The organism is Pseudarthrobacter oxydans, from assembly GCF_034258515.1.
Taxonomy (GTDB): domain Bacteria; phylum Actinomycetota; class Actinomycetes; order Actinomycetales; family Micrococcaceae; genus Arthrobacter.
Genome location: NZ_CP139438.1, coordinates 1 through 115,343 on the forward strand (window position 1 = coordinate 1; position 115,343 = coordinate 115,343).

Consider the following 115,343-nt stretch of genomic DNA (forward strand, 5'->3'; position numbering starts at 1 on the left):
ATGACAGTAGACGAAGCCAACCACGCCAATACTGTCGGAAGTTCCTGGCGGCGCGTTGTCAGCCTGCTGGAACAGGACCACCGTGTCTCACCGCGGCAGCGTGGCTTTGTCATCCTTGCCCAGGCGCAGGGCCTGATCGGGTCCACGCTCCTGGTGGCAGTTCCCAACGAACTCACCCGCGAAGTGCTCCAGACGCAGGTCAAGGACGCCCTGGATGACGCACTGCACAACGTTTTCTCCGAGGACATCCGGTGCGCCATCGACGTGGACACGGACCTGGTTCCCATCCACAAAGAACCCGAGCCCGTCGTCGTCGAGCCGTCCTTCTCCCCGGACCAGCTCATCGAACAGAAGCCGCAGCCCATGCTGCCCAGCACTTCGCACGAGTTCGGCCGCCTGAACCCGAAGTACGTCTTCGACACCTTCGTCATTGGTTCCTCCAACCGCTTCGCCCACGCTGCGGCCGTCGCCGTCGCTGAAGCGCCGGCAAAGGCCTACAACCCGCTGTTCATTTACGGTGATTCGGGGCTGGGCAAGACGCACCTGCTGCACGCCATCGGCCACTATGCCCGCCGGCTCTACAGCGGCATCCGCGTCCGCTACGTCAACTCGGAAGAGTTCACCAACGACTTCATCAACTCCATCCGTGACGATGAGGGCGCCAGCTTCAAGACCACCTACCGCAACGTGGACGTACTGCTCATCGATGACATCCAGTTCCTCGCGGGCAAGGACCGGACGTTGGAGGAGTTCTTCCACACTTTCAATTCCCTGCACAACAACAACAAGCAGGTGGTCATCACTTCGGACCAGCCGCCCAAGCTGCTGGCAGGATTCGAGGACCGCATGAAGTCCCGCTTCGAGTGGGGCCTCCTCACGGACATCCAGCCGCCGGAACTCGAAACCCGCATCGCCATCCTCCGCAAGAAGGCCCTGAGCGAAGGTCTCTCTGCTCCCGATGACGCACTGGAATACATCGCATCCAAGATTTCCAGCAACATCCGTGAACTTGAGGGTGCACTGATCCGGGTCACTGCCTTTGCAAGCCTCAACCGGCAGCCCGTGGATGTGGCACTTGCGGAGATGGTCCTCAAGGACCTCATTACCGACGACGGCGCCCAGGAGATCACGTCCGGCCAGATCCTCCAGCAGACGGCCGAGTACTTCAAGCTGAGCATGGAAGAGCTGTGCAGCAAGTCGCGGACCAGGACCCTGGTGACGGCGCGCCAGATTGCCATGTACCTCTGCCGCGAGCTCACGGACATGTCGCTGCCGAAGATCGGCCAGGAACTTGGCGGCCGCGACCACACCACAGTGATCCACGCTGACAGGAAGATCCGCGAACTGATGGCCGAGCGGCGTGTGATCTACAACCAGGTAACTGAGCTGACCAACCGGATCAAGCAGCAGCAGCGCGACTCCTAGCCGGCCGCACCTATACCTTATTAACAGGTGCATGTGGATAAGCCTGTGGATACTTAAGGGGACAACCGCGGTTAATGGGCTTAAAACCCTTAAGGCGCCTGTGGATTCGCAAAATCGCAAAAAATCTTGTCCCCATCCACACCCTGTTTAAAACCTGCGCCGCCCACAGTGGATGAACAGGGCTTAACCGCTGGAACCCGCGGCAGGGGGAGGTTATCCACAGTTTCCACAGCAGTTATTAACACTACTAATCCCAAAAAATTGAAATCCCTCAAACAACAAGACCTGTGCGCTCGTCCAGACCACACCGGGCCGGGCGGCCCTCCGGGCAGTCGGGACCACCGGGGATGGGTTAATCCCCGATCTTCCGGCTAAGCTGTCAGCAGCGCTCCCATCCTTGGGTTTTCGTGTGGTTCCTGCAGCACGGACCATGCAGGTTCAGGTGGTGGGGCACCCCACTTTTTGGAACTGCCTGCGGGAAGTTCCAGGTCTTATGGCAGCAGCAATGAAAGGCGGCACCCTTCCGTGAAGTTCAGAGTCGATCGGGACGTCCTGGCAGAAGCCGTCACCTGGACAGCCCGGTCGTTGTCTCCGCGGCCGCCGGTGCCCGTCCTGTCCGGCCTGCTGTTGAAGGCCGAAGCGGGCACCGTGAGCCTCTCCAGCTTTGACTACGAGACCTCCGCCCGGCTGGAAATCACAGCGGACATCCGGGACGAAGGCACCATCCTGGTATCCGGCCGGCTCCTGGCCGACATCTGCCGCAGCCTCCCCTCGGCACCGGTCGACGTCGAAACGGACGGCAACAAAGTCACGCTGACCTGCCGCCGAAGCAGCTTCCATCTCGCCACGATGCCCGAGGCCGAGTACCCGCCGCTTCCCGCACTCCCGCCCATCAGCGGAACTGTCCCCGGTGATTCCTTCGCCCAGGCGGTTTCACAGGTCATCATTGCCGCCAGCAAGGATGACACGCTGCCCATCCTCACCGGCGTGCGGATGGAAATCGAGGACGACCTCATCACGCTGCTCGCCACTGACCGGTACCGCCTTGCCATGCGTGAAGTGCCGTGGAAGCCGGTCACCCCGGGCATCTCCACCAGCGCCCTGGTCAAGGCAAAAACCCTGAACGAAGTTGCCAAGACCCTCGGCAACAGCGGTGACATCAACCTTGCCCTCGCCGACGACGACAGCAGGCTGATCGGTTTCGAAAGCGGCGGACGAACCACCACCTCATTGCTGGTGGACGGGGACTACCCCAAGATCCGGTCGCTGTTCCCGGACTCGACTCCCATCCATGCCACGGTTCAGACCCAGGAGCTTGTTGAAGCGGTGCGCCGTGTCTCCCTGGTAGCTGAACGCAACACCCCCGTCCGGCTCGCCTTCACCCAGGGGCTCCTGAACCTGGACGCCGGTACCGGCGAGGACGCCCAGGCTTCCGAGGAACTTGAGGCCCAGCTTTCCGGTGACGACATCACCGTGGCCTTCAACCCCCACTACCTGGTGGAAGGCCTCAGCGTGATCGAGACCAAGTTCGTCCGGTTCTCGTTCACCACTGCGCCCAAGCCGGCCATGATCACAGCCCAGGCGGACGCCGACGGCGAGGACCAGGATGACTACCGCTACCTGGTGATGCCGGTCCGCCTGCCCAACTAGCCCCCCTCCAACTAGGTAGCGCCAAGTGTCGTTTTGGAGGTTCAAAACGACACTTAGCGCTACCTAGTTGGGAACACGGTCCCGCAGCCACACCTCTAGCGCAGAAACGAGTTCCAGAATGCACATTGGACTGATCGGCCTTGGCAAAATGGGATTCAACATGCGCGAACGCCTGCGCAAGGGCGGCGTGGAGGTCACCGGTTTCGACCGGAACCCGGACATCACCGACGTCGCCACCCTTGATGAACTCCTTGCCGCAGTCCCGGTGCCGCGGTTGATCTGGGTCATGGTTCCCGCCGGTGAGATCACGGACGCCGTCATCAAGGAACTGGGCGACAAACTCGCCGAGGGCGACCTGGTGATCGACGGCGGAAACTCGCGGTTCACGGAGGACCAGAAACACGGTGAGCTCCTCGCCGCCAGGGGCATCCGCTTTGCGGACTGTGGCGTCTCCGGCGGAGTCTGGGGCCTGCAGAACGGTTACGGCCTGATGGCGGGCGGAGATGCTGCGGATATCGAACGCGCCCTTCCGGTGTTTGATGCCCTGCGCCCGGAGGGCGAACGTGAGGACAGCTTCGTGCACGTGGGCGGGATCGGCGCAGGGCATTACGCCAAGATGGTCCACAACGGGATCGAATACGGCCTGATGCAGGCATACGCCGAGGGATACCAGCTGCTGGCTTCCAAAGACATCATCAACGACCTTCCCGGAACCTTCCGCGCCTGGCAAAAAGGCACGGTGGTCCGGTCCTGGCTGCTGGACCTGTTGGTCAAGGCGCTGGATGAAGACCCGGGATTGCAGAACATCGACGACTACGTCGAGGATTCAGGCGAGGGCAGGTGGACGGTGGAAGAGGCCATTGCCAACGCAATTCCCGCCCCGGCCATCACTGCGGCACTGTTCGCCCGCTTCGAATCGCGCGAGGACAGCTCACCGGCCATGAAGATGGTATCCGCACTGCGCCACCAGTTCGGCGGCCACTCCACCCGCCCCGCCAAATAGCATCCAGCCGGGAACCCGCGAGGTTCCCAGAATTGCCGAAAACCGCGTGTACCTCGAACACCTCTCCCTGACCGACTTCCGCAGCTACGCCCAGGTTGACCTTGCCCTGGCTCCGGGCGTCACAGTCCTGGTGGGATACAACGGCATCGGCAAGACCAACCTGATGGAGGCCATCGGCTACCTGGCCACCCTCAGCTCCCACCGCGTCAGCTCGGATGCACCCCTCCTGCGGTTTGGAACGGACCGGGCTTTGGTGCGGGCCCGCCTGGTCCGGGGCGGTCAGACTACGGTCCTGGAACTTGAAATCAACGCAGGGCGGGCAAACCGCGGCCGGATCAACCGCAGTAATCCGGTGCGCGCCCGTGACCTGCTCGGCATATGCCAAACGGTCCTCTTCGCTCCGGAGGACCTGGCCCTGGTCAAGGGGGATCCCTCGAACCGGCGCCGCTTCCTGGACGAGCTGCTCGCGAGCCTTATTCCGCATCATGCCGCGACCCGCAGCGACTACGACCGCGTGTTGAAGCAGCGCAATGCGCTGCTGAAGTCTGCCCGGGCAGGCAAATTCACTCCTGCCCATGAGGCAACCCTCGACGTGTGGGACCAGCACATGGCGAAGGCCGGCGCCGAACTGCTCCACGCCAGGCTTGAACTGGTGGAGCGGCTGCGCCCGCATCTGGCGCGGGCATATGCGGACCTCACCGACGCGTCAAAACCGGCAGACGCCGTCTACCGCTCCACCCTCCAGAGCCAGATGGACGACGACGGCGCAGCGCTCCCTCCCGCCGCGGGCACCGCGGCCGGAGGTACTTCGCCGGACGTGGAAGACCTGCGCCGGTTCTCTGTGGACGAGTTGGCGGAGCGGTACGTCCGCGCCTTCGCCGAATCCCGCCGGAAGGAAATCGAACGGGGCATATCGCTCGTGGGACCGCACCGCGACGAGCTGGAACTCATCCTGGGCCAGGCGCCGGCCAAGGGTTATGCCTCGCATGGCGAAACATGGTCCATGTGCCTCTCGCTGCGGCTCGCCTCCTACTACGTGATGCTGGACGACGCCCGTACCGGAGGGTCTGCTCCCATCCTGATCCTCGACGACGTTTTTGCCGAGCTGGACGTCCAGCGGCGGCGTAAACTGGCCGCAATAGTCTCCGGCGCGGAGCAGGTCCTGGTGACCGCCGCCGTCGACGCCGACATCCCGGAAGGCCTGTCCGGACGGCGGGTGAAGGTCATCCCGGGAGGTATTGATGAGCAGGGACAATGAGAAGGGCGGCGGGCTCCAGCCCGGCCGCGATCCCGACAACATCGATGCCCCGCAGGTTGCCCTGAACCGGATGCGGGAAGCAGCCGCAGCGCGCGGCGAAATCCGCAGGGCAGCGCACCGCCCGGGCACCTCAAAGGCGAAAAAGGGCACCCGCGACACCCGAGGCTTCAGCCAGTTCCACGCCACGGGCCGCGACCCCCTTGGCCTGGGCAAGGTGGTGGGACGCCTGGTGGCGGAACGCGGCTGGACCTCCCCGGTGGCGGTGGGGTCCGTGATGGCTGAATGGGCAACCCTGGTTGGTCCTGAAATCTCGGCCCACTGCGTCCCGGAAAGTTTCACCGACACCACCCTGCACGTCCGGTGCGACTCAACCGCCTGGGCCACCCAGCTGCGCCTGCTAAGCACCAGCCTCCTGGAGAAGTTCCGGGTGGAGCTGGGCGACGGAGTGGTAACCAGCATCAAGGTGCTTGGCCCTGCGGCACCGAGCTGGCGCAAGGGCGGCCGTTCGGTAAACGGCCGGGGCCCCCGGGACACTTACGGGTAGTGCCGGCACCGGACTCTTGAAAATCCGCCCAACGGCGTGTAGAGCGCTGTAAGGGACGCCGGGCGTATAGGCACCCGGAGGCCGTACTTCCAGCGCGCCCTAGGCGCGGCCAATGCCCTCGCATGGGCACACCACTGTCCGCAGACGGCCCTGGAATGCGGGGAAATGGGCTGTCGCGCGGTAGAATCGGTGTAGATAACTGGGCGCGGGTGAAACGTTGACTGAGTCCGTTTTCGCGCGCTCACAGCACGCGGAGTGCGGATCCCCACCGTCAGCAGGCCACCGGCGCTATAAGTTTGTGCCTGTTGGCGGATGACTTTCCTGATCCAGGAGGGGACTCGGCCGGCCATCATCGAGAACAGAGGAGTCGACAGCGCCTGTGGCTAACGACAATACAGATATTCTGGCAGCTGAACCCGCAGTCGAGGATGCCCGTACGCCTGACACCCCGGCCGCATCGGCGACGCCGCGTGAATACGGTGCCAGCGACATCACTGTCCTTGAAGGCCTGGAGGCGGTACGGAAGCGCCCGGGCATGTACATCGGTTCTACAGGACCGCGCGGACTCCACCACCTCGTCTACGAAGTTGTTGATAACTCAGTGGATGAGGCCCTTGCAGGCTACTGCACCCACATCGAGGTTGTCCTGCAGGCCGACGGCGGCGTGAAAGTGGTGGACGACGGCCGCGGCATTCCCGTGGACATGCACCCTACGGAGCACAAGCCCACGGTTGAAGTCGTCATGACCATCCTGCACGCCGGCGGAAAGTTCGGCGGCGGCGGTTATGCCGTGTCCGGCGGCCTCCACGGCGTCGGCATCTCCGTGGTCAATGCCCTCTCCAGCCGCGTGGATACTGAAGTGCGGCGCCAGGGCCATGTCTGGCGGATGTCCTTCGCGGACGGCGGAAAGCCGCAGGGCAGCCTGGTCAAGGGCGAGGAAACGGACCTCACCGGTACCACCCAGACCTTCTACCCGGATCCCGCGATCTTCGAAAGCACCGAATTCGACTTTGAGACACTGCGTGCCCGCTTCCAGCAGATGGCCTTCCTCAACAAGGGCCTTCGCATCACGCTGACGGACGAGCGCACCGCTGCTGAGGCGGATGCCGACGCCGACCTGGACCTGGACGCCGTCGTTACCGAGGGCGAAGTCAGCGCAGAGCACCGCACCGTGGTGTACCAGTACGACGAAGGCCTGCTGGACTACGTCAAGCACCTGAACTCCGGCAAAAAGGTGGATGTGGTCCACGAAGACGTCATCGCCTTCGAAACCGAGGACAAAGAACGCAAGATAGCCCTCGAAATGGCGATGCAGTGGACCAACGCCTACTCGGAGAGTGTGCACACGTACGCCAACACCATCAACACCCATGAAGGCGGAACCCACGAAGAAGGCTTCCGCGCTGCCATGACGTCCCTGATCAACCGCTACGCGCGTGAGAAGGGAATCATCAAGGAAAAAGACGACAACCTCACCGGTGACGACATCCGCGAAGGCCTTACCGCCGTCATTTCCGTCAAGCTTGCCGAACCCCAGTTCGAAGGCCAGACCAAGACCAAACTCGGCAACTCCGAGGTCAAGGGCTTCGTCCAGCGCGTGGTAACTGACGGACTGGGTGACTGGCTGGAACGCAACCCCGGGCCCGCCCGGGACGTCATCCGGAAGGCGATCTCCGCAGCGCAGGCCCGAATGGCCGCACGCAAGGCACGGGACAACGCCCGCCGGAAGAGCCCGCTGGAATCCTTCGGCATGCCGGGCAAGCTCTCTGACTGCTCCTCGAAGAACCCGGAAAAGTGCGAGGTCTACATCGTCGAGGGTGACTCCGCCGGCGGCTCCGCAAAACGCGGCCGCAATCCGGAGACCCAGGCCATCCTGCCCTTGCGCGGAAAGATCCTGAACGTGGAGCGCGCACGCCTGGACAAAGCGTTGGGCAATGCCGAAGTCCAGTCCATGATCACCGCCTTCGGAACCGGTATTGGAGAGGATTTCGACCTCTCCAAGCTCCGCTACCACAAGATCGTCCTGATGGCGGATGCCGACGTGGACGGACAGCACATCACCACCCTGCTGATGACGCTGCTGTTCCGCTACATGCGCCCCCTCATTGAGAACGGCTATGTCTACCTTGCCCAGCCGCCGCTGTACCGCATCAAGTGGTCCAACGCAGCCCATGATTACGTCTACAGCGACCGCGAACGCGACGCGAAACTCGTGGCCGGCCAGGCGGCCGGACGCCGGATCCCCAAGGACAACGGCATCCAGCGCTACAAGGGCCTCGGCGAAATGGACTACACCGAACTGTGGGACACCACCATGGATCCGGACCACCGCACCCTGCTGCAGGTGACGATGGACGATGCCCTCGCGGCGGACCAGATCTTCTCGGTCCTGATGGGCGAGGACGTTGAATCACGCCGCAACTTCATTCAGCAGAACGCCAAGGACGTCAGGTTCCTCGATATCTAGGAAGCACGCTGTCCTAATATTCGGAATCTCACATATACCTGAAACGGAAATTAATTAATGAGCGACGAAACACCCGAGAACCCGGCCTCCGACGCCGGCACTCCGGACACCGTTCTTGAAGGCGACGTGCTGATCGACCGCGTGGAGCAGGTGGACCTCCAGACAGAAATGCAGCGGTCCTACCTGGACTACGCCATGGCTGTCATTGTTGGCCGTGCCCTCCCGGACGTCCGGGACGGCCTGAAGCCGGTCCACCGCCGGGTCCTTTACGCGATGTTCGACGGCGGCTACCGGCCTGACCGTTCCTTCAACAAGTGTGCCCGTGTGGTGGGCGAGGTCATGGGCCAGTACCACCCGCACGGCGATACGGCGATCTACGACGCTTTGGTCCGCCTCATCCAGGACTGGACCATGCGCTACCCCCTGGCCCTCGGCCAGGGCAACTTCGGCTCCCCGGGCAATGATGGCGCTGCGGCACCCCGGTACACTGAAACGAAGATGGCCCCGCTTGCCATGGAAATGGTCAGGGACATCGACGAGGAAACCGTCGATTTCCAGGACAACTACGACGGCAAGAACCAGGAACCCACGATCCTGCCTGCAAGGTTCCCCAACCTGCTGGTGAACGGGTCCTCCGGCATCGCCGTCGGCATGGCCACCAACATTCCGCCGCACAACCTGCGCGAAGTGGCGGACGGCGTGCAGTGGTACCTGGCCAACCCCGGCGCCAGCCGCGAAGAACTGCTGGAAGAACTCCTGCTGCGGATCAAGGGTCCCGATTTCCCCACCGGCGCCACCATCCTGGGCCACAAGGGCATCGAGGATGCCTACCGGACCGGCCGCGGCTCCGTCACCATGCGCGCGGTGGTAAATGTCGAAGAGCTGCAGGGACGCACCTGCCTGGTGGTCACCGAGCTGCCGTACCAGGCAAACCCGGACAACCTGGCCATCAAGATCGCCGAACTGGTCAAGGACGGCAAGATCCAGGGCATTGCGGACCTCCGCGACGAGACCTCCGGACGCACGGGCCAGCGCCTGGTCATCGTGCTCAAGCGCGATGCCGTGGCCAAGGTGGTGCTGAACAACCTTTACAAGCACACCGAACTGCAAAGCAACTTCTCCGCCAACATGCTGGCCATTGTTGACGGCGTCCCCCGCACCCTGAGCCTGGACGCCTTCATCCGGCACTGGGTGACCCACCAGATGGATGTCATTGCCCGCCGCACACGGTACCGGCTGCGCAAGGCCGAGGAAGAGGCCCACATCCTGCGGGCGCTCCTGAAGGCACTGGACATGCTGGACGAGGTGATCGCCCTCATCCGCGCGTCCAACACCACCGAAGCGGCACGCGACGGACTGATGGAACTGCTCGACATCGACGAGCTCCAGGCCCGCGCCATCCTTGACATGCAGCTGCGCCGCCTCGCCGCCCTGGAACGGCAAAAGATCCAGGACCGGCACGCCGAGCTTGAAGCCTTGATCGCCGAGTACAACGAAATCCTTGGCTCGGAGCAGCGCCAGCGCGAGATCATCAGCACCGAGCTCGGCGAGATCGTGGACAAGCACGGTGACGATCGCCGTACCCGGATCCTCATGGGATTCGACGGCGACATGTCCATGGAAGACCTCATTCCCGAAGAGGAGATGGTGGTCACCATTACGCGCGGCGGCTACGTCAAGCGCACCCGCAGCGACAACTACCGTTCGCAGCAGCGTGGCGGCAAGGGCATCAAGGGTGCCCAGCTCCGCGGCGACGACGTAGTGGAGCACTTCTTCGTTACCACCACCCACCACTGGCTGCTCTTCTTCACCAACCTGGGCCGCGTCTACCGCGCCAAGGCCTATGAGCTGATGGAGGCGGGCCGCGATGCCAAGGGCCAGCACGTGGCCAACCTCATGGCGTTCCAGCCGGACGAACACATCGCCCAGGTCCTGGACCTGAAGGACTACCAGCAGGCGCCGTACCTGGTCCTGGCCACCAAGCGAGGGCTGGTCAAGAAGACCCGGCTCGAGGATTACGACACCAACCGTTCCGCCGGCGTGATTGCCATCAACCTGCGCGACGGCGACGAGCTGGTGTCCGCGCAGCTGGTTTCGGAAACCGACGACCTCCTGCTGGTGTCCCGCAAGGGCCAGTCCATCCGTTTCACCGCCACCGAGGATGCCCTCCGGCCCATGGGCCGGGCAACCTCCGGAGTCACCGGAATGAAGTTCCGCGAGGAGGATGAGCTGCTGGCCGCCAATGTGGTGACTGACGGCTCCTACGTGTTCATCGTGACCGAGGGCGGGTACGCCAAACGGACAGCGGTGGAGGAATACCGGCTCCAGGGACGCGGCGGGCTGGGCATCAAGGTAGCCAAGCTTGCCGAAGAACGCGGCGACCTCGTGGGCGCGCTGATCGTCCAGGAAGAGGATGAGGTGCTGGTGGTCATGGAGGGCGGCAAAGTGGTCCGGTCCTCCGTTGCCGGCGTCCCCGCCAAGGGTCGTGACACCATGGGCGTGATCTTTGCCAAGCCGGACAAAAACGACCGGATTATCGAGGTGGCACGCAACAGCGAACGCGGCCTCGAGGGCGAGGAATCACCGGAGGATGACGTAACGTTGGCTGAAGACGGCGGATCCCTCGAGGAATCAGCCAGCCCAGCATTGGCAGAAGAACCACTGGCCGTTGAGTCAGAGGACGCCTCGGGCAACGCTGAGCAGAACGAAGACTACACGGAGGTAACGAGTGAGTAATCCCGACTCATTTCCCAAGTCGAACAGTACCGTTCCCGACGGCAGCCGGCCCTCAGCCGCTCCACGGGTAAACGCCCCCGTTCGTCCGCAACAGCGCCCTGCCGCCCCTGCCGCCGCCCAGGGGCAGCGCCCGGCAGTCCCCGGCCAGCGTCCGGCCCAGGGCGACCGGCCGGCGGGACCGCCGGCCCAGCGTCCCGTGGGACAGCCCGGCCAGCGCCCGGCACCCGGCCAGCGTCCGCCGTCGGCCGGTACAGGGCAAGGCACCCCGGGCCTCGTCAAGCCTGCTCCGAAAGCGAAGGTCCGGCGTGCACGGCTGCTGATCAGCAAGGTGGACCCGTGGTCCGTCCTCAAGATGGCTTTCCTGCTGTCCGTGGCACTGGGAATTGTCACCGTGGTGGCCGCCATTGTGCTGTGGACTGTTCTTGACCTCACCGGAATCTTCGATCAGGTGGACAGCCTGTTGGGTACCCTGGCCGGCTCCGAAGGCGGCGGCTTTGAGCTGAAGAAGGTGGCTTCTCTGGGCCAGGTGGCATCCTTCGCCACCATCATCGCGGTGGTGAACGTGGTCCTGCTGACCGCTCTCTCCATGCTTTCCGCCGTGCTCTACAACATCTCTGCCACCCTTGTGGGCGGTATTGGCGTCACCCTCACGGACGACTAGTTCCCTGTTTTCGCCGGCCAGATACCGGCGAAAACGCCCGATTTGAGATCGGGCCGGGATGTGCTGTAAAGTCATGTCTCGGCCCGATGAGGCATCGGGGCGTATAGCTCAGGCGGTTAGAGCGCTTCGCTGATAACGAAGAGGTCCCAGGTTCAAGTCCTGGTACGCCCACGGAACCTGTGCAGGTTCAAGCAGGTCTGGTTCGCGTAACCCGCAGCCGGACCGGAACGGGGAGCATGTGAAGAAGTTGCTTGTACTGGCAGCGGCGATCGCAGGCGTCCTGCTCTACCGGAAAGCACAGGAATCCGAAGCCCGGAAAGATGCCTGGAGCAAGTCAACCGACTCGGTGGACTAGCGCCGGGACCCGGACTGGAGCTGGTCAAAGGCCTCCAGGTTCTAGGGTATGATTGACGGGTTGCTTCTTATGGGGGCATGGCGCAATTGGTAGCGCACCTGCTTTGCAAGCAGGGGGTTCGGGGTTCGAGTCCCCGTGCCTCCACCATAGGAAAGTCCCGGTCAGCGGAAACGCCGGCCGGGACTTTTGCTTTGTCCGCGGCATGAGCTCAAACAGCAGTCGAACTGCGCATTAGGGTTGGTCAGTGAACTTCTTTCTTGCAGCCCTCGGCGTCCTGGGCGTCGCGTCATCCGGTCCGCTGATTGCTGCCACCCTGGGCGCCACCACTGTGAGTGCACTCGCCATTGCCTTTTGGCGCAATGCGATCGGCGCGGCCGTGATGGCCTCCCCCACTCTCGTCCGGGAGCCCCGGCAATTCGGCAGGATCACCAAACGTGAGTTTCGCTGGTGCCTGCTGGCCGCCATTGCCCTGGCATTCCACTTTGCCTGCTTCATCACCTCGCTGCAGCTCACCTCTGTCGCGGCAGCTACTGCGCTGGTGTGCCTGCAGTCGGCGTGGATTGCGGTGTTTCAACTCTTCCGCGGGACCCGCCACCGTTGGCAGGTGCTGGCCGGGCTGGGCATTGCTTTCGGCGGTGTTGTAGCCATCACCGGGTTTGACATGGGGTCCTCCCCGCAGGCCCTGCTGGGTGACCTCCTGGCCGTGGCCGGCGGCGCGCTGGCCGGCCTTTACACGCTGGCAGGCGGGAAGGCCCGGCAAAGCATGACGACGGGCACCTACACCACCCTCTGCTACGGGATGTGTGCAGCAGTCGTGGCCGTCATGGCTCTTCTGGCCGGGCAACCGCTGGCGGGCTTCGAAGCGGCGGGCTGGCTGGGGATCCTGGCTATCACAGTCTGCGCGCAGCTTGTGGGCCACACAGCGTTCAATCACCTGCTGGCCACTATGAGCCCGCTGCTGGTGTCCATGATCATCCTTCTGGAAATTCCGGGGGCTGCGCTGCTCGCCGCGGTCTTCCTCAAGGAGACGCTCCCGGCCGGAACCTATGCCGGGCTGGGCCTGATTCTGGCCGGACTCGCCGTCGTCGTGACGGGCCAAAGGTCGGGCAGGTCCGGGCGCCGGGGAAGGCCAGCGCGGAACGGGCAGGAGGAACCGCCGTCGGACCGCCCGCTTGCAGAGCTGGGAACGGACTGAGGGCGCCCTGTCCGGCGGCCTACTGGCCGCCGCGGCGCACAGGCTGGGCCGTGTTGACCGTGTGGATGGCCCGGAGGAGCTTTGCGGGGAAGTACACCGAAAAGAACACCACCATGGGAGCCTTTAGCGCCATCTTCTTTACGTTGTGGGCCTTGTAGGTGCGGTCGAACCGCGTGACGTAATAGCGGTAGTCCCGCGGTGAGTCCTCCAGCCGCCGGGCGGACATGCCGGAGACCATCTGCGGGCAGTACTGGATTTTCAGGTCGTGTTCGGCGAGGTGCAGGGACAGATCGATGTCCTCATGCATCTCGTCCTTTTCATCAAGGCAGGTCTCTGCCCGGATGGCGTCCCAGGCGGAGGAGCGGAGGGCCATGTTGGAGCCGAACAGGAAATGGTACTGGTGTTTAGCCAGCTTCAGCATCAGCTGGCGCATTTTGTCATCGGCTTTGAGCCCGAACCGGCGCATGGGCATGTCGTAATAGACCACCGGACCCGTGGCCGCCTGGACTGAATGGTCCACGAACGCCCTCTGCACCTGCTCCACCCAGTCGGGCTCCACTACCGAATCGGCGTCGATCCGGCCCAGGACATCTCCCGTGGCGTTGTCCAGCCCGAAGTTCCGGGTGGGAATAAGGCCCTGCTGCTGATCCTGGCTCAACAGCACCAGCGGGCTTTCCGGGTATTCGAGCTGCATTTGGCGCACGATGTCAGCGGTCCGGTCCTTGGAAAGGTTGTCCACCACCACGATCTCGTGGGCCGGGACCGACTGGTAGATGGCAGCTATCAGGCACTGCCTGATAACGCCCTCCTCGTTGTAGGCCGGGATGACAATGGATACGCGGGGCAGGTTTGCTGCGTCGTTCAAGGCATCCCCAGAGGGTTGTTGGGCTGGCATCAGTTCAAATCTAGCATCCAACCGCAGCCGCTCCCGGATGGCGGAAACCATGGGAGACAGGAAAAGGGCCCCGCCTGCGGCGGAGCCCTTTCCGGCTAAGCTCTCCGGCCTTGGCCGGACGACACAGCTGACAGCTGATCAGGACTGGGTAGTGCCCTTGTTCCCGTTGCTGATGTTGGCCGCGATGTTCTTGGTGGCAGTCTTGGCATCGGTAGCTGGAGCCGCGCTTTCCGAGGCGTCTTCAGCCACGTGCTTTGCCTTTTCCCCGGCGTCCTCGGCCTTGTCCGCCGTGGCGGCGTCGGTCGAAGGGGAAACCGGCGCTGCCGCAGGTTCAGCGGCGTCGGCTGCCTTTTCCTTGACCTCGTTCACTGTGGTGGCCGGAACCGGTGCGGGCGTGGGTGTCACCGGGGAAGGGGTCTTCCACGGATCCTCAACCGGCTTGGATGCCTTCCAGGCAGCTACTGCAGCCGCAACCGCCGCCGCAATGACGCCGAAAACGAGCCAGCCGCGCTTCTTCGGCTTCTCCGGCTCGGCAAGCTGGATCCCTACGGTCCGGCCCGCCTCCGTTGCTGCTGCCTTGAGCTGTGTGCCGGTGGCCTGGGCCTGCTCCTGGATGGCGTGGATGATTCCCACATCCCCAAGCTTCTGCGCAACGGCGTCAACGTGCGCGGGAGTGTTCTCCAGGGTGCGGTGCACGGCCTCCGAGGCGTGGCCGATCTGGTCTGACAGGCGCGGCAGGTATTCAACGACAACCCGGTCACGGGCGTTGAGGATCACCGGGGTGGCCTTGTCCAGGGCCTCATGAAGACGGGGAGAGGCGCCTTCCACAGCTTCGTTGATCTTGGGCGCGAGCTGAGCCAGGCCGTCCTGGATGCGTGGGGTCACGGTGGCCACGCCGTCCGCCAGGTTGTGGGCAGCGGATTTCAAGCCTTCCTGGATCTTTGGCGACGCAGTGTCCAGGCCGTGCTGGAGACGGTCAACAGCTGCTTCCACACGGGGGGCTGCCCAATCCTTGGCGTTCTCTACGGCGCTGGCGACTTGCAGCTCAAGGTCACGGGCAATACGGTCCGACTTCTTCACAACTACCTCCCGGTTAGGTGACGGTTCTGTGGTTAGCCTACGTTGCTTGGTGTTCACCGGCTATTCCCACTGCGGATTTTAGGCGGATTTCACCCAGCGCGGAACTGCCGCCGCAGCCGCAACGGCCCGGATGGGCCATGGAAGAATGGAGGCTATGACTGCCATCGCAACCGCAAAAGCAACCATCCACACGAGCCTCGGCGACATCGCCGTGAACCTCTTCGGCAACCACGCTCCCAAGACCGTCAAGAACTTCGTAGGTCTTGCCACCGGCGAGCAGGCGTGGACCCACCCGGAGACGGGTGAGGACAAGACCGGCACCCCGCTCTACAACGGGACCATCTTCCACCGCATCATCAAGGACTTCATGATCCAGGCCGGCGATCCGCTGGGCCGCGGTGTGGGCGGCCCGGGCTACCAGTTCGATGACGAGATCCACCCCGAACTGAGCTTCAACCAGCCTTACAAGCTGGCCATGGCCAACGCAGGCATCCGCATGGGCAAGGGAACCAACGGTTCGCAGTTCTTCATCACCACCATCCCCACGGACTGGCTCCAGGGGAAGCACACGATCTTCGGTGAAGTGGCTGACGAAGAATCCAAGAAGGTTGTTGACGCAATCGAAGGCGTCCGTACCGGCATGGGTGACCGTCCCGTAGAGGACGTCACCATCAACAGCATCGACATCGAACAGCTGTAACACCGAACCATGAGTTACGGAATTCCGTCGGCTGAGCCGTCCGCGCAGGTTCCGGTATGCCCGCGGCACCCGGACCGGCCCTCCTATGTGCGCTGCCAGCGTTGCGGTCGCCCCGCATGCCCTGACTGCCAGCGGGCGGCCGCCGTCGGATTCCAATGCATTGACTGCGTCAACGAAACAAAACGTTCGACGCCGGAGGTCCGGACGGTCTATGGCGGCGTCGCCGCTGCTGGCAAGCCTTTGGTGACGTTCGGAATAATCGCCGTATGTGCTGTGGTGTACGCGCTGCAGTGGCTCATCCCGGGCCAGGCTGTGTACGAACAGTTTGCCTACAACAATGTCTTTGCCACCCCCCAGTACGGGGCGTTCGAGCCGTGGCGCATGTTGACGGCGGCTTTCCTGCACTCACCCGATTCACTGCTGCACATCCTGCTGAACATGTACACGCTGTGGATCTTCGGCCAGGTCCTGGAACCGCTCCTTGGCCGCGTGCGTTTCCTGGCCCTCTACCTGTTGTCGGCCGTGGGGGGTAGCGTCGGCTACCTGCTCCTGAACCCTGTCCTTGTGCCCGGCCAGGGGCTGGTGGGAGTAGTGGGCGCATCCGGCGCGATCTTCGGCCTGTTCGGCGCCATGCTGTTGGTCCAGCGCCAGCGTGGCGGGGACACCCGGCAGCTGTGGGTCCTCATAGCTATTAATGGAGTCATAGGTTTCCTGATTCCCCAGATTGCCTGGCAAGCCCATTTGGGCGGGCTCATTACGGGCGCGCTGTGCGCAGCAGTCCTTGCCTACACTCCCCGCGGGCCCCGGCAGGGCTTCCTCCAGGCCGCCGGACTGGTGGCCGTGCTGGCCCTGCTGATAGCCGTCAGCTGGGTGAGGATTTCCGTCTAGTCCCCCGCCACGGGCGCCAAGCCGGCCCGAGCAGAGAAACCCTGGCCTCCGAAAGGACGCCAGGGTTTCTGCTTATCCACAGCAGTTATCCACATTGTTGGTAACTTACATCCCTGTAGTTCTCCGTTCGGCGCTTCAGCTACCGCGGAGTAGCAGGGATTTTGCGGTGCAGGTTCCATTCTTCTCCACATCTGTGGATAACTGTTGGGGATAGGGGTGTGCTTAAGTGGACAAACAGCCCGTAAAAAGCCGTTCTGTGGATAACGCGGTGAAAACCCCTTGGCACCCCTGGTTCTCCCCGGGTCAGGGACGTCCCATCAACAGGGTTATGCACATTGTTAATAAAGAACAGCGGTGTAGTTTTTGGCCGTTTGCGCCGCTGCATCGCAATGTGCGGGCCACCGACCTTCCCATGAGTCCCGGCCTGTTTCCACACCTGTGGATAACTTGTGGGTATCCCGATGTTGGTAAGTGGATAAGCTTCAGGTGCCTACCTTTGCGCCTGAGCCCCTTCCCGACAGGAGAATTTATGACCGCCACTGCCCAGCACGTTTTCCTGGACAAGCAGCATCCTGCATTGTGGCGGGCCCTGAACGGATTGGGGCTCAAGGTCAAGGAGGCGGCCCAGGAAGCCGGCATCGAAGTCCGGACCATGGAGCTGCTTAATGTACGCATTTCGCAGCTGAACGGCTGCGCCTTCTGCCTGGACCTCCACGTCAGGGAAGCTGTCGAGGCGGGCGAGACCCCGCAGAGGCTGGCGGTACTTCCTGCATGGCGCGACACAGCACTTTTCACGGAGAAGGAACGTGCTGCACTGGCGTTGACCGAGAGCATCACGGAATTGCCTGGTCACGGTCCACAGGAGCACGAGGAGTCTTACGCCCGGGAGCACCTCACCGAGGAAGAGTTCTCCGTGGTGAGCTGGCTGGCCATCACGATGAACGCCTTCAACCGGGTTTCCATCACCAGCCACCACCCGGTCCGGCGTAAGCGGTAGGGCACCGCCTTGTCCTTGGGATTATCCACAGGTATTCCACACTGTTAATAAACGCATGTGCAGTGGGGATCGGCCGTGGCCGCCGTGTGAAAGGCGGCCACGCACGTACATACGTCGGCAGTGCGGCCGTTTATCCCCATTGTGGATAACTTTCCCAACAGCTGGGGATAAAAACAAAACCCTTAGCGGGCAGGAGCGGGCCAGATCCCGGAGGACCCGCGCCGGTGGCTCCCCACCAGGTGGGTGTCCACCATGCCGATCGCTTCCATCAGGGCAAACATGGTGGTGGGGCCGACGAAGGAGAATCCCTTTTTCCTCAGGGCCTTGGAGAGCGCAACGGATTCGGCCGACTGGGTGGGGATGTCCGCATGGACGGCGGGGCGCGGAGTGGAAGCGGGCTGGAACTGCCACACGAAGTCCACCAGCCCGCCGTCCTGGCGCAGCGCGAGGGTGGCTTGGGCGTTGTTGATGGCAGCACGGATTTTCAACCGGTTCCGGACGATGCCTGCATCCTGCATGAGCCGCTCAACGTCGGCGTCGGTGAACAGCGCAACCGCATCCGGGCTGAAACCGGCGAAGGCGGCACGGAACGCGGGGCGCTTGCGAAGGATGGTGGCCCAGGAAAGCCCTGCCTGGAAGCCCTCCAGGCAGATGCGTTCGTAGAGGCCTTGTTCGTCCCTGACCGGCAGGCCCCACTCGGTGTCGTAGTAGTCGCGCATGAGCGGGTCCGTGGACGCCCACGCGGGACGGGCGAGGCCGTCGTCACCTACCAGGACACCGGCAGCGTCAGGAGTCACGCTTTTCTCCTTTAGGATTACCTGCCGGGCCGGCCGGCCGTCCGGGAGTGGATCTCGTCCTTGAAGGGGCCTAGGAGCGCCAGCGGGTGGTCATGAGGAAGCCTACGATGGCGATGCCGAACCCGGCTACGATGTTCCACGATTCCCAGGCCTGGACGGGAAAGCGGCCTTCGCTGATGTAGAACGTGATGATCCAGAAGAGCCCGATGATCATCAGGCCGAACATAACGGGCTTGAACCATACCGGGTTGGGCTTGTACGCCTGGGAAGCAGTCTGCTGCGGGGTGCTGGCGGTCTTCTTGCGCGGCTTTGACTCGGGCACTGGCTCTCCTTGGCGGGCTGAGGCAAGATCGGCGGTCCGGCCTTGATATCCTGCAAGAAGGAAATTGCCAGCGGTCTGCGCGATCTTGGTCAAATCTGGATTCTTACTAGCAGCCAATTCTAGCCGTAGTTCAGGGGCCGCCGGTGCCCGTCGGAACCGCCCGGAGGAGAACGCGTGGTATTGCAGGAGAAGGCGAGGCAAGCCGCTGCGCCGCCTGCCGGCGTCGTTATACTGCGCGGAACGGTCCAGGTTATTGGCGAGCTGCTCATCACCGCCGGCATCATCCTCCTGCTGTTCGTGGCCTGGCAGCTGTGGTGGACCAACGTGGAATCAGACGCCAGGCAGAGCGAAGTGATCAAGGAATTCGCGCAGGATATTGCCGGCGCCGCCCCTTCCGCGCCGGCCGCTGCTGATCCTCCTGCCGCTGGTGAAGACTTCGGCGAGCCAGCAGTGGCTGCCGCGCCGGCCCACGCCGGCACGATCGGCATCATGTACATTCCCCGGTTCGGGGCGAACTACACGCGGCCGATTGTCCAGGGAACCAGCAGCGATGTGCTGGACACCCTGGGCCTGGGACATTACGGGACCACGGCCATGCCCGGCGCGGTGGGCAACTTCGCTGTCGCGGGGCACCGCCAGACCCATGGCGCAGTGCTGGACAACATCCACACGCTGGTTCCGGGGGACAAAATTTACGTCCAGACGAAAGACGGCTATTACGTCTACGTCTTCCGCAACAACCAGATCGTCATGCCGTCCCGCACCGACGTCCTGGAACCGGTGCCGACGCTTCCCGGGGTTACCCCCACCGAAAGATACCTGACCATGACAAGCTGCAACCCGCGCTTCGGCGCTGAAGAACGCATCATCGCCTACGCGCTGCTGGACAGTTGGCGCCCTGCATCAGCTGGTCCGCCCGCGGAAATCGCGGACCAGGTGGCTTCGGCGATCGGAAAGGGCTGATCATGTACGGCTGGATATTCCGCCATCTCCCAGGGCCGCTTTGGCTGCGGATTGTCACCTCATTGGTGCTCATTGCCGCCGCACTGGTATTGATGGTTCAGTTCCTTTTCCCCTGGATGTCCCACTACACCCAGTTCACCGACTCAACGATTGGTGCAGCAAGCCAGCCATGACCACAACCAAGATCCTCGTGGTGGATAACTACGACAGCTTTGTCTACACCCTGGTGGGCTACCTCCAGGAACTCGGCGCCGAAACCACCGTTGTCCGCAATGACGACGTCACCCTGGCGGAGGCCATTGAACTGGCGAGCACCCGCGACGGCGTACTGATCTCGCCCGGCCCCGGCAACCCGGCTGAAGCAGGAGTCTGCATCGAACTGATCAAGTGGTGCGGTGAGAACAGCGTGCCCATGTTCGGCGTCTGTCTGGGCCACCAGGCGCTTGCCGAGGCCTTCGGCGGCAAGGTGACGCACGCCCCCGAACTCATGCACGGCAAAACATCCCTGGTGCAGCACGTGGGAACCAGCGTGTTTTCCGGGCTCCCCTCCCCCGTCACCGCCACGCGGTACCACTCGCTGGCGGCCGTGCGGGAATCGATTCCGGACGTCCTGGAAATCACTGCTGAGACAGCAACGGGCGTGGTGATGGGCCTCCAGCACCGGACGGCGCCCCTGTGCGGCGTGCAGTTCCACCCGGAATCCGTGCTCACAGAGGGCGGCTACCAGATGCTGGGCAACTGGCTTGAGTCGCTGGGAATGAAGGGCGCAGCTGCCCGGGCAGCCAAACTGAGCCCGCTCATCCAGCGCTGAGCCGGCCCGTTCAGCACTGAATCCGATTGATGCAGCGCTGTGCCGGGCTTAGCCCTTTTTGGTGGAGGTCGGCGTCGGAGTAGGCGTGGGTGTGGGGCTTGGCGGGGGCGGCGGGGCTTTGGCCACCACGATGGTGACGGTCTTGCCCTGGTCCACGGCCGCGTTCACGGGGTCGCTTTGCTCCGTCACCCTGCCCGGCTCAACCTGGGCATTCTCGGCCTCAACGACGTTGGGCACCAGGCTCAGTTCCTTCAACGCCGCTTCCGCCTCTTCGCGGGTGCGTCCCCGCAGTTCAGGCATGGCTACCTTGCCGGTGGACACCACCAGTTCGACGCTGGTTCCGACGCCCACCTTCTGGCCGGGCGCGGGGCTTGTGGTGATCACAATTCCGGCAGGCACGGTGGCACTGTTTGCCGTGGTGGTGGAGGGGGCCCCTACCAGTCCGCTTTGACGCAGGATATCCCGGGCCGCCGCCTCTGTTTTGCCCGGAAGGCTCTCAGGGATCATGACGGCGCTGGGGCCCTCTGAAATATTGAGGATCACCTCGGCGCCGGGATCCAGCGAAGCACCGGACGCGGGATCGGTACCGATCGCCGTACCCTTGGCAACGGTGTCGTGCTGCGACCGGACAATCCGGGGCCGGAGCTCCGCGTTATACAGTTCCTGCAGCGCCGCCGACTCTGTCATAGCGGCCACTGCCGGGACCGTGATCTTGGGCGCCGCCGGAGCAGGGCGGTTGATAATGCTGTACAGCCACAGGGCGCCGCCTGCCAGGACAAGGAGCGTGAAGACCACCAGCGTGCCAATCCATGCACGACGACGGGACTTCTGCCGCGGGCTGCGCTCACGTTCCGGAGTCAGGCCCAGCGGCAACGCATCAGCTGACCGATGGTCATCGACGCCGGACGCGAAGGGAACCAGGGTTTCGTGGTCCTCGGCAGAGGAAGGGATAGCCGCCGGCAGCCGGCCGGTAGGTGCGTCATCGAGGAAGCCTGCCCCTGCGGCGGGGAAGGCCTCGGTGGCCGGCGACGGGACATGGTCGTTGGGGTCCGTGGGCGCTTCGGAAGCCGGAACCGCCGGGACCGGGACGCCGGACCGTGCAGCGCGCAGGGCACGCCGGAACGCCGCAGCATCCTGGAACCGGTCATCCCGGTTCTTTTGCAGCGCCTTCGCCAGCACACTGTCCAGGGCAGGAGTCACATCGGGGTTGAGGCTGCTGGGAGGCTCGGGAATCTCCCGTACATGCTGGTAGGCCACGGACACCGGGCTGTCACCGACGAACGGCGGCCTGGACGTGAGCATTTCGTACAACAGGCAGGCAGCGGAATACAGGTCGCTGCGGGCGTCAACGGTTTCGCCGCGGGCCTGCTCGGGGGACAGGTACTGCGCGGTGCCCACCACGGCCTGGGTCTGCGTCATGGTGGCTGAAGAGTCGGCGATGGCGCGGGCGATGCCGAAGTCCATCACCTTCACCGAGTTGGTGTTTTCGCAGTACATGACGTTGGCCGGCTTGATGTCCCGGTGCACGATGCCGGCCTTGTGGCTGTATTCGAGGGCGCCGAGGACACCCAGGCAGTAGTCGATTGCCTGGTCAATGGTGACGTCATGGGCACGGATCAGGTCGCGGATGGTCTTGCCCTCCACGAATTCCATCACGATGTAGGGCACGCGGACGTTGTCCTCCGAGCCATCGTGGACCAGGTGTTCGCCGGTGTCGTAGATGGCAACAATCGAGGAATGGTTGAGGGCAGCAACCGCCTGTGCTTCACGCTTGAACCTGGCCTGGAACTGCGGGTCACGCGCCATGTCCGGCCGAAGCAGTTTCACGGCGACAGTCCGCCCCAGCCGGGTGTCCACTCCCCGGTAGACGTCCGCCATGCCGCCGCGGCCGATCAGGCCGCCCAGTTCATACCGGCCGCTGAGGACACGGCGGTTATCCACCGGGAGGCTGTCCTCGCGGTGCAACGGTGTGCGCGCTGACTCGTTCACTGGCTGTCCTGGCGGTTACGGCTTGCAGGTTGGCGGGGCGCCGGGCAGTTGGCCGGCGGTGCAGGCGGGCAGGGGCGATGCCACGGTGGGCGCCGCCACCGCCGACGTGGTGGGCGACGGGGCCGGCGCGGGAGCAGATGTGGTGGGTGCCGGCGGCGCTACGGCATAGACCACAGTAATGGGCGAGCCCTGGGGCACCAGGCCCGTAGGATTCAATTCTATGACCTTGCCCGGGCCATCCGCGGTACTCTCCTGCGGAATCACGGTGACGGCCAGCCCGAGCCCGGCAAGCTCCGCCTGAACCTTGCGATAGTCCTGCCCGAGGTAGGCGGCCGGGATGACATTGACCGTTTCCTGGGTGGGTGTGGGCGTAGGCGTGCTGCGCGTGGCCGTGGGCGTGGGCGACTGCGTGGTCCTGGTGGGGCTGGCACTGGTGCTCGCCGGGCTGCTTGTGGTTGCCCCGGAGGTGGCGTCATTCGAGGGGAAGAGAATGCCCCGCTGGCTGAGGAAGAAACCCACCAACGCGAACAGGAGCAGCAGGATTAACGCAATCAGAGGCCATGTCCAGGGACTGCGGCCTTTACGCTGCGGCTCATCGGCGGGCTCGTCGTCGTACGTTGTTTCTTCCGGAACCCACCTGCGCTCCGCAGCGAGGGCATTGGCCCGGGCAAGTGCGCCCTGGGGAGCGTCCGGCTCCGCCGCTGATGCCCCGGCAGCCCCGGCAGCCCCGGCGGCTGCGCCGGCCGCACCCGCACCCAGCACCGGCAAAGCGGAGGTGGGGGTGGGCGAACTGTCGCGCTGGGCTCCGATGACGTCGGTGGGCGCTGTTGCGGTGTCCACGGGAGCCGTGATGGGGCCCGTGTTGTCCGCGTCGAAGAGGAGCATGCCGGGAACGGCGGCCCGGGCGGCGCTGATGTCGCCGTTCCGGATGGCCTCGGCTGCCTCTGCCAGCTTGATGGCGTTCTCCGGCCGGTTCTTTGGGTCCTTGGCAAGCATGGACATCAGGAGGGCGCGCACCGGGGTGGGAAGGGATTCCGGCAGCGGCGGCGGCGCATCGTTGACCTGGGCCAGGGCGATGGCGATCTGGGACTCGCCGGAGAAGGGACGGTGGCCGGTCAGGCACTCGTAGCCGATGACGCCGAGCGCATAGATGTCCGAGGAACCCGTGGCGGTCTGGCCGGTGGCCTGCTCGGGAGCAAGGTACTGGGCGGTGCCCATCACCTGTCCGGTCTGGGTGAGGGGAACCTGGTCAGCCAGGCGGGCGATGCCGAAGTCGGTGACCTTGACCCGTCCGTCAGGGGTGATCAGGAGGTTGCCGGGCTTCACGTCGCGGTGCACCAGGCCCTGCGCGTGGGCAACGGACAGCGCACGGGCGGTTTGCGCAATGATGGACAGCGTGCGGTCCGGGGACAGGACCTGCTCGTGCTCGATGATGTTGCTCAGGGGCTGGCCGGGGACCAGTTCCATGACCAGGTAGGCGGATCCCTCCTCCTCGCCGTAGTCGAAGACGTTGGCGATGCCCACGTGGTTCAGGAGTGCGGTGTGGCGGGCCTCGGCGCGGAAACGCTGGAGGAACCCGGGATCGCCGGTGTACTCCTCCTTCAGCACCTTGATGGCGACGATGCGGCCCAGGACGAGGTCTTTCGCTTTCCAGACTTCGCCCATGCCGCCGATCGCGATCCGCGTGGTCAGCTGGAATCTGCCGCCGAGGGTGATTCCGGTTGTAGGCCTCACTTATTCAACACCGCCTCAAAAATTCTCTTCGCGTTCGGACTGGTTAGCTGGGCTCCCGTGGTGATGTCCACGCCTTCCATGACGATCGTGACGCCCACCTGCGGGTTGTTTGCGGGGGCAAAGCCGGTGAACCAGGAGTTGTTGGTGCCGTTCCCCAGTTCCGCGGTTCCCGTCTTGCCGGCCACCTGGACACCGGGAACGGCTGCCCTGTTGGCGATGCCTTCACTGACGGCACTGACCATCCACTCGGTGATCTGGTTTGCAATATCCGGGGTGGTGGAGGTCCGCAGCTGCTGGGGCCGGGGTTCATCGATGACCCGCAGGTCCGGAGAGCGCAGGGTCTTGACCAGGGTGGGCCTCATCTGGACGCCGTCGTTGGCAATCGCCGCGGTCATCAACGCAACCTGCAGCGGCGTGGCACGGACGTCCTTCTGGCCGATGGCGGACTGGGCCAGCCCGGGAGCGTCCAGGTCATCCGGGAAGCCGTTGCCCCGGGCATAGCCGAGCTTGATCTGGTCACCCATGTCCTCACCGAAACCGAACTTTTTCGCCTGCTCTGCGATGGCGTCCCGGCCCAGGTCCAGCGCAATGCTGGCGAACGGGGTGTTGCAGGACTGTTGCAGCGCGAAGGCGAAGGTCGCCGTGTCCCGGGTGTAGCAGTTGCCGCCCGCATAGTTGGGAAGCTTGTACTGGATTCCCTCGAACGGCATTTCCGCAGGGTTGGGGAGCACGCTGTCCTTGTTGTACTTCCCCGATGCAAGCGCCGCGGCGGTGTCCACCAGCTTGTAGACCGAACCGGGAGCCAGCAGTTCCCCGGTGGGTCCGCTGACGTTCTGGTTCAGGTTGATGCCGGGGACCTTGAGCAGTTCGTTGATGTTGGCGGTCTCGGCGTTCGGATCCTGGATGGCGATCAGGTTCGGATCGTAGGAGGGTTTGGAGACCATGGCAAGGATGGCCCCGGTTTTGGGATTGGTGACCACGATGGACCCGCGCTGCCCGTCCGGGATCAGGCTGTAGGCGAGCTGCTGGATTTTGGGGTCAATGGTGAGCTCCACCGACGCGCCCTTGGGCTGGTTCCCCAGGAAGAGCTGGCCCACGCGGTCCAGGAACAGCTGGTCCGAGTTGCCGGTGAGTACTTCACCCATAGCCTGCTCCAGGCCGGTGGCACCGAAATTCTGCGAGAAGTATCCCGTGATTCCTGCATAAAGTTCCGGTTGCGGGTAGGTCCGCTGGAACTTGCAGGTCTCCGACGTGCCTTCGACCGATTCTGCTACCGGAGTGCCGCCCACGATGATGGCACCGCGGTCGTTGCAGTAGTTCTGCAGGATGGCACGCTGGTTCCACGGGTTGGCCTTGAGCTCATCGGCTCCCACCACCTGGACGTAGCTGATGGCGCCGAAGATGAGGGCGAACATGGCGACGGCCGCCACCCATGAATGCCGTATTGCCTGGTTCACGAGTGCTTCACCGCCTCAGTAGGAGTATCAATGCCCATCGAATCTGCTGCCTCGCCCGGCCGCAGCGGTGTGGTGTCCACCGGGCCGCGGGCTGTATGGGAAATCATCAGGAGCAGGCCCACAATGATCCAGTTGGCCAGCAGCGACGAACCGCCGGCTGCAAGGAACGGCGTTGTCAGGCCGGTCAGGGGGATGAGCCGTGTGACCCCGCCGATCACCACGAAGCACTGCAGCGCCACGGCAAAGGAGAGGCCGCAGGCGAGGAGCTTTCCGAACGCGTCCCGGGTGCCCAGCGCGGCCCTGAACCCGCGCGTGAACAGCAGCAGGTACATCAGGACGACGGCGAACAGGCCCACCAGGCCGAGTTCCTCGCCAAGGGACGCGATGATCATGTCGCTGTTGGCGAACGGGACCAGGTCCGGGCGGCCCTGCCCCAGTCCGGTTCCCACCAGTCCGCCGTTGGCCATGCCGAAGAGCCCCTGGACAATCTGGCCGCTTCCGCCCGGTGAGCGGTCGTAGACCTCCGGAGTGAAGGCGTTGAGCCAGCCGTCGATCCGGAGTGCAACGTGGGAGAAGACCTGGGCGGCGATGAAGCCGCCGCCAAAGATGAGGGCCAGGCCGATTACTACCCAGCTGATGCGGCTTGTGGCCACGTAGATCATCACGATGAACAGGCCGAAGAAGAGAACCGATGAACCAAGGTCCCGCTGGAAGATGAGTACGCCGATGCTGACCAGCCAGGCCGTGATCATGGGGCCCATGTCCTTGAACCGCGGGAACTGCAGCGGACCGACTTTCCGGCCGGCCAGGAGGATCAGGTCGCGGTTGGATGAAAGGTAACCGGCAAAGAATATGGCGAGGGTGATCTTGGCGACCTCGCCGGGCTGGAACGTCATGGGACCGAGCCGGATCCAGACGCGGGCGCCCAGGATCTCGCCCGCGCTGATGCCGGGAATCAGCGGCAGGAGCAGGAGGACGGCGCTGGCTGCCAGGGAGATGAAGGTGAACCTGCGGAGCACGCGGTGGTCCTTGAGCAGCCAGATGACCGCGATCGCCACCGCCATTGCAATGAGGGTCCACCGCAGCTGGTTGTTGCCGGTGTCATCACCGGGTGCGTCCAGGCGGTGGATCATGGCCAGCCCGAGTCCGTTAAGGGCGACCACCAGTGGAAGTATTACCGGGTCGGCATACTTGGCGCGGAAGCGCAGGACTGCATGGAAAACCAGGGAGGCAACGGCGAGGAGGCTGGACTGGAACCAGAAATCCGAGTCAAAGGCCTTTTCCTGGTCGACGCCCACCAGCATGTTGGCGCCGATGCCGACGGCCAGGGCCAGCAGGAGCAGTGCGAGTTCGACGTTCCGCCGTGGCTTGGGAATGGTGCTGAGCTGGCTCATGGGACCGCCTTGCAGGTGACGGTGGGGCTGGGGGACTGGCTTGCCGGAGCGGCGGTTGCCTCCGGGGCCGGTGCAGGAGCGGCCGGGTCCGTAGGGGCCGGCGCCGGTGTGGATGCTCCAGGTGACGCGGAAACTGTTGGACACCCTTCCTCTGGGGAGGTGGTCCCGGTGAGTTCGAGGTTCTTCACGATCCGCTGGGCATCGTAGAGGTCATTGGCGGGCACGGTCTGGCGCACGCGCTGCTGCGAGAACGGGGGCAGGGAATCCATCCGGATTTCTGTGACGGTTTCAAGGCTGGAAAGGCCGATGGGGCCAAGGCGCTGGGAGACGCCGTTGAAGATGGCGACGCGGGAGTCGTACTCGCCGACGTAGTAGCGCGTCTGGGTCCAGGCATACCCCAGCCAGAGGCCCACTGTCAGGGCCACCAGCACGGATGCGGCGATCGCCCAGGTAATCCAGCGCCGCGGCTTGAGCGGCACCACGTTGTCATCAGCTTCGGTGCCGGACTGTTCTGCCCTGTGGGTGAGGAGGGTGGCTGCCCTCCGCGCCACGGTGCGTCCGGCGATGGTGGGAATGGACCCGGATTCTGCCGCTGCTGCCGCTGCACCCACAAGCTCGTGGGGGCGTGAGGCGAGTTCGTCCCGCAGGACCTCAGCGGACAGGTGTTCGCCCAAGTGCGGGTCGGTGGAGCCCGGTTCCACTGAGCGCTGTCCATGGCCGTCCTTGGCAGGGCCCTCCTTGGAAGGTCCGGCGGCGGCCGGAACGGCGCTGGCTGCTGGGTCGTTGCCCGCGCCGGCGCCCTTGTCAGGGCTTTCTGTGCCGGACGTGTTCTTGCCGGGAGCTTTGGTGCCCTCAGCCGGATCCTGCGGCCCTGCGGCGGGCGGTGCTGCCGGCTGGACTGCTGCGGCAGGGGCTGCGGCGATGGCTGTGGAAGGGACGACTTCGACGGCGGCGGTTCTGACGTCGTCGGGCGTTTCCTCGACAATTTCCACCATGACCACTGTGACGTTGTCCGGGGAGCCGGCTTCGAGGGTCAGGTCCACGAGGGTTTCCACGCACTCGCGGAGGTCCTTGGTTTCCCGCACCGTCCGTTCCACGGCGTGGCCGGCAACGTAGTTGAGCCCGTCGGAGCAGAGCAGCCAGCGGTCGCCGGGGCGGACGTCCAGGGTATCGAGATCGAGTTCCGGGCTGGCGTCCACGTCGCCCAGGACGCGCATCAGGACGTTTTTGTGCGGGTGGCTTTCGGCCTCCTCAGGGCGGAGCCGGCCTTCGTCGATGAGGCGCTGGACAAAGGTGTGGTCCACGCTGACCTGCTTGAATTCGCCGTCGCGCAGGAGGTAGGCCCGGGAATCGCCGATGTGTGCAAAGTAGAGCTTGCCCCCGGCCAGCAGGAGCGCCGTGACGGTGGTGCCCATCCCCGCCAGTTTGGGGTTCTGGTGCACGAGTTCGGAAAGCAGGGAGTTGGCCGTCTGGATTTCGTCGGCAAGGACGGTGCCGGCGTCGCCGTCGTAGTCGCCGCGGTCCAGGTGGATCATGTCCAGGACAGTGGCGGCGGAGGCTACGTCGCCGCCCGCGTGGCCGCCCATGCCGTCCGCGACGACGGCGAGGTGCCGTCCCACGTAGGCGGAGTCGTCGTTCTTTGAGCGGATCCGGCCGACGTCGGAACGTGCGGCGTAGCGCATGATGAGGGGCCGCTGCGCGGGCCGGGGCCCGTTGGCGGGGGTTTGCGTGACGGCCACGGCTATGGCCTCAATTCGATGACCGTCTTGCCGATTCTCACGGGAACCCCTGGCTCAACCGGCAGGGCACGGGTAAGTTGCTGGTCCGCCAGGTAGGTTCCGTTTGTGGACCCCAGGTCCTCGATGAACCAGCGGCTGCCTTGGGGGAACAGCCTGGCGTGGCGGCCGGACGCGTAGTCGTCCTCCAGGACCAGGGTGGCTTCCTGGGCGCGGCCCAGGAGGATGGGACTGGCAGCCAGCGGAAGGGTGGTTCCCTTGAGTGGACCTTCGACGACGACCAGCTGGTGCGCCTGCTGCTTCGCCGGCTGCGGAGGGGCTTCAGCAAGCTCCGGGTTCCTGCGGACCTGGCGCTGGGTGGGCGCGCCGGAGGCTGCCTTCCGGCCCACCATGAGGTCCCGGCGCATGGCTGAGACGATGCTGAAGATCAGCACCCAGAGGAGCAGGAGGAAGCCGAACCGCAGGACGGTGATGGTGAGGTCGCTCATGTGCGGCCACCCGTGCTTGCAGGCAAAAGGCGGAAGATGATTTTTGTCCGTCCCATAGTGATGGTGGAGCCGTCAGTGAGTTCGGTGCTCCCTGACACCTTCTGCCCGTTGACATAGCTGCCGTTGGTGGAACCCATATCCACTGCGCTGGTCACGCCGTTGGCCGTGCGGATTTCCAGGTGGCGGCGGGACACGCCCGTGTCTTCGACATGGATGTCGGCTTCGGACGACCTGCCAAGGACGATGGATGGAGCGTTGAGGGAGTAACGCTGCCCGTCGATATCCAATACGGGCTGAAGCCGTACCGGCTGGCGGCTCGGAGCGGCCGGCAGATTGGGGCGTTGTGGCTGGCCTGCGGGTGCGCCCTTCGATTTCTCGGTTGAAGAGAGGATTTCGAAGTTGCCGGCGCGCAACTCGGCGTCCCGGCGGAAGGAAATCCGTACCGGGCCCTGAAGGGTGTAGCCCTGGCTGCGGACGTGGTTGATGACTACGTCGCAGAGTTCCTCGGCCAGCGGGGTTCCCCATTCCTGGGCCCGCTTGAAGTCGTCATCGCTGAGCTGCACATCAAAAACGTTTGGGGCGAGTGTCCGGCCGGCGGCCACAGTCAGGGCCTTGTGGTCAACTTCCCGGCGCAGCCTGCTGGCGATCTCCACAGGTTCGACCTGGGCGCGCGAGCCGGTAGAGAAGACGCCCCGGACAGCCTTTTCAATGCCGCGTTCAACCTTGTCCAGCAGACCCATGGTTCTTCTCCTTTCCCCCCAGCCGCGGGGCAGTTTTCGTTCCGGAACTTCACCCGCAGTGCAGCTCGCAAGTCAGCGGTGTGCCTGCCTGCAGCAGCCACTCCTACATCAGATACTACTGGGCAGGGCTGTGAATGACCTTAATCAGCAACGCCCGGGGGCCGCCAAAAGTTCAGTCTGTTGCCGGGCCTTGCCTGGGCCGGCGGAGGCCAATTGGTGTTTTCCGTCCACCTTCCGTTATGCTTGATCTCGCTGCTTTTACAAGGTAACGGATCCGGGAAACCGGCCGGAACTTGGTGAAAGAAGTTGCGCGCGAGTGGCGGAACGGCAGACGCGCTGGCTTCAGGTGCCAGTATCCGAAAGGGTGTGGGGGTTCAAATCCCCCCTCGCGCACGCAAAGAACTAAAGAGCTCCGGTCGAGAGACCGGGGCTCTTTTTGCGTTAACGCGCCGATCCTGGGGTTGTTCGCGAATCCGGGCCTTGAAGGGTTGGATCCGCGAACAAGCTGAGGTTTCGTGCCCGATAGCCAGGCGGCACGCCAGGTTAGGGCCGCGCGGAAGCCTTGAACCGTCGTCGTGAATTGGCCAGGTGGCTGCGCATGGCAGCCGCTGCGGCAGCCTCGTCACCGTCCGCAATGGCCTCCGAGATGGAGCGGTGCTCCTGGACCACCTGGTCGAAGTGGTCCCGGGCGTAATGCTCGACGCCGGTCATGAGGCGGGTGCGCGGCATCGCGATCATCGTTTGGCCAAGCGCCGCCAGGCAGTCGGAGTAGTAGGGGTTGCCGGAGGCCGCGGCAACGGCGCGGTGGAACTCGAAATCCGACTTCATGGCGCGGGCGGGGTGCCCCGCGCTGGCGGTGAACTCCTCAAGGGCCGCGGTGACGGCGCGCAGCTGCCGCTCGGTGTGGTTCCGTGCGGCCAACGCGGCGGCTTCGGTTTCCACGCCCATACGGAACTCCAGCAGGTGGACCCGGTCCTCCATGGTGGCCACCGGACGGGCCCCGGGTGCTGCCTGGGGCCGGTCCGTCGGCGGCGTGAGGGCGAAGCTTCCCCGCCCCCGCTCGGTTTCAACAAGCCCCTCGGCCTGGAGCCGGGTCAGCGCCGCGCGGACAACCGTCCGGCTGACGCCGAAGTCGCTGATGAGGGTGTTCTCGCTGGGGAGCTTCTCACCCGGCTGGATGACGCCGTCAACGATGCGGTTGCGAAGGTCAGCGGCGAGGTCCGCGGTGAGGTTCCGACTCATGGCTTCAAGGTTACGCGCCGAACTCCACGGTCTCGGTGGTCCAGGCACGTGCCTGGTCGCTGAGGGTGACGCCGAGGCCCGGGCGGTCCGGGACGATCATCCGGCCGTCCTTGGTTTCGAGCCGTTCATTGAACAGCGGGTCGAGCCAGTCGAAGTGTTCCACCCAGGGCTCGCGCGGGTAGGCAGCGGCGAGATGGAGATGGATTTCCATGGCGAAATGCGGTGCCAGGCCCAGCCCGCGCTCGTCGGCCAGGGCGGCCAGGCGGAGGAACTGGGTGATGCCGCCGACGCGGGGAGCGTCCGGCTGGATGATGTCGCAGCCGTTGGCGTTGATGAGGCCCTTGTGTTCGGCCACAGACGCCAGCATTTCACCGGTGGCGATGGGGGTGTCCAGGACGTTGGCCAGGTGGGCGTGGCCCTCGAAGTCGTAGGCGTCCAGGGGTTCTTCGATCCAGATCAGGTTGAACTCCTCGAGCTGGCGGCCCATCCGCAGGGCGGTGGCCCGGTCCCACTGCTGGTTGACGTCCACCATCAGCGGAACGTCCCAGCCGATGTGTTCGCGGATGCCTGCGACGCGGCGCAGGTCCTCTTTGCTGTCGGGGAGGCCCACTTTGACCTTGATGCCGCCGATGCCTTCCTCGAGTGACTGGGTGGCCCGGGCCTTCACTTCCTCGAGGGTTGCGTTCAGGAATCCGCCGGACGTGTTGTACGTCTGCACGGAGTCGCGGTACGAGCCCAGGAGCTTGGCCAGCGGCAGGCCGGCCCGCTTGGCTTTGAGGTCGTAGAGGGCGATGTCGATGGCGGCCAGTGCCTGGGTGGCGACGCCGGACCGGCCCACTGACGCTCCGGCCCACAGCAGCTTGGTGTAGATCTTCGCAATGTCGTTGGGATCCTCGCCGATGACGCCCTCGGCTACTTCCTTGGCGTGTGCATACTGCGCCGGCCCGCCGGCCCGCTTGGAGTAGCTGAATCCGACGCCGGTGTGCCCCAGCTCCGTGGTGATTTCCGCGAACAGGAAGACCACCTCCGTCATGGGCTTCTGCCTGCCCGTGAAGACCTTGGCATCGCTGATGGGAACAGCGAGGGGAAGGCGGGCGGTGGACAGTTTGACGTGCCGGATCAGGTCGACGGTACTCACGGTTTCTCCTTTGGGCGGGGCCGGGCTCCTTTGCCCGCCAACTTAGGATATAAGTGCTGTACTTATATTACAAGTGGTGCCTTGTTAGGCTGCTCGTCCTTGGCCTGGCTCAAGGGGCTGGCAGACCGAATTCCTGGTGATTCCGTACCACGCGGGCCAGGACGGACTTCTCAACAACGGATGCGGCACGCCGATCCACCTCCGCAGCATCGAATTCGACGAGGCCCACGATCTAAAGCATCAGGTTGGCCACGGAGGCGTTTCGCCGGTGAAGACCAGAGGACAACTGTGGTGTCCCCGTCCAGTCGAAGCCTCCTGAGCCTAAATGCTGTCAGGATGAAATCTAAGACTCGTTGAGAACCCTGTCTGGGAAGGGGCGAACCTGCTCTTTTCTGACGTCGGATGACTGGTCGCCTGACGTCAGGTTGGGGTGTGCCCTAACTGGAGAGGAGACTGCCCGCGAGTCAGGTTTTTGGGCAAGACCACTCCGCCTACCCACGATGCCGCGTTCCCCACAACTTCGATCAGGCTGATCCTACAGCGTCATTAACAGACTCCAATAGTTCGAATTGATGTGCACGCGTACCAGTAACCAGACTCGGGTATTTGGCACCATGAGCTCTGGCTGAGGGCGCCAATTCAAACACAAGAGTCCAGAGAGTTTTTCTTCCGTGCAGTAGTGGCATGGTCTCGCCTTGCTCTAGATAGCGAAACGGCGCTGGGTCCCCGTCCGGCCTCCACCAACCACTCAGCGGTGCCAGGTCACCGGTTGTCGCAGTGGAGCACACGTCCTGGTGCTGTTGCACTTGGTGTTCATTAGTTGGCGTCATGGTCCTTGATGTTCCTAAACATGAGCTCACTTATTTAAAGGTCCGTGATAGTCCCAAGACCCCATACCCCTGGTTTTAGTGATCCTAGGGGGACCTATTGGCGCTAGGCATGCACCAACAGAGTCTTTCCCTAGAGCACGATTCCGAGGCTAGCTGCGCAGAAGTTTCCGAAACGAGTCCCTTCTCAATGCCGCTAACCAAGCCGCAGTGCGCAGAGCTGAAACCATGAACTGCGGTCGTTTTTTCTCAACCGACAGCGGGGGTCCCTGCTGCTGCACCCTTTGTCCACGTAACCTGCACCTCGGCTAGGTCAAGTAACCGGCGCCCCCCATTCAGATCGTCCATGATCCAGAACATCCCATGGTCCGGTGCTATATCCGTCACCCGCCCGCGGTGCACGAGCGCCCCCCCTGCGAGTCGCGGCGATCTCATCTCCAGGCGATAGATCAACGCAGGAGTTGACCGGAACTTCTTCCGTTTCTCGCACCAGTTTCTCCTTTGGCATGTATTCATTGACTAAGGACGGTGAAAGACACCGTCCTGCAGGGACAGATGCTTCTTTACGCCAGATATTCCCGTAGCGGGACGCATCGTGGTGTAAGGGATTGCAGACCCAGCGCATTGATCCCAATCGACAGCCGACAGCTGTTCCGTGTGTGGCTCAGGCGGGAATAATAACCACAGCGACACGGGCCTTCCCGGGAGCTCGCTGATCCGGGAATCAGGCCAGCATTCTTTAAACCCTTGATGATTCCTGCGGTTGGCCACTCTCTTGTCATCAACGCCGGCGTCCTGCTACAGCCTCTGAGCGTCCACTGCCGATGGCCGGTTCCGCTGGCCCCAAAGTCAAATGATATCGAGGAAATTTCCCCTGGACGGAAGATCATGGCGCGGTATCTGGGATTGCTGCTGATTGCTCATAACCAGTTTCCAGTTACTAGGCCCACCGTTGGCTGATGGCATGATGCTCCCCTCAGTGATGAAGTAGGGGTTTTCAACGTCATTGAACGGCGCCCACCATCCGTTTGCCGGGCAGTGGTCACCGGTCCGCGCGCTGTGAGACATTCGAACGTTACGCATCAGGGGGGCCGTCAGTTGGAGTCGCTTTTTCATGTTCTTCCCTATGAAGTGAATCTTTTTCCTGTTAGCGAGTTGGGGGTAGTGGGGGCTAGGCCGGAACCAGTTCGCGCCAGTCCTTCACGAGGGGCAGGTTGTGTGCCCCGGACACCGAACGGTGGGCAACGTGGCCTGCGGCGATGTTCAGGCCCGCAGCGAGGGCGGGGTCGCGATCGAACGCTGCTTTGACGCCCAGGTTGGCGAGGGCCACCGCGTAGCGCAGGGTGACGTTGGTCAGGGCGTACGTGGAGGTATTCGGTACCGCACCAGGCATGTTGGCCACGCAGTAGAAGATGGTGTTGTGCACCTTGTACGTGGGTTCCTGGTGCGTGGTGGGGCGGGTGTCCTCGAAGCAGCCACCCTGATCCACGGCGATATCCACCAGGACCGAGCCCGGCTTCATGCGGGCCACCAGATCGTTGGTCACCAGCTTGGGGGCCTTGGCGCCGGGGATCAGGACCGAGCCGATCACCAGGTCAGCGTCCACCACTGACTTTTCGATCTCATACTTGTTGGATGCCACCGTCTTGAGCCGGCCCTGGTATTGGGCATCCAGCTCGCGGAGGCGGTGGATGTCGATATCCATGATGGTCACGTCGGCGCCGAGGCCCAGGGCCATGGCCGCTGCATTGGTGCCTGCAACACCTGCACCCAACACGACCACCTTGGCGGGGCGGACGCCGGGAACGCCGCCCAGCAAGACGCCCTTGCCGCCGGCGGGGGCCATCAGTGCGGAGGCGCCTACCTGGACGGAGAGGCGGCCGGCCACCTCGGACATGGGCGCCAGGAGTGGCAGGCTGCGGCCCTCCTGGACAGTTTCATAGGCGATGGCGGTGACGCCGGAGTTGATGAGCTCGCGGGTGAGTTCGGGCTCGGCCGCGAGGTGGAGGTAGGTGAAGAGGATCAGGTCCTTGCGGAACCGGTGGTACTCGGCCTTGATGGGTTCCTTGACCTTCATGACCATGTCCGCGCGGGCCCAGACGTCGTCTGCCTCGTTAACGATCTCGGCACCGGCAATGGAGTATTCCTCATCGGTGATGCCCGAACCGAGTCCCGCCCCGCGCTCCACCAGGATCGTGTGTCCATGGGTGCGGAACTCGTGGACGCCGGCGGCGGTGATGGCCACCCGGAACTCGTTGTTCTTAATTTCTGCGGGAACACCAATGATCATTTCGTAACTCCAATCCAAACTCTGCTTAAGGCCCGAGCCTGTCCCTTTGACGGGCTCCTCGACACCCTTGCAGAATCGTACATTCGTATTGTTGACAATGCTACATCATTATCTTAGGTTTGTGTAACACAGCTCACAGGGCGGTTGTCCTGATTTAGCGCCGGCGAGGCCGGGCGAATGGAGAAGAAATGAGAAGCAACATCACACGGCGGAACCTCCTTCGAGGTGCTGGCACAGCCGCTCTCGGAGTGACGGTCGCTGGTTGGATAACCAGCTGCTCCAGTGTTCCCGCTGGTAACCCGGCAACGGGTGCGACGAGCAACCTGCTGGAAACTGCAAAGGCGCAGGGCTTCATCCGAGTAGGCATCGCCAATGAGCCGCCTTATACACAGGTCAGCCCGGACGGTCAGGTCACAGGATGCGAACCCGACGTCTTGCGGGCAGTCTGTAAGCGCCTGGGAATCGACGAGGTTCAGGGCATCATCACACCCTATGAGTCCATGATCCCCGGACTGAATGCCAACCGCTGGGACGTGATCGCAGCCGGCCTGTTCATGAAGCAGTCACGATGCTCGCAGATTCTTTACTCCGAGCCAGTCATTGTTTCTACCGAATCCTTCGCCACGCCCAAGGGCAATCCGAAAAGCATCCTCACGATCGCTGACATCATCGCAGATCCCGATTTGCGTATCGCCGTTCTCCCCGGTGGATTTGAAGAAGGAGTTCTCAAGGCGGCTAACGTTCCTGCCAACCAGCAGGTTAAGGTCAATGACGGTCGAAGCGGCCTCGAAGCGCTGAAGGCAAACCGCGCGGACGCTTTCATGCTTCCCACGCTGTCGCTGAAGTCTCTGGCCGAGAGCGACAATAGCTTTGACATCACAGCACCGATTGAAGATGCGCCGCGCACTGGCTCGGGAGCAGCTTTCCGTCAGGGCGATACGTCCTTCCACGAGGCCTACAACAAGGAGCTTGCGGCATTCAAGGCCACGCCGGAGTTCGGGGAGATCCTCACCAAGTGGGGCTTCGATTCAACCGTCGTTGAAGGCGTAACTGCTGAGGAACTATGCAAGACCGAAGGCTGATCACCCCTGGAGTGGGAGGGTGCACCGAGTGAATGCTGTTATCGAGTACGCGCCCCTGCTGTGGCAGGGTTTGCTAACTACCCTGATGGTGACGGTGCTTGGGGGTGCACTGTGCTTGGTAGTAGCCTTCGCCGCAGGTCTGGCCCGCCTGTCCCGGCACCGAATCCTCCGGTGGCCTGCCGGCGTCTTCATTGAGGTGTTCCGCGGAACGTCCCTGCTGGTGCAGATGTTTTGGTTGTTTTTCGCACTGCCGTTTTTCGGAATTCAGCTCCACCCGCTGACAGCTGCAGTCCTGGCACTGGGCCTCAACGAGGGGGCCTATGCCGCCGAAGTGGTCCGCGGTGCCATCGCCAGCCGAGCCAAGGGGCAGACAGAAGCCTGCATTGCCCTGGGCATGGAACCCGCGTTAAGGCTTCGCAGAATCATCATCCCGCAGTCCATCCCTGCCATGCTCCCACCGTTTGGCAATGTAATGGTGGACCTCTTGAAGAACACGTCGCTCGTTTCACTGGTCACGGTAGCGGATCTGACCTTTAGCGCCCAGATGATTCGAAGCACGACTGGGCAGACGACTGCAATCTTCACCACAATCCTGGTGATGTACTTTGTTTTGTCCTACCTGCTGACTCTGCTCACAGCTTGGCTGGAGAAGCGTTTCGCGCTTGACCGCAAAGCCCTGACTCTGCAGAAAAAGGAAAACATTCTCATGAAGGTGGGTGCAGCATGATTTGGGATAATGCGTTTGCGATATCAATACTCCCGATCCTGTTGCAGGGGCTGTGGACCACGGTCCATATAACTGTCGTGGGAACTCTGCTCGCAGCCGGGCTCGGTCTTGTCTTCGCTGTTCTCCGACGGCTTGCCATTCCCGTGCTGTCAAAGGTCATTGCCTTCCTAGTCGTGTTTGTCCGCGGTACTCCACTGTTGGTGCAGGCCTACGTTGCCTTCTTCGTGCTCCCTTCCTATGGCATAAGCTTCGATGCACTCACAACCGGCATCGTGGTGATCGGCGTGAACTACAGCGCCTATATGGCCGAGGTCTACCGCAGCGGCATCCAAGGTGTCCCCAAGGGGCAGTGGGAAGCGGCGACAGCATTAAGCCTTCCCGGGACCCGCACCTGGGGCCGAATTGTCCTGCCGCAGGCAATCCGCACCGTCGTCCCGATGCTTGGCAACTACCTCATCCAGATGTTCAAGGATTCAGCAGTCCTATCCGCAATTACCGTGGTTGAACTTATGGCCACCGCCCAGGCAATTGGAAGCTCCAACTTCCGTTATCTGGAGCCACTCACCCTCGCAGCTCTGCTGTTCCTGGCAGTAAGCTACCCAGCCTCCCGGCTCGTCAATAGATTGGAGCGGCGCTATGCGCCCCAGCACTGAACCCCAACCCCGGACTTCGGGCGTTGCTCTGCCTCCGGATCCCATCATTCGGTTCGAAAATGTCAGCAAGAACTGGGGAACGAACCATGTCCTGAAATCACTCAACTTCGATGTCGCACCCGGAGAGAAAGTGTCCATCATCGGCCCTTCCGGTTCGGGAAAAACCACCATCCTTCGTATCTTGATGACACTCGAAACCCCCAGCGAAGGAAAAGTGACTGTGGATGGGGACACCCTCTGGGACGTCAGCCTCGGCCAAAAAGTCAGGGAAACCAGACAATTGCGCGAGACCCGCAAGAAAATTGGCATGGTCTTCCAGCAGTTCAACCTGTTCCCGCATATGACTGCAATGGAAAACATCATCGAAGCACCTATCCACGTTCTCGGCATGAACAAAGCCGAGGCACGCGAACGCGCTGCGGAGCTGCTGAACCTGGTGGGCCTGGGCAAGCACATGAACCACACCCCACCGCAGATGTCCGGCGGCCAGCAGCAACGCGTAGCCATTGCCCGGGCATTGGCGATGCGGCCGAAAGTACTGCTCTTTGACGAGCCCACATCAGCGCTGGACCCCGAACTCATCGGTGAAGTCCTGAACGTGATCCGGAACCTGGCCCACACCACGGACATGACCATGCTTATGGTCACGCATGAGATGCGCTTTGCGGAGGAAATCTCGGATCGGGTCGTGATGTTCGACAACGGCGCCGCCGTGGAAAGCGGGCCGCCGGCTCAGATTTTCAAGGACCCACAGCAGGAGCGGACCAGGAGTTTTCTTCGGGCTGTTCTGCAGCACTGAGTCAGGCGTTGCGGAGGCTGGCAATCAGCGATATCTCCACGGGTGCACCGTCGGGAAGGCTGGCCACACCGACAGCTGCGCGGGCGGGACGACCTTGCTCTCCGAAATAGGAAACCAACACCTCCGACGCCCCGTTCATGACCAGCGGGTGATCGGTGAAGTTGCTTCCGGCAGCCACATAGCCGGTCATTGAGACGATCTCCCCGATACGGTCCAGCCCCCCGGCGTGGGCGGCAAGCGACGCCAGGCAGTTCAGTACCGCGGTGGCGGCCGCGCACTGCCCTTCCTCAACCGTGAGCTCCTCGCCGATACGCCCGCTGTATTCCAGATGGTTTTGTACAGCCGAGGTGTGGCCGGCCGTGTAAAGCACTCCGCCCAGCTCGCGCACGGGCACGTAGTTTCCGGCGGGAGTTGGGGTGGGAGGCAGCTGCGGGGGTGTGTTTTGTTTTTTATCCATAAGCAGACATTGTAGACAATAGAACAAACGTGAGAAAGTGGTGTATGACACTCGAACCCAACTCAACTTTGGCGCCCGTTGCTGATCCGCCGGGTCCCCAGGCGTGGCACGACATCGGCGTCGTGTGCCCCTTCGATATGGCGCTCGACCATGAACTTTGGCGCTGGATGCCCGCGGGGGTGAACCTCATTTTTACCCGCACCCCGTACTACGACGAGCCCGTAGGCCTGGACATGGCAGAAGAAATCAGCGATCTGGCCGAAATTCAGGATGCGGTCCGCAGCGTGATGGCTATTAGCCCGGTTGTAGTTACTTACGCCTGCACCTCCGGCAGCTTTGTCCACGGGGTAGAGGGCGCCAGGAACCTTTCCAGCGCCATGGCCGCCGCCGGCGCCCCGGCCGCGATCACCACATCCGAAGGCCTACTAATGGCTCTGGATGCATTGGGCGTATCAAAGGTGGCCGTGGCTACGCCCTACCTTGCGGAGCTGACCACTCGCCTATCATCCTTTCTTGAACAAGGCGGGAAGTCCGTAGTCTCCCAAAAGGGCCTGGGGCTGGACCGGAATATATGGAAGGTCCCATATGCCGCCACCTGCGAGCTGATCCGCAAGGCGGATGCACCGGACGCCGAGGCTATTTTTGTCAGCTGCACAAACTTGCCCACCTATGACGTCATCGCGTACATGGAGCGCGAACTTGGAAAGCCCGTGATCACCGCTAACCAGGTCACGGCGTGGAGCGCGCTGCGGCTGCTCGGCCGTGACGCCGTCGGGCCAGGCCAGGCCCTCCTGGCGGCGCCCAGAGAATAATCCTGCATCCGCCCTAGCAAAGAAGGCCTCCTCACCGTTGTACTGACGGTCAGGAGGCCTTCTGCTTGCCGGAATCAACTGCTGCGGAACAGTGTGCCCAATTGGTCCGAGTGCACAGACCGGCCAGCGAGCCGCAATCCATACCAAGCAGTCACTTGATTGGCGGTCAGAACGGTCTTTCCAAGGACTGACTCCAGCTCGTTGAGCCAGCGAACGGTATGAAGGGCTGTGTCCGGGATCAGGACTGCTTCGGCGTCAGGGGCGTTCGCGCTCCGGGCGAGCTCGATCACCCCGTCATGGTCAAGCTCGCCGGCGTCCTCGCCCGAGGCGATGTCATGAGAGGCAAGGTCCAGGACCTGGATGTCCTGATGACCGAGAAGCTTCACGAAGTGGCGGGAAACGTCATCGGGATAGGTCGCAGAAATGGAGACCCTGGAGATGCCCAGGTGCTTCAATGCCGCCGCAAAGGCCAACGAAGTGGAGGACGTCGGAACATCGATGACGTCCTGAATTTCGCGCACCTGCTGATGCGCGCCCTCCCAGCCGAAAACGAAGCTGCCAGAGGTGCATGCCCACATGACAGCATCGGGACTGTACTTGCGCGAGATCTCACTGGCGCCCTCCAACAGCCGTTCAGGCTTGCCAAGGTCCAGCAGGGCCTGGACCTCGTGGGTGGTAATTTCATCGGGTCCGCCCACAGAGGTATGGACCACAGGAAGATGGACGTCCTTACCGAGGACCGATTCAAGGTAAGGGTATTCATCTTCGGCGCTGTGACCCGGGTAAAGCATTCCAACGGTTGTCATCGTGTCTCCTCGTAGCGCATCAGGGGCAGAAGGTGTGTCCATCACTGCACGAATAGCATACGTTCGATTGTCTACAATCGGAAGATATTGCGCTACGGTCTGAACCAGGCGCTCCTTACTTCGCTGCACGCGGAGTAAAATGTTAAATTGTCAACTATAAGACATGGGTACGCATCAGCGAATCCACTGATGACTCTAGCCAGAAGTCTGGTGGAGTTCACTGCAGCAAGGGATGGAGAGCCGAATGAAAAGGGGAGCCCTGGACCCGGTCGTGCAGGAGTCCACGCCGGCAATTATTGCCCGTCGGATCCGTGAGGCAATTGCCCGTGGCGATTTCGCTCCCGGCATTCAACTTGGTGAAGCCGAGCTCGCCAAGGAACTGGGAGTCAGCCGGGGCCCCCTGCGGGAGGCCATGCAGCGGCTCACGCAGGAAGGACTACTGGTCAGCCACAGGAACAGGGGTCTCTTTGTCGTAACCATGGACGAGGACGATTTCCGGGATGTGTACTTGGCCCGAACCGCAGTTGAGGCCGCCGCCATCAGCCGCGTGGCCAGCACGAATCCTGAGGGCAATGCGGCCAAGCTAATGGAAGCAGTGCACGCCATGGAGGACACGGCGGATTCCCCCAACAGCGAAGCCATGACCGAAGCGGACATGAGCTTCCATGCCCTCCTGGTTGAACTTGCCGGCAGTCCCCGCCTCAAGAGGATGCACGACACTCTCCTGACTGAGACGCGGATGTGCCTTAATGCCCTGAAAAGTACCTACCATACGGCTGATCGGCGCATCGCTGAGCATAAGGGCATCGCGGAGGCCATCTCCCGGGGGGATGCAGACCTTGCCGAAAAGCTCATGGCGGAGCACATGGACGACGCGCTGATGCGGCTGATCCCCTAGGCGTTCTCCAGGCCTCCCGACATTTCCCTGAAAGTACGCGCCGCCTCTTGAGGTGAGCAAACACCAAGGGTCTGAGTTCTCTACTGAACCGGCTTGAGACGTTTGGCAAGAACACCTTCTGGGGCAATCCTGCAGCAGTGAGTGGGTTCAAATGTTGCTTGCCGGACAGCTGTTGGATGAGCCGGCGGCGGTTACGTCATGCAGTTTGCTGTCGTGGTTGCTGGCGACACTGTAAAGGAATGTTCATGGCTTCCGCTTGCGGACCGGGCAAGGCCTGAGACTTCCAGCAGAACTCGGAAGGGAAAGCCACCCTTGAAAGCGACCAGGACCCGTACCTTCACCGTGGCTTTGTGCCCTCCAGCCCGTAATGCCCAAGCCGCACCCCCTTCCGCCCACAATGGTCCTGTCTCCTGATGCAGACGTTCCAGCTCGGGACTCCTCAGGGTGGCGGGCGGCGCGCTTCTTGGATCTGCCTCTTGCTTAGACCGCAACACGTCCGCGCCGTCCCGCGAACGAATACACGGATCCCTCGTCATGAGCAGGGCGAGGATAAGCCGGCTTCGCCCGGCGATATCCGGGGCAAGTTCCCCGGCAGCAACCGTCATAACCAGTACGAGCACGAGCTCGAGTAAGTACGACTAACTTGTCCGCTCACTCGCACTGGCCTCGCTACCATCCTCGTCCGCGATCCCCTTCTGAAATACGCTAACGCCGCGTTTCCGTTGAACCACCGCGACCGCGGGCACGTCCTCGAAATCTCCTATTGTCAACAATGGGACATTAGGGGTAGTGTGATGAGCGATACATTTGCTCTCTATCGAGGATTGTCATGTCTAACGCACAACCACACGGGGCCGGCAACGGCGCCGGCGCGGGGTTCACAGGTCCAGACGAAACGTCCCGGGAAGGCAAGAAGGTACTTCACCGGGCCATCGGGGCCTCAGCTATGGGCAACGCCACCGAATGGTTTGATTACGGCGTCTATGCAGTAGCAGCAACCTACATAACTGCCAATTTTTTCCCGGGCGAAGGCGCTATGGGAACAGTATGGACGCTGGCCACCTTCGCACTGTCGTTCCTGGTACGTCCCCTTGGTGGGCTGTTCTGGGGTCCCTTGGGAGACCGAATCGGACGCAAACGGGTCCTGGCGCTGACCATCATCCTGATGGCAGGTTCAACGTTCGCGATCGGACTTCTGCCGACTCATTCGATGGCTGGCTGGCTGGCCCCGGCCCTGTTGATTTTGTTGCGCATGCTCCAAGGCTTTTCCACCGGCGGTGAATACGGCGGCGCTGCTACATTTATGGCCGAATACGCACCGGACAAGAAGCGCGGCTTCTACGGAAGCTTCCTCGAGTTCGGCACTTTGGGCGGTTTCGCCCTGGGCTCTCTTATTGTCCTGCTCTGCAGCCTCATCTTGGGCAACGACGCCATGACCGAATGGGGCTGGCGGCTGCCGTTCCTTATTGCAGGCCCAATGGGAATCATCGGCATGTACCTGCGGAACAAGCTTGAAGACACTCCAGTCTTCCGTGAACTAGAGGCCAGCGGCGAGCTGGAACCGGCCACCAGCACTGCCCTGAAAGACCTGATCCGCAACTACTGGCGTCCAATGCTGATCATGGCCGGCCTTGTCATTCCGCTGAACTTGGTCAACTACACCCTGCTCACGTACATGCCCACCTACCTTGAGGGAACGGTGGGTATGGATGCCAATACTGTGCTGACCCTGATGTTTGTCGGTCAATTGGCCATGATGCTTATGATCCCCTTGGCCGGTGCCCGCTCAGACAAGATCGGGCGTAAGCCGATGTGGTTCTTCTCGCTGACAGGTCTGTTCGTCCTAGCCATCCCCATGTACATGATCATGGCCAATGGCTTCTGGTTTGCGATGCTTGGCTTCGCCGTCCTGGGCCTGTTGTATCTTCCGCAACTGGCCACCATCTCGGCCACCTTCCCGGCAATGTTCCCCACCCAGGTGCGCTACGCCGGCTTCGCCATCACCTACAACGTCAGCACGGCCCTCTTTGGTGGAACTGCCCCCATGGTCAACGAACTCCTGATCAATGCCACAGGGAACGTTCTGATGCCAGCGTTCTACATGATGGCCGCCTGCCTGGTGGGCCTCGTGGCCGTCTGGAAGATGCCGGAGACCGCCGGAACATCGTTGCGGAACATGAAAATTCCCGGGATCAAAAAAGTGCACATCCCGCGCCGGCTGGAAGGGTAGTCCACTCACGACCGGGCAGGCTTTTAGAAAGCCCCCGTTAGTTCCTGAACCAGGAGCCAACGGGGGCTTTCGTCTGGGTTCCTGTACCTGCTGACAACTTCCGGGCTATGGGCCGGCCCGGGTGCTACGCCAGCTTCGCTCGTCCTGAAGCCGTCGAGGACATAACGCTGTCTTCCTGGTTGGCCTCGTCGCGGTCTGGAAGACACCAAAGATCGCCGAAGCATCGCTGTGGAACATGAAAGCTCTCGCTCTAGGAATCATGAAGGGTGGTACCATCCGCATCGGCTGGAAGGGTACCCACCTCACGATGGGCCGGACAGCAGAAAGCCCCCTTGATTCCTAAACCAGGAAGCCAGCGGTGGCATTTGTCCCAGTGCTAGCACCTGCTGAACGCTTTCTCCACTGTGTTCGCCACCGTGTATCGCTTCAGTGCCACAACAACGTTGGCGCGGGCGCTCTTGGCGGAACGGGCCAGATGTCAATGGCCTTCTGATCATTGCCACAGGGAACGTCCTGAAGCCGCCGGACTACATAGTGGCTGCCTGTCTTGTGGGCCTTGTCACAGTCGGGAAAGTGCCGGAGACCGCCCGAGCACCGCGGCGGAACATGAAAATTTTCCGCGATCACGAAAGCAACCCTGCCCCGCCTCGGCTGGAAGAGTAGTTCATGGCATGATGATCGTCGACTGCAGAAAGCCCCCGTTGGTTCCTGAACCAGGAACCAACGGGGGGCTTTCTTGGGCTGAGCTACTTCGTGCTGTGAGCTCGGGGGCGTGCGGGGCGCTCCGTGCCCCAAGCGGCTGCCTTCTCGTACGCTTGCGCGGCGCGGAGCACTTTGCGGTCCGCGTGGCGTGGGCCGACGATTTGCAGCCCCGCGGGCAATCCTGCTTCCGTGAAGCCGCAAGGGACGCTGATGGCGGGCTGCTGAGTCATATTGAACGGGTACGTGTACGGCGTCCAGCTGGTCCAGTTCGGAGAATGCCAGGCTTCAGGTGCATCCCTATCCCGGGGAAAGGCCGTTATGGGCAGTGTCGGGGTCAGCAGGAGATCGTAGGTCTCGTGAAACAAACCCATCTTCACTCCCAAATCCATCCGCACGGCGGTGGCGTCCAGGAAGTCCGAGGCAGTCAGATCGCCCTGTTCCTCAATGGAGCGGCGCAGCCCGGGATCCACCTTGGTGATGGCGTCCGGGCCGTAAGCCTCCAGGACCTTCGCCGCCCCGGCGAACCAAAGGACATGGAAGGCCTCAACGGGATCGTAAATACCCGGATCCACTTCCTCGATGATCGCGCCGGCGTTGGCCAGTACGTCAACTGCAGCCCTGACCAGCCGCTCGACTTCCGGATCGTTGGTGCCAAATCCCAGCGTGGGTGAAAACGCGATCCGCATGCCCTTCACGCCGTCATTAAGGCCCTCAAGGAAGGACCTGGCAGGCGTAGGAAGGGCTGACCAGTCACGTGCATCAAAGCCCGTAATGACGTCAAGCAGCAATGCCGTGTCTTCCACGGTGCGGGTCATGGGGCCTGCATGTGCCAAGGTGCCAAACGGACTGGCCGGGAACATGGGAACGAGGCCATATGTCGGCTTGATGGCAACCGTCCCGGTGAAGGCGGCCGGGATGCGGACAGAGCCCCCGCCATCAGTCCCGACGGACCAGGGGCCCATGCCCAGGCCAACGGCAGTGGCGCTGCCGCCGCTCGAGCCGCCCGATGTGAGGCCTGCCGCCCGGGGGTTCCCGGTGGATCCGTGCCGCAACGAATCGGTGACGCCTTTCCACGCGAACTCCGGGGTAGTGGTCTTGCCGATCAGCACGGCACCGGTCTCCCGCAGCCTGGCAACGCAAGGCGCATCCTGGTCCCACGCTGCGTCGGCGTTAATGAGGTTGGTGCCGCGGAGCGTGGGACGGCCGCGTGTGTAGAAGATGTCTTTGATGGAGGTCGGGACGCCGTCACCGGGTCCCAGGGGCTGGTCCTTGCGCCACCTCCCTTCCGATTCGCGTGCTTCCTGCAATGCCGTCTCGGCTTCAACCGAGACAAAAGCATTGACGTCCTTGTTCGCCGCTTCAATGGCATCAAGGGCAGCCTGGGTGGCATCCACAGGGGAGATCGTGCCCTCGCGGTAGCCCGCCAACAGCTCAGCCGCTGTCAGATCGGTCAGATCACTCATTTCGTTTCCTCCTGCTGGCCACTGCGTCTATGCGTAGTAGGTGCGTGGAACCAGAATCGACGTATTAACCCTCTCGCACCTTTCGACCCAAAGCTCTCTCAGCTTTCCATTGGTGAGGAAAGGTGAGAGAGCCGTCAGGTGGGGCTGCGGATGAAGAGAGGGTTGGAATTTTTATTGGAAAGGTCTTAGAGGCTGCGGTCAGACGCGCGGGATGGCCATGTATTTGATCTCCAGGAACTCATCCAGGCCGACCTTGCCGCCTTCGCGGCCCAGGCCGGAGGCCTTAATACCGCCGAACGGAGCTGCCGGGTTGGACACGATACCGGTGTTCAGACCCACCATGCCCACCTCAAGTTCATCGCCGACGCGGAAGGCGCGGTCCAGGTCTTGGGTGAATACGTAGCTGGCAAGGCCCCACGGGGTGTCGTTGGCCAGCCGGACCACTTCCTCTTCCGTGTCGAAGGGGATGACCGGAGCCACCGGGCCGAAGATTTCTTCGCTCATCAGAGCCGCGTCGGAACTGACATCGGACAGCACTGTGGGGGAGTAGAAGTAGCCGTTGCCCTCGGGACGGGAACCGCCGCAGACCACGGTGGCGCCCTTGGAAACGGCATCATCGACCAGCTCCTGGACCTTGTTCAGCGCCTTCTCCTCAACCAGGGGTCCGACGTCCGTGCCTTCCACTGCGCCGTCGCCCACCTTCAGATCCCCCAGGCGCTTGGCGAGGCGGGCGGAGAAGTCGGCTGCAACGGAGCGCTGGACAAAGATCCGGTTGGCGGCGGTGCAAGCCTCACCCATGTTCCGCATCTTGGCAGCGAACGCACCTTCCACCGCGCGGTCCAGGTCGGCGTCTTCAAACACGATGAGGGGTGCGTTCCCGCCCAGTTCCATTGAGGAGCGCATGACGTTTTTGGCAGCCTGTTCCAGAAGACGAATGCCCACGCCGGTGGATCCGGTGAAGCTGACCTTGCGGGCAATGCCGCTTTCCATCCATGGTGTCACCACGTCAGAGGCATTAGTGGTGGTTACCACGTTCAGCACGCCCTTGGGCAGGCCGGCCTCTATCAGGATGTCCGCCAGCGCCAGCGATGACAGCGGCGTGAGGTTGGCCGGTTTGAAGACCATGGTGCAGCCCGCGGCGATTGCGGGGCCGATCTTTCGGGTGCCCATAGCCAACGGGAAGTTCCATGGCGTCACCAAGACGCAAGGTCCGACGGGTTCCTTCGAGACGAGGATACGGTTCTTGCCGTCGCCGGTGGTGGTCAGATCTCCGCCGATACGGACAGCTTCCTCTGAAAACCAGCGGAAGAACTCAGCGGCGTAGGCCACCTCGCCTTTGGCCTCAGCAAAGGGCTTGCCCATTTCCGTGGTCATGATTAAAGCAAGTTCGTCCTGGCGGGCCATGATCAGGTCGAAGGCACGGCGCAGGATCTCGCTGCGCTCCCGGGGCGCGGTTTTGGCCCACTGTTTCTGTGCACGTCCGGCGGTTTCAATGGCACGGCGTGCGTCTTCGGGGCCCCCGTCAGCGACACTGGCGATGACTTCCTCGGTAGCGGGATTGATGACATTGAACCGGGCACCGGAAGCTGCTTCGGCCCATTCTCCGTCAATGTAGAGGTTCGTGCTGACCTTGGCGACGGCGTCGAGCGCCTTTTGCGAGGTCCGGGAGGCGGCTGCCTGGATGCTCATGATGGATCCTTTTCTAGGTTGGAAGGGAGTGGCTGGTGGCTGTGCTCGGAGTTCATTGCCGATTTTTCGGCGGGGTCCAGTAGTTGGGCAAGGTGACGGCCCGGCCTGGAGTTATCAATCTGCTTTACCTGCATGGCGCAGGAGAATCCGTCCGTGAGGATCACGGTATTGGAGTCGGTCTGGCGCAAGGCCGGGGCCAGCGCCTGCTCTGCCACCAGCATGCTGACGTCGTAGTGCTCCTTTTCGAAGCCGAAGTTGCCGGCCACGCCGCAGCAGCCGGTGGCATCCACTACGCTGTCTACACCCACGGCTTTGAGTGCAGCGCGCTGAACGCCGGCTCCGAACACGGAGTATTCATGGCAGTGCGTTTGCAGCACCACTTGCTCCGGAAGGGGTTGGGTCGACGCCGGTTTCCAACCTGCCTGGGCGAGCTCTTCGATGTGTGTCGCAAAGCTCCGCACCCGGGCAGCAACCCGGCGGGCCTGGTCCGTGTGGACCAGTTCGGGAAGGTCCTTGCGCAGCGCCGCCGCGCAGCTGGGTTCCACCACCACGATGGGCCGATCGGTCCCGTCATCCAATGCCACCGCTGCCTCGGCCATCAGCTTTTTGGCGGTGTCCAGCTGACCGGTGGATATCCAGGTCAGGCCGCAGCATGCGTCAGCTGAGCATTCCACAGAACCTGCACCGGCCAGGACGCGAGCAGCGGAACCAGCCACCTCCGGACGGAACCCGCGGGTAAACGTGTCCACAAACAGCACAACACCGTTGACGGCCGGAGCAATGCCGCCGTTGGAGTTTGTTACTGGTCCGATGCCGGCAGCCGCTACTTCGCGGCGCCACTCGCCTGCTCCGGCGAAGCGTGGCATTGCCCGCCGGGTGGTGAGTCCGCCCAGGGCGGATGCGACCTTGGCCAGTGGGGTGGACATCACAGCGTTGACAAGTGGCGCGGTGCGGCCCGTGATCTTAAGCCACCGGGGAAGCCAGCCCAGTGAGAAGTGGGACATCGGGCGGAGTTTGCCCTTGTAGTAATGGGAGAAGAACTCGGACTTATAGGTGGCCATGTCAACGCCCGTGGGACAGTCGCTGGAGCAGGCCTTGCAGGACAAACATAGGTCAAGGGCCTCGCGGACCTCCTCGGACTTCCAACCTTCCTCCATGGTGCGGGCGCCGCGGACCATTTCCTGAAGCACCCGGGACCGGCCACGGGTGGAGTCCTTCTCATCCTTCGTGGCGCGGTAGCTGGGGCACATCACGCCGCCCGCGTCCGTGCGGCAGCGGCCTACGCCTATGCAGCTTTGAACCGCGTGGATCCACGGATCCGTCCCGCTGCCGGTAGAGGTTTCGGGCGTATCGGTCTCGGTGGTCGAGCCGCCACCGGCTGTGATGGGGCGAAGGTCGAAGGTGGTGCGCCACTGCCGCTCGGGGATGCCTTGGAGCGCCAGGTTGGCGTCCATGGGGTCAGGTTCGGTGAGGGACCCGGGATTAAGGATTTGTGCCGGGTCCCAGGTGCGCCGGTATGTGGCGAAGGCTGCCAGCATACGCGGCGAGTACATCAGCGGCAGCAATTCCGAGCGTGCCCTGCCGTCGCCGTGCTCGCCGGAGAGCGAGCCGCCGTGGCGGACCACCAGTTGGGCAGCTTCCTTGGTGAAGCCGCGGAATACGGCGCGGCCGGCCTGCGTGCGCAGGTCGTAGGTGATACGGATATGCATGCAACCGGCACCGAAGTGGCCGTACATAACGCCCGTCAGATCATGCCGGGCCAGGAGTTCGCGGAAGTCCGAAAGATAGTCCGCGAGGTTCTCAGGGGCAACCGCCGAGTCCTCCCACCCGGGCCAGGACTCACCACCCGTGGAGAGGCGAGCGGAGAGCCCGGCGCCGTCCTCGCGGACCCGCCACAGAGCCGCTCGTTCCTGGAGGTCCGGCACCATGCGCCCATCCACCAGGCGGCCGTTTTCCCTGAGCCGTGCCAACAACCGGTCAGCTTCTGCCCGGACCTGGCCCGGGTTCTCGCCGTCCAGGTCCACGTACAGCCAGGCCTTTCCTTCGGGCAAGCCCGTTACTGAGCCCTTGCCGCGGCGGAAACGCATAGTGTCCACAATCGCCTCGTCGATACCTTCGACGGCGGCCGGGGAAAACTCCAGAATAGTCATGATGTCACGGGCAGCGTCGACGACGTCCGCATAACCCAAACACACCAGCAGGGCGCTGGCTGGTTTTGGGACGAGCTTCATCCGCGCGCCCACAATGATGGCGCAGGTTCCCTCGGAACCTGCGAGGGCGCGAGCGATGTTGAACCCGTTTTCCGGGAGCAGGTTGGCCAGGTGGTAGCCGGAGACTTGCCGCTGGATCCGTTCGAGTTCCAGGCGGAACTCGGACAAGTGGCTGTGGGCCAGTTGCTTAAAGGAGGCGGTCAATGCACCGGCACGTGCTGCCGAGGCATTGTCCTCAGGATCGGTGGCACGCAACCCCGTGGCGGTGGCGGTCAGGCGGGCGCCGTCGGAGGTGACGACATCGATCTCCACTACGTGGTCAGATATCCGGCCATAGCGGACGGAGTGGTTGCCGCACGCATCATTGCCCAGAGAGCCGCCCACGGTGGCGCGGTTCTTGGAGGACGGGTCCGGGGCGAAGGTGTACCGGTTGCCAGTGGCCTTTTCCACTTCCCGGGAGAGGACGGCGAGCACCACCCCGGGGTCGACGCTTACGGTCCCGGTAGCTTCGTCGATCTCGTGGACAACGTTCATGTGCCGGGAGAAGTCCAGTATCACGCCTGGACCCATGGCGTTGCCGGCCATGGAGGTCCCGCCGCCGCGCCCAATTAGCGGCGTTGCGGTTTCACGGCAGGCAGCAACAACCGCGACGACGTCCTCAACCGTCCGTGGAAACACTACGGCAAGTGGTGCTACCCGGTAGTTGGAAGCGTCATATGAGTATTCCGCGAGGCGGCGCGGCGAGCTGTCGGCGGCCACGCCTGCCGATGCCAGACGTGCTAGCACAGCAGGGGAACCGGCAACTGGTGCACCGGTCCGGCGGGTACCCGTTGCCGGTCCTGCGGGGGAGCGAACAGCATCAATCATGGCGGGGCTCAGGATCCAGTGGAAACGGTTACGGCTGCGGTGACGGTGGCGATGGCGTTTTCGAAGCGTTCGAGGCCGGTGGTGATTTCTTCGGCGGTGACGATGAGGGCGGGGATGAGGCGGACGACGTTGCCGGCGGGCCCGCAGGTGAGTGTGAGCAGGCCGTGGTTGGTGGTGGCCTGTTGGACTGCTGCTGCGGTTGCGGCGTCGGGGGTGCCGTCTTCGGTGGTGAATTCGATGCCTTGCATCAGGCCTTTACCGCGCACGTCGCCGATGACGGGGAAGCGGGCCTGGATGTCTTTGAGTCCGGTCTGGAGCTGCTCGCCGCGGATCCGGGAGTTCTCGACGAGCCCTTCGTCGCGGACGACATCGAGGGTGGCGACGCCGGCGGCGGCAGAGACAGCGTTCCCGCCGTAGGTTCCGCCCTGGGACCCGGGCCAGCCTTTGGACATCAGCTCGGTGGAGGCGGCTATGGCGGAGATCGGGAACCCGGAGGCGATGCCCTTGGCGGTGATCAGGATGTCCGGGGTTGCGGTGGAGTACTGGTGTCCCCAGAACTTGCCCATCCGGCCCACGCCTGCCTGGACTTCATCGAAGATCAGCTGGATGCCGTGCCGGTCGGCGCGTTCGCGCAGTCCTTCCAGGAACGCCGCCGGGGTGGGCAGGTATCCGCCGTCACCGAGGGCCGGTTCGATCAGGAACGCTGCAGTATCGTTAGGCGCGGTCCGGGTCTGGAACAGGTAGTCCAGTTCCTTCAACGCGAATTCCACCGCGGCCGCCTCATCCCAGCCGTAGCGGTAGGCGTACGGGAAGACGGACATGTGCACCCCGGACATCAGGGGGGAGAAACCGGCAGAGAACTTCGTTCCGGCAGTGGTCAGCGACGCCGCCGCCACCGTCCGGCCATGGAAACCGCCCTGGAACACGACAATGTTCGGCCGGCCCGTGGCCATCCTCGCCAAGCGGATCGCGGCCTCAACGGCCTCCGATCCGGAATTGGCGTAAAACACCGAATCCAGGCCTTCGGGCAGTACCTCACCAAGCTTCTCGGTCAGCGCCAGCAAGGGCTTGTGCATCACCGTGGTGTACTGGGCGTGGATGATCTTCCCCACCTGCTCGCGGGCAGCCTCCACTACCCGCGGATGGCAATGACCCGTGCTCGTCACACCGATGCCGGTAGTGAAATCAAGATACGACTTTCCATCAGTCGCATGAATCCAGCTGCCAAGGGCATGATCAACAACCAGCGGGGTCGCTTGCTTCAGAAGAGGGCTAAGAGAAGTCATGCATCCAATGATGCGCATCACATCATCCTATTGTCAACAATCGGCAGATTGGGTTAGGGTGAAGAGGTGGATACAACGACCAAGCCAGCCAACACGCCCCGCCCAAAGATCGTTATTCTGACGGCGGAGGGCGTTGTTCCTCCCCATAATCTGGAGACCCTTCGATCGCGCGCCGATGTGGTTACGACCGATGCAGCTGGGCTGGCCGAGGCACTGCCCGGAGCGGAGGTCCTATTCCTTTGGGACTTCTTCTCCACTGCATTGCGTGACGCCTGGGAGCATGCTGACTCGGTGCGCTGGGTGCATGTCGCGGCTGCCGGCGTGGATTCGCTGCTCTTTGACGAGCTGCGGAATTCGGAGGTTTTAGTTACCAACGCCCACGGGGCCTTCGATGGATCAATTGCAGAGTTTGTGCTCGCCTCGATCCTTGCTCATGACAAGCAACTGCATACCAGTAAAGATCTGCAGAACCAGAAGGTCTGGAAGCACCGCGAGGTCCAGCGGACTGCCGGACAGAACGCCCTGATCGTTGGTACCGGGGGAATCGGCCGGGCCACTGCCAAGCTGCTGAAAGCGGTGGGCCTGAATGTTATCGGCGCGGGACGAACTGTGCGCAGCTACGACGCGGACTTCAACGAGGTAGTGGCCAGCGAGGACCTCGTCAGCCACGCCAGCTGGGCAGACCACCTGGTGCTGATTGCACCCTTGACCAGGGATACCCGTGGGATCCTGAGCAGTTCGGTGCTGGCTGCGATGAAGCCTTCCGCCCATGTTGTGAACGTGGGGCGGGGTGCCCTCGTGGACGAAGACGCTTTGGTGGAAGCCCTCCGGGCCGGCAGTATTGGTGCGGCATCACTGGACGTCTTTCACGTCGAACCGCTGCCAGACGACCATCCTTTTTGGAGCATGAACAACGTCCATATTTCCGCTCATATGTGCGGAGATGTCGTGGGCTGGCGAGAAACCCTCGCGGACCAGTTCGCAGCGAATCTGGATCGCTGGCTCCAAAGCGAGCCACTTCTCAACCAGGTAGACAAAAAACTGGGGTACGTTACAAAATAGCCTCCACCTGAGGGGCAGGTGCCCACATGATGCTACTGGCGGAGCCTGTTCTCCGAGGGGGCCGCAAGTCCCTGGCAACAGCAGTGCTCGGGGGATCATCAGCGGTGTCGGCATGCCCGGCTCCTGCTGTTCAGTTTGGTGGAAGAGCTCCTTTTTCGCCGCAGCCCCTAACTGGTTCCCAAAAGTTCTGGAGCACAGCACTCCGTGAAACCATGGCCAGTCGCAGGTGGCACTTTGGAATTGGCAGCGCTGTGGCGTGTGCCGACGTGAGAGGCGGGCGCGTGCCAACGTAAGACATGGATCCGCTCCCTATGTGGAACGGGATTTCGCCACAAACCTATTGCCTCCGGAGGTCTACTTCTTCCCATCACCCCCTGAGCGTCGCTAATTCAGAGGTCGGCACCAACCTGCCCTATTACCGGTCCTTTCCGCGCACTTACTTCCTGAGTGACTGCGCGATCTGTTGCATGATCGTGGGGTCGGAAAGGGTGGTGGCGTCGCCGGGGTCGCGGCCTTCTGCGACGTCCTTGAGCAGGCGGCGCATGATCTTGCCGGACCGGGTCTTGGGCAGTTCCGGGACCACCAGGATGTTCTTGGGCTTGGCGATGGGCCCGATTTCCTTACCCACGTGGTTCCGGAGTTCCTGGACGATCTCATGCCCGGAATCCACGGCGTCACCGCGAAGGATGACGAACGCGACGACGGCCTGGCCGGTGGTTTCGTCCGCTGCCCCGACGACGGCGGCTTCGGCCACGGCCGGGTGGGAGACCAGGGCGGATTCGATTTCGGTGGTGGAGAGCCGGTGCCCGGAGACGTTCATGACGTCATCCACCCGGCCCAGGAGCCAGATGTCGCCGTCCTCGTCCTTCTTGGCACCGTCGCCAGCGAAGTACATGGTTTCGAAGCGGGACCAGTAGGTGTCCTTGAACCGCTGCGGGTCTCCCCAGATGCCGCGCAGCATCGCGGGCCAGGGTTCGCGGATCACCAGGAACCCGCCGTGGCCGTTGGGAACCGATTCGCCCATCTCGTCCACCACGTCAACAGCGATACCCGGCAGGGGCACCTGCGCGGAGCCCGGCTTGGTGGCCGTGACCCCGGGCAGCGGGGCGATCATCTGGGCCCCGGTTTCGGTCTGCCACCAGGTGTCCACGATGGGGGCCTTGTCCCCGCCGATGACCTTCCGGTACCACATCCAGGCCTCGGGGTTGATGGATTCGCCCACGGAGCCAAGGACGCGCAGGGAGGAGAGGTCGTACTTGTCCGGGATCTCCCTGCCCCACTTCATGAACGTCCGGATCGCGGTAGGGGCGGTGTAGAGGATGGAGACCTTGTACTTCTCCACGATCTCCCACCAGCGGCCCTGGTGCGGGGAGTCCGGGGTGCCCTCGTACATCACCTGGGTGGCGCCGTTGATGAGCGGCGCGTACGCGACGTAGGAGTGGCCGGTGACCCAGCCGACGTCGGCCGTGCACCAGTACACGTCCGTCTCGGGGTGCAGGTCGAACACCGCCCTGTGCGTGTAGGCGGTCTGGGTGAGGTACCCGCCGGTGGTGTGCAGGATGCCCTTGGGCTTACCCGTGGTGCCGGAGGTGTAGAGGATGAACAGCGGGTGCTCGGAATCGTGGCCCACCGCTGTGTGCTCGGTGGAGGCGGCCTCCATGGTGTCCGCCCACCATTGGTCCCGGCCCATAACCCATGTAATTGGTTGCTCATTACGTCGAACTACGATGACGTTCTGCACTGTATGGCCGGGGCGCGCAAGGGCGTCGTCGACGGCCGTTTTGAGGGCGCTGGGCTTGCCACGGCGGTACGTGCCATCCGCGGTGACCACGAGCTTGGCCTCGGCATCCTCGATGCGGGAACGCAGCGCGTCGGCGGAGAACCCGCCGAACACCACCGAGTGCACGGCGCCGATCCGGGCGCACGCCAGCAGCGTGATCACCGCTTCGGGGATCATCGGCAGGTAAACGGCAACCCGGTCGCCCTTGGCGACGCCGAGGGACTCGAACGCGTTCGCTGCCTTCTTCACCTCATCGGTCAGTTGCGCATAGGTGTAGGTGCGGGTGTCACCCGGTTCGCCTTCGAAGTGGATGGCCACCCGGTCCCCCCGGCCGTTCTCCACGTGCCGGTCCAGCGCGTTGTAGGCGGCGTTGACCTCCCCGCCCACAAACCACTTGGCGAACGGCGGATTGGACCAGTCCAGCGCCTCGTCGAAATCCTTGCTCCAGGTCAGCAGCTCCCGCGCCTGCCGTGCCCAAAAAGCCGGCCGGTCCGCCTCGGCCTTCTGATACTCATCCGCGGTGACCACAGCGTTCGCAGCGAACTCCGACGAAGGCGGAAAGGCGAAAGGGGCGGCGGGCGCCGGGTGCAGCGGGTCCTCGTGGACTGATTCTGTGGTAGACACGTATGTCCTTTCGAACATGAAGGGGGTTACCAGCCGCGTTCGGCGAGGCGGTGCGGCTGCGGGATTTCGTCGACGTTGATGCCCACCATGGCTTCGCCGAGGCCGCGGGAGGCCTTGGCGATGACATCGGGGTCATCGAAGAAGGTGGTGGCCTTGACGACGGCGGCGGCGCGCTGGGCCGGGTTGCCGGACTTGAAGATGCCGGAGCCGACGAACACGCCGTCAGCGCCGAGCTGCATCATCATGGCAGCATCAGCGGGGGTGGCGATGCCGCCGGCGGTGAACAGGACCACGGGAAGTTTGCCGGCGGCGGCAACTTCCTTGACCAGTTCGTACGGTGCCTGCAGTTCCTTGGCCGCGACGTAGAGCTCGTCCTCGGGCAGGGCGGCGAGCTTGGCGATCTCGGAACGGATCTGGCGCATGTGGCCGGTGGCGTTCGAGACGTCGCCGGTGCCGGCCTCGCCCTTGGAACGGATCATGGCGGCACCCTCGTTGATGCGGCGCAGTGCTTCACCGAGGTTGGTGGCGCCGCAGACGAAGGGAACCTTGAAGTTCCACTTGTCGATGTGGTTGACGTAGTCGGCCGGGGTCAGGACCTCGGACTCGTCGATGTAGTCCACGCCGAGGGACTGCAGGATCTGGGCCTCCACGAAGTGGCCGATCCGGGCCTTGGCCATGACCGGGATGGACACGGCATCGATGATCTGGTCGATCATGTCCGGATCCGACATGCGGGACACGCCGCCCTGGGCGCGGATATCGGCCGGAACGCGTTCCAGCGCCATGACCGCCACGGCACCGGCGTCCTCGGCGATGCGGGCCTGTTCGACGTTGACGACGTCCATGATGACGCCGCCCTTGAGCATCTCAGCCATGCCCCGCTTCACGCGGCCGCTGCCCGTGACCCTGTCGTATGCCACTTGTTTGCCGTGGAGCATGAGTATCGCCTTACATGTACGAGGTAGATTGTTGACAATAGTACACCGCCGCGAGCCCTAGCGCATCTTTTGGACACCAAGGCAGTTTGGTAGGATTGTTGACAACTGTGATCCTACCCACATAGTCTCAACGCGACCTATATAAGCACCGTGCACCCTGCGGCGTGCACTAAAGGAAGACAGGCAGAAACATGGCTCGTTACATCAACATCACTCTCGAGAAGCGGGGAGTGACCTGCAAGGCGGTCCTACTCGACGACGTTGCGCCCCGCACGAGCAATGCAGTCTGGGACGCTCTACCACTAAGCAGCCAGGTATTCCATGGGAAGTATGCCCGTAATGAGATATACAACCTCGTCCCGGCTTTCGCTCCTAAGGAGCCCGGCGCCGAGAACACCACGGTGACGCCGATTCCCGGCGACGTCTGCTACTTCACGTTCACGTCCAATGACCTGAAGACGCCTTCGCACGGGTATGAGGCGGACTCAGGGACTGATGAAGTCCAGACCATCGTCGACCTCGCCGTTTTCTACGGGCGGAACAACCTGCTGCTCAACGGCGACACGGGTTGGGTTCCCGGAAACGTCTTTGCCACCATTGTTGAAGGCCTGGATGAGATGGCGGCGGCTTGCCAGGATATCTGGATGGGCGGTGCCCGGGATGAGACGTTGACCTACAGCCGCGCTGAGGACTCTGAATAGACACCCCCAAGAAACGACAAAGAACGGCCGAGGGCGCTACATGCCGTCGGCCGTTCTTCGTTTTACGTCAGCTATGCCCGTGCCGGAGGCACATGAGTGCATAGGCGCGGGCCGCCGCCACAAGCTCTGCGATCTTCACTGATTCATTGACCTGATGGGCCTGGTCGTTGAGTCCGCCGGGCCCCATAACGATGGTGGGGACGCCGAGGTCACGGGCAATGAAGCCACCATCACAGGCTGCGGTCCAGCCCGTCACGGCACTGTCCACGCCGGCATCGGCCAGGGCGGCCACTGAGTTAGCCACCAGGGGGTGGACCTCAGGGGTGCGGAAGCCCGGCATGTCCATGGTGACCTTTGCTTCCACCGTGATGCCGTCCGTATCAATGCCTGCGCCGTTGATCTGGCCAAGGAGCTGGTCAAGGATCACTTGGGCGTTCTCATCGGGCATGAGCCGGCGGTCCAGGGAGACGGTGCATTCGGCTGCCACCATGGATGTTCCCGTGCCGCCGCGGATGAGGCCTGTGTTCCAGCTTCCGGCACCAAGGAGCGGATCCATTGCCGATTGGAGTCGGGCGTGATCCGCGCGGACCAGATCTAGAATCCTCGCCGCGGAGTCGATGGCGTTGCGCCCATCAGCGGGACGCCCCGAATGTGCGGATTTGCCAGTGATTTTTAGCTCGATATAGCTGTCGCCACGGCAACCGATAACCGTTTCCAGGTCGGTGGGTTCGGCGACGACGCACCCTGAGTAGGAAAAATGAGGATCCGCCAGCGCTGCCGGCGTGTAGGCCCGAATGCCAATACCCAAGTCCTCTTCGTCCACAGTGCAGGCCAGCGCGGCGTTGCCGCGCAACTCCGCGCCCGCGTCCTTGAGGGCCTTCAAAGCTATAAGGACCGCGGCCAACCCGCCCTTCATGTCCGTGGAGCCGCGGCCGAACAGCCGTCCGTCCCGCACGTACGGCGCAAACGGCGGCTGCTCCCAACCGCTACCGGCGGGCACCACGTCGGAGTGGCCCAGAAACAGCAGCCCCGGCTGAGGTCCGCCCGGCAGGACGGCGGTGAAGTTGGGACGTCCCGGCGCGACGGTCTCGGCCGACACGTCAAGGCCTGCATCCAAGCTAAAGCTTTTCATGACCGCCACTGTTGCTTCTTCGGTGCCACCAGGGTTTTCGCCGCCGGCTGCCACCAGCGCTGTGGTCAGTGAGACGAGCTCCGCTTCGTTTATTAGGTCCAGGACCTTCTGTTCGAGGTTCTTGCCCGCAGAATCCTGCTGGCTATCCTGCCCGAGAGCAGCGGTTTTCACGCGCTGGCTCCCTCTTCCAGGGCCGCAAGCTCACGGTCCATCGCACGGCGGAGGCGGATGATGCCTTCCTCTGCCCGCTCGGGAGTGGTGGACGCGAAGCAGAGCCGCAGCGCGTCCCCAAATTTTCCGCTGGCGGACAGTGCCGGCCCAGGGATGAAAGCGACTCCCTCCGCCAGCGCCGTCTCGAAGAGCTTGCTCGTGTTGATCCTCGCGTCTTCGCCCTGGAGGGTGAGCCAGAGGAAGAATCCACCTTCGGGGTCAGTGGTGGTGATCCTGCTGCCGAGGTTGCGGTGCAGGCTTTCCTGCATGGCGTCCTTACGCCTCTTGTACTCCGAGCGCAGGCCGGCAAGATGGTTGTCCAGGCCGCCGCGGCGGATGAATTCGGCCACGATGTGCTGGGCAGGGACGTTGGTGCAGGTGTCCATCGCCTGCTTGGCATTGATAACCAACTGGCGCAGGGACGGATCAGTGTCAACCCAGCCCACCCGCAGCCCCGGGGCCAGGATCTTGGAGAACGTCCGGACGGAAAAGAGCAGTGGATCACCGGGGCTCAATGCCTGGAAGGAGGGCAGGTCCTCACCCTGAAAACGGAGCAGGCCATACGGGTCATCGTCGATGATGACGGCATTCCACTCGTGGGCCAGCTCCAGCAGCTGGTGGCGGCGGGACAGCGAGAGGGTGACACCGGACGGGTTCTGGAAATTGGGAATGGTGTAGATGGCCTTGGGGGTACGGCCAGCAGCTGCTACCAGATCCGGAAGGGCCTCGACGATGAGACCGTTCTGGTCCATAGGCGCCTCAAGCAGCTCGGCCCCGTAGCTCAGGGCGGTGCCGCTGCCGTTGGTGTAGGTAGGACTCTCAACGATCACCAGGTCGCCAGGGTTGATGAAGATCTTGCAGGCCAAGTCAAGACCCTGCATTCCGCCGGCGGTGATCGTGACGCGCTCCTCGACGGTAGGGTCAGAGGTGCCAGCCAGGTACTCCACGAGGGCTTTCAACAGCACCGGCTCGCCTTCGGTGGCGCCGTAGGTCAGGGAGCTGTGGTCCATGACCTTGTCGGCGATGTCCCGGAATTCTTCCAGCGGCACGGCTTCGTCAGCGGGCGAGCCCATGGCAAACCGGACAATGTCATGCGTCTGGGCTGCCAACAGGGACGTGCTGGAGTCGATGACCGAACCGACCAGGCCGACAGCTCGGTCTGCTAAGGGAGGGGCAGCGGGGAAACGGGTCCCAAAGTGGTTGATCGTCATGGCTAGGCGCCTTTCTGGATGAGGTCGCGGGGGAAGCTGGTGAAGGTTTCCACGCCGTCGGCAGTGACGCGGATGGATTCTGAGAGTTCGTAGCCGTAGTTATCCATCCACATGCCGCCGATCAAGTGAAAGGTCATGTTCTCCGCAAGGATGGATTCATCCTCGGAGCGGATGGAGATGGTGCGCTCGCCCCAATCCGGCGGATAACCGACGCCAATCGAGTAACCGATGCGGGAGGGCTTTTCCAGGCCGTACTTGGCCAATGTCCAGTTCCAGGCCCGTGCCAGTTCGCGGACGGGGACACCGGGCTGCACTTCGGTCAGCACCGCGTTAAGGCCGTCCGCGACGGCGTCCGCCAGCTTTTCCAGACGTTCCGGCTTCTTGCCGAGCACCATGGTACGCGCCAGGGGTGTGTGGTAGCGCTTGTGGGCACCGGCCAGTTCGATGACCACGGCCTGATTCGCCTCGAAGCGGTCCTCGCTCCAGGTCAGGTGAGGGGTGTCCGCTGCTTCGCCTGTGGGGAGCATAGGCACGATGGCCGGGTAGTCCCCGCCTACCCCTCCTGCGCCTTTGATCTGGGCTTCGCTGATGGCTGCGGCGGCATCACACTGACGGACGCCCACATCGATCGTCTCGACGGCGGCCTGCATGGCTGCCATGCAGACCTGCGCCGCTCCGCGCATCAGCTGGATCTCGGCCGGGGACTTGATCGAGCGGACCCAGTTGACTAGCTCAAAGCTGTCCACCAGGGTCCACTCCGGGATCGCATTAAGCAAGGAGCGGTAGGCCTTGGGGGAGAAGAAATGGGAATCCATTTCCAGGCCCACGCACCCCTTCGCCGCCGGGGCTATAAGGAAGCGCTCACGCAGGGCGAAGGCCACCCAGTCGAAAGGATGGACATGCGGTCGGTGTACGTACTGCTCCGGGTAACCGATGATGCAGTCCTGGGGAAGCCATGTGGTACGGAAGGCGCCACCGGCGTCCATTGCCCGCGTAAAGAGGAGCATGGGTCCGCTCGCCGGCACGAAAACCAGCTGCGGGGTATAAAAGGACCAGGCGTTGTAGCCAGTGAGATAGTAAATATTGGCTGGATCAGTGACCAGCAGGGCGCCCAAGCCTTGCTTTTCCATCCGCAACCGTACGCCAGCTAGACGCGCCGCGTACTCCTCTTCGCTGAAGAGCAAAGCACACCTCCAATGGGGCTTAGTAGATTGTCTACAATGTAACCCTGTGGGAGGAATCACACAAATCTGGCGGGATGGAGCAGCAACAACAACGCTCTAACGTTTGATTGTTGACAATAGGATGATGTGATGCGCATCATTGGATGCATGACTTCTCTTAGCCCTCTTCTGAAGCAAGCGACCCCGCTGGTTGTTGATCATGCCCTTGGCAGCTGGATTCATGCGACTGATGGAAAGTCGTATCTTGATTTCACTACCGGCATCGGTGTGACGAGCACGGGTCATTGCCATCCGCGGGTAGTGGAGGCTGCCCGCGAGCAGGTGGGGAAGATCATCCACGCCCAGTACACCACGGTGATGCACAAGCCCTTGCTGGCGCTGACCGAGAAGCTTGGTGAGGTACTGCCCGAAGGCCTGGATTCGGTGTTTTACGCCAATTCCGGATCGGAGGCCGTTGAGGCCGCGATCCGCTTGGCGAGGATGGCCACGGGCCGGCCGAACATTGTCGTGTTCCAGGGCGGTTTCCATGGCCGGACGGTGGCGGCGGCGTCGCTGACCACTGCCGGAACGAAGTTCTCTGCCGGTTTCTCCCCCCTGATGTCCGGGGTGCACATGTCCGTCTTCCCGTACGCCTACCGCTACGGCTGGGATGAGGCGGCCGCGGTGGAATTCGCGTTGAAGGAACTGGACTACCTGTTCCAGACCCGGACCGCGCCTAACGATACTGCAGCGTTCCTGATCGAACCGGCCCTCGGTGACGGCGGATACCTGCCCACCCCGGCGGCGTTCCTGGAAGGACTGCGCGAACGCGCCGACCGGCACGGCATCCAGCTGATCTTCGATGAAGTCCAGGCAGGCGTGGGCCGGATGGGCAAGTTCTGGGGACACCAGTACTCCACCGCAACCCCGGACATCCTGATCACCGCCAAGGGCATCGCCTCCGGGTTCCCGATCTCCGCCATAGCCGCCTCCACCGAGCTGATGTCCAAAGGCTGGCCCGGGTCCCAGGGCGGAACCTACGGCGGGAACGCTGTCTCTGCCGCCGCCGGCGTCGCCACCCTCGATGTCGTCCGCGACGAAGGGCTCGTCGAGAACTCCCGGATCCGCGGCGAGCAGCTCCAGACCGGACTCAAAGACATCCAGGCCCGCTTCCCCGTCATCGGCGACGTGCGCGGTAAAGGCCTGATGCAAGGCATCGAATTCACCACCGAAGACGGCACCCCCGACGCCGCAACCGCAGCAGCAGTCCAACAGGCCACCACCAACCACGGCCTGCTCACACTCACCTGCGGGCCCGCCGGCAACGTCGTCCGCCTCATCCCCGCCCTCATCGTCACCGCCGAAGAAATCACCACCGGCCTCGAACGCTTCGAAAACGCCATCGCCACCGTCACCGCAGCCGCTCCTGTTCCGGCAGGAAGGTAGTCTCTGCAAGGTCTCTCCAGTACCGGCCGTGACAATGCAGACCCTCGACGGGTGTAGATCAAGAACGCCCTTCAGGTACTAGATTTAGCGGATTGCGTCGCGGACCCGCAGGTACCTGCATGTGATCAAACTGGTGTCCGGAATACCTTTCGGTCTCTTTGCTGTTGATTCCATGCTCGCAGGTCGACCTGACAGCATGGAATCAAGACGGCCAGGGCGTGGCCAGCGATTGCTGGATTCCCGGCGAGCAGGCACAGGCTCATGAACCGCCAGCTTGCCGTAGCTATAAGCGAATTAGCCAAGGGATTCCGGTTCTCGGTGTCTTTCCGATCCATTTGCCGGAATTTCTTCACGGGATGAAGCATAAGCCTGCCCCGCCGCACGGCGGAGGCTTTCGGACCCGTGAACTGCACTGCGGAACGTTTGTGTTTCTCCAGAATCTTGGGCAAGCACCGCTGGCCGGGCTGGAGCCCGAAACTTCCATCCGAAAGGGCCTACTGATGGTGTTCACAAGCGGTACGGGCACCAGTCGGCGGCAGTCACGAGGCGTCATCAGCCTTGCGGGAGCTTCTGGTGGCGCATTTGCAAGCTTCTATTGCTTCTACTCCGGCGCGCCCCTCATTTATACCTCCGCCCAGACCCCTGCAGGAGGTGTGGTCGTGGGGGTCCTGATGGTGGTTGTGGTCCTCATTCAGCCTTTTGTCCTGGCAGTAGGCCCTTGGACGCGGAACCGTGCCCGTGTGGTCAGGATGTCATTGCTGGCCATTGCCGCCGGACTGGCCGCGTTGCCCTTCGGAGTCCTCTGGCCAGGCCTAATCCTCCTAGGGGTCGGGTTTGGGGTCTTCGTGGTAACCGCCACAGCATGGGCCAAGGAGCTCGCCGCCCCGGAAAATGTGGGCTGGGCATTGGGCGTCTACGGCTTCGGTTCAGCAATCGGCGGTGCTGTTGGAGCGCCCGTCGGGCTCCTCCTGGCCGCGCGTTTCGGTGCATCGGGTGTGGTCCTGGGAGGGACAGTGTTCGCTCTCCTGGCAGTCCTGCCTGTGCTGGCTGTGGCCAAGAACATCGCCTACAACGGGCCGGCGCACCTGGCACGGCTGAATTCGCCGGCATCTCCGATCACCGACGGCGTATCATCGGGTGTTGGTCTCCCAAACGTGGCCGCCGTCCTCGTGGTGCTGGTGATCCTGGCAGTCCACCTGCTGGCCGTCGTTCTGTATGCCGCCGTGCTCTCCTCGGCGGCGTCCCTGGTCACGGGGACGACTGCTATCGCTGCTGTGTTGGCGGTTTTCGCAATCCAGAGCACTGTCGCGCTCGGACGCCTGGCCAGTGGCGCGTTGTGCGATCACTCATCAGCTGTCGGCACCGCTGCCAGCGCGGCCGTTCTGTTGGTGATTTCCGTCGCCTGCTTCGCCGTCCCCGGTTCAACCCCGCTGGTAAGGATCGGAGCCAGCGCCGCGGTCGGCGCTGGAGCAGGCATGATGCAGACTGCCGCATTGACACTAATGATGCGGCGTGCGCAAACGCCGGCCCGGACAGAGCAAGTGAGTGCCGCCTGGAACATCGCTTTCGACCTCGGTCTGGGCGCCGGAGCAGTCATCGCCAGTATCATGACCCTTGCCTGATGCCTTGAGGACACTCCAGGCTGCAAACCCGTGTCAATTCCTTGCCACCCACCTACCTTCCGACCTCGGAGTCCGCTGCCGACAGCCGCAACCCACGCCTTTCGGGCGTGAACAGCATGAGCTCCTCGAGCTCCTCACATGCGTACTGACGGACGCACCCGATCCGCTTTCCGGTCACTGGCTCCTCCAAACCTCACTCTGCCAAGTTGAGTTCAGCTCGCCCTAAGATGAAATTAAGAGGTCAAGGCTGTCAGCCATGCTCGTCCAGTTAGCGTGTGCCCTGCAACCCACTGGCTCCTCGATGAGTAATGCACTGAAAGTGGAGCATACCCGGGCTGTCTTGGGCCGCTCCCCCGCCTATTTTCATTCACCGATAACGGATATTCCGTCAACCCGGCGAGGCTCGGACAAGCTGCGCTGATGACTTTGTTCCGTCCACAGTTGGGGTCAATTTGGGTTATCCACGGCTGAATTGAATATTGGGAGCCCCTGGATTAGCTCCCGGAGCAGCAGTAGCGGTGGAAACCCATGAGAATTGTCCCTGGGTGTGGGCGGCGGTGGAACCCAGCCTCTCAGTGGACTCGGATTGAATTCCCTTATTTCTGGGGCCCAACAAGGCCGTCTGTGTCAGGTTGGGGTGTGCCCCAAGTGAACGGACTAGCTACGCTAAGTCGGGGTGGGACAGGTCGAAAGGATTTGGCCTGAGTGTTCATGCGCTTGCCCGGCAGCACGATTCAAGCTCTTGCTCTCAGGGCAGGCCCCGCGGACTTGACGATGATCCGGGTCCTTGAGAGGAACCACAGGCGGGGCAGATAGTCCCGCTGGGCGGTACCGGCAGATCCGGCCGCCCCCTACCCGGTTCTAATTTCTGGCCACGACTTGCTTCGTGGGCTTGGACGTGTTGTTCCCCTTCTAAGGACAAGCTGTAGATTCTGTGCCTGCCGACTTTCTCGATACTCACGAATCCGTGGGAGTTCAGCTGAGTTAATCGGTTGCTGACGTATCCCTGTGAAAGGGCGAGCTCATCCGCTAGCGCCTTAGGATACGTGGGCCCTCGCTGCAGAACACGGACGATAGCGACTGTGGTTCGCCCTTCAAGCAAGGGGGAAACTTGCGCCTTCACACGCTTTCCTTACTGTCGTTGTGTTCCCTGATAGGGAGCACAAAGCGAACTTCTTGCTGAAAGTCTCTGCCCGGCTGGTGGCCGAGCCGGGCAGAGACTGCTGCTGTTGGGCTACCCCTTGAGCATGCCTTCTAAGTCGGTTTTGGCTGCGGCCATAGCAGCTTTGGCGGAGACGCTGCCGGACAGGGCAGCTTCGACGTGTTCATTGAAGCGTGTCTGAGCTGATGACGCGCTGGGGAAGTTCCAGAACGGGTTGCGCGTTGCGGTGGAGGCAACTTGCTTGTCGAATTCGCTGTGGAACGCATCCTTCTTAAACCATTCCGCGTTGAGATCCCGTGTGGTGGTTGGAGGTTGTCCGGCTGCCTCAAACATCTTTTGCGTGGCTTGGGCGTCGGTGCTCATGTATTCCATAAACCGAGTTGTGGCATCCTCGTCAGTAAACCGCACCAGGGGCTGACTCCATACCAGGGCTTGCGGTGTGTCTCCCGAGGATTGGGTCGGGCGGGCGGCGGGCTTCATCTTTGATGCCATCTCAGGGTCACTTGATTGGCCCGGAATGATGCCTATTGCCTGTGGCGCGTCCTCGTAGATGGCAGCCTTCCCCTGGGCGAAAAGCGTGCGGGCAGAGTCACGGACCACTCCGGCCTGGATCAGTCCTTCGTCCAGGAGCTGCTTCCAGTAGTCCAAGGCCCGAACTGAGCCTTCATCGCCCACGGTCACGGTCTCGCCGTCCACAACAGGAGAACCGAAGGTCCACATCCACGGGATGATGTCCTTAAGCTGCTCCACCTTGGTGCAGGGAGCGTAGGGCACCATGCTGCTGTCGGCCTGTTTCAGCGCCCGAAGGGCCGCCGTGAAGTCATCGACGGTGCGGGGCGGCGCCGAAACCCCGGCTGATGAGAGGATGTCGGTGTTGACGATGATGCCGATCGCTGACTGCGTCCAGGGCATCGCATACCGCTTGCCCTTGTAGGTGCCGGCGTTCTTTACAGAGTCAGGGTACAAAGACTCGTCGAACGCCCCTGAGACCTCTTTGAGGGCGCCGGTCAGGGCGAGAGTTGAAAGCCACTCCTCGTCGATGTGGGCGACACCGGTGAGGCTTCCGCTTTTGGCTTTGAGGACGAGCTGGTTGAGGTACTGCAGGTACGGATAGCTGTTCTCCTCCGTTTTGACTGACGTGGCCGAGCTGAAGTCCGCCACGACTTCTTTGAGTGTCGTGCCCGAGTCCTGTCCGAAGACCCATGATGTGACGGACAAGGCCCCGTTGGCGGCGGGGGTGCCCGATGAGGAGCCGCAGCCTGTGAGTGTGAGGAAGCCCAGGGCGGCGGTGCCTGCCCCCGCTCCGAGGAAGGCCCGGCGGGACAGGGCGTTTGCTGAACGGTTAGGCATCGTTGCCATTTTCTTTCTCCTATTGATCTGTTGCGGCCGGCGCCGCAGGTGGTGGGGAGCTATTTGACGGAGCCGGCCAAGGCTCCGCTTACGAAGTGTTTTTGCAGGAGCAGGAAGACTGCGATCACGGGCAGGGAGGTCACCAGGGACGCGGCCATCATTTGGCCGTAGGAGTTCTGGAACTCGCCCAGGAAGGTCAGTGACAGGCCTGCCGGGAGGGTTTGCAGAGGTGTATCGACAAGGGTTAGTGCGTAGGCCAGGTCATTCCATGCCCGGATGAAGGCGAAAAGGCCGACGGCGATCAGTGAAGTTCGGCAGACAGGCAGCAGCACGGTGATCATGATTCTGAGCTCGCTTGCCCCGTCGATGCGGCCTGCTTCTATGAGGTCGCTGGGAATCGCATCAAAGCTGTTCTTCATCATCCATACGGCGAGGGGGAGGGTGAATGTTGAGTACGAGAGGATGAGCGCCCCGTAGGTGTTGAGCAGTCCGAGGGCGTTGAACGAGGCGTACAGCGAGAGCAGGAGCAGGACCTCGGGGACCATCTGGGCCACGAGTATCAGGTACATCAGCGGGGTGCGGCCGTAGTAGCGGAATTTCGAGAAGGAGTACCCCGCGGTGAATCCCAGGAAGAGGCTGATGACGGTTGTCGTGGTTGCCACGATCAATCCGTTCACCATGAACTGCAGGAGTGTCGCGTTGGTCAGGACCTCGGTGAAGTGCTCCAGGGTGAAAGACCGCTGTATCGAGGGCGGGAACTGGAAAATGTCATGGTTGGAAGTGAACGCCGTCAAAGCCATCCAGGCCACTGGAAAGAGGGAGAACAACAGCAGTGCCGCGACCGTGATGTGGGCGGTGGTTGAGCGACGCTGCCCGGGAGCGGAACCGTGGGCAGATGCTCCGATGCCGGTCCTCGCTGGTGTTTTGAGGGTTGCAGACATCTGGTTAATCCTTTTCCTGCTTGAGTGTATAGACGACGTAAATGGCCACCAGGGCGCTCATGAGGACGGTCCAGACGGCGCCGATTGCTCCTGCCGCCCCAAGGTCGAAGTCGCTGAAGGCGGCCTTGTACAGGGCGATGGAGAACGTTGTCGTGGAGCCCACAGGCCCGCCGCTGGTCATCACGTAGGGAATCTCGAACTGTTGGAATCCCCAGATCGTTTCGAGCAGCAGGGTCAGGGCCAGGGCCGGTTTGATTTGCGGGAGGATCACGAAGAACTGTTTCTTCCAGGCGGAGGCTCCGTCCACGGCTGCGGCGTCGTGTACTTCGGAGGGAACCCCCTGCAGCGCCGCCAGGATCAGGATGGTCATCCAGGGGAAGGAGTGCCAAATCTTGGCCACAATAATTGCTGCCATGGCCAGCTGGGGGGAATCCAACCAGTTGGTGTTGCCTTCTCCCAGGCCCAGCAGTTGGATGGCGCCGTTCAGGACGCCGTAGTTGGTGTCGAAGATCCAGAGCCAGACGAAGGAAACGACGACGCCGGGGAGGATCCACGGTACGAGGAATGCCGTGCGGAGGGCTCCGACGGCCGCCATCCGCGTGTTCAAGGCCAGGGCAAGGGCCAGTGCGACGACGAAGGCGCCGAGGGTCGAGGCTCCCACGAAGACGATGGTTTGCCACAGGATGGGGCCGAAGGATGGTGAGGAGATGAAGTTTGCGATGTTTTCGAATCCGACGAAGTTCTCGTCGGTGCTGAGCAGGCTCCGGTCGGTGAAGGCGAAGGCGAGGGATTGAACGAAGGGATATCCGATGACAAGGATAAACAGGGTCAGGGCCGGAAGGATCAATAGATAAGGGAAAGGTGTCCCGCGTTTGGCTCTGCGGTTCGGTGCGGGATGTTCCTTGCTTGGTTTTCGGCCACTTGTGCCTGGGCCGGCCTGATGTTGTGTTCCGGTATGGACAGACATGACTTAACCAGCCGATGTGCAGATGGGGGATTGGTAGCACCGGATCTCGTAGACTCCGGCGGAGGGGTCGCCGTTGGTGGCGAACACGGTCAGGCGGAGTCTGCCGGTGGTGATGCCTTCAGGCAGGTCGTGAACGACGCGGGTGGAGTAGTTGCCAGACACGCGGGTGATTTCGCGCCACCCGCCAGCGGTTTCGGCTTCCAGGGCGTAGTCACGGGCGCACTGGGGGTCGCGGTAGAAAGCAGGGTAGGCATGGTATTCGCGCAGCAGGTGGCCCGAGAACGTGATCTGGACCTGGCGGATGCGCTGGGGCTCCTGCCAGGAGAGCTCGAGCCACTGAGGAAGTGGGGCCACCGGATCGGACCTCCACTGGTTGGTGCCCTGGTGGGGACGGGTGACGCCGGTAAGGACGTTGTCGGCGGTGTAGGCTTCCTGCGCCGGCTCGATCTGAAAGCTCAGGGTTGAGCCTCCGCCGAAGCGGCGGTAGCGGCCTGGGCTGTACTCGTAGCCGGCAATCTGCCCTGGCAGGACGGTGCTGGAGACGTGCCACTCGATCTCAGGAGCTGCTTCAAGGTCCACCCTGATATAACCGCCCTCTGCCAGGTCATCACCTGGGATGGTGACGGGCCACTCGATCCAGTGGGGGCCTCCGGGCGGGACGATTAACACTTCTTTTCGCAATGCCCCTCCGGGCTCGGTCCTGTAGTCCCAGATGTCCTTGACCTTATGAACGGTCGCAGTGACTTCACGGGCCGATTCCCCTCCATTGCTGAGTGCGAGCCGGATGACGTCGACGCCCTGCCCTGCCCCTACCGCAATCCATTGCGCGGTCCGCCGCTCAAGACGACCGGTGAACGGGTGCACTGGATGGTCGCGCCAGTGATCGATCCCACCGAGCCAGTTCGCGCTGTTCGGTCCGACCCCGCGGACCTTGTCAGCGCTGCTGGAGGTGACCGACGACGCGAGGGCCAGGTCCGCCGGGTCAGTATTCCGCACGTGGGGCAGGAAGCAGCCATCGCGCAACAGCGCCTGCTGGAGCTCCCCCATATTAGTGGTGAGGACAGACTGGATTCCCTGGCCGTCCTTGGCGATGGCAGCAGCGGTACCTGCCGCTTGGCCCATTACTGCCGTTGTCCCCATGACACGCAAGGCGCCTAATGCGGCGTGGGTGGAACTGACGTTTCGTCCCGCGAACATCAGGTTGGGGACGTCCTTGCTCATCAGAGCACGAAGCGGGATTCCGAAAGGTCCCACGTACTTGGAGGAGCCGAAGCTGGATTTTGGATTGGCGAAAAGAGCCGTGCTTACAGGCTCTGCGTCCTCGGCCAGCAGACCCCCCAAAGTGTGCAGGTCCACGTACCAGCCTCCGAACGCGACCTCATCCTCGAAGGACCCGTTTTCAATCAGGTGGTTCTCTGTTAGGACCAGCTCCCCAAGCAACCTCCTGCTCTCACGCTTTCCTGGCACTTGCCCGATCCAGTCCAGTGCCAGGTTCGCCGCCTTTTCGGACCAATGGGGATCCCTGTTTTTCAGGTAGTCCCAGATTCCCAGGACATGGCGCGTGAGTTCGTGCCGAATGACCTCGTTGTCGTGAATGGAATCCCAGGGGGTGCCGATTTCAATCCACCAGTACCCGCTGGAGAGCGTCTTCGGAAGCCGTGCCCCCTTGCGGAAGAACGAGGGGTCATCGTATTTCACCGCCCACTCGGGGGCCTTGAAGGGGACCGGCCGGCCAGTATCGACTGTTTTGAAGTGGAGGGAACTGCCCATTGTCCCGTCCGATGCTTCATCCGGGGCATCGGGTTCGCCGTACTCGGAGGCCGCTTCCGTACCGGAGAGCCATTCCGCCCCTGCCAGAGCACCCAAAGTCCCGTCGCCGGTGCAGTCTATGAAGGTCTTACCGGAAATCTGGATAACCGTCTCGGCGTTGGCCACGCGGGCACGCACCCTGCTGATCCTATGGTCGATGACGTCAACCTCTTCCAGGGCCGTGTTGAGGTGCAGGGTCAGCCCTTCTGTGCGGACCGCCATGTCATAAAGAACGAGGTCCCAGACGCTGTTTGTCCACCCGTTTTCTTCAATCTTGGCGTGGTTCGTGGCCCGTTCCTGGATCAGTGCTTCAGAGATGATGCCCGTTTCCCTGGCGTAGCCGTGGAAAGCTGCCGCACCGTGCGGTGTGACGCGCACTTCAGATGAAGAGTTTCCGCCAAGAACCGGACGGTCCTGAATCAAAACGGTCTTCGCTCCATGGCGTGCCGCCGCAACCGCGGCGGAAAACCCCGCCAAACCGCCACCGGCGACCACAACGTCGTAGTCTTCTTCGACAAACTTCACTCGTAAACCCCTTCAAAGTCTCTGTGTGTTGATGCAAGTGCTCATTGCTTGCCATGTGTGCGTGATGCCGCCGCTTCCCAGAACTTAAACGTTCTAGTAGAATTAGTATGTGATCGCGGTTACGGTCATGTCAATACATAGTTCTAAATGAGAGGTGGTTATGGCGGCCCGGAACCCGAACGGTCGACGGCCCACTATCGTCGACATCGCTAAGCAGGTGGGGGTTTCCCCCGCGGCCGTATCCATGGTGCTCAGGGAGCTGCCAGGTATTGGGGATGAAACGAGGCAGAGGGTCTTGGCGGCTGCAGCAGAGTTGAACTACCGCCCGGACTCGCGGGCAAAGTTGCTTCGGAGCCGCAACTCCAAGGTCCTCGGAGTGCTGTACTCGCTAATGTCGCCTTTTCACGCTGACCTGGTGCAATGGCTATACGAGTCGGCGGGGAAACGAGGCTACACCGTGATGCTCGGCGCCCTGGGGGAAAACATCTCCAGCGCCCGCGCCGTGGAGGCCCTGCTCAACGCCCGTTGTGACGGAATCATACTTATTGACCCGGAGTCTATGGATGAGTCGGTGATTTCCGTGGCCTCCCAAGTGCCCACAGTCGCCATCGGTCACATGCACCCCCGTCCCGGAACAGATCTTGTCCAAGCTTCAGGGTCGGAAGGTATTGCTCAAGCACTTGGGCATCTTGTCAGTCTCGGGCATCGACGAATTGCCCATGTCTCCGGGGGATCTTCCCTAGCGGGAGCCGAAAGAAGCAAAGCGTACGTAAGCTCCATGGAGAGGCTTGGGTTGGCCTCTGAGATCGAGATTATCGAGGGGGATGGTTCGGATCTGGCCGGCGTCCTCGCCGCTCGATCCTTCCTGCAGGGCAACATGCCAACAGCCGTCGTGGCTTACAACGACTCCACCGCCGTGGGGTTACTGTTCGAGCTCCTCAGAGCCGGCGTGTCGGTTCCGGCCGATGTGTCCCTAGTCGGTTACGACGACAGCCATGTCGCCTCGCTACCTCACATCGGCCTGACATCCATCGCTCAAGGTTCGCCGAGACTGGCGAAAGCAGCAGTGGAGCGAATGGATGCCAGGCTGCAGGATTCCGCCTCCACTTCCGCTCCAGCTGACCCGTGGATCGACATACTCACACCACACCTGGCGGTTCGCTCCTCCACCGGTCCCGCGCCTGCGGCGAAGGACCACAGCTTGATAACCAGCCAAAGGCATGGCACACCTCATGGGGCCGGGATGGACACCAGCCCCACTAACCATGTCCCCTCCTGAGGGAAAGTCTAAGGACCTACCCCACTTCAGTAGTGGGAGCTGGCGAGAAGTTGGAGGGAAACCTAACGCGAACCGATGATTGACTGCCGCGGTGCCGACAAGGCACCGCTGCGTAGCCGTCTATCACATCAGCGCGCCGCCGATAACGGATATTCCGTCAACCTACTCGCGGAGGTATTGGCGGAGTCCCGGGATTGCGAAGTCCACTTTGCCGTAGCCGGCGGACTCGATCAGGCCCGCAGAGATGAGCCTGTTCCGGTATTTGGAAATGACGTTGGGCTTGGCTTTGAGGATGGCGCCGATCTGGCCGGCGGCAGAGGGTCCGTCTTGGGCGGCCATGGCGTCGAGGAACTCGCGGTCTCTGTCCGAGATGTCCGACAGTGCTGACTCGACGACTACTAAGGTGTTCCGTCGTTGGGCGGCAGCGATTCCACGCTGAACGTTGGTCTGGTCCAGTTTCCATCCTGCCTTGTCGGCTTCGAGCCAGAGGTAGTAGCCCACCAGTTGGATCAGGAAGGGATACCCCTCCGTGGCTTCGGCGGCCTTTTGGATGAGGTCGGGGGAGATGCTGATGCCTCCCTGGTTGAAGAGCTCGCTGTACGATGCGGTGACTTCGGCGATGGCTGCTTCGTGGAGATTGATCCTGTCGGCCCGCCGAAGGAAGGTGGCCACTCCTTCGTTAAGGAGGTCGGACACGGCTGATGGCAAGCCGGCGAAAATCAGGCCGATCGGCAGCCCGTCGCGGATGAAGTGCTGGACGTCGGCAGCCAGTTGGGCAATTTCTGTCCTGTCGACGGCATGGATCTCGTCGATGGTGATGATCAGTCCTGTGCCTTGGGCGTCCAGCAGGCGCAGCAGTTCGTTCCCGGTCCGGCGCCAGTCCACGGACCGTTCCGGAGGGAGCTGGGTTGTCAGTCCGAACCCGGCTGCGGAGAAGGCGGTGATCTTCCGGGACGGAGGCCCGTCCCCGAGTTCGTCAAGGAGGCGGAGCATGTCGTCGCCAACTCCGGCGAGGAAACCTGGGGTGGCTGTCCGGGAGATCACGGCCCACCCCTGATTTCGGGCGATACCTTCGGCTTCGCTCAACATGACCGTCTTGCCGATGCCTCTGGAGCCAGTGATGATGGTCAAGAGCCCAGGGGCTCCGGAACCCTGCTGCAGGCCATACTCGAACTCGTCGAGCAGCCCGGCCCGCCCGACCAGCTCGGGAGGCGTAGCTCCGGCCGTCGGCTTGAAGGGATTCTGCACCGCACCCTCCTCGGGTGAAACTGGGTGAAACTGGTGAAAGTGGTGAAACTCCTGCCACGATAACCAGCCTCTCGACCAGAAGCAAGACGGTCCAGGGGAGGCGGTAGTATCGGGGCCATTCAGGTCGTCCCACCGGCCGGGGAACCTGCCATCGGTTGCCCACTCCCAACCGCTCCATGCCTGAGGGGCGCACGGATTGGCGGCTGCTGGCCGCCAAGTCATGCATCAATCGCTCTGGCCCTACGTCCTCCGGTTTTCATCCCGGCACCGCCGCTCCGGGTGTGGCGTCAGAATAGTGCGAAATTCCGTTTTATTGACGGTGGCTCATGATGTTCTTAGATCCCACCCTGACAGTCGGAAGGGAAGGAAACGGGGTGGGGTAGTTCGAGAAGAGTCAAATAGTCCAAAGAATCTGGACTTGATGACGTCCCGTTTGGGGCAGGGGGTGGAGATGTCACATGTCGTGGCTGGACGGGCCCCTGAGAACAAGCAGGAACTCCGCCCACAGGCCTAACCCCTCCCTGCTCAGGCGGTTTTGACATCAGGTTGGGGTGTAGCCCAGCTTTGCAGCCCTAGCCCCTCTTCTTGTTATGCCCAGAGCATCGGTAGCGCAATGCGTTGCCTGTTGGGAGCAGCGCGGAGTCCAGGCAGATCTTCCGCCGAGCCCCGGCGCGGCGCTAGCGTTTTCATCAGATGCCTAAGAGCGCATGTGAATCGCTGACCAACACTTTGGTTCCTACGAACACGTCACTCCGATCGAGGCCGGATGCCTGGATCCCGTAGCCGATTTCGCGCTCGTTCTGGCAACTGGCTGTGGTGTCGATATGGCGGTAGCCGACCCGCAGAGCGGTCCGAACGGCGCTGGTGCGTCTTCTCGGGTGTCAGTGCCCGATTCACTTCATGGTCGACGTTGAGCTCGTAGGGCTTTCTTCGCGGTGAGGCCGAGCCCGATGCATGGGACTGCGGCGGCAATCGTGAGGGCAAGGCCGAGTGCGGGCAGGCCTTGCTCCGCGAGCGTTGATGCGATCGCGACGCCGCCGAGGGCGGAGCCGATGGCGATGCCGATGTTGAAGAATGAGTTGCTCAGTGCGATCGGGAGCACTCCGTCGGGCCCCGCGGCGCGCAGTGCTTCTGAGACAAGGATCGGGTTCGCGGCGAACCCGAACATGCCCATTAGGGTGAAGAACACTATCGCGACTGGAGCGTTGCCGCCCCAGAGCAGGAGCACCGTCATTGTGATGATGAGACCAACCACGGCGGTACCGATCACGGTGTAGGGGTGTCGATCACCGAAACGGCCTCCGATGGTGGTGCCGGTCAGGGCGCCGGCGCCGTAGGCGATCATCACCAGTGGAACGACCGCTTCTGCCAGTCCGGCGCGTTCGGTCAGCTGCGGAGCGATGTAGCTGTAGACGCCGAGAAAGGCCGCTTGTATGAGCGCGGTCGCCACGTAGACGGACCACAGGCGGGTATTGCGCAGCCGACGGAACTCGGCGCGAAGATTCGCCCCTCCGTCTGCGGCTACGCCTCCGGGAAGCACCTTCCACAGAAGGACTGTGCAGGCAGCCGCGAGTACGGCGAGTGCCCAGAAGGGGCCTTGCCAGCCAAGGAATTGGCCAGCTGCGGTACCGATTGGTACGCCGATGACTGTTGCGAGGGTGACACCTCCAACCATGATGCCCATCGCTTTCGCGCCGGCCTCGGCCCCTGCAGCGGCAGCTGCGACAACGGCGCCGATGGCCCAGAACGTCCCTGTGGCCACCGCCGCCACGAAGCGGGCAACCAGCACCACCGCGAACACGTCCGTCGATGCGGCGACGACATGAGAAACCGCGAACACCAGAAGTGCCATGATGAGCGTTGCTTTGCGGGGAAGGCGCAGAGTGGCGATCGACATGATGGGCGTTCCGATCACCATTCCCAGCGCGAAAACGGTGATGAGGAGCCCAGCCTGAGCGATCGTCACTTCGAGCGAGGAGGCGACCTGAGGCAGAAGACCGGCGACGATCATTTCCGTGGTGCCCATGACGAAGGTGACGACGCCGAGCATCCACACGATCAGAGGGAGCCGCTGCCGGCCTGCAATATCGGCGGTGTCTTCTCCCGCCGATACATTCAACGGAGTATGGGTAGTGGGCATGAGGGGCGTCCTTTCAGGAACTGAAGAGCTAAGTGGCGGGGCGACGCCGGGCGTTGGCGCCCAGGCAGGGGTTTGCTCACTCAGCGGCGGTCTTCTGGTGGTGGCTCGTGTCGTCGAAACGGTCGGCGTGCACTCCGGGCGATGCGAAGATCCACTCACTCATCGACGCATGAGATTCCTCATAGCGGGCTTGCGAGATGAGCTGAAGTGGAAACTGGTCAGTGACCCGCGACGTCAGGAGTGGTAAGCGCGCGGTCATCAGGGCGTCGCCTCATGATGTGGCCGTGCAATGTTGCAGCTGAGTAAGTGGACAAAATATTCGCTTGAAATAAGCATAGCGGAAAAGTGGATGCAGCGCATCCGCTTGTTTGCTGATTTTCAGGCCGAAGGCCCTTGGAGTAAGCAGGTTGGCGGGCAATATTTCGAGGCGCTGAGCATCGTCATGGATATCCCAGCGTCCCCAGGGCGGGCCGCGCCTGCCTGTCCCCAAGGGCCGGTATGCCCGCCTAGTGTGGTTGCGTCGGTGGCCATGTAACTCGACTGGATCGAGGAAGCACATTGCTTGCATACACTTCCAGCACATTCGCCGTTAATCGGATACAACGCATCCACTTGTATTAGGCTTGGAGGATGACAGATCAGACACTGCGCAAAGATGCCGCCCGTAATCGTCAGCTTCTGATCGCTGCGGGCCGGGACCTTTTTGCCAGACGGGGGCTGGCTGCCACCCTCAACGACGTGGCCCACCACGCCGGCGTGGGCGTGGGCACAGCCTACCGGCGCTTCGCTAACAAGGAGGAACTGATCGAGGCGATCTGGCACGAGCAGGTCGACGAGTTAGAAACTGTCCTGCGCGAGGCACTGGCTGCGTCGGATCCGTGGGAGGGCTTGGTGCTCTACCTTGAAAGGTCCCTCGCCGCGCAATCCAGGGACCGGGGCATGGCGCAGATGCTTGCGGGGCGCACGTGGCCCGACCACTATGACCAGCAACGCGATCGGCTTGCCCCTTTGGTTGACCAGGTCGCCGCCCGGGCGCGCGAGGCAGGGGTGCTTCGAGAGGACGTAACCGGCACCGACCTAATCTTCCTCCAGATCGCCCTCACTGACATCTCGGGCACTGTCCAGGACGGGACGGTGCCCGAGGGTCGCGGCGACGCCGACCAGTTATACCGCCGCTACCTGTGGATCGTGCTGGACGGACTGCGCGCGTCGGCATCCGGGCCTACTGAGCTTCCCGTGGCCGCCCTGAGCACATACGAGACGCACACACTTCTCCAGCCCCGTAATCAAGGCTGAAGTGGCCTCCTCATGTGGCAATGAGGTCATGCACCGATCCGGCGCCGTGATCGACAGCTCAAATACTGCCCTGGCGCGCGCCCGGGATTCCGTCGGGCGCGAAAAATTCCCCAGCGATGGGAGGGTTCTCCTGTTCGGGGAGGTAGAACTATGGCTCTGGAAAGACCTTAGGCGGCCTCAGCTTCTCGTTTGGAGGAAGAAACGATGGAGAGTGCGCCATGCGTCTGACGAGTAGTCGTGGGCGGAATGGTCTGGTCATCCGCCGCCCGGGGCAGCCATGGTCTTTCGCTTGCGGACTCCGATAACCCCGCCGAATACCCGCAGCGAACAACGTAATTACGACTGCTTATCAGGCGGACATCGCCGGGGTTCAGGCCACTGGCAGTGATTTGGGCGCAGCGAACATGAACCGTCTCCCAGAGGGCTGTAAAGCCCCTAAGGAGGCTCTGTTTACAACCTTTCGCGTTCAGGTTATGGTACGTACGTACGGAATGATGTTTATCACATCGTCGGAATGATGCTCTACCGGCCGATTTTCGACACCAAAACGAAGGATAGACCAAAGATGTTCTTTTCAAGTTTGCGTAGGACAGGGGCGGCCCCTCGCCTGGCCGCTGCCGCGGGAGTTATCGGTCTGATGACGCTTTCTCTAACGGGCTGCGGCGGTGCCGCTCCCGAAAACTCTGTGACTGCTGGTCCGCCGGCCATCGTCGATAACGCGGCATGGGACAAGATCGTCGAGTCCGCGAATAAGGAAGGCACCGTCAACCTCTACAGGTCACTTGGTGGCTCAGAAAATGTAATGGCTGAGTTCGAGAAGGCATATCCGAACATCAAGATAGAGCAGACATTTGCGGGCACAGGTGATCTGATCCAGCGGCTAGACCAGGAAATTGATGCCGACGTTACTGGGGCAGACCTGGTCTTGCATGCATCACCGGGCTGGTTCGATGAAAAGTTCGCAGCGAACAAGTTCGCGTCGCTCAGCGTGAGCCCTGACACCGCAAGCGCCGGGTGGGAAGAGCGGCTTGAAGGCAAGAGCTACGCCACCTTTTTTGGATTCCCCTACACCCTCAGCAGTAGGACCGGACTACCGACCTACACGGACTTGAAGTCTCTTCTGGACGCAAATCCGAACGCCCGAGTCGGGGTCAACGATCCTCACGCTTCCGTCGCTGCTGCGTTCTACTACGAAACTCAACGACAAGAATTCGGGGACAAGGTATTGGACCAACTGGCCGCCACCCAGCGCACAATGGAGTCAGGCAACACCAAATTGGCGCAGGCCCTCGCAGCCGGAACGTATGACTACGCCGTCCCTGGTCAGAACTCCACGACTGCCCCCCTTATCGCCAAGGGAGCACAGATTGTCGAGACGGTTCCCACCAAGGGAACGACGGGCGCGTACTACACCTTGGCCGTGATGCAGAAGTCAGCCCATCCGAACGCAGCTACGGTGCTTGCCAACTGGCTGATGAGCAGGGATGGAGCTACTTCTCTGGTTAAGCACATCTCACCCGCGACCGTCCCGCAAGAAATTGACGGGGCGATTCCATGGGGAACCGTGAAAACCTACGATCCCAAGGAGTGGACAACTGCCAAGTGGGACGAGTGGATCGCCAAGTATTGGACTCCACGATTCGGCGGCTGACGTGTGCACAGGCGCAGCGATTTTGTCGGCCAGGCCGGGAGCGCGCGCCTCGGACAACCCATCGAGACTGTGGGTGGGGCCCGTTCTATCCGCGCATCTTAACGATGCCACACCCACTTAGTCCGATCTCGATAAATGCCGGCCCCAAGACGGCATCATCTGACCAGGCCCATGGGGAGCCCGTCCCACAACGCAGGAGATATTATTCATGACCGTTCCCACGATGGAGTCGAAGCATCGGGACTCGACGACCACAAGGACCCCGAACCTCAAACGGGCCCCGGTATCGCGGCGTCGTTCCTCGATCATCTGGTACACGTTTGCCGCTACCCTTGCAGTTCTCATCGCGACGCCCGTGCTGCTCTTCTTTGCCCGACTGTTCGAAGATGGCGGATCTACGTTCGCACGTCTTTCAGCAATGCCCGGCATCGGCACGACTTTTCTGACGACGGTTCTCCTCGCCGCAGGATCGACGGCTATCGGGGCAATCATCGCCGTCGCCTTGGCTGCCGCCGCGCTTCGTGTACCGCCCGCGATGAAATCATTCGCGGCGATAATCCCTCAGATTCCGCTCGTAATCCCAGCCGTGGCTTACGTTTACGGATGGATCTTCATATTCGATCCTGACGTCGGCTATGCGAACACCATGTTGCGCCAGCTTCCCTTCTTTAGCCATCTCCAAGACGGCCCGATCAACATCTACACGATCCCTGCACTAATCCTCTTCACCGGAATTGAGACGTCGGGGATGATCTTCGCTTTTGTATACCCGCGGCTTCTGGAGATCAACGGTTCAGTGGAGGCTGCAGCCCGAGTCGCAGGTGCTTCGGCCTTCCGCAGCTTCATGACGATTTCCTTCCCACTTCTTCGACCCGGGCTGATTGCAGGAATCGTTGTTGCGTTCCTGATCGGAATGGGCCAATTCACCGCTCCCTTATTTTTGGGAACGAGGGAAGGCATCAAGGTGATCTCCACAGAGATCTTCCGACTACGCGAGCAGTTCCCCATTGACTACCCGCTGACAGCGGCACTGGGTCTGCCGCTTCTTATCTTCGGCGTTCTGGCGATCCTCGTTCAGCGACATATCGTTGGGGATCAGCGCCGCTACACCACACAAAGTAGTGGACGCGGGATAACAAGGAAGCCCTCCAGGGGCGCGGCTGCCGTGATAGTGGGCTACGCCGTGATTATCATCGGCTTGCCACTGATAGCCCTGACGCTTGTCGCGTTCTCGCCGTTCTGGAATGGTGACCTTGCTAACTTGACCTTCACACTCGACAACGTCAACGCAGCGCTCAAGGATCCCGATGTCGGGAAGTCCATTTATAGCAGTGTGGTGACATCCTTCCTCGCAGCCTTGATTGTCGTCCCACTCGGGTTCATCGCAGCACTGGCTCTCAGCGGGGTGGTAAAGGCGCCACCGGTTGTTGTGAAGTCCTTGGACTTCATTTTCATCTCGCCCCTTGCGGTCCCGCGCGCCCTGCTTGGAATGGTGGTTCTGTTTGTCTTCATCCGACCGCCGTTCTCCCTGTATGGCACGTTGGCACTGTTCGTCATTGCGTACGTCTTCATCGCTCTCCCGTTCGCCATGCGATCTCAATATTCAAGCTTGATCGGTGTGGACAAGGCTCTTTTTGAGGCCGCTCGGGTCGGCGGTGCAAGCCAGCTCCGCATGGTAGCGACGATCGCCCTGCCCGTTGCACGCCGCGGTATTGCAGCGAGCATCGCACTCGCGTTCGTCATGCTCACGCACGACTTCGCCGTCTCGGTGATGGTTCAGTCACCCGGCCAGCAGGTCATGGGGACGCTTCTTTACCAGTTCGGACAGGAAGGCGCCGCGCCCGCGATCGCCGTTATGTCACTAATCATGACTCTCGTAACAGCCGGGATCCTGGCATTGACAATCAGGATCGCGGGAAAATCAGCCTTGGAGGGAATCTAGGAATGAGTTCTTCATACGCCAAAGAGAGGGTAGCCATCGTGGCTGAGGTAAACCCCGTCAAATCTATTAGTGCTTCCCTGAGGGGAGTTGGAAAATCGTTCTATGCCAAGGGCCGAACCGAGGACGCGATCAAAGATCTTAGTCTCGAAGTCGCGAAGGGCGAGTACGTTGTTGTCGTTGGCCCAAGCGGATGCGGCAAGTCGACGATGATTCGTTGCATCGCAGGGCTCGAAAATCCAACGGTCGGGGAAATCAACATCAGTGGAAGTCCCGTCTACAGCGCCGAGAAATCGATCAACAAGAAAGTAGAGTCTCGGAATGTCGGGATGGTATTCCAGAGCTATGCACTCTGGCCCCACATGACGGTTGAGCGCAACATCGAGTATCCGCTCAAGATGCGCAAGATCCCGAAGGTCGAGCGACGCCAACGCGTCGCGAAGGTCTTGGAAGCGCTCGAATGTACGAAGCTTGCAAAGCGGCTTCCAGCCGAATTGAGTGGTGGCCAGCAGCAACGCGTTGCCCTTGCGCGTGCACTTGTGTACGAACCGGAAGTTCTGCTGCTGGACGAGCCGTTGAGTGCATTGGATGCGCTGCTGCGAGTCTCACTTCGAACCGAACTGCTCCGACTGCATCGTGCGCTTGGCTTCACAGCGATACACATTACGCACGACCAGGAAGAAGCCCTCGAAATGGGGGACCGGATCGTGCTGATGAAGGAGGGGCGCATCGAGCAGATTGGCCCGCCGGCGGAGGTATATGCGCGGCCGATCTCACCATACGCTGCCACGTTCCTGGGTGTCCGGAACAAGCTGGCGGTATACCAGGCTGACGGTGTGCTTTGGTATGGAGCTCACGCCATTTCGGGCAGTGAGACGCTGGCCAACGCCGCGGTAGCCGACGGACAGTTGCAGCTGTTCGTTCGCGCCCGGGATACGCATGTGCACAGGGACACGCCGGCGACTGCTGATATTCGCGCAGGTGAGATCGAGGTCCAAGGGACCATTGCACAGATCGTGCTCGGCGAGGGTGGTCGGCGTCAGTACGTCATCGACGTCGAGGATAGCCTCTGGTACGCGCAGCACGCCGCAGATGCAGACCTCGTGCCGGGGGACAAAGTTAGAGTACGTGCGCAAGCGGGGCAGTCTCTGCTCTACCAGGACGAGAAATTAGTCGATCACTGAGCGCAAAATGCGGCCCCGAGGTCAGGGGCCTGAGACGAGTTTGACACGGAAACTTGAGGACCAGATGACACTTGCACGTAATTATGATGCCCTTTTCATTGATGGACGGTGGATAAAGCCGTCGAGTTCGGAGACGATCAAGGTGATCTCGCCGGGAACAGAGGCGGTCATCGGTTCGGTGCCGGCAGCTTCCACCGAAGATGTTGATCGGGCGGTCGGGGCAGCCAGAACAGCATTCGAGAATGGGCCGTGGCCCACCATGGCGCCCATGGAGCGCGCCGAAATCCTTCGCCGCGTTCGGGATGCGATCGCTGAGCGTCGCGAAGACTTCGCCACGCTTATCACCGATGAGATGGGCAGCCCGATCACCCAATCCAGAGCCATCCAGGTGGGAACTCCACTCGCATTGCTCGATTCCTATCTTGAGCTCATCGAGACCTTTCCGTTCCGCGACATCCGAACCACTTCGTCCGGCAGCGCACTTGTGACCAGAGAGCCCGTCGGTGTGGTTGCAGCGGTTGTCCCCTGGAACGTGCCGTTGACCGTCGCCATACAGAAGGTCGCACCCGCACTGCTGACCGGCTGCACAGTGGTGCTCAAACCCGCTACGGAGACACCTCTGACCGCCTTTGCACTCGCTCAGCTCTTCCAGGAGGCGGGATTGCCACAGGGTGTATTGAATGTTGTGCCGGCGAGCCGCGAAGTCAGTGAGTACCTCGTCAGTCACCCCGGTGTGGACAAGCTGACCTTCACCGGGTCGACTGCGGTCGGGCGGCGGCTCGCATCAATTTGCGGTCAAAACCTGACTCGGGTCACGCTGGAACTCGGAGGGAAATCAGCGGCCGTAATCCTCGATGATGCTGACATGGACGCGACCGTGGAGTCGTTACGGCTTGCCTCTCTGCGTAACAGCGGTCAGATCTGCAGCCTGAAAACCCGGCTTCTGATCTCGAACCGCCGACACGACGAGTTCATTGACCGCCTGCGTGGCCTGGTTGAGTCGATGCCGGTGGGCGATCCACACGATCCATCCGTGCAGATCGGTCCCATGGCGACAGCGCGGCAGCGCGATGTCGTCCAGGGGTACATCCAGGCGGGAAAGAGCGAAGGTGCGACACTGGCCATTGGCGGTGGCCACCCAACGCAGGAGCATGGATGGTTCGCCGATCCCACGGTGTTCACAGACGTCAAACCCGACATGAAAATCGCTCTCGAGGAGATCTTCGGACCTGTTCTCTCGGTGCTGCGGTACGACGACGAGGATATGGCGATAAACCTCGCTAACCATTCGCCATATGGGCTGAACGGCGCCGTCTTCACAAGCGATCTTGACCACGGGCTGGCGGTCGCTGGCCGTATCCGAACAGGGACGGTCGAAATAAACGGCAGCTCGGCGGGCTTCCATGCACCGGTCGGCGGTTTTAAAGACAGCGGGATTGGGCGGGAAGCAGGCCAAGAGGGCCTTGAGGCCTATGTGGAGCCGAAGTCTTATGGTCTCCCGCACGATTTCGCTGCCGGGTTGGGACAGGCAAACAAGGCTCACGCGGACAGCTTCTAAGCACATCAGTTTCTTATTTCCAGTGCAAGGTTTCGGCGTTGCAGTCAGAAGGGCTTTTAAATGAGCATCGATCGATACGAAGAGGGTCTCAGGATCCGACGTGAAGTGAACGGAGACGACGTCGTAGATCAGATCCTGCGGGAGACTGACGAATTCTCCCGTCCTATTCAGGACCTGGTCACGGAATATTGCTGGGGCGAGATATGGGGCCGCCCCGGCCTTGACCGCCGCAGTCGAAGCATCCTCAATATCGGGATGTTGGCGGCCATGAACCGTCCCGACGCGCTTGCCGGTCATATCCGTTCCGGTCTGGTTAACGGACTCACTTCTGTCGAGATCCGCGAGTGCCTGCTACAAGTAGCTGTCTACGCCGGAATGCCTGCGGGGCTCGCTGCGTTCAAAGTCGCCCGCGACGTGCTCCCTGACTTCGACTGAGGCGCAGTTTCTTGGCTTACTAAGTCAGACTGGTTCCTGGCCGTCCATGTCGTCCATGCCGCTGTGTACGGCTATTTGCCAGCAGAGTCGACGCCAGGGTTCCGGCAACCTGTCCAATGTTTGGGAGGTAAAGGCTGAGACCAACTCCACTCCACAGAATGCGGCAGGGAGGGTACACGCCAGCAATGCGCTCAGAATTCGCCGGGGCGGAATTATGCGTAGGCGGCGTCGGTTTTGCTGTAGAGCCACAACAGGAGCAGACCCAGCCAGTTGCGCTATCGAAAATTCTGCAATGGCGCCCGTAGCAAAGTGGGCGCCATTGCAGTTCACACCTGCCACAGGACACTCGTGAAGTTCCACGATATTCTCTCTAATAGAGAGCGCCTCTAAACCCTCATCATCACCGTCGTCGGCCTTTGCCGCGGCCAAGGATGGCTGCTCCTGGGTCCAAGCGGAGCGCTTACGGCCTTGAGTGGATAGCCACAGTGGATGGGGTGACCCCCGCGGGCGAGATGTCGCCGGCGCTGGTGATGGCGTCTTCGCGCAGGCACGGTTCATCATGGCCGGGACGATTCCGTCACGTATGGCCGGGGACTCGCTGCAGGACGTGGGAGCTGCCCTGGTCCTTGGGCTTGTGCGCGGCGGCTGATGTGGAACAACGAAACCGGATTCATCCGGCGGAACAGCAACGCCGCCTGTGGCGCGGGTTCGCCGGGGTTCTCGCGACCAGGATCGTGCAGGTCAAACCACGTGACGTGGACAGCTATGACGTAGTGGAGAGGTCCAACCTGTTCCTGGACACCTACTTCCTGCCCTTACAGGACAACTGACATCGCCGGGAGGATTCCTGCTGGGCCAGCGGGCCCCAAGGCCAATGCCGAGCTGGCCGGGAGGACCAGGGCCCGGCCACGGATCTGCTCGATACAGACAAAGGCGCAATGCTGGGACTCCCGCCGGTTCCGGATTCGCTCCGCGACACACTCCCCAGCCGGACTGCCGGGTCCGGATCAGATTCAACGACTACTCCGTGCCCAGCATGCGTCAGGCACCCCCGGCAGCGGCGGTCTGTAGAACAGAAACCCTAACGGCAAAGTCATTGGAGACAGGGCACGGCCAGGGACAGGAACGAGGCGCATGCTGCGCTGATAGCGCTGGCAGTGCAGTCCTATTAAGGTGACAAGATGATTTTTTCGTTGTCGTCAATATGAACAAATACACGAGGCTCTACTCCGTCTGCTGCCAGCCAGAAACCTGAGTCGTCATGCATGACAATCTCGACGGTCCCGAGTCGAAGTGTAGAACCGTTTCTTCGCACTTCGACGTGGTCGCCAGGGGCCGGAAACCAGTTTTGATTGCTTCGGTTGACTTGTTCTCGCATATTAGAGGCGTCTGTGCCTCTTCCCTTCTGGATAGGAAGTGTGTGATCGATTCATCTTCTTGCCGACATTTGTTCTTACTCGCGGTCCGTGTGCTTGGCACGCAAACCGTTTGCGCTGCATTGGGTTTCACGGGCCTTCTGGCACAAAGACGCCCTTCCCCGATGTCTGCATGTCGAAAAGTTCGTATGCCTCTTTGGCTTTGCCGAGACTCCACCGTTCGCTGAAGAGAGCGTCTACGTCGACCCTGCGCTCGACGACAAAACGGGCGCAGTTTTCCATGTCGGGGATTGACATGGTCCACGAGGTCATCGCTGTAATTTGACGGTAGAGGTGGTCGCTGAGATCGAAGTTGATGGTGGGGCCGACTCCGACCCAGCAGACGGACCCCCAGAGGTCGAGCACGTCCAGGGCTGCGCGGGCTGCACTTGAGGCTCCGGATGTCTCGAGGCTCTTCGATACACCACGGCCGCCGCTCAAATCTCGGATGGCATCCCCAACCGAGTCGACTTTCGATGGGTCAAGGGTGGCGACCGCGCCGAATTGGACGGATCGTTCAAGTCTCGTTGGCGAGATGTCGAGTGCTATGACGTGTGCGCCCATAGCCGTGGCAAGTTGGGTGGCTGCGTGGCCGACGGGGCCTTGCCCGAAGATGGCAATGGTGTCGCTGCCTCGTAGCTGGAGTCGGTTCAGTGCCCCCCATGCCGTTCCCGTCGCACAACTGATGGACGCGGCAGCTAAGTATGAAAGGCCTTCTGGCATGGGCGTTATTGTGCTCAGGGGCACTCGGAGGAAGTCGGCATGGGAGCCACGGGCTGTTGCGCCCATTGCCTTTGCGCCTTGCCGGCACATCTGGGTCCATCCTGCTCGGCATTGATCACAGACCTGGCAGCTGAAATAGTGATGGACCATCACGGACCGTCCTTGCCATTCTTTCGGCACGCCCGATCCCACCGCCACAACGATCCCGGCTGGTTCGTGGCCTGCGATTGTTGGTTGGCCAATTCTTGGGCCTCGGTATGTGTGAAGATCCGAACCGCACATTCCTGAGGCTAGAACTTTGATGATGACCTCTTGTGCATCAGGGGTCGGGTCATCGAAAGTCGCTACTTCCAGTTGACGCTCGCCGTGGAAGATGATGCCTCGCAAATGGTTCCTCCTGGGTGAATGGTTCCGGTCTTGACAGATTCCCACCGAGCCAGGCTCCGCTGGGCAGTGGGCTCGTTGGGGAGAAGGGCGTTGACCGAAGCCAGTGCGGGCTCGGACCTTAGAGACGTCCTGTTTGCCCGAGCAGGAAGTCTTTGATTCCGGTCCAGCTCCGCTGCCGGTTTAGATGCAGGTTGAAGGAATGGCCGATGTCGGGGATCGCGTCCACAGTGGTGTCAGAAGCGGACGAGTAAATCGCTCGTTCTTCTTCGGCGTACCTGGCGGGCAGGTGGGGATCGTGTTCTCCCAGTTGAATGAAGATGGGGCAGGTGACGTCGGCGAAGCCCGCCTTTGGATCGTCCTGTAAAGCGATGCAATCGGACCAGAGCCCGCTCGGGATCGGAGTTCGCAGTACGGTGTTGTCGTAGGAGATGACGTCCGGATCGGCCTGGGGCGCGTGGTAAAACTTCAGGCGGCCAGGCTGGGGGACCAGCGCATATGGGTCGCCCAGGAGGGCCTCCCGTACCCCAGGCGCCCAAGCCGATCTAGGACGGTCTGGAAAGAAACCTGTAGCCGTGACTATCAGGGAATCGGCCGAAGGCCAACGAGCCTCCGCGTATACCGATATAGATGCACCCATTGAGTGCCCGACCAATGCGACGTGATCGAACTTGTGACCGGGAATCGTGTCGGGTTTCTTCAGCGATGCAACCAAGTCACTGATTGCAGAGCCAACTGCTTGCAGTGAGACGCTGTGCCCTTCCGGCCTGTCGCTCTCGCCGACACCTGGAAGGTCGATCGCGAGAACATCGAATCCTTGCCCTGTCATATACGCGGCGTATGAGTAGTCCTGGCCGTTGACCGTCTCCGCGTTCCAGTATCGATGGTCGTAAGAGTTGCCGTGTACGAGGACTTGAAGCACGCCGCGCTTGTCAGCCTGGGCAGGAAAGAAGTGTCCCGCAAACCGCAGGCTGCCTTGCCCTGCGATTTCTATCGGATAGTTAAGCTTCGTCAAAGCGCTCAGAGCCATTGGGGGAATTCCTTTCGATCCGCCAGCACACATTCTGAAGCCTGCGTGTGTGGGTGACGTTGGGTTCGGTCATGACACCTTCCCGCCGAGTCAGGCTACGCGGGGCAGCCTGACTCGGCGGGGAGAAGGCGTTTGACTGGGGCGGGTCTCACTGGATATTTTCTGGCCCGGACGGCTGGAAGCCCGGGCCAGTGGACGCAGACCGTCCGGCGGTTTGGCGACGGAAATCCAGTTGTTCCGTATAGCCAAAGGGGACTGCATTGCTGAGGCCGACGACGAAGTGCCCGTCTCCGTGCCGGGTCACCAGAATGCCGTGCGTCCCTTGCCGTCTGGCCCTCTCGATCATCCGGTCGACCGCTGCAGTGATGCAGCGGTCCATGGAGGCCCTGTCGCGGACCTTAATTTCGATGCGTTTCACATCCTGCATGCTCATGACTTGCTACCTCGCTGGGTCGGAAAAGTAGGACGGTGTAACCCCTGCGCCTTTTCACGCCGGGTTCAAGGTTCGGCCCCGTAAGTTTCCAGCAGATAGCAACATCTCGCTGTCACTACTGGGCAAGTCGCCCCCGGGCCCGCGATCCAACGACACCAATTGGGAGACGCGCTCTAGCCAGTGCGGGCTCGGACCTTAGAGACGTCCTGTTTGCCCGAGCAGGAAGTCTTTGATTCCGGTCCAGCTCCGCTGCCGGTTTAGATGCAGGTTGAAGGAATGGCCGATGTCGGGGATCGCGTCCACAGTGGTGTCAGAAGCGGACGAGTAAATCGCTCGTTCTTCTTCGGCGTACCTGGCGGGCAGGATCGGATCGTGTTCTCCCAGTTGAATGAAGATGGGGCAGGTGACGTCGGCGAAGCCCGCCTTTGGATCGTCCTGTAAAGCGATGCAATCGGACCAGAGCCCGCTCGGGATCGGAGTTCGCAGTACGGTGTTGTCGTAGGAGATGACGTCCGGATCGGCCTGGGGCGCGTGGTAAAACTTCAGGCGGCCAGGCTGGGGGACCAGCGCATATGGGTCGCCCAGGAGGGCCTCCCGTACCCCAGGCGCCCAAGCCGATCTAGGACGGTCTGGAAAGAAACCTGTAGCCGTGACTATCAGGGAATCGGCCGAAGGCCAACGAGCCTCCGCGTATACCGATATAGATGCACCCATTGAGTGCCCGACCAATGCGACGTGATCGAACTTGTGACCGGGAATCGTGTCGGGTTTCTTCAGCGATGCAACCAAGTCACTGATTGCAGAGCCAACTGCTTGCAGTGAGACGCTGTGCCCTTCCGGCCTGTCGCTCTCGCCGACACCTGGAAGGTCGATCGCGAGAACATCGAATCCTTGCCCTGTCATATACGCGGCGTATGAGTAGTCCTGGCCGTTGACCGTCTCCGCGTTCCAGTATCGATGGTCGTAAGAGTTGCCGTGTACGAGGACTTGAAGCACGCCGCGCTTGTCAGCCTGGGCAGGAAAGAAGTGTCCCGCAAACCGCAGGCTGCCTTGCCCTGCGATTTCTATCGGATAGTTAAGCTTCGTCAAAGCGCTCAGAGCCATTGGGGGAATTCCTTTCGATCCGCCAGCACACATTCTGAAGCCTGCGTGTGTGGGTGACGTTGGGTTCGGTCACGGCCGGGCCATCTAGCCGGCTTGTCCTGGTGGGTTGGCCTGTCGTGCGGCCAGTTCCTCTGGGTCGACTGCGATAGTGACTCCGGCCCTTTCCAGTTGGAGCTGCATGTAGATTCGGCAGTCCTTGTCGCCGAGTCCTCTTCCGAGTGCCTCGGTCATCTCGGCAAGGGTCAGATTTGCCAGCCGCATTGGGACGCCGAGATCTCGGCCGAGCTGGGTCGCGAGGTTGACGTCCTTGTAAGCGAGATTGAGGGCAAACGCGGGGGGGTCAAAATGGCCCGGAAGGAATTGCTGGGTCAGCATGTTCAGCGCTGAACCTTTGCCGATGACGCCCAGCCGGAGTGCGTCCCAGAGTTCAAGCGGATCGACGCCTGCCTTCACTGCGACAGAGAACGTTTCGGCCATAACGGTGAGAAACATTTGACCCGTTAGGTTATTGACGAGCTTGACGATGGTGCCTGACCCGATCGGGCCAACGTGTCGGGGCTTGTCACCCATTGCCTTTAGCAGTGGAAGGTAGCGTTCGAACGTCTCACGGTCGCCGCCGACCCAGAAGGCCATGTCGCCGGACGAGGCGCCGACTGGGCCGCCGCTTACGGGGGCGTCGAGCATCGTCGCTCCCTTCTCTGCGAAGGCTTGATGAATGCGCAGCGCCAATTCCCGGGAACTGGTGGACAGTTCGAACAACACTTTGCCCGGAGCAATGTTGTCTAGGATGCCATCCGGGCCCAGGACCACGGCTTCCACTTGGGGCGGGCCTGGAAGTGACGTAAACACCACATCCACCGACTTGGTCAGGTCCCTGAGGCTCGATGCCGCCTTTGCGCCCGCAGAAACCAAGGCGTCCATGGCTTCGCTCGAAAGGTCGAAGACTGTTACGTCATGACCGGCCTTGACCAGGTTGAGCGCCATGCCGCGCCCCATGTTCCCTAGCCCGATATATCCGACTTTCATTCTGTTGCTCCCGTCTTCCGACTTCGTTGTCGCACGGATCCTATGACGGTCGATGACGACGTCCATGCCCTAGTTGTTATCCCTGGGATATACCCGTGCCGTGCCGCCCGCTGAAGTCCTCGAGCAACTGTTCTTATTTAGGAATGTACATACATTATTATGCAAGGATACGGTCTATTTTTCAACGAGGCTGAGGCCGCATCATTTAAATCGAGTCGTAACCCCGGCCTACTCCACCCCGAAACGCCCCAGCCTTGACCTCTCCGAAGCATTCGGATTACGGTACAACCATTCGCATTACGCTTTCCGTCGAGGATTCGCGTCCCGGCTCCCCATCGCTCCGAGTGTTATTGGACTCGCCAGCGTTCAGCGGTGTCCAGGCAGTCGTCGCGGAATCGACCAACGCCTCAGAATAGCCGCCAAGAGTATTGCGCCCGCCCAAGTTTGGCAGCACAAAAGCCGTGTGACTGGGACCTGCCGAAGGAAGCAGGGTCTCAGGTGAAGCCGCCCCAATTTCGGCAGTCAGAATCACGAAGCCGCCTGCACAATGACCATAATCCGGGGGAATCACCCATGAGTGACATATATCCAGGCCGCACGTGAAAGCCCAGCCCGGCGTGCCCAGGAATAGCCTCCAACTCATACTCGATCCCGAATTTGGCTCGGCACTTGTCGGGAAAGTGATCCTCGTCACGGCATTCTGGGCCCAGACGATGTTGCTCGTCGTCCTGACTTTCCAGCAAACCGGGTCGGCGGCATCTGTCGGCGCGGTCACTGCGGCACAGTTGCTGCCACAGCTGGCCCTGGCACTGGTCAGCGGAGACATGGCCGACAAGCGGGGACCGCAAATCCCAGTCGTCAGCGGCGGCATCTGCACAGGCCTCGGATGTATCGGACTCGCCCTGTGGCTGGCTACGCCAGACACGGCGGGTGCCATTCCCGTCCAAGTGCCGCTCTTGATTGCATCCACCGTCTGTGGCATTGGCATTGCGCTTGCCTCCGCTGCCATCCAGGCGGTGCCTCCACGCCTGTCGTCCCCGAGCGAACGGAGCGCGGCCATGTCGCTAAATTTCCTCCCGACCGCCTTGGCCCGAACCCTTGGACCCATCGGCGCTACTCTCCTGGCATTCGCCCTCGGAACAATCCCGACCCTGGCGATCGTGGGTGCGTCCTGCCTTGCGGCGTCATGCATCTTCATGGCAATCCGACGGCTTGGAACTCCGGGGCACGAGATGATGCCCTTGAATGGCCTTCGAGACGTACTTGCGTACCTGCGGACAGACAAGCCTCTTTTGGGTGTACTTGCCGCCGTAGCGGCCTTGGGCGCTGGGTCCGAAGCGGCCGTAACGCTCGCTCCGTCGATGGGCAACATGCTTGGCATCGGTGCATCCGGAGCGGGGTGGGTTACCGCCGCCTTCGGCGTCGGTGGTCTCGTTGGCGTGGTGGGCTTCAGGGTCTCAACTCGATTTTTTCGGCCTGAGAACATTGGTTGCTGCTCGATGATCCTTCTCGGCGGATCGATGGCATCGGTCGGCTTGGCGCCGTCTTTGCCATTCGCAACCGCCCTGCTCGTCGTAGGCGGCGCAAGCATGGTGATGGGCGTGACGGGCTTCAGTATCGTGGCTCAGCAGCGTTCTCCCGCACCATTCCTGGGACGGGTCATGGCGCTGTGGGTGATGGCATTCACCGGGGTTCGTCCGCTTGCAGGGATCGTCCTCGGCTTCGCTTCAGACCATGCCTCCACTGCCACTGCCCTCGTCGGCACCGGCGTAATAACGGTGCTTGCGAGCGGCGTCGTTTACCTGTGGGTCCGTGGTTGCCGTGGCGATGATCAACCGGCCCTGATCTGAGGCTCTCAGCCATGCCCATGTGTCCCAGCGGGCCGCGGAACGTGCAGTTATACCTTGACGGGGTGCGAGGTTCTGAGTATGGTATCGTCTGTAATCACGAATACACGTACGTGATGCGGAACAAGTCCTCCTCAACATACGCGTCTGATGCAGCACCTGTCGCGCAGTTACTAGATAGAGGCCTTCGTGCAAAAACGAGATCAAAGGAGACCCGTGAGCTCACTTACGGCTGACATCGGCCAATTCTTGGCGAATGTGAAGTATGAGGACTTGCCACCTGAGGTTCTGCCTATGGTTCGTGACGCTTTCACCGACACGGTGGCGGTTGTGATGGTTGGTCTTGACCAGCCGGTCACGGAAATCGTCAGGCAGACGCTCGTGGAGCCGTCCGACACCCCTGAAGCCCGCGCCTGTCTTTCGGACCGGCTCGTATCCGCGCCTGGGGCCGCCTTGTTGGCTGGGGCCATCGCGCATTCACTGGACTACGACGATCAGTCCATGTCTGGCCACCCCAGCGCAGTCCTCGTCCCGGCAATCCTGGCCGAGGCCGAGGTTCTGGGCTCTACCGGTAAGGACATGGTGACCGCCTACGTCGCTGGCTATGAGGTCTGGTGCGAGCTCTGGCGGCGCGATCGTAATTACCATGCCAAGGGCTGGCACCCAACTTCCGTATTCGGCAGTCTGGCAGTAGCTGCTGCCGGAGCGGTACTTCATCGGCTGCCCGCCGAACGCGCCGCTGCCGCGGTTGCCATTGGCGGAAGCTACGCCGGGGGGCTCTTTTCAAACTTCGGGTCGATGATGAAGGGCTACCACGCCGGCATGGCAGCCCGTTTTGGATTGGAAGCAGCCCGACTCGCGGCCGCAGGGATGACAGCAGGGCACGATGCGATAGAGAACCAGCAAGGCTTCCTCATGGCTTTCTCCACTGACCGCACCCCCGACCTGACCTCGGAGTCAAAGCTCGGTAAAGAGTGGTACCTGCCGAAGCACAAGTTGCAGACCAAACTGCACCCCACCTGCTACTTCCTCCACCGATCTTTCAACGGCACCGTCAAGATGCTCGCCGGGCGCCACGTCAACCCGGAGGACGTCGAATCAGTTGATGTCCGCATGGGTCGCAGCCAGGTAAGGGTACTGGTCTATAGCCAGCCAAAGAATCGCTGGGAAGCAGAGTTCAGCGGTCAGCACGGGATCGCCGCCGCGGTGATCCTCGGAAAGATGGGCGTACCAGAACTCTCCGATGAAGTAGTTCTGAGGCCCGACTTCCAGGCCTTCTACCCGAAGGTGAAACTCATCCCTATCGACGACGTGGACGAGAGGGACCCCGTCTTCTCTTCGTACGAGTCCGTAAAGCTCACACTGAAGAGCGGCGAAGTGATCGAAAGCGGACCCATCCTCAGCGTCCCGGGCCACGCCGACGAACCGTTGACCAGCCAGCAGCTTTGGGACAAATTCCGTGAGTGCACCGCTAAGACCCACTCCGATACTGATGCCCGCGAGCTATTTGACACCCTGCAGCGAATTGATTCGCTGTCATCCGTGAAAGAGCTTCCCACCCGCGTAGGGCTCTTCGAGAGCAACTTCGCCAGCAATGTCCGCTAACGGATCCATCCAGGGTCCATTCAGAATCTGATTGAGGAAAATCATGGGACAAATTACAGTCGCACAGGCCATCGCCCGTTTGCTGGAGCAGATGGGTACGGAAGTGGTCTTTGGTCTCAATGGTCACGGCAACTGGGCGTTGCTTGATGCGTTGGTACATGAGACTGATATCCGGAGCGTCGCCGTCCGGAGCGAGGACCACGCTGTCGAGCTCGCGGACGGATATTGGCGCCGTAAGCGCAAGCCCCCGCTGCCCATCGTGACCACAAGTGTTGGGCCCGGCAACATGAATACGGTACCTCCGATCGCCACCGCGTACTACGAGTCGATCGGCATGCTGATCCTTGCCGGTGTGGGTGCCACCCACTGGTTCGACCGCGGCGGCATCGAGGAGTTCTATCGTGACAGCCCCGAGGACTGGGCTGGTGTGATGAGGCCGATCAGCAAGAAGTCGCTGATGGCTACCCGCCCTGACACCGTCATCGACATGTTCCTGAAGGCATACCAGACGGCTCATTCCGGGCGTCCGGGACCAGTGGTTATGGCCATCCCTTTCGACATCCAGAACACTCTCATCGACGATGACCTTCCCGATCCGCGGCCGTACATGGTCTGCCACCGTCCCTCGGCCGACCCCGCAGGCGTGGCCAAGGCGATCGAGTTGCTGAAGTCTGCAGAACGGCCGTCAATTGTCGTCGGAAGCGGCATCGCGAACTCCGGAGCGTACGACGCGCTGTTCGAGTTCGCTGAGACCACGGGCATACCAGTTGCCATGACGCCAACCGGCAAGGCGGCATTTCCTGAAGACCACCGGCTCTCCCTCGGCTGTATCGGCCGCGCCGGTACCGGCCAGGGCAACTATGGTGCTCGCCACAGTGACGTCGTCCTGGGCATCGGGACGCACTTCACTGACATCGACACCGGCGGCTGGACCCTGTTCGATATTCCGACGAACACCAAGCTCATCCACGTTGACATCGACACCAGCGAGTTGGGCCGTGCTTACCCGACGGCAGTCGCAATGACGTCTGATGCGCGGCTCGCACTGGAGGCGTTGACGGCGGCTGCCCGTGTAGCAGGGGTCACTGAACAGACAAAGTGGACCTCTCTGCTGGATTCCAAGCGCACCGAGTGGCTGGCCGAAACCGAGCATATGCGCACCTCGAACATCTCACCGCTGCACTACGCCAGGGTCACCTGGGACACAGCTTCGGTAGTTGCCGAAAATTGCCCTGATGCCTCGATTCATTTCGATACCGGCAATCTGCTCAGCTTCGGTCCGTCGTTCATGCCGGCGTCTTCCCGCAACGTCGTCCACTCCGGATTTATGCACCGTATGGGCTGGAGCGCTGCTTCCGTTTTGGGCGCCAGCATCGCAAGCAACAACGGGCCGGCAATCGCGCTTCTGGGCGACGGTGCGTTCCTGATGCGTGCCACCGTGGTTCCTACAGCAGTTGAACTCAACCTCCCCATTGTCTGGGTCGTCATGGACAACCGGTCGTTCCAGATCGAGCGTGAAACGATGCTCAAGGTCTACGGGCGGGAGTCTATGTGTGACTACCGCAAAGTTGGTGAAGAAGAACTCTGGGGACCTGACTACGTTGCCATGGCTCAAGCCATGGGCGCTGAGGCGATGAGGGTGGACAAGGCGGAGGACTACAAACCCGCTCTGGAAAAGGCCCTTGCTTCTGGCCGTCCGACGCTCATCAGCGTTGACACCGAACTTTCGACACCCCAGTGGCGGGCGATCTGGTATCCGTACCCTGCGGACTTCAACGAGACCTGGAAGCCAGGCCCCGTAGATACCACTACTACAGGAGCGTAAATCGTGGCTGAACTGCGCCTCAATGACCCAGATCTACTCCGTCAGCATTGCTTGGTGGGAGGCGAGTGGGTCACGTCCGACTCGGGCGAAAGTGTCCTCGTCCTGAATCCCGCCACGGGAGAGGAAATTGGTTCGGTTCCGTTCTTCAGGGCTGAGGAAACGCGTCGTGCGGTCGAAGCCGCTGACCAGGCTCTACCCGCTTGGCGTGGCTTGCTGGCAAAGGACCGGGGGCGTCTCTTGCGTCGTTGGTTCGACCTGGTGATTGAGAATCAGGAGGATCTGGCGCGGATCCTGACAGCGGAACAGGGCAAACCCTACAAGGAGGCACTGTCTGAGGTTGTCAATGGGGCGCAGTTCATCGAATGGTTCGCTGAAGAGGCACGCCGGGCTTACGGCGAGACGATTCCGGCGCCGGCACAGGACCGCCGTGTTGTGGTGATCAAGCAGCCAGTTGGGGTGTGCGCTGCCATCACCCCCTGGAACTTTCCTAACACGATCGTGACCCGCAAGGCAGCTGCGGCACTTGCTGCCGGATGCACGATGATCGTGCGCCCGGCCACCGAGACGCCCTATTCTGCCCTGGCTCTCGCCGAGCTCGCACGTCGTGCAGGAATCCCCGGTGGTGTTCTGAACATCATCACCGGTCACTCAAAAGACATGGGGCTTGAACTGACAACCAATCCCGTCGTGCGGAAGCTGTCGTTTACAGGGTCCACCGGGGTTGGCCGCATCCTTATGGGTCAGAGTTCGGGCACGATCAAAAAGCTCGCCCTCGAGCTTGGGGGTAATGCGCCGTTCATTGTCTTCGAGGACGCAGATCTCGATCAGGCGGTCGAGGGCGCACTGGCTTCCAAGTTCCGTAACTCAGGACAAGCGTGCGTGGGAACGAACCGTTTCTATGTTCATGACGCAGTCTATGAAGAGTTCTCGACGCGATTGGCAGGTCGCGTCAACTCCCTGGTCGTCGGGGACGGAACTGACCCGGAGGTCACGATGGGACCCCTGATCGGCCAGGATGCCGTTGAAAAGGTCGAGTCGCACATCGCTGACGCCGTCGCAAAGGGTGCACGTGTCATCGCGGGCGGAAAGCGGCACCCCCTTGGCCGCTCGTTCTTTGAACCCACGGTCATGGTGGATGTCACCCATGATGCCAACGTGTCCCGTGAGGAGACCTTCGGGCCGCTGGCCTCGATCTTCCGCTTCACGGACGAGAAGGAAGTCCTCACCGCAGCCAATGACACGGAGCTGGGCCTTGCAGCCTACGTTTACACCCGAGACATCGGACGGATCTGGCGCATGAGCGAAGGCATAGAAACGGGCATGGTCGGCATAAACGTCGGACTGATGGCCAACGAGGCAGTTCCCTTCGGAGGCATCAAGGAATCCGGGTTCGGGCGGGAAGGGTCCCACTACGGACTCGAAGACTACCTGGAAGTTAAGTACATCTGCATGGGCGGGCTCTGACCTGATCCGTATTAGGAGGACGAAATGCGCGAAGCCGTAATTGTTGAGGCAGTTCGCACGCCGATCGGACGGCGAAAAGGGTTGTTGGCGCATGTGCACCCTGTGGACCTGTCAGCACACGTTCTCAACAGCCTGCTTGCACGAACTGGCCTGGACCCCGAGACAGTCGATGATGTTGTGTGGGGCTGTGTGACGCAGCTGGGCGATCAGTCGGGAAATGTTGGTCGGTTCGCCGTTCTGGCAGCCGGATGGCCCGAGTCCATTCCGGGTGTCACGATCAACCGCGCCTGCGGCTCCAGCCATCAGGCCATCGAATTCGCAGCAATGGGTGTCATGTCAGGCCGATACGACCTGGCAATCGCCGGTGGAGTCGAGACGATGACACGGGTACCCCTGGGAGCCACCCGTGCAGTGGGCGAACCCTACGGGCCGGCTATGAACGCCCGCTACCACCACGCGGGCTTCGAGCAGGGGGCCGGCGCGGAAATGATGGCTGACCGCTGGAAGCTACGCCGGACACAACTCGACGAATATTCGCTGGCGTCCCACGTGAAAGCCGCCACCGCCACCGACTCGGGTGCTTTTGAGCGACAGCTCGTCCCGGTGCCAGCCGCACCGGACCTGCTACACGACGAAGGAATCCGGCGCAATTCCTCCCTTGAAGCGTTGGCGGGACTCAATCCGGCCTTCCGTGAAGACGGGGTGGTGACGGCGGGCAACGCATCACAGATTTCCGATGGAGCGGCAGGCGTCATCATTACGACACCGGAACGTGCCGCCGAACTGGGGCTCACCCCAATCGTGCGGCTGCACAGCGGGGTCGTTGTCGGCGATGACCCCACTCTCGTGCTCTCGGCCCCCATACCCGCGACCGCGAAGCTCCTGGCCCGCAGCGGGGTCCGCCTGGATGAAATCGGCGCGTACGAGGTCAACGAAGCATTCGCGGCCGTGCCGCTGGCTTGGTTGAAGGAAACCGGAGCAGACCCGGCGAAACTCAATCCGCTTGGCGGCGCGATCGCCGTTGGGCACCCGCTGGGCGCGTCCGGGGCCATCCTGATGACCCGTCTCGTCCACCACATGCGTGACAACGGCATCCGTTACGGACTCCAAACCATTTGCGAGGCCGGCGGCACTGCGAACGCGACGCTGGTTGAGCTCGTGGGCTGAGCGATAGCCAGCCCGCATCCCTATCCGACAGGGGCTCCCGCCCCTACCCGCATGAACATTGGAAGGATCCTCTCTTGGAACTCGAGGGAACATCGACGCTGGTCACCGGCGGCGCATCAGGTCTCGGTTTTGCAACTGCGGCACGGCTTGTGGCCAAGGGCGCAAGCGTGGTCCTGCTCGACCTACCCGGCTCCCCGGGAGCGGAGGCGGTTGAGCGCTTGGGGGAGAGGGCCACGTTCGTGGCAGCCGACATCCTCGAAGAGGACCAGGTAGCAGCCGCGCTGGATAGGGCACAGCAGACCGGGCCTCTGAGAGGCGTTGTGCATTGCGCGGGCCGCGGTGGCGACCGGCTCCGGATCGTTGACAAGGAAGGCAAACCCGGCGACTTTGACAGCTTCCAGAATGTCGTCAGAGTCAACCTCTTCGGGACCTACAACATCCTCCGGCTGAGCGCAGCAAGGATGGCTGAGAACGAAGTCGTAAATGGTGACCGGGGGGCGATCGTACTTACCGCATCGGTGGCCGCATTTGATGGCCAGATCGGCCAGGCCTCCTACACGTCATCTAAAGCTGCCGTGCACGGCCTGACCCTGGTAGCAGCGCGTGACCTGGCCAGTCGGGGAATCAGAGTCAACACGATCGCCCCCGGGACGTTCGATACCCCGATGTTGGCCAGGCTTCGCAGCGATATTCGTGAAGGGCTTGCGGCGGCTGTCCCGCATCCTTCACGCCTGGGCAACCCCGAGGACTATGCCCACTTCGCCGTCTCACTGCTTGAGAACGAATACATCAACGGAGAGACGGTTCGACTCGATGGCGCCATCCGGATGCCACCACGATGACGGCCAAATCGATCCAACAGCCGAACATCTTAAGCCACTGAACGAAGGAGAAAAACGCGTGGACTTCGACCTCACCACCGAGCAAAAGGACTTCCGTGATTCGGTTCGCGCGTTCGCAGAACGCGAACTCGCAGCCGGCGCACTGGAGCGTGCTCACAGCAGCGACTATCCGTGGGACGTCGCAAAGAAAATGGCCGACAACGGCCTCATCGGCATCACCTTGGCAGAGGAGGACGGTGGTGGCGGCGGGTCCCTCATGGACGCGGTCATTGCCATCGAACAAATCGCCGCAGTGTGTCCTCGTAGTGCCGATGTCATCCAAGCCGGTAATTTCGGAGCGCTCCGGGTGCTGGCAAACTTCGCGAACGCTGAGCAGAAGTCCCGTTTCTTGGGGCCATTGCTCGACGGGTCGGGCCTGATCTGCGTCGCGATGACTGAGCCCGACGCCGGTTCGGCTGTCACCGAGCTCACCACGACTGCAACCCCGGATGGCGACGGCTACAGGATCAACGGGACAAAGATCTTTACAACCCATGGACTTCACGCCTCCGTGTTCCTGGTCTATGTCAGGTTTGGGCCGGGCGCCGACGGCGTCGGGTCCGTCTTGATCGAAAGGGATGCCGAAGGCATGAGCTTCGGCGCCCCGGCGAGCTTCATGGGCGGCGAAGACTGGAATCCCATCTTCTTCGACAACGTCTACATCCCCGCCGAGAATGTTCTTCTGGGTGCCGGAGGGTTCAAGAAGCAGATCGCCGGCTTCAACGTCGAGCGGATCGGAAACAGCGCCCGGGCACTGGCTTTGGGCCGATACTCCTACCAGCTGGCACGGGAGCATGCTCTCGTACGGAAGCAGTTCGGCCGTGCGCTTTGCGAGTTCCAGGGACTTCAGTGGAAATTTGCTGACATGAAGATCAAGCTCGACGCTGCCCAGTTGCTGCTCTACCGTGCTGCGGTGAATGCGGACACCGGCTTCCCTTCCGCAGAGGAAACGGCCATCGCCAAGGTCATGTGCAACCGGACTGGATTCGATGTCGCGAATGAATCGTTGCAGGTCCTAGGCGGCATGGGGTACAGCGACGAAATGCTTGTGGAATATTGCCTGCGCCGAACACGAGGGTGGATGATTGCCGGCGGAACCATCGAGATGCTGTTGAACCGCATCGCAGAATCCGTGTTCGATCGCCGATTCTCCCAGAGGCACTCATGATCGACGTATATGCCACGGAGCCCAAGGGGGCATCAGTGAACGAGCAGGACCGTCGAGTCTTCGATGCGCTGTTCGCGCCCCAAGTGATCGCACTGGTCGGGGCTTCCAGCGATGAAACAAAGCACACGTCACGGCCGCAACGATCGCTTCGGCTGCACGGTTACACGGGCAAGATCGTGCCGATCAACCCAAAGCGGGATGAGATCTTCGGCGACCGTGCGTATCCAAGTCTCCTCGACGTCCCTGACACCATCGATCATGCTTTCATTATGGTGCCGGCAGCAGCGGTACCACAGACCATCGAGCAATGCATCGAACGTCGCGTGCCTGTCGCCACCATATACGCCGACGGTTTCGCAGAGGCCGGGCCCGAGGGCCGCCGAATGCAGGAGGAACTCGTCGCCCGTGCCCGTGAGGGCGGTGTCCGCATTCTCGGTCCGAACTGCAGCGGCGTGCTTAGCACCAAACCGTCCAGCGCCCTCTCCGTCAACGCTGCCATCGAGCAATTGGAGATCAAACCAGGACCGCTCGCCGTCATCTCCCAGTCAGGGAGCATGACTGGTGGACTGCTCTCACGTGGGCTCGGCCGCGGCGTCGGATTCTCCAAAGTCGTATCCATCGGCAACGAGAGCGACATCACCGTCGGTGAGATCACCGACTGGCTCGTGGACGACCCAGAGACAGGCACCATCCTGCTCTTTCTCGAGACGATCCGGGACGCTCCCCGTCTCGCCTCAGCTGCCCGCCGCGCCGTGGAGGCCGGGAAACCCGTCATCGCGTACAAGCTCGGCCGTTCAGATGTCGGACGACGCCTCGCTGCATCCCACACGGGGGCGATGGCCGGCTCCGCGGAAGTTGCCGATGCGTTCTTCACCGCCCACGGTATCCTGCGCATCGACAACCTTGAAACGATGTTTGAGCTTCCTACTCTCCTGGCCAACAAGGGCCCATCAAAGCAGCATAGGGTTGCCGTGATGTCGACAACGGGCGGGGGTGCTGCCACCGTAGTGGACCGTCTGGGCACCATGGATGTGGAAGTTGTCTCTCCGAGCGAAGCCGTTGTTGCCGCCCTTGCAGGGAAGGGGATCGACATCCCCCGAGGACCTTTGACTGACCTGACACATGCCGGCACACGGGCAGACGTCTACGGGGCAGTACTTGACGAGCTCGTCGCTTCCGACCACTGCGACCTTGTTCTTGCCATTGCAGGCAGCTCTGCACAGTTCCAACCGGAGATCTCGGTTGGCCCGCTTCTCCGCGCCGGGAACCAAGGCAAACCGTTAGCTGCGTTCTTCGCCCCGCACGCCTCGGAAGCCCTCCGGCAACTGGGCGAAAGCAACGTTGCCGGCTTCCGCACGCCCGAGTCCTGCGCCGATGCAGTCCGGGCCTGGAGCCAGTGGAAGCTTCCAATGCCTGTGCCTGCTGTCGATCGGCCGTCGCTGGCCGCGGTGGCGGATTCCATCGCGGCCCTGAACGGTCGACGTCCGAACGAGCTTGAGTCCGCAGCGGTCTTTGGAGCGTTGGGCATCCGCACGGCACCGGCCGTCGTCGTTTCAGGTGAAGCAGACGCTGAGTCTGTCTCCGCGATGGACATAGAATATCCGGTCGTCGCCAAGGTCCTGTCAGCCGATATACCTCATAAAACGGACGCTGGCGGGGTTGTCCTCCGCATTAAGAGCCCCGAGGAGCTGTTACAGGCCATCCAGGATATCCGCGGAAATATTGCCAGGCGGCATCCGGACGCAAGCGTTGACGGTGTGCTCGTCCAAAGAATGGAGGCGGGCCTGGCCGAAGTGATCCTCGGCTTCCGTCGTGATCCTGAAGTCGGTCCGGTTGTAGTGCTCGGCGTCGGCGGAGTTCTCGCGGAGGTCTACAAAGACATCGCCATACGCGTCGCTCCCGTCGGTATCGACGAGGCACGCTCGATGATCGAGCAGGTTAAGGGACTGGCCGTAGTGCGAGGCTACCGAGGGCTTCCGCTCGGTGACACCGAAGCATTGGCGCAGGCCGTGGTCTCCCTGTCGCAGCTGGCCGATGACTCGGTCCAACAGATCGCAGAGGCCGAGATTAATCCCCTGCTTGTACTGCCCATCGGAGCGGGCGTAGTGGCCGTCGACGGCCTCGTCATCTGTTCGCAGGGCACCTGACCGGTTCGAGCCTCCGATTTTGAGATATATCAAAGGAATGATTCATGACGATCGATAATGCTCCGACTGACGAAGTCCTCGCAGAACTTACGAGCGACACCGTGATCGTTACACGCGCCCAACCGGGGGTTGCGCAGGTGACAATCAACCGTCCGGAACGTCGCAACGCTCTCAATCTGGAAGTCAAGGAGCTCATTGCCCGTGCGGTGGAAACGTTAGGCGCCGACCCGTTGGTGCGTGCCATCGTGATCACCGGGGCGAACGGTGCCTTTGTTGCAGGCACCGATGTGGCAGAAATGCAGTCCTTGACCCCGGTAGAGCACACACTGAAGGTTACGGATCGGATGTTCACAGTGCTGAGGGCATGCCCCAAGCCACTGATTGCAGCAGTTGAAGGATACGCACTCGGCGGCGGATGTGAGCTGGCGCTGTGCTGCGACATCATCGTCGCATCAAAGCGAGCGATTTTCGGGCAGCCCGAGATTCTGCTGGGTGTGATCCCGGGGGCAGGGGGTACTCAGCGGCTGTTGCGCGCGGTGGGACACTATCAGGCGATGCGCTTGTTGCTGACAGGTAAGCACGTTTTCGCAGAGGAAGCGCACGCGATGGGCCTTGTTTCGGAGATCGCGCCGGAAGGAAAGGCTGTTGAACAGGCTGCAGAGATGGCAGCACTCATCGCCAGGATGCCGCCCTTGGCCGTGGCGGCGATCAAAGAAGTCGTACGTGCCGGGGCGGATGTGCCCTTGGACACTGCCCTCCTGCTTGAGCGAAAGGCCTTCCAGGTTCTGTTCGATTCACAGGACCAAAAAGAGGGCATGCGTGCATTCCTAGAGAAGCGAACGCCTGAGTACCTCGGTCGATGAACACGAAGGCTGCCGCATACATAGAGCAGTTTTATGCATGCACGTAGTTCATTGGCTGAGGCTCAGCGCGAGGCGGCTGTAGCGTTGTTTGCGAAAGGCGTCGGGTATCGGGCGGCGGCCCGGTCGCTCGATGCGCCCTGGGTGTCGGTCAGGGCACTGTATGGGCGGTGGAGGATTCATGGGCAAGGAGTGCTGGTGGCCAGGGCGGTGAGGTCGTACTCGTTTGAGTTCAAGCGGGCCCTGGTCGAGCGGTTCCTCGCGGGCGAGTCCGGCCCGGATCTGGCAGTCGAGGCAGGTCTGGCCTCCCGTGAGCTGCTGCAAAAGTGGGTCCGGGCGTATCGTCTGGACGGCGAGGACGGGTTGCGGTCAAAGCCCAAAGGCCGGCCCCGGAAACCCGGTTCCCCGCCACCCGCGGAGCTGCCCGAGCTTGAGCGGTTGCGGCGGGAGAACGAACGGCTGCGCGCTGAGGTGGCGTACCTGGGAAAACTGCGGGCCTTGAGGGAACAGGGACAACGGTAAAGGTTCAAGCCGTCGTTTCCCTCAAGGCTGACTATCCGCTTGGTGTCCTGTTGGACATCGCCGGGCTGGCCAGATCCACGTTCTTCTATCACCAGGCCCGGCTGCAGGCGCCCGACGCGAAAGAGAAACTCAAAGCCGCGGTCACGGAGATCTTCGAAACGAACCATGGCCGGTACGGGCACCGCCGCATCCACATCGAGCTGGTCAAGCAAGGGTGGACCGTCGCGAAGAAGGCCGTGCTGAAGCTAATGCAGGCACTCGGGCTGGTCTGCAAGGTCCGGCGCAGGAAGCGCTACAACTCCTACCAGGGCGAACAGGGCGCGGTAGCGCCCAACGTGCTGAACCGGGAGTTCGACGCTGATGCACCGAACCGGAAGTGGGTAACCGATGTCACGGAGTTCAGCGTCGGCGACCGGAAGCTCTACCTCTCACCGGTCATGGACCTCTTCGACCGGCAGATCATTTCCTACTCGCTGGGCTCATCCCCAAACCTGGCGCTCACCAACGATTCCCTTCGTGAGGCCCTGACCTGCCTGCAGCCCGGTCAGCAGCCGCTGGTGCACTCGGACCAAGGCTTCCAATACCGCCACGCATCCTGGCGCACCCTGATCGCTGGAGCCGGCGCGGTCCAATCAATGTCCCGCAAGGGAAATTGCTACGACAACGCCGTCATGGAGAACTTCTTCGGTCACCTCAAGGAAGAACTCTTCCACCGCGTCCGATTCCTCAACACCGACGCACTGGCAGCTGCAATTGAGGAATACATCCACTGGTATAACACCAAAATAATCTCAACCAAGCTCAAGGGCCTAAGCCCGGTCCAATACCGTGCCCAGGCCCTCGCACCTTAGGATCCTATTTAGCCAGTCCAACTTCTCGGGACCAGTTCAAGCTGCGGGAGTCTTCGTTTTTTCGTCGGGCGGCGAAGCTACGGTGGCCGCTGGGAACGTAGGTCGCCACCGGCAGGTGGATAGGGGAGTCCGAACGGAAATAGCGCATCTCAAACCAAGAGGATGAGCGCGAGCGACAGCTGTATGGCTAACCAGTGATGGAACCGGCCGCCGCGAGCATGTCGGCGGCAATTTCATCAACCTTGTCCTCCATGCGCGATCTCGGACCTGCCATTGCAAGACTCATGGTCACCGGGGCCTGTCCCACGAAAATTGGCACCGCCACGCCAATGTGGTCTGTTCCGGATTGTCCGACGTTGATGCCGATGTGAGTTTCTCGGGTGCGGGCCACCTCGGACCTGACGTACTCCGCATCCGATGGTTCCGGATGTTGACGCCGCAGGTATCCTTCGAATCGCTTGGCGTCCATGAAGGCAAGGAAGACCCGGCCCGAACTTCGCGGCCAGAGAACAAGGCGCCGGTTGAGCGTGGGATTTGCGCGAATCAGGGTTTCGGGCGCAGCGCTGTCTAGGTAGACGACTGAGTCTCCTACCAGGGAAGAAAGCATGGCGGTTTCATTCCAGCGGGCTGCCAAATCAGACAGGATATGACGGTAAGCGAATTGAGCCGCTACAGATTCCGTTGTGATGAGGCTCGAGATAGCGGGCCCCACGACGTACGCCCCATCGGCTTCCCTGAGGTAGCCGGTCGCGACCAGGCCCTTGGTCAAAGCATGCAGAGACGACTTAGGTGCTGCCAGGGCCTTGGCGAGGTCTCCGAGCTTAACCCCCCGCAGACCACTCGCAACTACGAGCTCAAGAATTGTCATGACGCGGCCCACTGTGCGATGCTCCGCTGAAGCGGGACCGCCGTTTAGGCTAGCTGGCATAGACTAGGCTCCTTATTTTCTGTTGGTGCCACATGGCTCATATATAAGCATACGCGGTCCCATACGTGAACGGCCAAAATTGGTGGTGGCGGGCCTGCGACTAATGATCGCAGTCTTTACCAGCCCACGACCAAAGTCCTGAGTGCGGGCGGTGCCGTCACCGGTACATGCTCAAGGTTTTAGGAAAGCGGACCGGCGGGGGCATCGCGGCCGCACAAGGCCGACGCTATCTGCTTTTCTTAGTCAGTGGCGTCCACTAAGCAAGTCCGCGGATGTGGGTGCCCGAGGCCCTCCGCTCAATCAGAGAAGTTGATGGGAACTTGCGAGCCCGGTCGTTCCGTCTCCGCGCGTGTGAGGCACCAGGAAGATGGACCCGCGGATGGCGGAGTTGGCAACTCCGCTATCCGCAAGCATTCCAGTGCAACTGGAGGAGCGGTTCCGGCGCCGGCCCTTGACCTTCAAGGTGCCTGTTGCGAATACCGTGCGTACCGGCGCCGGAGGTTTTAGGGCTTACCTGATGCGAGCGATCTCTTGGGCGGAGGTCCGGTGCCTCCGCCCCTGATCCTAGTGACGGCCGGTGACCTGAATTTAAGACGCCGGCGAAGGGGTTGTACTCTTCGTAGTCGACCAATTCCTATAGGCGGGACCTGGTGTTGCTCAGGTGGGCATCTGGGTCAGGCCTGTGGGCTACGCTGCAGACTCCTCGGCGCGCCGTGCGACGGCTGCCTCGGCCTCGGCGGCGGCAGCATCGGGCACATAGCCTTCGATGTGGCGCTCATCAGGGCCGTTGTACTCTGACAGCGGGCGGATGAGTGCGTTCGAAGCCGCCTGTTCGAGGATGTGGGCAGTCCACCCTGTTATTCGTGCTGCGATGAAGACAGGTGTGAAGGTGACCGTGTCAAAACCGAGGAGGTTGTATGCCGGGCCGGAGGGAAAATCAAGATTCGGGTAGATGCCCTTTCGGCTAACAAATCCAGCCTCGAGCGCATCGTAGAGTTCGGCGACATCAGGACGGTCGAAGTGCTCGACCAGTGTGTCCAGGGCGGTTTTCATAGTGGGTACGCGCGAGTCGCCGCGCTTGTAAACTCGGTGGCCAAAGCCCATGATCTTCCGCTTGGAGGCGAGGGCTTTGTCGAGCCAAGGCTCAACGTTGGAGGCGTCTCCGATTTCGTTGAAAATATGCAGCACCGCCTCATTCGCGCCCCCGTGTAGCGGTCCCTTGAGTGCGCCAATAGCGGCAACGACTGCCGAGTACAGGTCACTCAATGTGCTGGTCACGACGCGAGCAGTGAAAGTCGAAGCGTTGAAGGAGTGCTCGGCATAGAGGATCATCGAGCGGTTGAATGCGTTAGCCGCGACATCGTTAGCCTCCTCACCGAAGGTCATCCACAGGAAGTTCGAGGCGTAATCGAGGTCGTCCCGGGGTTCGATCAGGTCCAGTTTGCGCCGTCGGCGCTGCCCGTATGCCACGATCGCAGGGAGTGCAGCGAAGAGTCGCACGCTTCGAGCGAGGTTTTCGTCCGGAGTTCCGCTTGCCTCGAATACGGAGCCTGTTCCGGCGAGGTCGCGGGCACCCAGCAGACTAACTGCAGTGCGTACCTCGTCCATTGGGTGGGCGTTGAGCGGCACCAGGTCAATCGCCGCCTTCACCTCCGGATCGAGGGCTCGGTGGAGCCGTTCCTCGGCTCGGAGTGTGGCGAGTTCGTTGGCGGTGGGCAGCTCGCCGTGCCACAGCAGGTACGCTACCGCTTCGAACGGTTGGGTCGCAGCGAGCTCCTGCACGGGGTAACCGCGGTACAGAAGCGAGTTGGTCTCAGGGTTGACCTTGCTCACGGCCGTGTAGTCAACAGTGACTCCCGCGAGGCCTTTCTTGATGTCCGTCATTGCACACTCCTTCGTGATGCTGAGATTCCAGACTTGAATTTGTGGTAGTACTGCGGTTCGCAGTTGAGGGGAAAGTGCGACTGCCTGCCTGGGCGGATCCCGGCAGTTACCGGCCGAAAAGGGCCTTCGCGCCGAGAATGTAGCTTTCGAGTCCGAGAAGACCCGAGAGCTGGAAAATTTCAAGGATCTCCCCGCGGGTCGCTCCCAGGTCCAGCGCGTTTCGGATATGGCGACGTAGACCTGGTTCGTAATTGTGAGTTACCGTGCAGTCGATTCCGATGCAGACGAATTCTCGCTCCTTCGTGCTGAGCTTGCCGTTGTTCCAAGACTCGGTTGATACTGCATCCAGAGCCTTGTAATACTCGGGCATCAAGCGGGCGATCGCTTCACGATCGGAGTTCCAGAAACCGCGTGACTCAATGAATGCTTGTTTGGCTTCTTCAAAAGCTGGGTCAAACTCAGCCATGCCCGCGTCGTCGCCGCGTCGCTTGAGTTCGTCCTGCAGGATCGGAACCGAGAAGTAAAGGGCGTGGTTCGCCAGGGCGACAATCGTAATGAGCACGTCGAGGATTTCTCCCGCGGTGGCACCGGCCTCACGGGCTCGTTTGATGTGGCGTTCAGCCGCGTCTACGTTGAGGCTGGTAGCTGAAGCATGCATTGCGAGCAGGACCAGTTCTTTCATGCGAGGCGAGAGGTGTGAGCTCTCCATCGGTGCCCGCCAGTAGTCGGATGCCACTGCCAACGAAGTCCCAGCCGCTTCGCGGAAGGCGTCCAAATCGGCGATCTCTGAGATGACGTCGGCCAGTGACGCGAGGTCGAGTGTGCTCGGCGCCGGCTGATTCGGATGTGTCACGGATACTGCCCCGTTCTTGTTGTGCGTGTGAAATTCGAGTTTGTTGTGAGTGGAACTCGCGGCTACCAGCCGATCTTCACCAATGCTCCGCCGTCGACCGGCAAGGAAGTCCCAGTGATGAAGCCAGCCTCATCCGAAGCCAGGAAGACTGCCGCGTTAGCCACGTCCCAGCCGGTTCCAACATGTCCCTGCAGGGGAATGAGGGACTTTCGTTGAGCGATGATCTCATCGCGGGTCGTGCCCGTGAGTCGAGCCCGTGTATCCACTGCCATTGCAGTTTCCACCCGTCCAGGCAGGATTGCGTTCGCCCGGACGCCGAATTCCGCGTTTCTCATAGCGAACTGCTGGGTAAATGCGATGAGCCCGGCCTTGCTTGCCCGATATGCGACATTCGTCGAACTCGTCTCAATCGCAGACATCGACGACACGTTTAAGACAACGCCGGATCCTTGGGCTCGCATAATCGGCTCCACGAGCTTCGCCGCCATGACAGCCCCACGAAGATTGATCGCCATTACTGTGTCGAAGGAGTCCTCGGTGATGACGTCGAGCGGGCCGTCTCCGGCGCCGACGCTGACCCCGACGTTGTAGTGGAGGATATCGATGCGCCCCCATCGGGATACTGCGAAATCGATGGCCCGCTTCAGGGATTCGATCTGCCTGACATCGGCTTCGAAAGCCTCACTGGTGTCCCCCTTCGCCATCTTCAGGGTTTCCCGCGCCGAGTCGATGTCTCGGTCGACGGCCAAGATGGAAGCTCCCTCTTCAATAAACCGCAGTGCAGTCGCCCGACCGTTTCCGATCGATTCTCCCGGGCTCTGCCCAGCTCCAATGACGACAGCGATCTTGTTGGCAAGTCTGCCCATGGCTTTCCTTTCGGATGGTGAACCACAATGTTCAGAACCGTTGAACCGGCCCCGGCCGGAGTGACCCACAAATGGTTCACGAAGGTTGCACGACGTGGCGGCTACTACGGTTGCCTTAATTGGAGTGTACACCATAAGATACGTTGGTTCGCAAATATGTATGGCCTATGGCTACTCAGACAAAATTTTTCCGGTGAGGAATAACTGATGCATCCTGTTTCGCTATCCGCTCTGACAATTTTGCCCTGCTCGCCCTTGGAGCAGATCGATGCTGCTCTCGAGGCCGGATTTGATGGAGTCAGTCTCCGGATCTTCCCAGTCATGGAGACAGATGTTGATGTGATGGCCAACCTCAAGCTCCAGAAAACAATCAAGAGACGTCTTGAAGCAAGCGGCTTGCAGGTCTTCGATGTCGAAGTCGTCCGAGTTACACGGAAAACGATTGTGAACGAGTTGCTGCCTGCGTTGGAGTTTGCAGGCGCGCTTGGGGCTCGGCGACTGGCCGTCACTTCGGGGACTAACCAGGAGTACACGCCAGATGACGAACCCGTCATCTGGCGTCGGCTTGAAGAGTTGTGCGTCGCGGGCGATCAGTACGGTGTTGGCGTCATGCTGGAATTCATTCCCTATCGGGGAATCTCATCCTTCGGCCAGGCACTAAGAGTCGTCCAGGCGATCGGACATCCGGGACTTGGCGTGACGCTCGACGCGCTTCACTTTTACCGCTCAGGCGGAACGGGAAACGAGATCCGTAGGGCGGACCCGGCGCTTTTGGCTTGTGCGCAACTCTGTGATGCCCCTGCCACTGCTCCAGTTGACCTACCGCGCGAGGCCCGATATGGCAGGCTGTTCCCGGGCGAGGGCGAACTGCCGTTGAGAGATTTCGTGAGTTCCCTGCCCGACGGCCTGCCAATCTGCGTTGAGGTTCCGGCCCAAGATCACGGCGGGCTCTCTATCGTGGAGCGGGCAAAGACGGCCATGCAGTCAGCACAGCAATTGCTTCAACAGATGGCGTGAGTTGCCGTCACTCAACCGTCGGACGTGCGCTAAACACCATCTCAGGTATGCCCCCTGATACCCAGGGGTGCTCACGCCGCGGCCTCACTGTTCAGGACCTGCCCCAGTCATACATCACTCGCGAAGAAGGACTTCGCGGCAGCTGACCGAGCATCTTGATCAGACTCCGGCTGAGGAACCCGTCTATGTCCCCACCAGGCTGTCCTCGAAAATCTGGACGGTCACAATCGCCAAAAACGCTCCAGTTGGGAAGCGCCTTTTGCTGTCAGCTTCGTGACACCGTTCCAAAGAGCCGGGCTATCGGAGCGAGCATCAGTGGACGGGCGGCGATCCACCCACCGGCGATAACGGCCAGCGACGCGACGAAGATCCAAAAACCGGTCCAGTTGAGCTGGTCCGAACCTCCGTACATGTGGTTGAGGTTTCTAAGGGCCCCAGTCGCGAGGACCAGGGTGACGTGCACGAGGACGAACAGTATGAAGTACACCATCACGGGCACATGTATGGCACGAGCCAACTCGAGGGGATATACCTTGCTAAGTCTCTTCGCCTCCTTTGGCCAGACTCCCGACATGCGCACCCCAGAGACAGCAGCCAATGGGGCGGCAATGAAGACGATGGTGAAGTATGAGAGTTGCTGGAGCGCGTTGTAGTTGACCCAACCATGTTCTGTTGGCCAATCGAGCGAGGCGTAGCTCAACGCTGCGGTGAACGCATTGGGGAAGACCTCCCAGCTCGTGGGAATTATTCGCACCCAGTGCCCCGTCGCGAACAACAGCACAACAAAAACAGCGCCGTTGGCCAGCCACAGGATGTCAAGGAATTGATGAAACCATAACGCGAGGCTGATTTTGCGCCCTTTGTTGCGCCATGACCAGACGGCAGGAGGTCGTTTTTGATAACGCACGGTCAGACCACTGCGGATGATGAGCACAATCAGGAAAGCGTTGAAAAAATGCTGCCACTGCAGCCAAGCTGGGAATCCAACAGGACTGCCGACAGGAAGTGAATATTCTCCCGGGAACGTGCTCGTGAAGTCCTGCATGAACCCAAGAGATAGGAACCAGCGAACGAATAGCACAATGATTGCCGTCACGAGCAACAGACCAGCACTGGCGGCAACGATCGCGCCCGCCCATTGGCCCTTGGTGTAGGGTCCGTAGCGCTTGGGCTGAGGCGCCGGGCTCTTCTTTGCTGCTGCCCTGGCACCCGCCCGAGCGCCCTTCCCGGAGATCGGCAGTGGCCTAGCTGGCTCCGGCACACGCTGCTCCACGGATGCGGAGGCCGCAAGTTCGTCCCGCCATGAAGCCGTCTCCACTGGCGATTGCTTGGCGCGCAAACCAGCTTTGCCGTCGGGTGCGAATCCGGCGGGCGGCCAGAGATCGCCGCCGTCAACACGAGGCAGCCCGCGGCGCAAAGTGGCTTCGGCATCCGTTAGAGGGGCTGAAGAGGTGCGGTTGCTCTCCTTGGACGTTTTAATGCCCGGCTCGTCTCGTTTCTGGCGATCTGCGCGGGATTGGGCCTCGGTTTTAGCTGTCGGAGCGATAGCTGCCGCCAAAGGCCATGGCTCACCACCGGTGACCCGCGGGAGCCCCCGGCGGGCCTGGACGTGGGATTGCGCGCTTCTCCTCACGTCCGATGCAGGCACGTAAATAGCCACCTTTACCTGCACCCCACCAGCATCGGCAGTGCGAAGCAGGGAGATGTCCCTACTAGGTGACTCGCTCGGGACGTTAGTCGCGGCCGGAGGCTGCGGCGGGGCATACGCTGCGGCTGGCCAAGGCTCCCCGCCAGGCGTGCGTGGAAGTCCACGCCGAAGGATGGGACCTGCCATCTGCCTAGCCTTTCCTGGACTGCAGCGCAGCGATCAGTTGCGGCACCACCGTGTAGAGATCCCCCACGACACCGAAATCCGCGATGTCGAAGATCGGGGCGTCGGCGTCCTTATTAATGGCAACGATTGTTTTAGCGGTCTGCATGCCCGCCATGTGCTGAATCGCCCCGGAAATACCCACCGCGACATAGAGCTGCGGGGAGACGGAAACCCCAGTTTGGCCAACCTGGTACGACTGCGGCGCGAATCCGGCATCAACGATAGCCCGGGAGGCCCCCACCGCCGCACCAAGGAGGTCGGCGAGCTGCTCAACCAAGGCGAAGTCTTCGCCTGACCCGAGGCCCCGCCCACCCGAGACTACCTTCTTTGCCCCGCGCAATTCGGGGCGAGCAGAGTTCAGGGTTACCGCCTCGAAATGATTGACAGTGGCAGCGCGAGTCCCCGACGCCCTCACAACGAGCCGGTCGACAACTGTCGGCCGCGATTGAGCGCGCGCCTCCACGGCGCCTTGGCGGACCGTAATCACCGGAGCCCCGAAAGTCGAGGCAGAGGCTACATTGTAGGCACCGCCATACACCGAGTGATGGGCAACTACTCCCTCAGCATCGCGGGAGACCTTGACGGCGTCGACGGCAATCGCGGCACTTGTGCGAGCCGCAAACCGGCCGGCAACATCGCGTCCATCAACCGAGTTCGAGACTAAAATTGCGTCCGGATTTACCAGCTCGGCTGCGGCGAAAAGGGCATCGACCATCGGGATAGTCAGACCGTGGCCGGTGGGAGCGAGCAAGACTCGGGCAGCTCCCAAAGCGCTTGCAGCCTCGGCAACGCCATCGGCGTCGGAAACCACGAGTCCCACCGGCGTGCCGATTGCGGCAGCCGCGCCGATCAACTCCGCGGAAGATTTTGCGAGGGCGCCGGCAGGGGTTACCTCTAGGAAAACCAGAATTGAGTCAACAGCGAAATCAGTCATCAGTATTCCCCTAAGCAAGCTGGTTCTGGACCAGGAATTCTGCGAGCTTGGCGCCAGCATCGCCCTCGTCGAAGATCTTCGTACCCGCCCCGCGAGGCGGCTTTTCGCCAATCGCGATCATGATCGACCGCGGCAGGTGGGACTCTGGCACAGCCTCCACACCCAAATCCCTAAGCGACAACGTCTCGAACGGCTTCTTGCTTGCCCCTCTGATGCCCTTGAAGTTCGGGAACCGGGCATCCGGCAAGGCCTCAGTAACCGAAATCACAGCCGGTAGCTCTGCCTCCACCGACGCCACCCCCGTATCAGAAGCTCGCGTCCCTGACACCGTTCCAACGCCGATCTGAACCGAAGTCAATGCCGTCAATTGAGGTACGCCAAGCTTCTCAGCGACCATAGCCGGAATCACTCCGGCCGAGCCGTCTGTCGACTGGTTTCCGGTGACAACCAGGTCGAATCCAGTCCTTAAGACGGCGGCCGCCAGCACCGACGCAGTGAGGCCAAGATCCGCGCCAGACAGCGAATCGTCAACGACCTGCAGGGCAGAATTGGCTCCCATCGCCAGACCCTTGCGTAGCGATGCGGCCGCTGATTCTGGACCCATGCATATGACAGTCACGTCTGCGCCGGAGTTCTTCTCCGCATAGCTAAGGGCGACTTCGAGAGCCCGCTCTGAGATTTCATCCTGAAGTGTCTCCGCCGCGGCTCGATCCGCCAAACCTGTCTCCAAGTCGAGCTTGCGGACACCGTAAGTGTCGGGAACTGCCTTGACCAGGACGACGATCTTCATGTGCCCAACCTCCATCAGCAAACTGGACTAGCTAAAATATTCGGATACCTGTATGAACGTACCATAATATGAATATGAAGGTAAGGGTGGTAGGGGCTGGGCTTGTACAGGAACGGATTTCAGCGCACCCGCTCTGCGGGTAACGTCGATCCGTGTTTTCGGGGTCCGGTCCGGCCGCGACTTTGGCCGGACCAGCAAAGTAGCCGCAGCGCACGCACCCGTCAACAGCGTTCTCACGCAGTTACGAATGAGTATTCGTATTTACATACAATGAGGCTAAGGGTTTATTGATCCGCTCCCGAGCGAACCCCGCTCGAGGCATTCGAGGAGCCGGCGTTTGTTAGGGAACAAATCCACTGCAAGCTCAGCGCAAGCAGAACAAGGAGAACATCATGACTGGAATAATTGTCGTCGGCGTAGACGGAAGTGCTACCGCACAACGTGCAGCTGAAACAGCACGCGATCTGGCGGTGGCCTTGGGCGCAACTCTGCACGTAGTCACAGCTTTCAATGACGACCGCCCCGAAGTCATTGGTACCGGTAGTGACCAGCTGGTCATCACCGCCGCACGTCAAGCAGAAACCCTGGCCAAAAGTGTTGCCGATAGCCTCCGAGGCGGAAGCCTTAGGCTCGACCACTTCGCACTTCGCGGCACCCCGGCAAGTGCCTTGATCGAGCAGGCAGAAACCCACGGAGCCCGCATGATCGTCGTCGGAAACAAGCGCATGCAAGGTATCGGGCGTGTCCTGGGCAGTGTGGCCAATAATGTCGCCCACCACGCCCCGTGCGACGTTTACGTCGCCAAGACGGATGAGGGTTAGCCACCTTCGGGCAACATTCTGACGGCCGCTTTGGTGCGGATGCGACAGTGTTGGCTGCGGAGTGTCCTAGGTCAATGCTTAGTGGCCCGGCGATTAGTAGCGCTCAGGACGTTTCCAGTCAGGAAATCCCCGCTATGCAGCGATTCAGCCTTGCTTGCCCCGGCCAAACGTACGTTATAAGGTATGTGTATTCAAATAGCCGAATGATGCCTTCCGGCTTTGGCCCACCGCGAAGTAACTGTTGCGTTGTGAACCTATAGTCGCGCAGCACTCCGCCCTTCCAGTCGCCATATCTCGTTGAAGGAGACAACCGCACGATGGACGCACCTGTAACCACGGCCCTTGCCAGGCACATTACTGAAGCAAAGAACCGGCCCCTGAGCCCGGAAATCGCTGACAGGGCGAAACAGCACCTGCTCGACAGCCTGGTGGCGATGATAAGTGGCTCGACGCTGCGACCCGGCAAGCTCGCGATCGCCTATGCCGAGTCGCGCGGGGGAACGGGTGAGTCATCCATCATCGGCGGGACACGCACCAATCCTGAGCTGGCCGCCTTTGCCAATGCTATGTGTGCCCACGCGGACGAAACCGACGATGTGAACAACCGGGCGCGCATACACCCCGGCGCTTCAATCGTTCCGGCCGCAGTCTCGATAGCCGAGGCCCTCGATAGCCGCGGTTCTGAGTTACTGGCCGCGGTGTCCTTGGGGTATGACGTGGCCGGTGCCGTCAACGTCGGAGCCTGGCGAACCATGGAGGCGATGGACCAGTCTCCCCGCACAAGCCACGGTCTAGGGCAGACATTCGGAGCGGCGGCAGCTGCTGCATTCCTTTCTGGGCTGACGATGGAGCAGAACCGTCATGTGCTTTCCTATTCGGCGCAGCAGGTGGCCGGCATCTCGACGATCTATCGGGACCCGGAGCATATCGGCAAGGCGTTCACCACCGCCGCCCATCAAGCCCATGCCGGTGTCCGTTCAGTGGAATTGGTGCGGTTCGGTTTCACCGGGGTCCACGATACGTTCGACAAATCTCCAAACGTCTTTGACGCATTTGGAGAGGAGGGCAGCGTGGACCGGATGTTGCAGG

At 61.8% G+C, this 115,343-nt stretch carries 92 protein-coding genes, 3 tRNA genes and 1 pseudogene (1 of these 96 running past the window's edge); 51 read left to right on the top strand and 45 right to left on the bottom strand.

Translation table 11 applies throughout. From position 1 onward, the window contains the following. The 12 genes from dnaA (at position 1) to SMD14_RS00060 (ending at position 13,294) form a co-directional block, all read left to right on the top strand. Positions 1 to 1,425: a chromosomal replication initiator protein DnaA gene (dnaA, locus tag SMD14_RS00005; RefSeq protein ID WP_157240151.1), complete on the top strand. Its 1,425-nt coding sequence runs from the start codon at positions 1 to 3 to the stop codon at positions 1,423 to 1,425. Positions 1,426 to 1,950: 525 nt separating this feature from the next. Then, on the top strand, positions 1,951 to 3,075 hold the full coding sequence (gene dnaN, locus SMD14_RS00010) for a DNA polymerase III subunit beta (protein ID WP_321214845.1): 1,125 nt from the start codon (positions 1,951 to 1,953) through the stop codon (positions 3,073 to 3,075). 118 nt (positions 3,076 to 3,193) lie between these two features. Next, positions 3,194 to 4,078, top strand: a complete 885-nt coding sequence (gnd, locus tag SMD14_RS00015; protein ID WP_321214846.1) for a phosphogluconate dehydrogenase (NAD(+)-dependent, decarboxylating) — start codon at positions 3,194 to 3,196, stop codon at positions 4,076 to 4,078. 46 nt (positions 4,079 to 4,124) lie between these two features. Continuing rightward, positions 4,125 to 5,336, top strand: coding sequence for a DNA replication/repair protein RecF (gene recF / locus SMD14_RS00020; RefSeq protein WP_321214847.1), 1,212 nt, complete (start codon positions 4,125 to 4,127; stop codon positions 5,334 to 5,336). Next, positions 5,320 to 5,880, top strand: a complete 561-nt coding sequence (locus SMD14_RS00025; RefSeq protein ID WP_157240147.1) for a DUF721 domain-containing protein — start codon at positions 5,320 to 5,322, stop codon at positions 5,878 to 5,880. Before recF ends, SMD14_RS00025 begins: the two co-directional genes overlap by 17 nt. A 379-nt stretch (positions 5,881 to 6,259) precedes the next feature. After that, complete coding sequence (gene gyrB, locus SMD14_RS00030) at positions 6,260 to 8,347, top strand: DNA topoisomerase (ATP-hydrolyzing) subunit B (protein ID WP_321214848.1); 2,088 nt, start codon at positions 6,260 to 6,262, stop codon at positions 8,345 to 8,347. Between the two features lie 57 nt (positions 8,348 to 8,404). Beyond that, positions 8,405 to 11,083, top strand: a complete 2,679-nt coding sequence (gyrA, locus tag SMD14_RS00035) for a DNA gyrase subunit A (protein ID WP_321214849.1) — start codon at positions 8,405 to 8,407, stop codon at positions 11,081 to 11,083. Next, positions 11,076 to 11,744 (top strand): DUF3566 domain-containing protein, encoded by a 669-nt coding sequence (locus SMD14_RS00040; RefSeq protein ID WP_321214850.1) that lies wholly within the window; start codon positions 11,076 to 11,078, stop codon positions 11,742 to 11,744. Before gyrA ends, SMD14_RS00040 begins: the two co-directional genes overlap by 8 nt. A gap of 97 nt (positions 11,745 to 11,841) precedes the next feature. Next, positions 11,842 to 11,915: transfer RNA gene (locus SMD14_RS00045), tRNA-Ile, on the top strand. 67 nt (positions 11,916 to 11,982) lie between these two features. Next, positions 11,983 to 12,099: a DLW-39 family protein gene (locus SMD14_RS00050; RefSeq protein WP_234005471.1), complete on the top strand. Its 117-nt coding sequence runs from the start codon at positions 11,983 to 11,985 to the stop codon at positions 12,097 to 12,099. Between the two features lie 71 nt (positions 12,100 to 12,170). Beyond that, positions 12,171 to 12,246 (top strand) — tRNA-Ala (locus SMD14_RS00055). 97 nt (positions 12,247 to 12,343) lie between these two features. After that, positions 12,344 to 13,294, top strand: a complete 951-nt coding sequence (locus SMD14_RS00060) for a DMT family transporter (RefSeq protein ID WP_321214851.1) — start codon at positions 12,344 to 12,346, stop codon at positions 13,292 to 13,294. Positions 13,295 to 13,313: 19 nt separating this feature from the next. Here the strand turns inward: SMD14_RS00060 and SMD14_RS00065 are convergent, their stop codons facing one another. Further along, positions 13,314 to 14,189, bottom strand: coding sequence for a glycosyltransferase family 2 protein (locus SMD14_RS00065; RefSeq protein WP_321214852.1), 876 nt, complete (start codon positions 14,187 to 14,189; stop codon positions 13,314 to 13,316). A 138-nt stretch (positions 14,190 to 14,327) separates the two neighbouring features. Further along, complete coding sequence (locus SMD14_RS00070; protein ID WP_321214853.1) at positions 14,328 to 15,269, bottom strand: hypothetical protein; 942 nt, start codon at positions 15,267 to 15,269, stop codon at positions 14,328 to 14,330. A 154-nt stretch (positions 15,270 to 15,423) separates the two neighbouring features. On the opposite strand from SMD14_RS00070, the gene SMD14_RS00075 reads away from it, so the two are divergent. The 3 genes from SMD14_RS00075 to SMD14_RS00085 all read left to right on the top strand — a co-directional run bounded on the left by SMD14_RS00075 (position 15,424) and on the right by SMD14_RS00085 (position 17,854). Continuing rightward, positions 15,424 to 15,969, top strand: a complete 546-nt coding sequence (locus SMD14_RS00075) for a peptidylprolyl isomerase (protein ID WP_139027259.1) — start codon at positions 15,424 to 15,426, stop codon at positions 15,967 to 15,969. A 9-nt stretch (positions 15,970 to 15,978) separates the two neighbouring features. Then, complete coding sequence (locus SMD14_RS00080) at positions 15,979 to 16,857, top strand: rhomboid family intramembrane serine protease (RefSeq protein ID WP_321214854.1); 879 nt, start codon at positions 15,979 to 15,981, stop codon at positions 16,855 to 16,857. Between the two features lie 529 nt (positions 16,858 to 17,386). After that, positions 17,387 to 17,854, top strand: coding sequence for a carboxymuconolactone decarboxylase family protein (locus SMD14_RS00085; protein WP_157240140.1), 468 nt, complete (start codon positions 17,387 to 17,389; stop codon positions 17,852 to 17,854). 182 nt (positions 17,855 to 18,036) lie between these two features. On the opposite strand, the gene SMD14_RS00090 is transcribed toward SMD14_RS00085, so the two are convergent. Then, positions 18,037 to 18,651 carry a DNA-3-methyladenine glycosylase I gene (locus tag SMD14_RS00090; RefSeq protein ID WP_321214855.1) on the bottom strand — a complete coding sequence of 205 codons (615 nt, stop codon included), beginning with the start codon at positions 18,649 to 18,651 and terminating at the stop codon, positions 18,037 to 18,039. A 70-nt stretch (positions 18,652 to 18,721) separates the two neighbouring features. Then, on the bottom strand, positions 18,722 to 18,973 hold the full coding sequence (locus tag SMD14_RS00095) for a cell division protein CrgA (RefSeq protein ID WP_321214856.1): 252 nt from the start codon (positions 18,971 to 18,973) through the stop codon (positions 18,722 to 18,724). A 174-nt stretch (positions 18,974 to 19,147) separates the two neighbouring features. Here SMD14_RS00095 and SMD14_RS00100 point away from each other — a divergent pair, with 174 nt between their 5' ends. Both SMD14_RS00100 and SMD14_RS00105 read left to right on the top strand, forming a co-directional pair. Beyond that, positions 19,148 to 19,936 carry a class E sortase gene (locus SMD14_RS00100; protein WP_321214857.1) on the top strand — a complete coding sequence of 263 codons (789 nt, stop codon included), beginning with the start codon at positions 19,148 to 19,150 and terminating at the stop codon, positions 19,934 to 19,936. A gap of 169 nt (positions 19,937 to 20,105) precedes the next feature. Further along, positions 20,106 to 20,747, top strand: coding sequence for an aminodeoxychorismate/anthranilate synthase component II (locus SMD14_RS00105; protein ID WP_321214858.1), 642 nt, complete (start codon positions 20,106 to 20,108; stop codon positions 20,745 to 20,747). A gap of 48 nt (positions 20,748 to 20,795) precedes the next feature. On the opposite strand, the gene pknB is transcribed toward SMD14_RS00105, so the two are convergent. Genes pknB through SMD14_RS00140 form a run of 7 tightly spaced genes read right to left on the bottom strand, consistent with a single transcriptional unit; the run spans position 20,796 to position 30,285 of the window. Beyond that, complete coding sequence (gene pknB / locus SMD14_RS00110; RefSeq protein WP_321214859.1) at positions 20,796 to 22,736, bottom strand: Stk1 family PASTA domain-containing Ser/Thr kinase; 1,941 nt, start codon at positions 22,734 to 22,736, stop codon at positions 20,796 to 20,798. A 15-nt stretch (positions 22,737 to 22,751) separates the two neighbouring features. Beyond that, positions 22,752 to 24,470 carry a protein kinase domain-containing protein gene (locus tag SMD14_RS00115; RefSeq protein WP_321214860.1) on the bottom strand — a complete coding sequence of 573 codons (1,719 nt, stop codon included), beginning with the start codon at positions 24,468 to 24,470 and terminating at the stop codon, positions 22,752 to 22,754. Then, positions 24,467 to 25,927, bottom strand: a complete 1,461-nt coding sequence (locus SMD14_RS00120; protein WP_321214861.1) for a penicillin-binding protein 2 — start codon at positions 25,925 to 25,927, stop codon at positions 24,467 to 24,469. The genes SMD14_RS00115 and SMD14_RS00120 overlap by 4 nt, the downstream gene beginning before the upstream one ends. Further along, the gene (locus SMD14_RS00125) at positions 25,924 to 27,321 is read right to left on the bottom strand and encodes an FtsW/RodA/SpoVE family cell cycle protein (RefSeq protein ID WP_157240135.1); all 1,398 of its coding nucleotides are present in this window, start codon (positions 27,319 to 27,321) and stop codon (positions 25,924 to 25,926) included. The genes SMD14_RS00120 and SMD14_RS00125 overlap by 4 nt, the downstream gene beginning before the upstream one ends. Next, a complete protein-coding gene (locus SMD14_RS00130) occupies positions 27,318 to 29,060 on the bottom strand; it encodes a PP2C family protein-serine/threonine phosphatase (RefSeq protein ID WP_409339695.1) in 1,743 nt (580 codons plus the stop codon). The genes SMD14_RS00125 and SMD14_RS00130 overlap by 4 nt, the downstream gene beginning before the upstream one ends. Before the next feature lie 2 nt (positions 29,061 to 29,062). Further along, positions 29,063 to 29,545, bottom strand: a complete 483-nt coding sequence (locus tag SMD14_RS00135; protein WP_157240134.1) for an FHA domain-containing protein — start codon at positions 29,543 to 29,545, stop codon at positions 29,063 to 29,065. Beyond that, positions 29,542 to 30,285 carry a DUF3662 and FHA domain-containing protein gene (locus SMD14_RS00140; RefSeq protein WP_321214862.1) on the bottom strand — a complete coding sequence of 248 codons (744 nt, stop codon included), beginning with the start codon at positions 30,283 to 30,285 and terminating at the stop codon, positions 29,542 to 29,544. The genes SMD14_RS00135 and SMD14_RS00140 overlap by 4 nt, the downstream gene beginning before the upstream one ends. Positions 30,286 to 30,595: 310 nt before the next feature. Between SMD14_RS00140 and SMD14_RS00145 the strand changes: the two genes are divergently transcribed. Then, positions 30,596 to 30,678: transfer RNA gene (locus SMD14_RS00145), tRNA-Leu, on the top strand. Between the two features lie 150 nt (positions 30,679 to 30,828). Here SMD14_RS00145 and SMD14_RS00150 read toward each other — a convergent pair. The 3 genes from SMD14_RS00150 to ald form a co-directional block, all read right to left on the bottom strand. Further along, positions 30,829 to 31,527 (bottom strand): FadR/GntR family transcriptional regulator, encoded by a 699-nt coding sequence (locus tag SMD14_RS00150; RefSeq protein WP_157240130.1) that lies wholly within the window; start codon positions 31,525 to 31,527, stop codon positions 30,829 to 30,831. 10 nt (positions 31,528 to 31,537) lie between these two features. Next, a complete protein-coding gene (locus SMD14_RS00155; protein WP_321214863.1) occupies positions 31,538 to 32,665 on the bottom strand; it encodes an L-talarate/galactarate dehydratase in 1,128 nt (375 codons plus the stop codon). A gap of 1,998 nt (positions 32,666 to 34,663) precedes the next feature. After that, complete coding sequence (ald, locus tag SMD14_RS00160) at positions 34,664 to 35,782, bottom strand: alanine dehydrogenase (RefSeq protein WP_321214864.1); 1,119 nt, start codon at positions 35,780 to 35,782, stop codon at positions 34,664 to 34,666. Between the two features lie 188 nt (positions 35,783 to 35,970). Here ald and ehuB point away from each other — a divergent pair, with 188 nt between their 5' ends. Genes ehuB through ehuA form a run of 4 tightly spaced genes read left to right on the top strand, consistent with a single transcriptional unit; the run spans position 35,971 to position 39,043 of the window. After that, entirely contained in the window at positions 35,971 to 36,864 is an 894-nt protein-coding gene (gene ehuB, locus SMD14_RS00165; RefSeq protein ID WP_321214865.1) for an ectoine/hydroxyectoine ABC transporter substrate-binding protein EhuB, read from the top strand. Between the two features lie 28 nt (positions 36,865 to 36,892). Further along, positions 36,893 to 37,591: an ectoine/hydroxyectoine ABC transporter permease subunit EhuC gene (gene ehuC / locus SMD14_RS00170; RefSeq protein WP_321214866.1), complete on the top strand. Its 699-nt coding sequence runs from the start codon at positions 36,893 to 36,895 to the stop codon at positions 37,589 to 37,591. After that, on the top strand, positions 37,588 to 38,244 hold the full coding sequence (ehuD, locus tag SMD14_RS00175; RefSeq protein ID WP_321214867.1) for an ectoine/hydroxyectoine ABC transporter permease subunit EhuD: 657 nt from the start codon (positions 37,588 to 37,590) through the stop codon (positions 38,242 to 38,244). The genes ehuC and ehuD overlap by 4 nt, the downstream gene beginning before the upstream one ends. Then, entirely contained in the window at positions 38,228 to 39,043 is an 816-nt protein-coding gene (ehuA, locus tag SMD14_RS00180) for an ectoine/hydroxyectoine ABC transporter ATP-binding protein EhuA (protein ID WP_217432732.1), read from the top strand. Before ehuD ends, ehuA begins: the two co-directional genes overlap by 17 nt. Before the next feature lies 1 nt (position 39,044). Here the strand turns inward: ehuA and SMD14_RS00185 are convergent, their stop codons facing one another. Further along, positions 39,045 to 39,500, bottom strand: a complete 456-nt coding sequence (locus tag SMD14_RS00185) for a RidA family protein (protein WP_321214868.1) — start codon at positions 39,498 to 39,500, stop codon at positions 39,045 to 39,047. A gap of 44 nt (positions 39,501 to 39,544) precedes the next feature. Here SMD14_RS00185 and SMD14_RS00190 point away from each other — a divergent pair, with 44 nt between their 5' ends. Continuing rightward, a complete protein-coding gene (locus tag SMD14_RS00190) occupies positions 39,545 to 40,312 on the top strand; it encodes an Asp/Glu/hydantoin racemase (RefSeq protein WP_321214869.1) in 768 nt (255 codons plus the stop codon). 74 nt (positions 40,313 to 40,386) lie between these two features. Here SMD14_RS00190 and SMD14_RS00195 read toward each other — a convergent pair whose 3' ends face one another. Beyond that, complete coding sequence (locus SMD14_RS00195; RefSeq protein WP_321214870.1) at positions 40,387 to 41,118, bottom strand: maleate cis-trans isomerase; 732 nt, start codon at positions 41,116 to 41,118, stop codon at positions 40,387 to 40,389. 244 nt (positions 41,119 to 41,362) lie between these two features. Between SMD14_RS00195 and SMD14_RS00200 the strand changes: the two genes are divergently transcribed. Both SMD14_RS00200 and SMD14_RS00205 read left to right on the top strand, forming a co-directional pair. Further along, positions 41,363 to 42,016: a GntR family transcriptional regulator gene (locus SMD14_RS00200; RefSeq protein ID WP_321214871.1), complete on the top strand. Its 654-nt coding sequence runs from the start codon at positions 41,363 to 41,365 to the stop codon at positions 42,014 to 42,016. Positions 42,017 to 42,845: 829 nt separating this feature from the next. Further along, positions 42,846 to 44,246 carry an MFS transporter gene (locus SMD14_RS00205; protein ID WP_321214872.1) on the top strand — a complete coding sequence of 467 codons (1,401 nt, stop codon included), beginning with the start codon at positions 42,846 to 42,848 and terminating at the stop codon, positions 44,244 to 44,246. Positions 44,247 to 44,992: 746 nt separating this feature from the next. Here SMD14_RS00205 and SMD14_RS00210 read toward each other — a convergent pair. The 4 genes from SMD14_RS00210 to SMD14_RS00225 all read right to left on the bottom strand — a co-directional run bounded on the left by SMD14_RS00210 (position 44,993) and on the right by SMD14_RS00225 (position 52,463). After that, on the bottom strand, positions 44,993 to 46,411 hold the full coding sequence (locus SMD14_RS00210; RefSeq protein WP_321214873.1) for an amidase: 1,419 nt from the start codon (positions 46,409 to 46,411) through the stop codon (positions 44,993 to 44,995). A 198-nt stretch (positions 46,412 to 46,609) separates the two neighbouring features. Continuing rightward, positions 46,610 to 48,100 (bottom strand): NAD-dependent succinate-semialdehyde dehydrogenase, encoded by a 1,491-nt coding sequence (locus SMD14_RS00215; RefSeq protein ID WP_321214874.1) that lies wholly within the window; start codon positions 48,098 to 48,100, stop codon positions 46,610 to 46,612. After that, positions 48,097 to 51,177: an FAD-binding and (Fe-S)-binding domain-containing protein gene (locus SMD14_RS00220; protein WP_321214875.1), complete on the bottom strand. Its 3,081-nt coding sequence runs from the start codon at positions 51,175 to 51,177 to the stop codon at positions 48,097 to 48,099. Before SMD14_RS00220 ends, SMD14_RS00215 begins: the two co-directional genes overlap by 4 nt. An 8-nt stretch (positions 51,178 to 51,185) precedes the next feature. After that, the gene (locus SMD14_RS00225; protein ID WP_321214876.1) at positions 51,186 to 52,463 is read right to left on the bottom strand and encodes an aminotransferase class III-fold pyridoxal phosphate-dependent enzyme; all 1,278 of its coding nucleotides are present in this window, start codon (positions 52,461 to 52,463) and stop codon (positions 51,186 to 51,188) included. 66 nt (positions 52,464 to 52,529) lie between these two features. Here SMD14_RS00225 and SMD14_RS00230 point away from each other — a divergent pair, with 66 nt between their 5' ends. Beyond that, positions 52,530 to 53,525, top strand: coding sequence for a D-2-hydroxyacid dehydrogenase (locus tag SMD14_RS00230; RefSeq protein WP_321214877.1), 996 nt, complete (start codon positions 52,530 to 52,532; stop codon positions 53,523 to 53,525). Positions 53,526 to 53,961: 436 nt separating this feature from the next. Here the strand turns inward: SMD14_RS00230 and acs are convergent, their stop codons facing one another. Beyond that, positions 53,962 to 55,896, bottom strand: coding sequence for an acetate--CoA ligase (gene acs / locus SMD14_RS00235; protein ID WP_409339734.1), 1,935 nt, complete (start codon positions 55,894 to 55,896; stop codon positions 53,962 to 53,964). A gap of 59 nt (positions 55,897 to 55,955) precedes the next feature. Next, complete coding sequence (gene pdxS / locus SMD14_RS00240; RefSeq protein WP_321214879.1) at positions 55,956 to 56,867, bottom strand: pyridoxal 5'-phosphate synthase lyase subunit PdxS; 912 nt, start codon at positions 56,865 to 56,867, stop codon at positions 55,956 to 55,958. 191 nt (positions 56,868 to 57,058) lie between these two features. On the opposite strand from pdxS, the gene SMD14_RS00245 reads away from it, so the two are divergent. Continuing rightward, positions 57,059 to 57,568 (top strand): DUF3830 family protein, encoded by a 510-nt coding sequence (locus SMD14_RS00245; protein WP_174182169.1) that lies wholly within the window; start codon positions 57,059 to 57,061, stop codon positions 57,566 to 57,568. A 67-nt stretch (positions 57,569 to 57,635) separates the two neighbouring features. On the opposite strand, the gene SMD14_RS00250 is transcribed toward SMD14_RS00245, so the two are convergent. Genes SMD14_RS00250 through SMD14_RS00260 form a run of 3 tightly spaced genes read right to left on the bottom strand, consistent with a single transcriptional unit; the run spans position 57,636 to position 61,305 of the window. Beyond that, positions 57,636 to 58,871, bottom strand: coding sequence for a M20 family metallopeptidase (locus SMD14_RS00250; RefSeq protein ID WP_174182171.1), 1,236 nt, complete (start codon positions 58,869 to 58,871; stop codon positions 57,636 to 57,638). Further along, the gene (locus SMD14_RS00255) at positions 58,868 to 60,121 is read right to left on the bottom strand and encodes a PLP-dependent aminotransferase family protein (RefSeq protein WP_321214880.1); all 1,254 of its coding nucleotides are present in this window, start codon (positions 60,119 to 60,121) and stop codon (positions 58,868 to 58,870) included. Before SMD14_RS00255 ends, SMD14_RS00250 begins: the two co-directional genes overlap by 4 nt. Before the next feature lie 2 nt (positions 60,122 to 60,123). After that, on the bottom strand, positions 60,124 to 61,305 hold the full coding sequence (locus SMD14_RS00260) for a M24 family metallopeptidase (RefSeq protein WP_321214881.1): 1,182 nt from the start codon (positions 61,303 to 61,305) through the stop codon (positions 60,124 to 60,126). A gap of 147 nt (positions 61,306 to 61,452) precedes the next feature. On the opposite strand from SMD14_RS00260, the gene SMD14_RS00265 reads away from it, so the two are divergent. Together SMD14_RS00265 and SMD14_RS00270 are read left to right on the top strand one after the other, a co-directional pair. After that, positions 61,453 to 62,730: an aminotransferase class III-fold pyridoxal phosphate-dependent enzyme gene (locus SMD14_RS00265; RefSeq protein WP_321214882.1), complete on the top strand. Its 1,278-nt coding sequence runs from the start codon at positions 61,453 to 61,455 to the stop codon at positions 62,728 to 62,730. A 500-nt stretch (positions 62,731 to 63,230) separates the two neighbouring features. After that, positions 63,231 to 64,352 carry an MFS transporter gene (locus SMD14_RS00270; RefSeq protein WP_321214883.1) on the top strand — a complete coding sequence of 374 codons (1,122 nt, stop codon included), beginning with the start codon at positions 63,231 to 63,233 and terminating at the stop codon, positions 64,350 to 64,352. A gap of 1,234 nt (positions 64,353 to 65,586) precedes the next feature. Here SMD14_RS00270 and SMD14_RS00275 read toward each other — a convergent pair. From SMD14_RS00275 to SMD14_RS00290, 4 genes are all read right to left on the bottom strand, one after another. Further along, a complete protein-coding gene (locus SMD14_RS00275; protein ID WP_251421504.1) occupies positions 65,587 to 66,873 on the bottom strand; it encodes an ABC transporter substrate-binding protein in 1,287 nt (428 codons plus the stop codon). Between the two features lie 50 nt (positions 66,874 to 66,923). Further along, entirely contained in the window at positions 66,924 to 67,805 is an 882-nt protein-coding gene (locus tag SMD14_RS00280) for a carbohydrate ABC transporter permease (RefSeq protein ID WP_251421506.1), read from the bottom strand. A 4-nt stretch (positions 67,806 to 67,809) separates the two neighbouring features. Then, complete coding sequence (locus tag SMD14_RS00285; RefSeq protein WP_251421509.1) at positions 67,810 to 68,652, bottom strand: carbohydrate ABC transporter permease; 843 nt, start codon at positions 68,650 to 68,652, stop codon at positions 67,810 to 67,812. 123 nt (positions 68,653 to 68,775) lie between these two features. Continuing rightward, the gene (locus tag SMD14_RS00290; protein ID WP_321214884.1) at positions 68,776 to 71,106 is read right to left on the bottom strand and encodes an FAD-dependent oxidoreductase; all 2,331 of its coding nucleotides are present in this window, start codon (positions 71,104 to 71,106) and stop codon (positions 68,776 to 68,778) included. 160 nt (positions 71,107 to 71,266) lie between these two features. Between SMD14_RS00290 and SMD14_RS00295 the strand changes: the two genes are divergently transcribed. Then, positions 71,267 to 72,385: a LacI family DNA-binding transcriptional regulator gene (locus tag SMD14_RS00295; RefSeq protein WP_251421514.1), complete on the top strand. Its 1,119-nt coding sequence runs from the start codon at positions 71,267 to 71,269 to the stop codon at positions 72,383 to 72,385. Between the two features lie 162 nt (positions 72,386 to 72,547). Here SMD14_RS00295 and SMD14_RS00300 read toward each other — a convergent pair whose 3' ends face one another. The 3 genes from SMD14_RS00300 to SMD14_RS00305 form a co-directional block, all read right to left on the bottom strand. Then, entirely contained in the window at positions 72,548 to 73,633 is a 1,086-nt protein-coding gene (locus tag SMD14_RS00300) for an ATP-binding protein (RefSeq protein WP_321214885.1), read from the bottom strand. A 689-nt stretch (positions 73,634 to 74,322) separates the two neighbouring features. Beyond that, complete coding sequence (locus SMD14_RS20240; RefSeq protein ID WP_409339735.1) at positions 74,323 to 74,478, bottom strand: hypothetical protein; 156 nt, start codon at positions 74,476 to 74,478, stop codon at positions 74,323 to 74,325. A gap of 53 nt (positions 74,479 to 74,531) precedes the next feature. Beyond that, complete coding sequence (locus SMD14_RS00305) at positions 74,532 to 75,773, bottom strand: MFS transporter (protein WP_321214886.1); 1,242 nt, start codon at positions 75,771 to 75,773, stop codon at positions 74,532 to 74,534. Between the two features lie 630 nt (positions 75,774 to 76,403). Here SMD14_RS00305 and SMD14_RS00310 point away from each other — a divergent pair. The 7 genes from SMD14_RS00310 to SMD14_RS00340 all read left to right on the top strand — a co-directional run bounded on the left by SMD14_RS00310 (position 76,404) and on the right by SMD14_RS00340 (position 84,666). After that, on the top strand, positions 76,404 to 77,069 hold the full coding sequence (locus SMD14_RS00310; protein WP_321214887.1) for a TetR family transcriptional regulator: 666 nt from the start codon (positions 76,404 to 76,406) through the stop codon (positions 77,067 to 77,069). A 514-nt stretch (positions 77,070 to 77,583) separates the two neighbouring features. Beyond that, on the top strand, positions 77,584 to 78,720 hold the full coding sequence (locus tag SMD14_RS00315) for an extracellular solute-binding protein (RefSeq protein ID WP_321214888.1): 1,137 nt from the start codon (positions 77,584 to 77,586) through the stop codon (positions 78,718 to 78,720). A 208-nt stretch (positions 78,721 to 78,928) separates the two neighbouring features. Beyond that, positions 78,929 to 80,662 carry an ABC transporter permease subunit gene (locus SMD14_RS00320; RefSeq protein ID WP_321214889.1) on the top strand — a complete coding sequence of 578 codons (1,734 nt, stop codon included), beginning with the start codon at positions 78,929 to 78,931 and terminating at the stop codon, positions 80,660 to 80,662. Positions 80,663 to 80,664: 2 nt separating this feature from the next. Continuing rightward, positions 80,665 to 81,843: an ABC transporter ATP-binding protein gene (locus SMD14_RS00325; protein WP_321214890.1), complete on the top strand. Its 1,179-nt coding sequence runs from the start codon at positions 80,665 to 80,667 to the stop codon at positions 81,841 to 81,843. 64 nt (positions 81,844 to 81,907) lie between these two features. After that, positions 81,908 to 83,401, top strand: a complete 1,494-nt coding sequence (locus SMD14_RS00330; RefSeq protein ID WP_321214891.1) for an aldehyde dehydrogenase — start codon at positions 81,908 to 81,910, stop codon at positions 83,399 to 83,401. 60 nt (positions 83,402 to 83,461) lie between these two features. After that, entirely contained in the window at positions 83,462 to 83,836 is a 375-nt protein-coding gene (locus SMD14_RS00335; protein WP_321214892.1) for a carboxymuconolactone decarboxylase family protein, read from the top strand. Positions 83,837 to 84,486: 650 nt separating this feature from the next. Then, complete coding sequence (locus SMD14_RS00340) at positions 84,487 to 84,666, top strand: hypothetical protein (RefSeq protein WP_321214893.1); 180 nt, start codon at positions 84,487 to 84,489, stop codon at positions 84,664 to 84,666. Positions 84,667 to 85,341: 675 nt separating this feature from the next. Here SMD14_RS00340 and SMD14_RS00345 read toward each other — a convergent pair. From SMD14_RS00345 to SMD14_RS00365, 6 genes and pseudogenes are all read right to left on the bottom strand, one after another. Then, positions 85,342 to 85,815 (bottom strand): zinc-binding dehydrogenase, encoded by a 474-nt coding sequence (locus tag SMD14_RS00345; RefSeq protein WP_321214894.1) that lies wholly within the window; start codon positions 85,813 to 85,815, stop codon positions 85,342 to 85,344. Positions 85,816 to 86,025: 210 nt separating this feature from the next. Beyond that, positions 86,026 to 86,256 (bottom strand): annotated as a pseudogene (locus SMD14_RS20245) (alcohol dehydrogenase catalytic domain-containing protein); the annotation flags it as partial. 223 nt (positions 86,257 to 86,479) lie between these two features. Beyond that, the gene (locus tag SMD14_RS00350) at positions 86,480 to 87,388 is read right to left on the bottom strand and encodes an alpha/beta fold hydrolase (protein ID WP_321214895.1); all 909 of its coding nucleotides are present in this window, start codon (positions 87,386 to 87,388) and stop codon (positions 86,480 to 86,482) included. Positions 87,389 to 87,536: 148 nt separating this feature from the next. Next, positions 87,537 to 87,821 carry a hypothetical protein gene (locus tag SMD14_RS00355; protein WP_321214896.1) on the bottom strand — a complete coding sequence of 95 codons (285 nt, stop codon included), beginning with the start codon at positions 87,819 to 87,821 and terminating at the stop codon, positions 87,537 to 87,539. A 195-nt stretch (positions 87,822 to 88,016) separates the two neighbouring features. Beyond that, positions 88,017 to 88,925: an alpha/beta fold hydrolase gene (locus SMD14_RS00360; protein WP_321214897.1), complete on the bottom strand. Its 909-nt coding sequence runs from the start codon at positions 88,923 to 88,925 to the stop codon at positions 88,017 to 88,019. 84 nt (positions 88,926 to 89,009) lie between these two features. After that, positions 89,010 to 90,017: an NAD(P)-dependent oxidoreductase gene (locus tag SMD14_RS00365; protein ID WP_321214898.1), complete on the bottom strand. Its 1,008-nt coding sequence runs from the start codon at positions 90,015 to 90,017 to the stop codon at positions 89,010 to 89,012. A gap of 533 nt (positions 90,018 to 90,550) precedes the next feature. Between SMD14_RS00365 and SMD14_RS00370 the strand changes: the two genes are divergently transcribed. The 11 genes from SMD14_RS00370 (at position 90,551) to SMD14_RS00415 (ending at position 104,288) form a co-directional block, all read left to right on the top strand. Beyond that, positions 90,551 to 91,801 carry an MFS transporter gene (locus SMD14_RS00370; RefSeq protein ID WP_321214899.1) on the top strand — a complete coding sequence of 417 codons (1,251 nt, stop codon included), beginning with the start codon at positions 90,551 to 90,553 and terminating at the stop codon, positions 91,799 to 91,801. 213 nt (positions 91,802 to 92,014) lie between these two features. Further along, entirely contained in the window at positions 92,015 to 93,403 is a 1,389-nt protein-coding gene (locus SMD14_RS00375) for an MmgE/PrpD family protein (protein ID WP_321214900.1), read from the top strand. 43 nt (positions 93,404 to 93,446) lie between these two features. After that, the gene (locus SMD14_RS00380; protein WP_321214901.1) at positions 93,447 to 95,228 is read left to right on the top strand and encodes a thiamine pyrophosphate-binding protein; all 1,782 of its coding nucleotides are present in this window, start codon (positions 93,447 to 93,449) and stop codon (positions 95,226 to 95,228) included. Between the two features lie 3 nt (positions 95,229 to 95,231). Then, positions 95,232 to 96,692, top strand: coding sequence for an NAD-dependent succinate-semialdehyde dehydrogenase (locus SMD14_RS00385; RefSeq protein ID WP_321214902.1), 1,461 nt, complete (start codon positions 95,232 to 95,234; stop codon positions 96,690 to 96,692). A 24-nt stretch (positions 96,693 to 96,716) separates the two neighbouring features. Beyond that, positions 96,717 to 97,859 (top strand): thiolase family protein, encoded by a 1,143-nt coding sequence (locus SMD14_RS00390; RefSeq protein WP_321214903.1) that lies wholly within the window; start codon positions 96,717 to 96,719, stop codon positions 97,857 to 97,859. Positions 97,860 to 97,933: 74 nt separating this feature from the next. Continuing rightward, complete coding sequence (locus tag SMD14_RS00395) at positions 97,934 to 98,701, top strand: SDR family NAD(P)-dependent oxidoreductase (RefSeq protein WP_321214904.1); 768 nt, start codon at positions 97,934 to 97,936, stop codon at positions 98,699 to 98,701. Between the two features lie 58 nt (positions 98,702 to 98,759). Further along, complete coding sequence (locus tag SMD14_RS00400; protein WP_321214905.1) at positions 98,760 to 99,908, top strand: acyl-CoA dehydrogenase; 1,149 nt, start codon at positions 98,760 to 98,762, stop codon at positions 99,906 to 99,908. Then, entirely contained in the window at positions 99,905 to 102,055 is a 2,151-nt protein-coding gene (locus SMD14_RS00405) for an acetate--CoA ligase family protein (protein ID WP_321214906.1), read from the top strand. The genes SMD14_RS00400 and SMD14_RS00405 overlap by 4 nt, the downstream gene beginning before the upstream one ends. Positions 102,056 to 102,099: 44 nt before the next feature. Next, positions 102,100 to 102,918, top strand: coding sequence for an enoyl-CoA hydratase-related protein (locus tag SMD14_RS00410; RefSeq protein ID WP_321214907.1), 819 nt, complete (start codon positions 102,100 to 102,102; stop codon positions 102,916 to 102,918). Positions 102,919 to 103,113: 195 nt separating this feature from the next. Beyond that, positions 103,114 to 103,437 (top strand): helix-turn-helix domain-containing protein, encoded by a 324-nt coding sequence (locus SMD14_RS20250; protein WP_409339696.1) that lies wholly within the window; start codon positions 103,114 to 103,116, stop codon positions 103,435 to 103,437. Between the two features lie 50 nt (positions 103,438 to 103,487). Continuing rightward, entirely contained in the window at positions 103,488 to 104,288 is an 801-nt protein-coding gene (locus SMD14_RS00415; RefSeq protein WP_409339697.1) for an IS3 family transposase, read from the top strand. Between the two features lie 187 nt (positions 104,289 to 104,475). Here the strand turns inward: SMD14_RS00415 and SMD14_RS00420 are convergent, their stop codons facing one another. From SMD14_RS00420 to SMD14_RS00435, 4 genes are all read right to left on the bottom strand, one after another. After that, positions 104,476 to 105,156 (bottom strand): IclR family transcriptional regulator C-terminal domain-containing protein, encoded by a 681-nt coding sequence (locus tag SMD14_RS00420; RefSeq protein WP_321214908.1) that lies wholly within the window; start codon positions 105,154 to 105,156, stop codon positions 104,476 to 104,478. Between the two features lie 747 nt (positions 105,157 to 105,903). Continuing rightward, on the bottom strand, positions 105,904 to 107,100 hold the full coding sequence (locus SMD14_RS00425) for a bifunctional 2-methylcitrate synthase/citrate synthase (RefSeq protein WP_321214909.1): 1,197 nt from the start codon (positions 107,098 to 107,100) through the stop codon (positions 105,904 to 105,906). Positions 107,101 to 107,206: 106 nt separating this feature from the next. Next, complete coding sequence (locus SMD14_RS00430) at positions 107,207 to 107,953, bottom strand: carboxymuconolactone decarboxylase family protein (protein WP_321214910.1); 747 nt, start codon at positions 107,951 to 107,953, stop codon at positions 107,207 to 107,209. A gap of 62 nt (positions 107,954 to 108,015) precedes the next feature. Further along, positions 108,016 to 108,819, bottom strand: coding sequence for an SDR family oxidoreductase (locus SMD14_RS00435; RefSeq protein WP_321214911.1), 804 nt, complete (start codon positions 108,817 to 108,819; stop codon positions 108,016 to 108,018). A gap of 207 nt (positions 108,820 to 109,026) precedes the next feature. On the opposite strand from SMD14_RS00435, the gene SMD14_RS00440 reads away from it, so the two are divergent. After that, positions 109,027 to 109,836, top strand: a complete 810-nt coding sequence (locus SMD14_RS00440; protein WP_321214912.1) for a sugar phosphate isomerase/epimerase — start codon at positions 109,027 to 109,029, stop codon at positions 109,834 to 109,836. A gap of 265 nt (positions 109,837 to 110,101) precedes the next feature. Here the strand turns inward: SMD14_RS00440 and SMD14_RS00445 are convergent, their stop codons facing one another. From SMD14_RS00445 to SMD14_RS00455, 3 genes are all read right to left on the bottom strand, one after another. Then, positions 110,102 to 111,394: a cytochrome b/b6 domain-containing protein gene (locus tag SMD14_RS00445; protein ID WP_321214913.1), complete on the bottom strand. Its 1,293-nt coding sequence runs from the start codon at positions 111,392 to 111,394 to the stop codon at positions 110,102 to 110,104. Between the two features lie 280 nt (positions 111,395 to 111,674). Then, complete coding sequence (locus SMD14_RS00450) at positions 111,675 to 112,643, bottom strand: electron transfer flavoprotein subunit alpha/FixB family protein (RefSeq protein ID WP_321214914.1); 969 nt, start codon at positions 112,641 to 112,643, stop codon at positions 111,675 to 111,677. Between the two features lie 10 nt (positions 112,644 to 112,653). Further along, on the bottom strand, positions 112,654 to 113,433 hold the full coding sequence (locus SMD14_RS00455) for an electron transfer flavoprotein subunit beta/FixA family protein (protein ID WP_321214915.1): 780 nt from the start codon (positions 113,431 to 113,433) through the stop codon (positions 112,654 to 112,656). 392 nt (positions 113,434 to 113,825) lie between these two features. Here SMD14_RS00455 and SMD14_RS00460 point away from each other — a divergent pair, with 392 nt between their 5' ends. Then, positions 113,826 to 114,254 carry a universal stress protein gene (locus SMD14_RS00460; protein ID WP_321214916.1) on the top strand — a complete coding sequence of 143 codons (429 nt, stop codon included), beginning with the start codon at positions 113,826 to 113,828 and terminating at the stop codon, positions 114,252 to 114,254. A gap of 317 nt (positions 114,255 to 114,571) precedes the next feature. After that, positions 114,572 to 115,343 carry the 5' portion of an MmgE/PrpD family protein gene (locus SMD14_RS00465; protein WP_321214917.1) on the top strand. 623 nt of this gene lie beyond the right edge of the window, so the window shows 772 of its 1,395 coding nt (coding positions 1-772); the start codon lies at positions 114,572 to 114,574; its stop codon lies beyond the right edge, outside the window.

Coding starts and splice junctions, on each gene's coding strand:
- SMD14_RS00460 (WP_321214916.1), top strand. CDS start 113,826: ATGACTGGAATAATTGTCGTCGGCGTAGACGGAAGTGCTACCGCACAA.
- SMD14_RS00210 (WP_321214873.1), bottom strand. CDS start 46,411: ATGAGTGATCTGACCGATCTGACAGCGGCTGAGCTGTTGGCGGGCTAC.
- SMD14_RS00365 (WP_321214898.1), bottom strand. CDS start 90,017: ATGGACGTCGTCATCGACCGTCATAGGATCCGTGCGACAACGAAGTCG.
- SMD14_RS00420 (WP_321214908.1), bottom strand. CDS start 105,156: ATGACAATTCTTGAGCTCGTAGTTGCGAGTGGTCTGCGGGGGGTTAAG.
- SMD14_RS00320 (WP_321214889.1), top strand. CDS start 78,929: ATGACCGTTCCCACGATGGAGTCGAAGCATCGGGACTCGACGACCACA.
- SMD14_RS00440 (WP_321214912.1), top strand. CDS start 109,027: ATGCATCCTGTTTCGCTATCCGCTCTGACAATTTTGCCCTGCTCGCCC.
- SMD14_RS00335 (WP_321214892.1), top strand. CDS start 83,462: ATGAGCATCGATCGATACGAAGAGGGTCTCAGGATCCGACGTGAAGTG.
- SMD14_RS00195 (WP_321214870.1), bottom strand. CDS start 41,118: ATGACAACCGTTGGAATGCTTTACCCGGGTCACAGCGCCGAAGATGAA.
- SMD14_RS00080 (WP_321214854.1), top strand. CDS start 15,979: ATGAGTTACGGAATTCCGTCGGCTGAGCCGTCCGCGCAGGTTCCGGTA.
- SMD14_RS00405 (WP_321214906.1), top strand. CDS start 99,905: ATGATCGACGTATATGCCACGGAGCCCAAGGGGGCATCAGTGAACGAG.
- SMD14_RS00435 (WP_321214911.1), bottom strand. CDS start 108,819: ATGGGCAGACTTGCCAACAAGATCGCTGTCGTCATTGGAGCTGGGCAG.
- SMD14_RS00125 (WP_157240135.1), bottom strand. CDS start 27,321: ATGAGCCAGCTCAGCACCATTCCCAAGCCACGGCGGAACGTCGAACTC.
- SMD14_RS00450 (WP_321214914.1), bottom strand. CDS start 112,643: ATGACTGATTTCGCTGTTGACTCAATTCTGGTTTTCCTAGAGGTAACC.
- SMD14_RS00295 (WP_251421514.1), top strand. CDS start 71,267: ATGGCGGCCCGGAACCCGAACGGTCGACGGCCCACTATCGTCGACATC.
- SMD14_RS00065 (WP_321214852.1), bottom strand. CDS start 14,189: ATGCCAGCCCAACAACCCTCTGGGGATGCCTTGAACGACGCAGCAAAC.
- pdxS (WP_321214879.1), bottom strand. CDS start 56,867: ATGCTCCACGGCAAACAAGTGGCATACGACAGGGTCACGGGCAGCGGC.
- ald (WP_321214864.1), bottom strand. CDS start 35,782: ATGATCATTGGTGTTCCCGCAGAAATTAAGAACAACGAGTTCCGGGTG.
- SMD14_RS00265 (WP_321214882.1), top strand. CDS start 61,453: ATGACTTCTCTTAGCCCTCTTCTGAAGCAAGCGACCCCGCTGGTTGTT.
- SMD14_RS00245 (WP_174182169.1), top strand. CDS start 57,059: ATGGCTCGTTACATCAACATCACTCTCGAGAAGCGGGGAGTGACCTGC.
- SMD14_RS00390 (WP_321214903.1), top strand. CDS start 96,717: ATGCGCGAAGCCGTAATTGTTGAGGCAGTTCGCACGCCGATCGGACGG.
- SMD14_RS00380 (WP_321214901.1), top strand. CDS start 93,447: ATGGGACAAATTACAGTCGCACAGGCCATCGCCCGTTTGCTGGAGCAG.
- SMD14_RS00270 (WP_321214883.1), top strand. CDS start 63,231: ATGGTGTTCACAAGCGGTACGGGCACCAGTCGGCGGCAGTCACGAGGC.
- SMD14_RS00215 (WP_321214874.1), bottom strand. CDS start 48,100: ATGAGCATCCAGGCAGCCGCCTCCCGGACCTCGCAAAAGGCGCTCGAC.
- SMD14_RS00075 (WP_139027259.1), top strand. CDS start 15,424: ATGACTGCCATCGCAACCGCAAAAGCAACCATCCACACGAGCCTCGGC.
- SMD14_RS00200 (WP_321214871.1), top strand. CDS start 41,363: ATGAAAAGGGGAGCCCTGGACCCGGTCGTGCAGGAGTCCACGCCGGCA.
- SMD14_RS00140 (WP_321214862.1), bottom strand. CDS start 30,285: ATGGGTCTGCTGGACAAGGTTGAACGCGGCATTGAAAAGGCTGTCCGG.
- ehuA (WP_217432732.1), top strand. CDS start 38,228: ATGCGCCCCAGCACTGAACCCCAACCCCGGACTTCGGGCGTTGCTCTG.
- SMD14_RS00275 (WP_251421504.1), bottom strand. CDS start 66,873: ATGGCAACGATGCCTAACCGTTCAGCAAACGCCCTGTCCCGCCGGGCC.
- gnd (WP_321214846.1), top strand. CDS start 3,194: ATGCACATTGGACTGATCGGCCTTGGCAAAATGGGATTCAACATGCGC.
- SMD14_RS00310 (WP_321214887.1), top strand. CDS start 76,404: ATGACAGATCAGACACTGCGCAAAGATGCCGCCCGTAATCGTCAGCTT.
- SMD14_RS00315 (WP_321214888.1), top strand. CDS start 77,584: ATGATGCTCTACCGGCCGATTTTCGACACCAAAACGAAGGATAGACCA.
- dnaA (WP_157240151.1), top strand. CDS start 1: ATGACAGTAGACGAAGCCAACCACGCCAATACTGTCGGAAGTTCCTGG.
- SMD14_RS00410 (WP_321214907.1), top strand. CDS start 102,100: ATGACGATCGATAATGCTCCGACTGACGAAGTCCTCGCAGAACTTACG.
- SMD14_RS00325 (WP_321214890.1), top strand. CDS start 80,665: ATGAGTTCTTCATACGCCAAAGAGAGGGTAGCCATCGTGGCTGAGGTA.
- SMD14_RS00355 (WP_321214896.1), bottom strand. CDS start 87,821: ATGAGCATGCAGGATGTGAAACGCATCGAAATTAAGGTCCGCGACAGG.
- SMD14_RS00305 (WP_321214886.1), bottom strand. CDS start 75,773: ATGCCCACTACCCATACTCCGTTGAATGTATCGGCGGGAGAAGACACC.
- SMD14_RS00220 (WP_321214875.1), bottom strand. CDS start 51,177: ATGATTGATGCTGTTCGCTCCCCCGCAGGACCGGCAACGGGTACCCGC.
- SMD14_RS00280 (WP_251421506.1), bottom strand. CDS start 67,805: ATGTCTGCAACCCTCAAAACACCAGCGAGGACCGGCATCGGAGCATCT.
- SMD14_RS00225 (WP_321214876.1), bottom strand. CDS start 52,463: ATGACTTCTCTTAGCCCTCTTCTGAAGCAAGCGACCCCGCTGGTTGTT.
- SMD14_RS00085 (WP_157240140.1), top strand. CDS start 17,387: ATGACCGCCACTGCCCAGCACGTTTTCCTGGACAAGCAGCATCCTGCA.
- SMD14_RS00350 (WP_321214895.1), bottom strand. CDS start 87,388: ATGGCTCTGAGCGCTTTGACGAAGCTTAACTATCCGATAGAAATCGCA.
- SMD14_RS00205 (WP_321214872.1), top strand. CDS start 42,846: ATGTCTAACGCACAACCACACGGGGCCGGCAACGGCGCCGGCGCGGGG.
- ehuD (WP_321214867.1), top strand. CDS start 37,588: ATGATTTGGGATAATGCGTTTGCGATATCAATACTCCCGATCCTGTTG.
- gyrA (WP_321214849.1), top strand. CDS start 8,405: ATGAGCGACGAAACACCCGAGAACCCGGCCTCCGACGCCGGCACTCCG.
- SMD14_RS00255 (WP_321214880.1), bottom strand. CDS start 60,121: ATGACGATCAACCACTTTGGGACCCGTTTCCCCGCTGCCCCTCCCTTA.
- SMD14_RS00105 (WP_321214858.1), top strand. CDS start 20,106: ATGACCACAACCAAGATCCTCGTGGTGGATAACTACGACAGCTTTGTC.
- SMD14_RS00150 (WP_157240130.1), bottom strand. CDS start 31,527: ATGAGTCGGAACCTCACCGCGGACCTCGCCGCTGACCTTCGCAACCGC.
- SMD14_RS00190 (WP_321214869.1), top strand. CDS start 39,545: ATGACACTCGAACCCAACTCAACTTTGGCGCCCGTTGCTGATCCGCCG.
- SMD14_RS00360 (WP_321214897.1), bottom strand. CDS start 88,925: ATGGCTCTGAGCGCTTTGACGAAGCTTAACTATCCGATAGAAATCGCA.
- ehuB (WP_321214865.1), top strand. CDS start 35,971: ATGAGAAGCAACATCACACGGCGGAACCTCCTTCGAGGTGCTGGCACA.
- SMD14_RS00455 (WP_321214915.1), bottom strand. CDS start 113,433: ATGAAGATCGTCGTCCTGGTCAAGGCAGTTCCCGACACTTACGGTGTC.
- SMD14_RS00425 (WP_321214909.1), bottom strand. CDS start 107,100: ATGACGGACATCAAGAAAGGCCTCGCGGGAGTCACTGTTGACTACACG.
- SMD14_RS00025 (WP_157240147.1), top strand. CDS start 5,320: ATGAGCAGGGACAATGAGAAGGGCGGCGGGCTCCAGCCCGGCCGCGAT.
- SMD14_RS00135 (WP_157240134.1), bottom strand. CDS start 29,545: ATGAGCGACCTCACCATCACCGTCCTGCGGTTCGGCTTCCTCCTGCTC.
- SMD14_RS00345 (WP_321214894.1), bottom strand. CDS start 85,815: ATGGGCGCACACGTCATAGCACTCGACATCTCGCCAACGAGACTTGAA.
- SMD14_RS00330 (WP_321214891.1), top strand. CDS start 81,908: ATGACACTTGCACGTAATTATGATGCCCTTTTCATTGATGGACGGTGG.
- SMD14_RS00185 (WP_321214868.1), bottom strand. CDS start 39,500: ATGGATAAAAAACAAAACACACCCCCGCAGCTGCCTCCCACCCCAACT.